General features: G+C 55.7%; 110 protein-coding genes, 1 tRNA gene, 1 other RNA gene and 2 pseudogenes (1 of these 114 cut by a window edge). 27 read left to right on the forward strand and 87 right to left on the reverse strand.

Features of this window, described 5'->3' with window-relative positions; translation table 11 throughout:
- Positions 1-363: the 5' end (the start) of a DNA adenine methylase gene (locus GSUB_RS10075; protein ID WP_040200620.1), read on the reverse strand. It extends 2,046 nt beyond the left edge of the window; 363 of the gene's 2,409 nt are visible here — the first part of the coding sequence; it begins with the start codon at positions 361-363; its stop codon lies beyond the left edge, outside the window.
- A gap of 228 nt (positions 364-591) precedes the next feature.
- Here GSUB_RS10075 and GSUB_RS10080 point away from each other — a divergent pair, with 228 nt between their 5' ends.
- The 3 genes from GSUB_RS10080 to GSUB_RS10090 are packed head-to-tail and all read left to right on the forward strand — an operon-like array spanning position 592 to position 3,305.
- Positions 592-801: a helix-turn-helix domain-containing protein gene (locus tag GSUB_RS10080; protein WP_040202370.1), complete on the forward strand. Its 210-nt coding sequence runs from the start codon at positions 592-594 to the stop codon at positions 799-801.
- A gap of 21 nt (positions 802-822) precedes the next feature.
- Entirely contained in the window at positions 823-2,562 is a 1,740-nt protein-coding gene (locus tag GSUB_RS10085; RefSeq protein WP_084211932.1) for an Eco57I restriction-modification methylase domain-containing protein, read from the forward strand.
- A gap of 2 nt (positions 2,563-2,564) precedes the next feature.
- Positions 2,565-3,305, forward strand: a complete 741-nt coding sequence (locus GSUB_RS10090; RefSeq protein WP_040200621.1) for a PaeR7I family type II restriction endonuclease — start codon at positions 2,565-2,567, stop codon at positions 3,303-3,305.
- A 3-nt stretch (positions 3,306-3,308) separates the two neighbouring features.
- On the opposite strand, the gene GSUB_RS10095 is transcribed toward GSUB_RS10090, so the two are convergent.
- A complete protein-coding gene (locus GSUB_RS10095) occupies positions 3,309-4,871 on the reverse strand; it encodes a minor capsid protein (protein WP_235269776.1) in 1,563 nt (520 codons plus the stop codon).
- Positions 4,871-6,451 (reverse strand): phage portal protein family protein, encoded by a 1,581-nt coding sequence (locus GSUB_RS10100; protein WP_235269777.1) that lies wholly within the window; start codon positions 6,449-6,451, stop codon positions 4,871-4,873. The genes GSUB_RS10095 and GSUB_RS10100 overlap by 1 nt, the downstream gene beginning before the upstream one ends.
- Positions 6,452-6,750: 299 nt before the next feature.
- Here GSUB_RS10100 and GSUB_RS10105 point away from each other — a divergent pair, with 299 nt between their 5' ends.
- On the forward strand, positions 6,751-8,061 hold the full coding sequence (locus GSUB_RS10105) for an ATP-binding protein (RefSeq protein WP_040200622.1): 1,311 nt from the start codon (positions 6,751-6,753) through the stop codon (positions 8,059-8,061).
- Positions 8,062-8,145: 84 nt separating this feature from the next.
- Here GSUB_RS10105 and GSUB_RS10110 read toward each other — a convergent pair whose 3' ends face one another.
- From GSUB_RS10110 to GSUB_RS10120, 3 genes are read right to left on the reverse strand one after another with little or no spacing between them, the layout of a single operon-like run.
- Entirely contained in the window at positions 8,146-9,669 is a 1,524-nt protein-coding gene (locus GSUB_RS10110; RefSeq protein ID WP_040200624.1) for a terminase large subunit domain-containing protein, read from the reverse strand.
- Positions 9,669-9,947 carry a hypothetical protein gene (locus GSUB_RS10115; RefSeq protein ID WP_011366961.1) on the reverse strand — a complete coding sequence of 93 codons (279 nt, stop codon included), beginning with the start codon at positions 9,945-9,947 and terminating at the stop codon, positions 9,669-9,671. The genes GSUB_RS10110 and GSUB_RS10115 overlap by 1 nt, the downstream gene beginning before the upstream one ends.
- Positions 9,944-10,216 (reverse strand): hypothetical protein, encoded by a 273-nt coding sequence (locus tag GSUB_RS10120; protein ID WP_029917946.1) that lies wholly within the window; start codon positions 10,214-10,216, stop codon positions 9,944-9,946. Before GSUB_RS10120 ends, GSUB_RS10115 begins: the two co-directional genes overlap by 4 nt.
- A 140-nt stretch (positions 10,217-10,356) precedes the next feature.
- Here GSUB_RS10120 and GSUB_RS10125 point away from each other — a divergent pair, with 140 nt between their 5' ends.
- Genes GSUB_RS10125 through GSUB_RS10135 form a run of 3 tightly spaced genes read left to right on the forward strand, consistent with a single transcriptional unit; the run spans position 10,357 to position 11,854 of the window.
- Positions 10,357-10,551, forward strand: coding sequence for a hypothetical protein (locus tag GSUB_RS10125; protein ID WP_011366959.1), 195 nt, complete (start codon positions 10,357-10,359; stop codon positions 10,549-10,551).
- A gap of 33 nt (positions 10,552-10,584) precedes the next feature.
- Positions 10,585-10,959, forward strand: a complete 375-nt coding sequence (locus tag GSUB_RS10130) for a hypothetical protein (protein WP_040200626.1) — start codon at positions 10,585-10,587, stop codon at positions 10,957-10,959.
- Positions 10,940-11,854 carry a tyrosine-type recombinase/integrase gene (locus GSUB_RS10135; RefSeq protein WP_040200627.1) on the forward strand — a complete coding sequence of 305 codons (915 nt, stop codon included), beginning with the start codon at positions 10,940-10,942 and terminating at the stop codon, positions 11,852-11,854. Before GSUB_RS10130 ends, GSUB_RS10135 begins: the two co-directional genes overlap by 20 nt.
- Before the next feature lie 600 nt (positions 11,855-12,454).
- Here GSUB_RS10135 and GSUB_RS10140 read toward each other — a convergent pair.
- The 15 genes from GSUB_RS10140 to GSUB_RS10210 form a co-directional block, all read right to left on the reverse strand.
- Entirely contained in the window at positions 12,455-12,955 is a 501-nt protein-coding gene (locus GSUB_RS10140) for a hypothetical protein (protein WP_040200629.1), read from the reverse strand.
- A gap of 90 nt (positions 12,956-13,045) precedes the next feature.
- Positions 13,046-13,324: a hypothetical protein gene (locus tag GSUB_RS10145; RefSeq protein WP_040200631.1), complete on the reverse strand. Its 279-nt coding sequence runs from the start codon at positions 13,322-13,324 to the stop codon at positions 13,046-13,048.
- Positions 13,325-13,327: 3 nt separating this feature from the next.
- Entirely contained in the window at positions 13,328-14,101 is a 774-nt protein-coding gene (locus GSUB_RS10150) for a hypothetical protein (protein ID WP_040200633.1), read from the reverse strand.
- Between the two features lie 552 nt (positions 14,102-14,653).
- The gene (locus GSUB_RS10155; protein ID WP_040200635.1) at positions 14,654-17,956 is read right to left on the reverse strand and encodes a CHC2 zinc finger domain-containing protein; all 3,303 of its coding nucleotides are present in this window, start codon (positions 17,954-17,956) and stop codon (positions 14,654-14,656) included.
- A complete protein-coding gene (gene recD2 / locus GSUB_RS10160) occupies positions 17,953-20,181 on the reverse strand; it encodes an SF1B family DNA helicase RecD2 (RefSeq protein WP_040200636.1) in 2,229 nt (742 codons plus the stop codon). Before recD2 ends, GSUB_RS10155 begins: the two co-directional genes overlap by 4 nt.
- On the reverse strand, positions 20,133-20,615 hold the full coding sequence (locus GSUB_RS10165) for an ERCC4 domain-containing protein (RefSeq protein WP_040200638.1): 483 nt from the start codon (positions 20,613-20,615) through the stop codon (positions 20,133-20,135). Before GSUB_RS10165 ends, recD2 begins: the two co-directional genes overlap by 49 nt.
- The gene (locus tag GSUB_RS10170) at positions 20,615-21,088 is read right to left on the reverse strand and encodes a DUF669 domain-containing protein (RefSeq protein WP_013219083.1); all 474 of its coding nucleotides are present in this window, start codon (positions 21,086-21,088) and stop codon (positions 20,615-20,617) included. Before GSUB_RS10170 ends, GSUB_RS10165 begins: the two co-directional genes overlap by 1 nt.
- 12 nt (positions 21,089-21,100) lie before the next feature.
- Positions 21,101-21,871 (reverse strand): ATP-binding protein, encoded by a 771-nt coding sequence (locus GSUB_RS10175; protein WP_040200639.1) that lies wholly within the window; start codon positions 21,869-21,871, stop codon positions 21,101-21,103.
- Between the two features lie 26 nt (positions 21,872-21,897).
- Positions 21,898-22,914: a PD-(D/E)XK nuclease family protein gene (locus GSUB_RS10180; protein ID WP_040200641.1), complete on the reverse strand. Its 1,017-nt coding sequence runs from the start codon at positions 22,912-22,914 to the stop codon at positions 21,898-21,900.
- The gene (locus GSUB_RS10185) at positions 22,911-23,246 is read right to left on the reverse strand and encodes a hypothetical protein (RefSeq protein WP_040200643.1); all 336 of its coding nucleotides are present in this window, start codon (positions 23,244-23,246) and stop codon (positions 22,911-22,913) included. Before GSUB_RS10185 ends, GSUB_RS10180 begins: the two co-directional genes overlap by 4 nt.
- A 104-nt stretch (positions 23,247-23,350) precedes the next feature.
- A complete protein-coding gene (locus GSUB_RS10190; protein ID WP_040200644.1) occupies positions 23,351-23,935 on the reverse strand; it encodes a sigma-70 family RNA polymerase sigma factor in 585 nt (194 codons plus the stop codon).
- Positions 23,936-24,130: 195 nt separating this feature from the next.
- Positions 24,131-24,457 (reverse strand): hypothetical protein, encoded by a 327-nt coding sequence (locus GSUB_RS10195; RefSeq protein WP_040200645.1) that lies wholly within the window; start codon positions 24,455-24,457, stop codon positions 24,131-24,133.
- 173 nt (positions 24,458-24,630) lie between these two features.
- On the reverse strand, positions 24,631-26,733 hold the full coding sequence (locus GSUB_RS10200) for a 7-cyano-7-deazaguanine synthase (RefSeq protein ID WP_040200647.1): 2,103 nt from the start codon (positions 26,731-26,733) through the stop codon (positions 24,631-24,633).
- A complete protein-coding gene (locus GSUB_RS10205; RefSeq protein ID WP_040200648.1) occupies positions 26,723-27,511 on the reverse strand; it encodes a hypothetical protein in 789 nt (262 codons plus the stop codon). Before GSUB_RS10205 ends, GSUB_RS10200 begins: the two co-directional genes overlap by 11 nt.
- A gap of 33 nt (positions 27,512-27,544) precedes the next feature.
- On the reverse strand, positions 27,545-27,778 hold the full coding sequence (locus GSUB_RS10210) for a LexA family protein (RefSeq protein WP_040200651.1): 234 nt from the start codon (positions 27,776-27,778) through the stop codon (positions 27,545-27,547).
- Positions 27,779-28,072: 294 nt separating this feature from the next.
- On the opposite strand from GSUB_RS10210, the gene GSUB_RS10215 reads away from it, so the two are divergent.
- The 4 genes from GSUB_RS10215 (at position 28,073) to GSUB_RS10230 (ending at position 30,947) form a co-directional block, all read left to right on the forward strand.
- Positions 28,073-28,315 (forward strand): hypothetical protein, encoded by a 243-nt coding sequence (locus GSUB_RS10215; RefSeq protein WP_040200653.1) that lies wholly within the window; start codon positions 28,073-28,075, stop codon positions 28,313-28,315.
- A gap of 34 nt (positions 28,316-28,349) precedes the next feature.
- Positions 28,350-28,874 (forward strand): DUF2924 domain-containing protein, encoded by a 525-nt coding sequence (locus GSUB_RS10220; RefSeq protein WP_040200655.1) that lies wholly within the window; start codon positions 28,350-28,352, stop codon positions 28,872-28,874.
- Positions 28,867-30,453, forward strand: coding sequence for a recombinase family protein (locus tag GSUB_RS10225; protein ID WP_040200656.1), 1,587 nt, complete (start codon positions 28,867-28,869; stop codon positions 30,451-30,453). The genes GSUB_RS10220 and GSUB_RS10225 overlap by 8 nt, the downstream gene beginning before the upstream one ends.
- A gap of 77 nt (positions 30,454-30,530) precedes the next feature.
- Positions 30,531-30,947: a hypothetical protein gene (locus tag GSUB_RS10230; RefSeq protein WP_040202377.1), complete on the forward strand. Its 417-nt coding sequence runs from the start codon at positions 30,531-30,533 to the stop codon at positions 30,945-30,947.
- A 491-nt stretch (positions 30,948-31,438) separates the two neighbouring features.
- Here GSUB_RS10230 and ssrA read toward each other — a convergent pair.
- The 3 genes from ssrA to GSUB_RS10240 form a co-directional block, all read right to left on the reverse strand.
- Positions 31,439-31,795, reverse strand: a transfer-messenger RNA (tmRNA) gene (gene ssrA, locus GSUB_RS18650).
- 98 nt (positions 31,796-31,893) lie between these two features.
- The gene (smpB, locus tag GSUB_RS10235) at positions 31,894-32,349 is read right to left on the reverse strand and encodes an SsrA-binding protein SmpB (protein WP_040200658.1); all 456 of its coding nucleotides are present in this window, start codon (positions 32,347-32,349) and stop codon (positions 31,894-31,896) included.
- Positions 32,339-32,812: a SoxR reducing system RseC family protein gene (locus tag GSUB_RS10240; RefSeq protein ID WP_040200660.1), complete on the reverse strand. Its 474-nt coding sequence runs from the start codon at positions 32,810-32,812 to the stop codon at positions 32,339-32,341. The genes smpB and GSUB_RS10240 overlap by 11 nt, the downstream gene beginning before the upstream one ends.
- Before the next feature lie 235 nt (positions 32,813-33,047).
- On the opposite strand from GSUB_RS10240, the gene rsmD reads away from it, so the two are divergent.
- Genes rsmD through GSUB_RS10255 form a run of 3 tightly spaced genes read left to right on the forward strand, consistent with a single transcriptional unit; the run spans position 33,048 to position 34,359 of the window.
- Entirely contained in the window at positions 33,048-33,620 is a 573-nt protein-coding gene (gene rsmD, locus GSUB_RS10245; protein ID WP_040200662.1) for a 16S rRNA (guanine(966)-N(2))-methyltransferase RsmD, read from the forward strand.
- Between the two features lie 2 nt (positions 33,621-33,622).
- Entirely contained in the window at positions 33,623-34,108 is a 486-nt protein-coding gene (gene coaD / locus GSUB_RS10250; protein WP_040200664.1) for a pantetheine-phosphate adenylyltransferase, read from the forward strand.
- Positions 34,109-34,158: 50 nt separating this feature from the next.
- On the forward strand, positions 34,159-34,359 hold the full coding sequence (locus GSUB_RS10255; RefSeq protein ID WP_040200666.1) for a DUF1858 domain-containing protein: 201 nt from the start codon (positions 34,159-34,161) through the stop codon (positions 34,357-34,359).
- Positions 34,360-34,368: 9 nt separating this feature from the next.
- Here the strand turns inward: GSUB_RS10255 and GSUB_RS10260 are convergent, their stop codons facing one another.
- The 6 genes from GSUB_RS10260 to GSUB_RS10285 all read right to left on the reverse strand — a co-directional run bounded on the left by GSUB_RS10260 (position 34,369) and on the right by GSUB_RS10285 (position 37,365).
- Complete coding sequence (locus GSUB_RS10260; protein ID WP_040200667.1) at positions 34,369-35,094, reverse strand: creatininase family protein; 726 nt, start codon at positions 35,092-35,094, stop codon at positions 34,369-34,371.
- 39 nt (positions 35,095-35,133) lie between these two features.
- A complete protein-coding gene (locus GSUB_RS10265; RefSeq protein ID WP_040200668.1) occupies positions 35,134-35,898 on the reverse strand; it encodes a 7-carboxy-7-deazaguanine synthase QueE in 765 nt (254 codons plus the stop codon).
- Positions 35,870-36,241 (reverse strand): 6-carboxytetrahydropterin synthase QueD, encoded by a 372-nt coding sequence (gene queD / locus GSUB_RS10270; protein ID WP_040200670.1) that lies wholly within the window; start codon positions 36,239-36,241, stop codon positions 35,870-35,872. Before queD ends, GSUB_RS10265 begins: the two co-directional genes overlap by 29 nt.
- Before the next feature lie 25 nt (positions 36,242-36,266).
- Complete coding sequence (locus GSUB_RS10275; RefSeq protein WP_040200672.1) at positions 36,267-36,464, reverse strand: DNA gyrase inhibitor YacG; 198 nt, start codon at positions 36,462-36,464, stop codon at positions 36,267-36,269.
- A 117-nt stretch (positions 36,465-36,581) separates the two neighbouring features.
- Positions 36,582-36,656, reverse strand: a tRNA-Gly gene (locus GSUB_RS10280).
- Positions 36,657-36,807: 151 nt separating this feature from the next.
- The gene (locus GSUB_RS10285; RefSeq protein ID WP_040200673.1) at positions 36,808-37,365 is read right to left on the reverse strand and encodes a lytic transglycosylase domain-containing protein; all 558 of its coding nucleotides are present in this window, start codon (positions 37,363-37,365) and stop codon (positions 36,808-36,810) included.
- 254 nt (positions 37,366-37,619) lie between these two features.
- On the opposite strand from GSUB_RS10285, the gene nadB reads away from it, so the two are divergent.
- Genes nadB through GSUB_RS10300 form a run of 3 tightly spaced genes read left to right on the forward strand, consistent with a single transcriptional unit; the run spans position 37,620 to position 39,717 of the window.
- Entirely contained in the window at positions 37,620-39,218 is a 1,599-nt protein-coding gene (nadB, locus tag GSUB_RS10290; RefSeq protein WP_040200674.1) for an L-aspartate oxidase, read from the forward strand.
- 11 nt (positions 39,219-39,229) lie between these two features.
- Positions 39,230-39,502 (forward strand): chorismate mutase, encoded by a 273-nt coding sequence (gene pheA / locus GSUB_RS10295; protein WP_040200675.1) that lies wholly within the window; start codon positions 39,230-39,232, stop codon positions 39,500-39,502.
- A gap of 5 nt (positions 39,503-39,507) precedes the next feature.
- The gene (locus tag GSUB_RS10300) at positions 39,508-39,717 is read left to right on the forward strand and encodes a hypothetical protein (RefSeq protein ID WP_040200677.1); all 210 of its coding nucleotides are present in this window, start codon (positions 39,508-39,510) and stop codon (positions 39,715-39,717) included.
- Positions 39,718-39,725: 8 nt separating this feature from the next.
- Here the strand turns inward: GSUB_RS10300 and GSUB_RS10305 are convergent, their stop codons facing one another.
- The 9 genes from GSUB_RS10305 to GSUB_RS10345 form a co-directional block, all read right to left on the reverse strand.
- Positions 39,726-41,882, reverse strand: a complete 2,157-nt coding sequence (locus GSUB_RS10305; RefSeq protein WP_040200678.1) for a RelA/SpoT family protein — start codon at positions 41,880-41,882, stop codon at positions 39,726-39,728.
- A 161-nt stretch (positions 41,883-42,043) separates the two neighbouring features.
- Complete coding sequence (gene rpoZ / locus GSUB_RS10310; protein ID WP_040200679.1) at positions 42,044-42,250, reverse strand: DNA-directed RNA polymerase subunit omega; 207 nt, start codon at positions 42,248-42,250, stop codon at positions 42,044-42,046.
- A 30-nt stretch (positions 42,251-42,280) separates the two neighbouring features.
- Positions 42,281-42,916: a guanylate kinase gene (gmk, locus tag GSUB_RS10315; protein ID WP_040200681.1), complete on the reverse strand. Its 636-nt coding sequence runs from the start codon at positions 42,914-42,916 to the stop codon at positions 42,281-42,283.
- The gene (locus tag GSUB_RS10320; protein ID WP_040200682.1) at positions 42,906-43,784 is read right to left on the reverse strand and encodes a YicC/YloC family endoribonuclease; all 879 of its coding nucleotides are present in this window, start codon (positions 43,782-43,784) and stop codon (positions 42,906-42,908) included. Before GSUB_RS10320 ends, gmk begins: the two co-directional genes overlap by 11 nt.
- Positions 43,785-43,824: 40 nt before the next feature.
- Positions 43,825-45,141, reverse strand: a complete 1,317-nt coding sequence (locus GSUB_RS10325) for a nucleotide sugar dehydrogenase (protein WP_040202379.1) — start codon at positions 45,139-45,141, stop codon at positions 43,825-43,827.
- A gap of 140 nt (positions 45,142-45,281) precedes the next feature.
- Complete coding sequence (gene gmhB, locus GSUB_RS10330) at positions 45,282-45,881, reverse strand: D-glycero-beta-D-manno-heptose 1,7-bisphosphate 7-phosphatase (protein ID WP_040200684.1); 600 nt, start codon at positions 45,879-45,881, stop codon at positions 45,282-45,284.
- Complete coding sequence (locus GSUB_RS10335) at positions 45,878-46,240, reverse strand: four helix bundle protein (RefSeq protein ID WP_040200686.1); 363 nt, start codon at positions 46,238-46,240, stop codon at positions 45,878-45,880. The genes gmhB and GSUB_RS10335 overlap by 4 nt, the downstream gene beginning before the upstream one ends.
- Positions 46,241-46,250: 10 nt before the next feature.
- Complete coding sequence (hldE, locus tag GSUB_RS10340; protein WP_052464849.1) at positions 46,251-47,723, reverse strand: bifunctional D-glycero-beta-D-manno-heptose-7-phosphate kinase/D-glycero-beta-D-manno-heptose 1-phosphate adenylyltransferase HldE; 1,473 nt, start codon at positions 47,721-47,723, stop codon at positions 46,251-46,253.
- A complete protein-coding gene (locus GSUB_RS10345) occupies positions 47,720-48,685 on the reverse strand; it encodes a GSU2086 family protein (RefSeq protein ID WP_040200687.1) in 966 nt (321 codons plus the stop codon). The genes hldE and GSUB_RS10345 overlap by 4 nt, the downstream gene beginning before the upstream one ends.
- Before the next feature lie 204 nt (positions 48,686-48,889).
- On the opposite strand from GSUB_RS10345, the gene GSUB_RS19090 reads away from it, so the two are divergent.
- The 6 genes from GSUB_RS19090 (at position 48,890) to GSUB_RS10375 (ending at position 55,028) form a co-directional block, all read left to right on the forward strand.
- Positions 48,890-49,258 carry a lipopolysaccharide kinase InaA family protein gene (locus tag GSUB_RS19090; RefSeq protein WP_052464850.1) on the forward strand — a complete coding sequence of 123 codons (369 nt, stop codon included), beginning with the start codon at positions 48,890-48,892 and terminating at the stop codon, positions 49,256-49,258.
- 17 nt (positions 49,259-49,275) lie between these two features.
- A complete protein-coding gene (locus tag GSUB_RS10355) occupies positions 49,276-50,070 on the forward strand; it encodes a lipopolysaccharide kinase InaA family protein (RefSeq protein ID WP_052464851.1) in 795 nt (264 codons plus the stop codon).
- 144 nt (positions 50,071-50,214) lie between these two features.
- Positions 50,215-51,468: a lipopolysaccharide kinase InaA family protein gene (locus GSUB_RS10360; RefSeq protein WP_158414072.1), complete on the forward strand. Its 1,254-nt coding sequence runs from the start codon at positions 50,215-50,217 to the stop codon at positions 51,466-51,468.
- Between the two features lie 32 nt (positions 51,469-51,500).
- Entirely contained in the window at positions 51,501-53,234 is a 1,734-nt protein-coding gene (locus GSUB_RS10365) for a carbamoyltransferase family protein (protein ID WP_040200689.1), read from the forward strand.
- 2 nt (positions 53,235-53,236) lie between these two features.
- On the forward strand, positions 53,237-54,016 hold the full coding sequence (locus GSUB_RS10370; protein ID WP_040200690.1) for a polysaccharide pyruvyl transferase family protein: 780 nt from the start codon (positions 53,237-53,239) through the stop codon (positions 54,014-54,016).
- 52 nt (positions 54,017-54,068) lie between these two features.
- Positions 54,069-55,028 carry an SdiA-regulated domain-containing protein gene (locus tag GSUB_RS10375; protein ID WP_084211940.1) on the forward strand — a complete coding sequence of 320 codons (960 nt, stop codon included), beginning with the start codon at positions 54,069-54,071 and terminating at the stop codon, positions 55,026-55,028.
- Between the two features lie 37 nt (positions 55,029-55,065).
- On the opposite strand, the gene rfaP is transcribed toward GSUB_RS10375, so the two are convergent.
- The 29 genes from rfaP to GSUB_RS10515 form a co-directional block, all read right to left on the reverse strand.
- Positions 55,066-55,881, reverse strand: coding sequence for a lipopolysaccharide core heptose(I) kinase RfaP (rfaP, locus tag GSUB_RS10380; RefSeq protein WP_040200694.1), 816 nt, complete (start codon positions 55,879-55,881; stop codon positions 55,066-55,068).
- Complete coding sequence (locus GSUB_RS10385; RefSeq protein WP_040202384.1) at positions 55,875-56,993, reverse strand: glycosyltransferase family 4 protein; 1,119 nt, start codon at positions 56,991-56,993, stop codon at positions 55,875-55,877. Before GSUB_RS10385 ends, rfaP begins: the two co-directional genes overlap by 7 nt.
- A 13-nt stretch (positions 56,994-57,006) precedes the next feature.
- The gene (locus GSUB_RS19095; protein ID WP_158414073.1) at positions 57,007-57,612 is read right to left on the reverse strand and encodes a lipopolysaccharide kinase InaA family protein; all 606 of its coding nucleotides are present in this window, start codon (positions 57,610-57,612) and stop codon (positions 57,007-57,009) included.
- A gap of 54 nt (positions 57,613-57,666) precedes the next feature.
- Positions 57,667-58,242: a D-sedoheptulose-7-phosphate isomerase gene (locus tag GSUB_RS10395; RefSeq protein ID WP_040200696.1), complete on the reverse strand. Its 576-nt coding sequence runs from the start codon at positions 58,240-58,242 to the stop codon at positions 57,667-57,669.
- Positions 58,243-58,372: 130 nt separating this feature from the next.
- Positions 58,373-59,473 carry a lipopolysaccharide heptosyltransferase I gene (gene waaC / locus GSUB_RS10400; RefSeq protein ID WP_040200698.1) on the reverse strand — a complete coding sequence of 367 codons (1,101 nt, stop codon included), beginning with the start codon at positions 59,471-59,473 and terminating at the stop codon, positions 58,373-58,375.
- Positions 59,470-60,504 (reverse strand): lipopolysaccharide heptosyltransferase II, encoded by a 1,035-nt coding sequence (waaF, locus tag GSUB_RS10405; RefSeq protein WP_435051169.1) that lies wholly within the window; start codon positions 60,502-60,504, stop codon positions 59,470-59,472. The genes waaC and waaF overlap by 4 nt, the downstream gene beginning before the upstream one ends.
- Before the next feature lie 61 nt (positions 60,505-60,565).
- Entirely contained in the window at positions 60,566-60,733 is a 168-nt protein-coding gene (locus GSUB_RS18655; RefSeq protein ID WP_084211942.1) for a Trm112 family protein, read from the reverse strand.
- The gene (gene lpxK, locus GSUB_RS10410; RefSeq protein WP_052464853.1) at positions 60,730-61,812 is read right to left on the reverse strand and encodes a tetraacyldisaccharide 4'-kinase; all 1,083 of its coding nucleotides are present in this window, start codon (positions 61,810-61,812) and stop codon (positions 60,730-60,732) included. Before lpxK ends, GSUB_RS18655 begins: the two co-directional genes overlap by 4 nt.
- A 3-nt stretch (positions 61,813-61,815) precedes the next feature.
- Entirely contained in the window at positions 61,816-63,105 is a 1,290-nt protein-coding gene (locus GSUB_RS10415; protein ID WP_040200700.1) for a 3-deoxy-D-manno-octulosonic acid transferase, read from the reverse strand.
- Complete coding sequence (locus GSUB_RS10420; RefSeq protein WP_040200701.1) at positions 63,089-63,751, reverse strand: lysophospholipid acyltransferase family protein; 663 nt, start codon at positions 63,749-63,751, stop codon at positions 63,089-63,091. Before GSUB_RS10420 ends, GSUB_RS10415 begins: the two co-directional genes overlap by 17 nt.
- A gap of 3 nt (positions 63,752-63,754) precedes the next feature.
- Complete coding sequence (gene msbA, locus GSUB_RS10425; RefSeq protein WP_040200703.1) at positions 63,755-65,491, reverse strand: lipid A export permease/ATP-binding protein MsbA; 1,737 nt, start codon at positions 65,489-65,491, stop codon at positions 63,755-63,757.
- Complete coding sequence (gene lpxB / locus GSUB_RS10430) at positions 65,484-66,665, reverse strand: lipid-A-disaccharide synthase (protein WP_040200704.1); 1,182 nt, start codon at positions 66,663-66,665, stop codon at positions 65,484-65,486. The genes msbA and lpxB overlap by 8 nt, the downstream gene beginning before the upstream one ends.
- Positions 66,662-67,759 carry a DegT/DnrJ/EryC1/StrS family aminotransferase gene (locus tag GSUB_RS10435; protein ID WP_040200706.1) on the reverse strand — a complete coding sequence of 366 codons (1,098 nt, stop codon included), beginning with the start codon at positions 67,757-67,759 and terminating at the stop codon, positions 66,662-66,664. The genes lpxB and GSUB_RS10435 overlap by 4 nt, the downstream gene beginning before the upstream one ends.
- Before the next feature lie 157 nt (positions 67,760-67,916).
- Positions 67,917-68,867, reverse strand: a complete 951-nt coding sequence (locus GSUB_RS10440; protein ID WP_040200707.1) for a Gfo/Idh/MocA family protein — start codon at positions 68,865-68,867, stop codon at positions 67,917-67,919.
- Positions 68,868-68,882: 15 nt separating this feature from the next.
- Positions 68,883-69,656 (reverse strand): acyl-ACP--UDP-N-acetylglucosamine O-acyltransferase, encoded by a 774-nt coding sequence (gene lpxA / locus GSUB_RS10445; RefSeq protein WP_040200708.1) that lies wholly within the window; start codon positions 69,654-69,656, stop codon positions 68,883-68,885.
- Positions 69,657-69,661: 5 nt separating this feature from the next.
- Positions 69,662-70,105: a 3-hydroxyacyl-ACP dehydratase FabZ gene (gene fabZ / locus GSUB_RS10450; RefSeq protein WP_040200710.1), complete on the reverse strand. Its 444-nt coding sequence runs from the start codon at positions 70,103-70,105 to the stop codon at positions 69,662-69,664.
- Positions 70,102-71,142 carry a UDP-3-O-(3-hydroxymyristoyl)glucosamine N-acyltransferase gene (gene lpxD, locus GSUB_RS10455; RefSeq protein ID WP_040200711.1) on the reverse strand — a complete coding sequence of 347 codons (1,041 nt, stop codon included), beginning with the start codon at positions 71,140-71,142 and terminating at the stop codon, positions 70,102-70,104. Before lpxD ends, fabZ begins: the two co-directional genes overlap by 4 nt.
- A 14-nt stretch (positions 71,143-71,156) precedes the next feature.
- Positions 71,157-71,672, reverse strand: a complete 516-nt coding sequence (locus GSUB_RS10460) for an OmpH/Skp family outer membrane protein (protein ID WP_040200712.1) — start codon at positions 71,670-71,672, stop codon at positions 71,157-71,159.
- A 36-nt stretch (positions 71,673-71,708) separates the two neighbouring features.
- Complete coding sequence (gene bamA / locus GSUB_RS10465) at positions 71,709-73,958, reverse strand: outer membrane protein assembly factor BamA (protein ID WP_040202387.1); 2,250 nt, start codon at positions 73,956-73,958, stop codon at positions 71,709-71,711.
- 117 nt (positions 73,959-74,075) lie between these two features.
- Positions 74,076-74,759, reverse strand: coding sequence for an ABC transporter ATP-binding protein (locus tag GSUB_RS10470; RefSeq protein ID WP_235269781.1), 684 nt, complete (start codon positions 74,757-74,759; stop codon positions 74,076-74,078).
- A 16-nt stretch (positions 74,760-74,775) separates the two neighbouring features.
- A complete protein-coding gene (locus GSUB_RS10475; RefSeq protein WP_040200715.1) occupies positions 74,776-76,026 on the reverse strand; it encodes a lipoprotein-releasing ABC transporter permease subunit in 1,251 nt (416 codons plus the stop codon).
- A 64-nt stretch (positions 76,027-76,090) separates the two neighbouring features.
- Positions 76,091-77,572, reverse strand: coding sequence for a lysine--tRNA ligase (gene lysS, locus GSUB_RS10480; RefSeq protein ID WP_040200716.1), 1,482 nt, complete (start codon positions 77,570-77,572; stop codon positions 76,091-76,093).
- 124 nt (positions 77,573-77,696) lie between these two features.
- A protein-coding gene (gene prfB / locus GSUB_RS10485) for a peptide chain release factor 2 (protein WP_200890138.1) occupies positions 77,697-78,792 on the reverse strand; the annotation gives its coding sequence in 2 pieces (ribosomal slippage) (positions 77,697-78,722 and positions 78,724-78,792; 1,095 coding nt in all).
- Between the two features lie 95 nt (positions 78,793-78,887).
- Complete coding sequence (gene lnt, locus GSUB_RS10490) at positions 78,888-80,438, reverse strand: apolipoprotein N-acyltransferase (protein ID WP_084211946.1); 1,551 nt, start codon at positions 80,436-80,438, stop codon at positions 78,888-78,890.
- A complete protein-coding gene (locus GSUB_RS10495; protein WP_318025913.1) occupies positions 80,438-81,319 on the reverse strand; it encodes a hemolysin family protein in 882 nt (293 codons plus the stop codon). The genes lnt and GSUB_RS10495 overlap by 1 nt, the downstream gene beginning before the upstream one ends.
- A gap of 72 nt (positions 81,320-81,391) precedes the next feature.
- Positions 81,392-82,126 (reverse strand): diacylglycerol kinase, encoded by a 735-nt coding sequence (locus GSUB_RS10500; protein WP_052464855.1) that lies wholly within the window; start codon positions 82,124-82,126, stop codon positions 81,392-81,394.
- Positions 82,110-82,562 (reverse strand): rRNA maturation RNase YbeY, encoded by a 453-nt coding sequence (gene ybeY, locus GSUB_RS10505; RefSeq protein WP_040200717.1) that lies wholly within the window; start codon positions 82,560-82,562, stop codon positions 82,110-82,112. Before ybeY ends, GSUB_RS10500 begins: the two co-directional genes overlap by 17 nt.
- Positions 82,462-84,843, reverse strand: a complete 2,382-nt coding sequence (locus GSUB_RS10510) for an HD family phosphohydrolase (protein WP_084211948.1) — start codon at positions 84,841-84,843, stop codon at positions 82,462-82,464. Before GSUB_RS10510 ends, ybeY begins: the two co-directional genes overlap by 101 nt.
- 16 nt (positions 84,844-84,859) lie before the next feature.
- The gene (locus GSUB_RS10515; RefSeq protein ID WP_040200718.1) at positions 84,860-85,840 is read right to left on the reverse strand and encodes a PhoH family protein; all 981 of its coding nucleotides are present in this window, start codon (positions 85,838-85,840) and stop codon (positions 84,860-84,862) included.
- A gap of 339 nt (positions 85,841-86,179) precedes the next feature.
- Between GSUB_RS10515 and eno the strand changes: the two genes are divergently transcribed.
- Both eno and GSUB_RS10525 read left to right on the forward strand, forming a co-directional pair.
- Entirely contained in the window at positions 86,180-87,469 is a 1,290-nt protein-coding gene (eno, locus tag GSUB_RS10520) for a phosphopyruvate hydratase (protein ID WP_040200719.1), read from the forward strand.
- Between the two features lie 193 nt (positions 87,470-87,662).
- Entirely contained in the window at positions 87,663-88,646 is a 984-nt protein-coding gene (locus GSUB_RS10525; RefSeq protein ID WP_040200721.1) for a beta-ketoacyl-ACP synthase III, read from the forward strand.
- Positions 88,647-88,973: 327 nt separating this feature from the next.
- Here GSUB_RS10525 and ftsH read toward each other — a convergent pair whose 3' ends face one another.
- From ftsH to cas6, 3 genes are all read right to left on the reverse strand, one after another.
- A complete protein-coding gene (ftsH, locus tag GSUB_RS10530) occupies positions 88,974-90,833 on the reverse strand; it encodes an ATP-dependent zinc metalloprotease FtsH (RefSeq protein ID WP_040200723.1) in 1,860 nt (619 codons plus the stop codon).
- Positions 90,834-90,965: 132 nt separating this feature from the next.
- A complete protein-coding gene (locus GSUB_RS10535; protein ID WP_040200725.1) occupies positions 90,966-91,277 on the reverse strand; it encodes a zf-TFIIB domain-containing protein in 312 nt (103 codons plus the stop codon).
- Between the two features lie 96 nt (positions 91,278-91,373).
- Positions 91,374-92,312 (reverse strand): CRISPR system precrRNA processing endoribonuclease RAMP protein Cas6, encoded by a 939-nt coding sequence (cas6, locus tag GSUB_RS10540; RefSeq protein WP_040200726.1) that lies wholly within the window; start codon positions 92,310-92,312, stop codon positions 91,374-91,376.
- Between the two features lie 162 nt (positions 92,313-92,474).
- Between cas6 and tgt the strand changes: the two genes are divergently transcribed.
- Positions 92,475-93,590, forward strand: coding sequence for a tRNA guanosine(34) transglycosylase Tgt (gene tgt / locus GSUB_RS10545; RefSeq protein WP_318025914.1), 1,116 nt, complete (start codon positions 92,475-92,477; stop codon positions 93,588-93,590).
- 61 nt (positions 93,591-93,651) lie between these two features.
- Here tgt and GSUB_RS10550 read toward each other — a convergent pair whose 3' ends face one another.
- From GSUB_RS10550 to GSUB_RS10565, 4 genes are all read right to left on the reverse strand, one after another.
- Positions 93,652-94,413 (reverse strand): septal ring lytic transglycosylase RlpA family protein, encoded by a 762-nt coding sequence (locus GSUB_RS10550; RefSeq protein ID WP_052464856.1) that lies wholly within the window; start codon positions 94,411-94,413, stop codon positions 93,652-93,654.
- 134 nt (positions 94,414-94,547) lie between these two features.
- Positions 94,548-95,501: an acetyl-CoA carboxylase carboxyl transferase subunit alpha gene (gene accA / locus GSUB_RS10555; RefSeq protein WP_144401999.1), complete on the reverse strand. Its 954-nt coding sequence runs from the start codon at positions 95,499-95,501 to the stop codon at positions 94,548-94,550.
- Positions 95,502-95,550: 49 nt separating this feature from the next.
- A complete protein-coding gene (dnaE, locus tag GSUB_RS10560; protein WP_040200729.1) occupies positions 95,551-99,021 on the reverse strand; it encodes a DNA polymerase III subunit alpha in 3,471 nt (1,156 codons plus the stop codon).
- Positions 99,022-99,231: 210 nt separating this feature from the next.
- Positions 99,232-99,840 carry a Maf family protein gene (locus GSUB_RS10565; protein ID WP_235269783.1) on the reverse strand — a complete coding sequence of 203 codons (609 nt, stop codon included), beginning with the start codon at positions 99,838-99,840 and terminating at the stop codon, positions 99,232-99,234.
- A gap of 208 nt (positions 99,841-100,048) precedes the next feature.
- On the opposite strand from GSUB_RS10565, the pseudogene GSUB_RS20110 reads away from it, so the two are divergent.
- Positions 100,049-100,270: pseudogene (locus GSUB_RS20110) on the forward strand (efflux RND transporter permease subunit); the annotation flags it as partial.
- 204 nt (positions 100,271-100,474) lie between these two features.
- Here GSUB_RS20110 and GSUB_RS10575 read toward each other — a convergent pair.
- The 12 genes and pseudogenes from GSUB_RS10575 to miaB all read right to left on the reverse strand — a co-directional run bounded on the left by GSUB_RS10575 (position 100,475) and on the right by miaB (position 115,291).
- A complete protein-coding gene (locus GSUB_RS10575) occupies positions 100,475-100,906 on the reverse strand; it encodes a hypothetical protein (RefSeq protein ID WP_040200731.1) in 432 nt (143 codons plus the stop codon).
- An 81-nt stretch (positions 100,907-100,987) separates the two neighbouring features.
- On the reverse strand, positions 100,988-101,995 hold the full coding sequence (locus GSUB_RS10580) for a helix-turn-helix transcriptional regulator (protein WP_040200733.1): 1,008 nt from the start codon (positions 101,993-101,995) through the stop codon (positions 100,988-100,990).
- Between the two features lie 31 nt (positions 101,996-102,026).
- Positions 102,027-103,397 carry a UDP-glucose dehydrogenase family protein gene (locus GSUB_RS10585; RefSeq protein ID WP_040200734.1) on the reverse strand — a complete coding sequence of 457 codons (1,371 nt, stop codon included), beginning with the start codon at positions 103,395-103,397 and terminating at the stop codon, positions 102,027-102,029.
- Between the two features lie 65 nt (positions 103,398-103,462).
- Positions 103,463-104,438: pseudogene (gene galE, locus GSUB_RS10590) on the reverse strand (UDP-glucose 4-epimerase GalE).
- A 93-nt stretch (positions 104,439-104,531) separates the two neighbouring features.
- Positions 104,532-105,272, reverse strand: a complete 741-nt coding sequence (locus GSUB_RS18080) for a phosphatase PAP2 family protein (RefSeq protein WP_052464857.1) — start codon at positions 105,270-105,272, stop codon at positions 104,532-104,534.
- Between the two features lie 67 nt (positions 105,273-105,339).
- Positions 105,340-106,902 carry a glutamine-hydrolyzing GMP synthase gene (gene guaA / locus GSUB_RS10600; RefSeq protein WP_040200735.1) on the reverse strand — a complete coding sequence of 521 codons (1,563 nt, stop codon included), beginning with the start codon at positions 106,900-106,902 and terminating at the stop codon, positions 105,340-105,342.
- A 101-nt stretch (positions 106,903-107,003) separates the two neighbouring features.
- Positions 107,004-108,479: an IMP dehydrogenase gene (guaB, locus tag GSUB_RS10605; protein ID WP_040200736.1), complete on the reverse strand. Its 1,476-nt coding sequence runs from the start codon at positions 108,477-108,479 to the stop codon at positions 107,004-107,006.
- Positions 108,480-108,682: 203 nt separating this feature from the next.
- Positions 108,683-109,753 (reverse strand): M42 family metallopeptidase, encoded by a 1,071-nt coding sequence (locus GSUB_RS10610; RefSeq protein WP_040200737.1) that lies wholly within the window; start codon positions 109,751-109,753, stop codon positions 108,683-108,685.
- A 104-nt stretch (positions 109,754-109,857) separates the two neighbouring features.
- The gene (locus tag GSUB_RS10615) at positions 109,858-110,511 is read right to left on the reverse strand and encodes a histidinol phosphate phosphatase domain-containing protein (protein ID WP_040200739.1); all 654 of its coding nucleotides are present in this window, start codon (positions 110,509-110,511) and stop codon (positions 109,858-109,860) included.
- Positions 110,504-111,979 (reverse strand): DUF4388 domain-containing protein, encoded by a 1,476-nt coding sequence (locus GSUB_RS10620; RefSeq protein ID WP_040200741.1) that lies wholly within the window; start codon positions 111,977-111,979, stop codon positions 110,504-110,506. The genes GSUB_RS10615 and GSUB_RS10620 overlap by 8 nt, the downstream gene beginning before the upstream one ends.
- Before the next feature lie 8 nt (positions 111,980-111,987).
- A complete protein-coding gene (locus tag GSUB_RS10625) occupies positions 111,988-113,874 on the reverse strand; it encodes a GGDEF domain-containing response regulator (RefSeq protein WP_040200742.1) in 1,887 nt (628 codons plus the stop codon).
- 73 nt (positions 113,875-113,947) lie between these two features.
- Positions 113,948-115,291, reverse strand: a complete 1,344-nt coding sequence (gene miaB, locus GSUB_RS10630) for a tRNA (N6-isopentenyl adenosine(37)-C2)-methylthiotransferase MiaB (protein ID WP_040200743.1) — start codon at positions 115,289-115,291, stop codon at positions 113,948-113,950.
- Between the last annotated feature and the right edge of the window lie 52 nt (positions 115,292-115,343).

Genomic DNA, 115,343 nt, shown 5'->3' on the forward strand with positions numbered 1-115,343 from the left:
GCTCAGGCGAACCGAGTTATTCTCGATGATCGCCTTGGCGGCGTGGTGGCAGTAGCGGAGCCGGTCATTGGCGATGACCTGCAGGCCCTTGGTCTTGTACATGTAGGCCACGACCGCAGACCCCGAAAAGGCGTCCAGCACCGTGCCAGCGCCTTCCGGGGTATGCTTCCAGATCCAGTCGACGAGCTTCTGCTTACTGCCGATGTAGTTGGTGATGTACTTGGGGCGTTTCTCGGGAGGGAGCTCTTCAGGAGCGGACTGTTCGGCGGCCTCGGTCCCGAGCGCATCGGGATCGAGAGTCAGCGCCGCATCGGCCTCCAGTAGAAACGCCAGCCTTTCCAGGTCTGTGGCGAACAGTTCCATCAACGTCTCCGGTCAGTTTGCTGTGCTCTCCGCGACCTGCGGGGAGCGTTCAGCGGTTACTTACCGGAAGCGTCGTTGATGTGTCGGAGGGTGACGGAGAATTTCAGCGGGTGGGGTTCAGCTGGAAATTTCCTGGAAGTTGCCGAGATTTGGCTTGAAAATCGGATTGCTATTCGCTATCTTGTGTTATCATGTTTTATTACGGAATCCAGAAAAGCGGTGACTGACATGGAACCACAAGACAAATGGCTGACCATCGAGGAGCTTTCCGGCTATCTGAAAATGAGCCGCAGCAAGCTCTATCAGATGGCCCAAAAAGGTGAGTTGCCCGGTTCCAAGATCGGAACCCAGTGGCGGTTCGACCGGGATGAGGTTGACGACTGGATGAAAAGCCTTCGACAGACGGCACCGCAAAAGGCATCGGTCAACAATGGATAGCCACAACAAAAAGGGATTACCATGCCGAGCCTGATACAGCCAACATTATTCGACCTGCTTGATGTTCCGGCTTTTCCGAGACCTGCGGCGGTCACGAACGCGATTGAAACACTGGCTTCAAACAGTGGCATCGAGGCGCGAGGAGCAGTCTTTACGCGCATCGAGGTCGTTGATTTTATTCTCGATCTGGTTGGCTACGTCGCCAATGAGCCACTGCACCACCGTCGCATTCTGGAGCCATCTTTTGGCGAGGGCGATTTCCTTCTTCCGATTGTTGAACGACTCATTTCTGCATGGCGGGAAAATGGCGGGAATGTTTCTTCCGCTGGTGCTGAATTAGGAGAAGCCATTCGTGGCGTGGAGTTACATAGGGAAACCTTTATCTCAACACGCAAGGCCGTCATTAACCGGCTGAAAGCGGAAGGATTATCGTCATCTGTGGCCTCAGAGCTCGCCGACCAATGGCTGACTCAGGGGGATTTCCTTCTTGAGCGGCAAAACGCTCGCTTTGACTTTGTTGTCGGCAATCCACCGTATGTCCGTCAAGAACTGATTCCTGCACCACTGTTGACTGAATACCGCCATCGTTACCAGACGATGTACGACCGCGCCGACCTTTACATTCCTTTCATCGAACGTTCGCTGTCTCTTCTCGACGAAGGCGGGACTCTGGGTTTTATTTGTGCCGACCGATGGATGAAAAACCGCTACGGCGGCCCATTGCGGGAGTTCATCGCAAGAAATTTCCATCTCAAAGCCTATGTCGATATGGTGGATACCAACGCTTTTCATTCCGAAGTCAGCGCCTATCCCGCGATCACCGTCATTGAGAAGACGAAAGCAGGTGCAACCCGGATTGCCCACAGGCCCAAGATTGAAAAGAAGGCGTTATCTGCTGTTGCAGCAGAAATCAGGTCTGAAGCCCTGTCCAAAGACTCATCTGTCCGAGAAATGGTTGGAGTGGTAAGCGGTTCAGAGCCTTGGCTTTTGGAATCGTCGGATCAAATGTCGCTGATCCGACGTATCGAAAGCCAATTTCCCGCGCTGGAACAAGCTGGTTGTAAGATCGGGATTGGTGTGGCCACTGGCGCTGATAAGGCGTTCATCGGGAATTTCGAATCTCTTGACGTCGAGTCCGACCGAAAAATTCCACTTGTGGCGACCCGTGACATTCAATCCGGTGAGGTCGTCTGGCAAGGTCAAGGAGTTATCAATCCGTTCGCAGATGACGGTGGCCTTGTCGATTTGCGGGATTACCCCAAGCTGGCCAGCTACCTTGAAGAACGAAAGTCGGTGATAGCAAAGCGTCATTGTGCACAGAAAGCACCGTCAAATTGGTACCGGACGATTGACCGGATATGGCCGGGGCTGACCAGCAAGCCGAAGTTGCTGATACCAGATATCAAGGGCGAGGCTCACATTGTTTTTGAGCCGGGCAAACTTTATCCGCACCACAACCTTTACTATGTCGTCTCAGACACTTGGGATTTGCGTGCCTTGCAGGCGGTATTGCTATCCAGCATCGCCAAGCTATTTGTGGCGACCTATTCAACGAAAATGCGCGGAGGTTACCTGCGTTTTCAGGCGCAGTACCTGCGGCGCATCCGCATTCCCTTCTGGCAGCACGTATCCGAGAATCTCCGGCGGGAGTTGATCCATGCCGCGACCAACCGCGATCTTGACGCTTGTAACAGAGCGGTTTTCAAACTTTACAAACTGAACCAAGAAGAACGATCCGCTCTTGGCGGCAATGGAGAATAATAATGGCAATTGACCTTGTAGATTATGAGCGGAAGGCTCGTGAAGCTGTGCAGGCGTTTTGGGAAAACCGGGAAGCAGCCAGGCAGAAGCAAATTGAATCAGGCAAGGCCGACCAGGGGGAGCGTGCTAGTGTGACCTCTGGCAAAAACATGGATGGGTTTATCGCCTTAATACTCGACATCATCCATGCCAACGGGCTCACCCATGCCGACATCCACCAGAAACGCGCCGTCCTGACGCTGCCCGGTTTCTTTCGGCCAACCAAGCTCTGGGATCTGCTAGTCATCCACAAAGGCGAGCTGATTGCGGCCATTGAACTGAAAAGCCAGGTGGGACCTTCGTTCGGCAACAATTTCAACAACCGGACGGAAGAGGCCATCGGCACAGCTCATGACTTGTGGACCGCCTATCGCGAAGGGGCGTTCGGCAAACAGCCTCGTCCGTTTGTTGGCTGGCTGATGTTGGTTGAGGATGCGCCTGAGTCCCGTTCTCCAGTCAAATACAACTCACCTCATTTCCCCGTGTTTAAGGAATTCAAGAGCGTATCTTATCTCCAGCGGTACGATTTGCTTTGCCAGAAGTTGACACAGGAACAACTCTACACATCCGCTTCGCTTATCGCCTCTCCGAGATCCGCCGCTGCTGGTGGTAATTTTTGCTCGTTGTCATCAATGACCAGTCTCAAGACCTTCGTCGCCTCTCTTGCCGGACACATCGCAGGCGAGTCGGCAAGACTTGAGTAGTTCTCAGGAACTCGCCTTCACCTGATGGAGAATCCACTTCCTGAGCGTTTCCTCGGTCGCCAGCCGGATCAGCGCCTCGACGAGCTGCTGTTTGTTCTTGAGGATGCCGATGCCGTGCTTCTGTTTGGCCGCCGCGAGTTCCTTGCCCATCAGGCCGCTGTGGTCCACACCGGGCTCCAGCTTATCCAGCAGCTCGATGGTCTCCTGTTTGGTCATGTTGAGGGAGATGCCGTTCTCCTTCGCCATCTCCTTGAGCTGCTGGGCAGTCATGCCCCCCAGCCCCTCGGCGGGAGGGATCTTCGCCATCTGGGCGGCGAGCAGCTTGGCCTGTTTGAGTTCCGTCTGCTTCAGTCCGAGCAACTCGACCAGTTCTTCCTTGGTCCGCAGCAGACCGATCTTGTGTTCCTTGAGCTTGGCGCTGAGCGCCGCTCCGGCCAGGTCGCCGTGATCGATCCCCGGTTCAGCCAGATCGAGCAGCTTGATGAAATCGGCCTTGGTCCGGGCAATGGCCACGCCGTTCTGTTTCGCCAGGGTCTGGAGCTGTTTGACCGTCAGCGAGCCGAGGTCGGCGATGTCGCCGTTTTCAAAGGCGCTCTTGATCTTGGCGTTCTCCTTGGCCTGGGCGTCGGCCATGCCTTCCAGCACATGGGGCGGGAGAATGCAGGCGTCCCCCTGCGATGCCTGGGCGGCTGCCTGGGCGGCCATCTCGCTGCCGCAGACGGTCATCGGCCAGGCCACGATGTTGGTGCAGCGGCAGTGCGGATGCGCGGGTTGCTGAGGGAACTTGTCGATGGGAAAGGTCTTGCCGTCCAGGCCGCCGCAGACCGGGCACATGCGCTCGTCCTCCATGGCCAGCCATTCCAGCTTCTGGATGCCGACCCGCTCGTGGAACTTGAGCCTGCCCATGTTGTGGGCGCGGAGTACCTCGGTGCGGGCGATCATCTCCATGCGGTACTGCGCCTTGCTGAACACCCGGCTTCCGGCCTGGCGAAAGGAGTCCTTGTCGACGATCACCTTGCCCATGTCCCGGACGATGTCGTCGGCTCCCTTGCCTGTGGCGACGCCGTTCAGGATGGTGCGCTTGATGCCGTCTGCGAGTTCGCGGTGGACGTCACCGGCGAGCGTGAGGTTGTACTGCGCCATGAAGTCGAGGGCATTGGTGTCGACGATGGTGAACACCTTGGTGGCCAACTTGTCGATGCCCTCGGGCTTCAGGTCGGCGTAGAACGGCAGCGCCACGTCGGCGAGCTCTCCGATTCCCTGCTGGATGCCGAGCTTGAAGGAGTCCTTGGTCGTCTTGCGAAAGACCAGGGTCTGCTCCCGTTTGAGCCGCTTCATGGTGTCGTCGAGTTCGAGCTGGAGCTTTTCCAGCCCCTTGAGAGCGGCGAGCTTGTTGTCCGGCAGGGAGCCGAGGGAGCGGTACTGGAGGATGGCGCGGGCGACCTCGTCTTCGGCCTGTTTCAGCGCCTGGGTGAGCTGGGCCGTGACCTGGTCGTTGTAGCGGTTGCGAGCCGTCAGACTCTTCAGTGTGGCCGCCTGGATGCGCTGCTTGAGGTCCGACGGCATCAGCGGGGCTCCCGGCGGTCGATGAAACGACAGGCCGGGGCGTCGAAAGTGCGCTCGCTGTTGTGGACCCGGCAGTGGTTGGTGTCAGCAATAAAGTGGCTGCACTCGTCGCACACGGCAGCATCGCCGGTGGACTCCAGGTCGCCCGACCAGACTAATGCCGCCTCCGCCGTGGGTTCATCGTCCTCGGCCGGAATCCCGAGCATCTTCCGGGCGCGAGGCACGCTGAGGATGCCGGAGACGACCATATCCACCACCGGCTTCACCTGTTTCTCGTCCATCAGGTCGATCTGTTTACGTTCGGTCTCGCGGTTGGCGGCCTCGATGTCCGGGTCCAGGTCCATCTTGAGCTGAAGGCTGGAGCGGCTGATGAGTTTGCGGTCGTAGAGTTCGATGAGGAGCTTCTTGAAATCGACCGCGTCGCTGGGGTCGAGGTCGTTGAAGATAAACTGGATGCTTTTGTCGCCGTGGCCATTCAGCTCCATCCAGTCGTCGAACACCCAGTCGAGGAGCTTGCGTGCGGCCTGTTTGATCTCGCGGATCATGACCATCATCTTCTGCATGCTCACCGAGGCGGTGGCGAAATTCGGGCCGTCGCCGGTCACCAGCGAGCGTGACAGGCCCAGGGCCACCACGATGTCTTCCTTCACCTCCTTGACCTTGTCCTCGACGTTGAGGACCTGACCGTCGGTGCCGTGGGTTTCGACATTGACGTAGAACGGGACCACCAGACCGCTTTTCATATCCATCTTGTTGACCATGTCGCGGACCTGTTCGAGCATCCGCTGGTCCGGCATCACCATCTTCTGGCCAAACGCGCCGCCCACCTTGAGCAGACGAAAGGGCGTTGCCCAGCGCTTGGCGATGGCCTGTTCGGCCCGGCGGTAGTCGCGCAGCAGTTCGATGGCCTGAAAGGCGGGAAGCACGAGGGAGTTACCCCGGGGCGAAAAGGCCGGAGCATCCCATTTAAGGTGGAGCACCTGTTCGACGGGCAGAGGAATGGATTCCCCGCCGCCGGGGGTGTCCTCGGGAAATTGCCGGGCCTCGATCAGCTCGCCCTGGGCGTATTTGACCTTGACCGAGACCGGGTTGACGCAGACCAGCTCCTCGATGTCCTGGCCGGACTTGGTGAAGCGCTTGAAGCCGATGGCATCACCTTTCACCAGGAGCTGAAGAACCATGTCCTTGATGAATTGCGTGATGTTCAACCGCCAGGCGGCCTCCAGTGCCTGCTCCTTGAGGGTCTCGTCATCGCTGGTGATTTTGATCTCGTCGCCCACGGCGAAGGTGCGCCAGGAGTTGACACAGTTCTTTACCAGCGGCTCCTCGACGTAGTATTCCCAGGCCTTACGGGCGCGTTCTTCCCAGGTGGTAGGAATCGCTTCGGCGGCGTTCACCTTGGCGAAGGCGGCCGAGTCGAGCGCTGCCGCTGCGGCCAGCGGCGCGATGACAAAGCCGGTGGTGTCCAGGCTTTGATGGAAACCATCCTTGGTTTCCACCCTTCGGGCAGCCTGCGGCTGTCCAAATCCGCTCCCAGCGGATTGGTCGGGTTGTTCGTCCTGATGGGCGGTGCTTTCCACGTGATCCTCTCGGTAGTTTCGGCCATGACAGCCGCACATCCGGCCCGTGTGGGCCGAACCCGGCTCGATGCCGGTTACTTACCGGAGCGGGGTGGAAAGCGTCGGAGGATGAGTTTGGCGGGTGGTCAATATGCAAAACCTCTTCATTTGAGAAGAAGTAAAGATGTTTTGCATCAGACTGCATTGAGGCGGCCGAGGCCGAAACCAGAAATTTTCCTTGCCATTTAAAGCCTAAACTGGCAATAATTATTTCCGGCTGTTATGTTGACCGGAAAAATTGATAGCCGGAGGTTTTCGCGATGATTGACATGCTTAAAGAAATAATCCTCGATTTTCAGGAGATTGACCTTCCGACGGGTGTGCCCAGGCGGGTTGCTGTTTCGCCAGTGCCGGGAAAAGCCACGGTTTGCATCGGTGTGCGCCGCAGCGGTAAATCGACTTTCATGTTCCAGCTTATGAAGAAGCTGCAGGACACTGGCGTTGCCCGTCAGAACATCCTCTATCTGAACTTTTTCGATGATCGTCTGCATAGTCTGCAACACGACAATCTGGGTGTGATTCTGGAAGCCTACTTTTCGCTCTATCCGGAAAAAAAGAATGCCGAGAAGGTTTATTGCTTTTTCGATGAGATCCAGGTCGTACCTGGCTGGGAGCCCTTCGTTGACCGCTTGATGCGCATGGAAAAGTGCGAGGTGTACATTACCGGGTCGTCGGCTCAGATGCTCTCACGAGAGATAGCGACCCAGATGCGCGGCCGGGCACTCTCCTGGGAAATGTTCCCGTTTTCATTCCGGGAGTTTCTCGACTACAAGGGGATCGAGAGCGACGGTCCACTCTCGACCAAAAAACGTCTGACTGTCCAGAAGGCATTCGAGGAGTACTGGGAAACCGGTGGCTTCCCCGAGGTTGCAGGCCTTAACCGTATGCTGCGAATCAAGACCCACCAAGAGTATTTCAACGCAATGCTGTTCCGGGACCTTGTTGAACGCCATGATATCTCTCACCCCAAGGCGGTCACGGATCTGGCGCATTGGCTGGTGGACAATACGGGTTCCCTCTATTCCATCAACAACCTGACCGGCTACCTGAAATCCCTGGGGCACAAAGCGCCGAAACCCGCCGTCTCCGATTATCTCGAATGGTTCGAGGATGCCTACGTTCTGTTCACGGTGCGCATCTTTGACGCCTCGCTGGCCCGGGCCAACACCAACCCCAAGAAGATTTACTGCGCCGATCACGCGCTGGTGACGTCGATCAGCTCCGGCATTCTGGTCAACTCGGGCCATCTTCTGGAGAACCTGGTGTTCACCGCGCTGCGTCGGGTCACGCCGGATATCTTTTACTACAAGACCAAGGCGGGCCGGGAGGTTGATTTCATCGCCGGACGACAAGGCCCGTCCCGCATGCTTGTTCAGGTTTGTGAATCGATGGCCGACCAGCAAACCCGCAAGCGGGAAACCACCGCGCTTGCCGAAGCCATGACCGAACTGAAACTGTCGCATGGCATTATCGTGACGCGTAACGAGGAAGAGCAGATACAGGTAGATTCCGGAAAAATTGACGTGGTGCCCGCCTGGCGGTTTCTGCTGAACATGCCGGAAAGCGCCTGACATCCAAGCCACGGCCTTTCCCTGGCCCTCGGGCATCAGACCTATTGTTGCCACTTCCACAAAACTGGTAACGATTTGTCTGGTTCAGATAAAAATCGGGTTGGTGAGCACCGGCTTGAGTGAGACCACCTCTTCGCCGACCGGGTCGAGGTTGCCTTCCTCCCGGATCAGCATGGCGCAGCGCACCGCGTCGATGATGTGGTCGTTGCCCTTGGAATAGATGATCTTGCCGTCCCGCAGGGTGTAGGTGTGGGTGGTGAACTGGTCTTCCACTTCCAGGTCGTCCGAGGGGAAAATGAGCTGCTTGCGTTGCAGGGCTCCGTTGATGAGGCTGGTCATCAGCTCCTTGGTCCGCTTCTTGATTTCCTTACCGTCCCGCACCGCCAGCCGGGTCATGCCGCCGAAGTCGTATCCCTTGAGCCTGCCTTCCAGCTCCAGCCCTTTGTACTTGTCCAGGGTGAGCAACTCCTGAACCACGGCCAGACCGTTGCCGCCGTTGTCCACGCCGATGCCCGCCGGGGTGTAGTAACGCTCCAGCAGCGCGATGATCTGGGCGATGTGCGGATAGGAAACGTGTTCAAGATGTACGCGCAAGATCATCTTCAACAGCGTCCGCTCGCCGATCTCCATCTCCTGGAATACGACGATCTCGGTGGGATCGTTGGTGTAGCCCAGGTCGCCGCCGACCCAGAACTGCCCGCTGCGGGGAGTGAGGTTGAGCAGCATCTCCAGCCGGTCGTGGGCCGCTTCCTCGGTGTCGCAGTCGCGCAGCTCGGAATCGGTGATGACGATCTTCTGGTACTCCAGCAGATCCTGCCGACAGAGGTTGAACTGTTCGACATTGAAGGCCCCATAGGAGGGTTTTCCGTGTTCACCGGCCACCTCGTGTTGCCAGCCGGAGCTGTCGCGGCCGCCGTAGAACTCCAGCAGTTCGGCCTCGCGATCCTCGGTCCACAGGGGGTTGAGCCAGGACGGCCAGCGGAACACATGGAACTGATCAGACGAGGTGAGCCGGTAATAGGTGGTGTCGCGCAGGCCGTTGGGCGTGGAGTAGATGCGTAGCGTCCCCCCGGCCTTGAGGCACTGGCGCAGCGCCTTCCAGGCCCGTTCGGTCAGCCAGGCTCCTTCATCGACCCAGACACGGCCAACATGCAGGGACCGAAAGGCGTCACCATAGGCCCCGGCCGGGCGGAAATAGAGCACCGAACCGTTGGTGAACTCCAGCCGGAAATAGGGTTTGCGGTGGATCTTTGGCTTGCCGTACTTGGTCAGAGCGATGCTGTTCATCAGATCCGGGTTGGTGTCGAGCTGGAACTCGATCTCCTCGATGATGGTGTCGAGGTGCCCCTGGTGCGGAGCCGCGATGAGGCCCTGGCCACCCCGGGTGGTGAAGGCGTAATGGAGCGCGTCGGTCGAGAGCACGATGGACTTGCCCACGTCCCGGCCGTCGAGGTGGATGATGTTCTTGGCCGGGCAGCGCAGGTCCTCCACCTGGTGCGGCCAGTAGTCGCGGCCTGAGCCATCCCGGTTGTAGAGGTAGGCTTGCCCCCACAACACGGGATCGCTCAGGGTCGCCGCAAGTTTGCGCTCCTTGTCGGTTACCGCCATCAGTGCATTCCCGTCCTCAAGGCGCTGCCGAGGATGGTGCCCACCAGTTCCGTCAGGATCTGCTGCACGGCCAGGGTGTTCTTCCGGTCATGGACAGCCTCCTGAATGTCGATGATGGCCTGGTCCAACTCCGCCCAGGCCCGGTATTGCTGCTGGGCCGCTTCCAGACGGCCGAGGGCGTTCTCGATCCGTCCCGCCGCCAGTTCGGTGCCGATTTCAACCAGGGCCTCACCGGCCTGGCGGACGGCATCGCTGTTTTCCTGAAGGATCTCTTTCATTGACCTGCCTCCTGATTCGAGCCGTTGGCCCACTGGTCAAGGGCGTCCACGGCGGTCTGCAGGCGCAGGCCGACACCGGTCAGGCGTTCGGCGTCCGGGTGGCCAACCTCGCGCAGCGCCTTGTTGGCCTCGGTCACGTACTCGGGCGTGTGGCGGTTGACGGTGGCCACCGCCGACTGGATCTGGGCCGGTGGCCGGTAGGTGGCGCAGCCGGTCATGATCCCGGCCAGGGCCAGCGGGATGGTCCATTCGAGGGTCTTCTTCAACATGTTGATCTCCTTTGGGTTATGGGTTTGGGGTACATGCAGAAAGATCTCTGCAACCACTTGATTTCCAACGAAATAGAAGCGTCATTGGATGTGACGCGGGATGGTCCCGCATCCACGAAAACCGGAACCGGAGGCAGGCCATGACCTACGACAGAAACCGCCAGCAGGCACTCAAGGCGTACCGAGAAAAGCAGGAGAACATCGCCCGGCTGATCGAGGGCATTCGCGGCAAGCTCGAAGCGGACGCGAAGCAGCCGGACATCACCTGGGCGAGCGTCGGCTCCCTCGGCCACGTCGAGGAACTGCTGCGGGAGCTGGACGAGTTCCTGTCCTGAACACACGGGGCCACCGACAAAGGAGACATCGACATGACCGAATGCACCGTGCATCAAGCCGCCGAGGCTTTCATCGGCTACCTGCGGGAATCCGGAAAGAAAGAGCGGACCCTTTACACCTACCGGAAGGACCTCGACGCGGTTGAGGCCTTCTTCGGCGCGGATCGCCAGCTCGCCGAGATCCGGCTCCCCCAGGTCGGCAAGTTCTACAAGTCCGACCTGCTGCTCAAACTCCCCGATGGCAAGGAGCGAGCCGAACGCACCGTCGCCAAGACCGTCCGGGTGTTCCGCATGATGATGGTCTGGGCCAGGGAGTCGGGGCGCATCGAGGAGCTGCCGCTGCCCAAGAGCACACCCATGGGCCACAGCCGGGTGAAGGAGTCCAGCGATGAGCAACCGAACGGCTGACCTCGACCTGACGGGCGCGATAGAGGCGTTCTGTGCCCGCCTGTCGGCCGAAGGACGCTCCCCGGCGACCATAGCCGCATACCGCCGGGACCTCGCCCTGGTGGCCCGCGTGGCCGGGGAGCTGGCCCCGGGTATCGTCTGCCGGGCGGTCACGGCCGGGCTCCTCGACAAGGTGTTCTCCGCCGGGGCGGTCACCGAGAGCGGGCGCGGCCCACGCTCGGCGGCCTCGCTCCATCGGATGAAGGCGGCGGTGCGGGCCTTTTTCTCCTGGGCCGTCGAGGCAGGCGTGGTCGATGACAATCCGGCTCGGTCCATCCGCATGCATCGGCTGCCGAGAAAGCTGCCGGTGTTCCTGACCGCCGCCGAAAAGAAACGCCTGCTCAAGGAGCTCAAGGGGCGGACCGACTTCTCCACGCTGCGCGACCGCGCCATGATCGAGGTGCTGCTGGGCACCGGGATCAGGCTTGGCGAGCTGGCCGCGCTCGACATGGATGACATCGACCTCGACGCCAAGCATCTGCGGGTGCGAGCCAAGGGGAATGTGCCGCAGGTCAAGTTCATCAAGACCGACCTCCGCACATTGCTGCGCCGTTACCTGGCCGAGCGCCGTCGACACGGCCGCCCGGAAATGGAAGCCCTGTTCCTGTCGAACCGGGACGGCAGACTCTGCCAGCGGCAGATAGCCAACCGGCTCGCCCACTGGCTGCGGAAGGCCGGGATCGAAAAGGAACTGACGCCGCACGGGCTGCGGCATACCTTCGCCACCCACCTCTACGGCGCGACCAATGACCTGCTCGTAGTGCAGCGGGCCTTGGGGCACCGGGACGTGTCCACCACCCAGATCTACACCCACCTCGTGGACGGCCAGCTCGAGGAAGCCCTCGAACGCCTCTGATCCTTCCGGACCCGACGATGGGAGCGGCCTCTGCTGCTCCCGTTTTCGTTGGGCGAGACAGTGTCGAAGACAGTGAATGACAGTGCCCGCAGAAGAACACATCCGCCGATGATGAATGATCATGACGCCGGACCTGAATCTCCCGGGTGGGGCGGGAAATATCGATTGACCGGAATTTCTCCTTCGCTGTCTGTCGGCCGCACATCGCCATAACTGCTTGGCTTGTGCGCTCCGGGCGCGGAACACACATGGCAATATCTGCTTGGCATGTGCGAGGGCCGCTGCCGATGGAATGGCTATTTGCGGGGCTTGGCCGGTTCTGCCTGGGGTTCGACATGCCAATATCTACTTGGGTTATGTGAGAGAGCTCCGGCGTGAACGTGTCAATATCTACTTGGGTTATGCGGTTCGGCTTATGCACACACATGCCAAGCGGATATCGAGAGCTGCAGGAAGAAATAGAGGAGTGGAAATGATGATCGGCGGCCGAAGAATGCCGATTCCGAAAGTGCAAGGAACACGTCTTATCCGCAATTCCTGGTGTAGCTGTCTGCCGCAAGTCGCCGTGTGCCGGGGTCATCGGAAAAGCCCTCCATGGTGTTATCCGCAATTCTTTCCGCGTTTCTTGCGGCCGGAGGTTTTCGTTGCCGGGGCGTTGGCGGCCTCGGCCACCTTCTCGAGCAGCGCCGCCGCCCATTCCGCCGGAGAGGTCTGCGGGCCTTTCGGCTCCTCACCCTCGCGGGCGATCTTGGTGGTCTTGAGATCCTTCATGTGGCAGCGGATCATCCGGTCGAGGCTCTCGGCCGCTTGGGTGTTCCCTTCGATCTGGGCGCGGACAAGCTTGACGGAGTAGACGCCCACCAGTTCGACTTGAAGGAAGTCACTGGACTTGTTGAACACGAAGTCCTGGTTGAGGCGGTCGATGATCGCGTCGAACATGACCTTCTCTTCCGGAGTCAGACAGCGGTCGGCGAAGATGCCGTGCGTAAGCCGATACTGGTTGCCTTCGGGTGCTCCGGCCCCGCGCTTGGGCGGTTCGGTCTTGCCCTCGTTGCGATGCCAGCGGTCCAGAATAGCTTTGTCGGGTTTGCTCAAAGGCATATCGATGTCCTGCCAAAACTGTTTTTTTATACCGGTTTGCGGGGCGGGAGGCCGATTTAGCCTCCAAACGCGCTCCCGCCGGTTCAGGGGTTACTTACCGGAAGCGGCGGCCAACTGTCGGTCCCGGTCCTGTTTTCGTTCGGCGGCGATGATCTGGTTGACCCGGCGGGTGGTCACTCCAGCGAGGTTGGAGATCTCCTGGCTGCTGATCCCCTGCAGATGAAGGGCAAGCACCAGGTCGCGGCGTTCCTGGTAAAACCGGCTCGGTGCTGAAACCCAGAGAATCCCGGTGTAGTGCTTCTGGATCTGCTCGAACAGTTCCTCGGGCAGGACATCCTTGGCGTTGGCGTAGCGTTTCTTTTTCTTCACGGCTCAATCCTCCACTTTCTTCATCCACGGCTGTGGCACGTCCGGGTTGTAGAACCGCAGCGTGCTGGGACGCCCGGATTTCGGCCCATGGATAATTTCGATAGAACGCTCGGTGACCTCGCCAATCTCCTGATCGCCATCGACGAAGCAGACCAGGCCGTAGTCCTCGCCGCAGGGAAACCGGAAGCGGCCCTGGTTCTGATAGAGGCGTGCCTCGGACCAGCCCTTGGCCATGGCCTCCTCACGGATGGCGTCGACCTTGGCGACTGCCTGGGAAGTCACCGGCTGCCTATGGCGTCCGGCTGCGTGTTGAGGGTAAATCCAGACCTTTCTGGGAACTTCGACGGGTTTCTTCTGGGGTTCGGGACGAAGCGCGGGTGGCCGGTAGTTCTTCGGGGAAAAGGACTGCAGTACATCCTGGAGGCTTTCCTTGCCGAACTCCCGGATGGCCAGCTCCTGCAGGGCGTTGAATCGCTGCCGCAGCGTGTTCCAGGCAGCCTCGGGGAGCTTTCCGGCCTTGTGCGCGGCTTGGGCGGTGACCATGCGGGAACGTAGCCAGGCGAAGTATTCAGGCGACAGACGGCGGAACACTTTGCCGTCGCGCTCGAAGTCAGTCTCTTTGGTTCGAACCCAGGCGAGTTCTTTGATTTCAAGATCTGTGGCGACGAAGACCACATGGCAGGATTCTGGTGACGAAAGGATGTCTGGGCTTGTTCGATTTGCGGATTGGGCGGCATCCGTGCAGAGGTGACGGATCATGGTGGTCAACAGGCTCATGGTAAATCTCCGGAAACGTTGGTAGTCATCGTTTCCCGTTACTTACCGGAGCCTGACCATGGGTGTCGGATAGCCGAAAGCGCCGAAAGGGGTTTCGGCGCTCGACGACCTTTCGGCATCCCCTTTCGGCATCACTAAACAATAGAAGTATCAGTTAGTTATATATATTTTTCCGAAAGAGTAGAAAGATATGAGAATATTACTCTCGCATGGGCCAAAATTTTCTATACCCTGTTCCGAGAGGAGTATTGAAAAAAATACAAAGGAGGGGGAGTAATCTCTGAAACCTTTCGGCACTTTCGGCGCTTGCATCACAAATCCAACAAAAACATATAGTTGCACTGCCGAAAGGTACCCTTGGGACTTTCGGCAATGCCGAAACCCCTTTCGGTATCTCCGATTTCGTAACGATTTTTCCAGCCAAAGGCCGTTTTGTAATCGTTTTTCAAGCCGGATAACTGTTTTGCCAAAGGACCGCGTGGATATAAACAAGAAAAGCCCGCAGAAATGAATCCACGGGCCGGGCTTGGGTGATGATATGGGTGATGCGATCTATTTTGCTGATTGAATCGTATAGAGTTTGGTTCCGCGATGGTTCTGCCCTATTTCAATCTCGAACCCTGCCCCCCGGATGGTCTCCAGATCATTCACCAGCCGCTGTGCGAATTGCCGGGATGAGTCCATCTCGAAACGCAGACCGAAATCCCGAGCAACTCGCTTGAGGGCCACGAACAGGTCCCGGGAAAGAACCTCCCGCAAACTTCCATCGTCTTCAAAGCGGATCTGATACCGTTGGACGAACTCCTGAAGAGGGTCCGTCCGGCGGTCTCCGTAAACATCCCGCGCATTGGTTTCGGTCGCGGTGCGCCACGCGTTGAACAAGGTCGCCAGCGCCGTCGCCGTATGATTTGAATCCCGGGCCGTATCCCGGCTGGTCCGGTTGAGCGACTCGATCTGCCGGGCGAATGCCGGTGCCAGCTCTCCCAACCCCTGTTCCATCTCTTCACGGCTCGATCCGGCCAGCATCATCAGGTACATCAAGCTGAGATATTCGTTGCAGCGGCGCTTGTCGTGGCTCCCCAGTGCCTCGTGCAAAAGCTTCATGGCATGGCGTCTCATGCCGTCTCGCATCATCGCCAGCACCACCCGGGTCCGCTTAATGATGGCCGAAATGATGAGGTCGCGATGCTGCTGGATGCCTGCGACGACCTCGGATTCGATGAAACAGTCATTGCCCTGGTTGGCGACATCGAAGTTGATCACAAAACTGCGTGATTGGATCTCCGAAAGCTCCCCGCACAGTGGTTCGATGCCGGTGGTGTTCAGCAAGCATTTGGTCCGCTCGGTGATGGTCTCGCTGTCGGTGCCGCTCTTGCGTTTCTCCTTGGCGATGCCGGTGATGCTGGTCAGCATGAAGGTGGTCAGATCCTCGGTCATCTGCTTGACCTCGATGTTGTCGAGGACGATGAGCGGGTTCTGCGAGCCATCGGTGTAGTTCGCCGCGTCGGTGGCCTTCTTGTGCTGGGGCTCGCCGTAAAGCAGCGTCGACGTGATCTTGCTGGCGGTGGTCTTGCCCGATCCGGCCGAGCCCTCGAAGCGGGTCATGGGCCGCGTCCCGGCGAAGTCGATCAGCAGGAAACAGGAGAGCCAGGAAAGGATGAGAAAGCGATCTCCCTGCGGACAGGTCATGTTGCCCACCAGCAGATCGACCAGGAGCCGGTCCGCCTCTTCGAGGTCGGCGTCGGGCAGGAATTTCAGCGGCTTCATCTTCCGCGAGCCGTCCAGGATGATGCCGTCCTCGTTGCCGCCGTTCTTCATGATCTGAATTTCGTCCGGGGTGATCTTGGCGATCTCGTGCTCCGGATTGTTCAGGTTGAAATAGACGGTGTAGGAAGCCACATCCGTGTGCAGCCAGGAAAAATGATCGCGCACCTGGCCACGGATCATCGCCAGGCTTGGCAACACCTCGAAAAATGTCCGTCCGCCGTTGGAGGTCGGCACCATGCCCGTGTGCTTATAGAGCATGGCCGCGTAATGGCGCTTGCGGCCCCGGTCCGGCGAATCCATCCAGTAGATGGCGTTGTCGAAATACATGAACGGCTCGCCCTGCAGGGTGTGAAAGAACTGGGCACCGTTGGCGGTAAACCAGTCGTAGGCGGCCTCGGCGGCCAGTGTGTAGTCGGGAGCGCCGTTCTCCAGTTCCGTGTCGATTAGCACCTCGTCGACCCGGGCGCGGCATGATCCGGGCATCGCGCCGGACATCCGCTTGGCCTTCTTCTTTTCGTTACGGAACTCGACCTTGCGGTCCTTCTGGATGGCGCGGATCTGCTCTTTCAGGGTGGCCATCGAAACGCCACCGCCGATGCGCTCCTGCACCAGCTTCAGCAGGCGGGACTGTTCCAGCGGCGACTGCTCGGAAATCTCCCCCAGGATCGGTTCGAGCAGGCGGTTGCGTTCCTCCTCTTCAGCGCCCTCGGGCAGCGAGCGCACGCCGAACTCGATGGGCGTGCTGGCTTCGGCGAGCAGACGTTCGAAATCTTCACGGGTATGCCCGGCGGCAATGTAATCGTTGACGTCGATCTTGGCGGTGGCGAGAAGCGCCTCGGCCGACTTGATTTCCTCGGCGGGCCGTCCAGCCAGCAGCTTGGCCAGTTCCTTCGGCCCCACGCTCGCCGTCAGGCTGAACTGTTCGGTCAGCTCCTGCCGGGCCGAGATCTGTGTCTCCGACAAAGGCAGCGTCACCAGGCGGGTGTCGATCTTGTGTTCGGCCAGGGTACGAGCGGTTTGCAGCGCCCCTTTGAGACCGGCCTGGGAGAGTTCGTTGTCCTGGCAGATGTAGACGGTTTCGACGCCGCGCAGTTTGGGGATCAGGCGCTCCCAATCGGCGGCCCGGATGCGGACGGTGACCGGCGATACGGTGGGCAGGCCCAGTTGCATCAGCGCCAGGCAATCGGTCACCCCCTCGGTGATGATCACCTTGCCGGGCCTGGCCAGCAGGCAGTCCTCGTTGAACAGCAGCGCGTTGTTGATGAAATCGGCGACGTAGGGCCGCTGGTGTTCGTCGTGAACCGGCAGTTTCTTGTATTTCCCTTGCTCCCAGCCCACGTCCGGGGTCCACGGCGTCTTGCGGCCGATCATGAACACCACCCGGCCACGGCTCCAGTAGGGAAAGACGATCCGGCGCTCGAAAAATGGCGTCAGGCCGTCCTGGCTGGTGGGACGGAAAGCGCCGGTCGCGGCGAGCTCCCGCTTGGAAAAGCCGTCTTCTCCCCCGGTCAGTTGGGCGACCGCGCCGGACGCGTTGTCCGCGTAGCCGATCAGGAGATCGTCGATGGTCTCCTCGCTCAGGGCGTATTTGGATTTCAGCCAGTCGAGGACCTCCGGCGACTCTTTGAGTCTGGCGTGGTAAAGCCTGGCCAGCGAGGTCAGCGCGTCCTTGACCCGCAGTTCGAAGGCGCGGTCGGCCTCCGTCTGGGCCAGACGCTCCTGGCTGAGGCCATAGCGCGACAGCGGCGGCAAGCCCGCCTTCTTGGCGAGATAGTCCCGGGCCTGACGGTGGCTGTCCGGCATCGGACCGGATTGCCCGGCGGTGACCGAGCCCGTCTGAATGAACTCAACGAGCTGCAGCACATCACCGCCGACTCCGCAGCCGAAGCAGTACCAGCCCTGCTTGTCGAGCATCACGTGCAGCGACAGACGCGACTGGCTCTGATGGTTGGGGCAGTCGCACATCAAGCGCTGGCCGGTCTCCTGGGTGATCCGTCCCGGCAGGAGTTCCCGGGCCACGTCACCGATGTCCATCTCGGTGACGTGCCGGTAATACTCCCTGACGTTATCCGTTCCGCCCATACTCATTCGGCCTCCGCGACACGGGCGAAATCGGCCTCCGCGTGCTGGGCGGCGTCCAGAAACAGGGGCAGAAAGGTCCGACGGTCATCCACCTGGCAACGCTTGGCGCAGTTTTGGATGCCCCAATGGTCGCCCAGGACAATGGCGGTGCGCCGGGCGCGGGTCACCCCGGTGTAGAGCAGATTACGGTGGTGCATGAAGGAATGCGCCTTGTGGACCACCACCACGGCGCAGGGGAATTCGGACCCCTGGGTTTTGTGGATGGTGAGCGCATAGGCGAGCTGCAGGTCCTGAAGGTCGGGCGAACCCTTTTCCATCTCCACGGGCATGCCGTCGAAGTCGATGACCAGGGTGCCGTTCGCGAGGACATCGACCACATAGCCGATGGCACCGTTCATCACATTCAGGTCGTAATTGTTCCGGGTCTGGATGACCTTGTCGTGTTTGAGAAACGGAGCGCGGCGGCCCATAGCGACCGGCGGTACCTCGGCGTTCCAGAGCTTGCGCTGGATGAGCCGCTGCAGTTCCTCGTTCAGTTCCTTGGTGCCGAGCGGCCCCTTGTGGGTCGGCGTCAGCACCTGCACGTCCTTGATGATGTCGAACCCCAGGGCGTCGAGCCGCTCCTGAAACAACTCCAGCAGGAACGAGCGTGCCGCCATCGGATCTGTGAACTGATCCACCAGATACCAATCCCGGCATCCAGATACCGACGCCTCGCTGGTCTTGCGCACTTCGCCCTTGAGAACGGCGGTGCAGTTCTCCTTGAGGACGCCCGCCTGGCGCACGACCTTGTCGAGGATGACCGTGGGGATGGCGCGTGTCTGGATCAGATCGCGCAGGATGTTCCCTGGTCCCACCGGCGGAAGCTGGTTGTGGTCCCCGACCAGCAGCACCGTGGTCCGCGACAGGTCGACCGCCTCGAACAAGTGCCAGGCCAGGGGCACGTCCACCATCGAAAACTCGTCGACCACCAAGACGTCGGCATCGATGGGATTCTCCTTGCTGCGCGAGAAACCCTTGCCGTCATAGCCGAGCAGGCGGTGAATGGTGGTGCCGCTACGGCCGCTGACTTCCTCCAGGCGCTTGGCGGCCTTGCCGGTCGGCGCGGCGAGCACGACCTCCAGGTCGCTCTCCTCGCAGATAGTGTTGATGACCGAAATGGTGTAGCTCTTGCCCGAACCGGCTCCACCCGAAATCAGGCTGATGCTGTGGTGGAGGGCCGAGTGCACCGCTTCGAGCTGCTTCTCGTTCAGCGTTGATGCGCAGCGCCGAATCAGGGCATCGAGTTTCTTGACGGACTGGAAATGCGGGTTGGGTGTTTCGGCTTGGCCGAACAACGAGGCCAGCTCCCGCTCCATGCGGACGATCTCGGGCAGAGCGACCACGAAACGCCCGCCGTGGGAATCGCAGGCAAGCGCCTGTTCTTCGATGAGCGCGTCGAGGGCGCTCTCGATACGAACCCGGCTATCCAGGGCATCCATGACCAGCAGCAAATTGGCCTGGTCCACCAGATCCTCGTATTCGATCCAGCAGTGACCATTGTCCAGGGCTTCACGGACGCAGAAATTCAACCCAGCGCGGATGCGAGGGGTATGGTCCTTGGGGGTACCCAGCTTGCGGGCGATCTTGTCGACCTTCTTGAAGCCGAATCCCCGGATCTCCCGAATGAGGATGTACGGGTCTTCCTTCAGGATATCGAGGCAGTTGCCGCCGAGTCTTTCGACCAGGGTGGTGACCTGATGATGGGTCAGGCCGAATGCCGACAGCCAGGCCATGACGGTGTTAACGCTACGGTTCTTCAACCATTCGTCACGCAACCGCCGGGCCGCTTCCAGGGGCAGTCGAGCCTTGAGCGCAATGCGCTCGGGGTCGTTCAGAAGGGTTTCTTCAAAGGCGTCGCCGAAACTCTCGACGATCAATCTGGCCTTGGCCGGACCAATGCCCTTGATCTCCGGATGGTTGGCCAGATAGTGGATCAGCCCCTCCGGATCGAGTTCGAGGTCGTGCTCCATCCCGTCGACCTTGAACTGACGGCCGTATTTGGGATGGGTGGCCCACGACCCGAGCAGGACCACAGGCTGATTTTCCCGGGCGAACAAATTGCCCGCGAACTGGACTTCCTCACCGGTCGGGGTAAGCAGTCGCCCTGCGGAAAACTTGGGTCCGGCATAGTAAACGCGCTCTATTCTTCCCCGGAGTCGCGCCGGGTTACTCTCATTTCTTTTTGGCATTTCGCGATCCTCCGGTGAAAACGTGTCAGGTACTCCTCGACAAAACGGCAGGCGGCCTGCCGGTCCGAGCAGAAGTAGACTGGGACACCGAAGTCGACGACGATGGAGGCGACCGTTCCGATCAGCGCGTGCGGGTGGGCATCGCTGCGGTAGCGGCCATCGACCAGATCGCGAAAGTTGCACTCGACAACCACGCAGGCGGCTTCATAGGCGGAGAGCTTTTCCAGCTCGCGGTGGAACCGCTTTCGGCCCCGGATGACGGTGGAGACGAAATCCGTCAGGGATTTGCGCTCCACCGCCACCCGTTCCTCGAGGCCAACCAGCGAGTAATCACCGACGGGCAGCGCCTTGCGAACCGCCGAAACCTTGTCGCAATCGAAGCTGTAGGGCTCCTGTTCGCGGGTGTCGACGACAACGGTGATCCGGTCCATCATCAGAACGGGATCATGTCGTCCATCGCCGCGCCGGGAGCCCCGGCATCGTCGGCCATGACAATGCGACGGTTGAAGTAGATGTTCTCGTTTTCACCGCGAGTGCGTTTGGTCACCTCCAGCTTGATGTTGAGAAGCTGCTCGAGGTGGCCCGGCAGGTCGGAGAGCTTCTGAAGCTGCAGCCCGCAGGTGTAGAGGTCCTGCTTGAGCCACTTGATGTTCTCGTTGCTGGCCATGACGTTGTTGCGCCAGAGCAGACGGCCCTTGTGGGTCGGAGCGAGAATGCGCAGGGTCCACTTGAGCATGGGGTTGCCCGAAGTCTGGGCGCGGGTCAGTTCGACCCGGTCGACGTTGACCTGGTACTTGCCGTCGGGGACGGCCTCGAACTCGCGTTCCTCGACTTCGGCGGTTTCAAAGGCGTCGTCGAACTGCGCCAGGTCGAGGTTGCTGCTGGATTGGTTTTCGTAGTGTTCCATGGTCGGATCTCCTTACTGTTGAGGTTTCGCCGCCGCACTCGCGGTCGGCTCCGGCTTCGGCCGGGCGGCACTCGCCGCAGCTCCGGCTGCCGTGTTGTTGAAGGCTTTAACGAAGCTCGAAAAATCGAGGGGGATGACTTCGGGGAGTCGGCCGGTGCGGTCACCGGCGTCGTAGTTGGGACTGGGCTTGGTGCGCATCACGCGCTGCCAGACCGGCTTGCCGTCATCGCCGGTTTTCATGTCCAGATCGCAGAACAGGATCAGATCCACCAGGCCGGTGACCAGCTTCCGCGCCTTTTCCGGCAGCGTCGGCACGATGCGGGTGTGTTTGCCGGTCCGGGTCTCGATGTCCCGCTCCTGGGAGTGGGAAATCAGGATCAGCCCGTAGGGCAGGAAGGCCAGCTTGTTGATGACGCGCTGGAACTCGTTGTTGATCAGCGCGTAGCCCTTGCCGTAGCCCAGGTCAGATTCGTGCTCGATCTTGAATTTCTTGCAGACGTAGTCCGAGCACATCTTGTAGGCGTTATCCACCGTATCGACGACGATGGTCTTGAACTCGTGCTTGCCCTCGGCGATTTCGGCACAGGCCTGCAGAAGGTCGTCCCAGCAGGTGATCGGGGTCTGGAACACCTCCAGGGCATTCAGGCCCGGCTCGGTCGCCAGGAACAGTGCGTCATCGGCCTTGGAGCACCAGGTGCTCTTGCCGATCTTGCTCGGGCCGTACACCAGGGCGGTGAGATCCGAGAGCGTGTGTTTGGGTTTGCTTTTGGTCTTGGGAAGCATGGCTTCGTCTCCTTATGGTTGGGATTTCAGAACACCGGAGCGGCGTCTTCACCGGCTCCGTCCCGCAGCTCTTCGTGCGGGGCGATCCGTTGGAAATGGTTTTCGATGACGTTGGGGTTGCCGCCCGAGCGGCAGAGCTGGAAGTAGGCGCAGGGCCTTCCGTACTGGAAGCAGTAGCTGGTGTTGCGGTAGAAGATGTTGCGCCGACGGGCGTCGAGCATGGCCTTGGAGAGTTCCCACAGCTCCGCCCGCAGTTCCTCGAACTGGTCGCGGGAGATGTAGAGCACCTCGCGGTGGAACATGCCCGGCTCGAGGTACTTCTCCTGGAGCCGTTGCTGGAAGGTGTCGTCGTCCTCCGGCAACTTGCGCTTGGCGCTGCTCTTGCCGGTTTTCGACTTGGCGATCAGCTCCGCCCGGCGGGCCTCGAATTCGGCTTCGGTCTCACCCTTTCCCTGGCGCAACTTGGCCTTGACCAGGACGTTGTAGATGATGCCGCTGACCGTGATGCCGAGGGTCTGCTCCAGGTACCAGGCGTAGAGGATGATCTGGAAATCGGTCCACAGCCGCTCCAGGTAGCTGGCGTCGATCTGCGAGGCGGTTTTGTGTTCCAGCAGGAAATACTGGCCATCCTGACGGACGATGCCGTCCACCTTCCCGGCGAGAATAAAACTGCGTGAGGTCGCCCCGGTCGCCGGGTTGACGATGGGACCTTCGAAGGTCTTTTCGAGCGCGACGACCTCGAACGCTTCGGCCGGGTAGTGTTCCGCATAGGCGCTCATCATGGCCCGGGCGAGATGCCAGTCGGCCTGTTGATGATCGTCCTGCGCCCGGTTTGGATAGGTCCGGTCGATGTGGTCGAGGACCTTGGCCAGCTCCCGCTCGCTGTGCCAGCACTCCAGGCAGTCGTGGATGACCGAGCCGAAGGCCAGATTGGGGTCGCGCTCGAGCGGCACCAGCTCGTCGATATAGCGCCACTTGCAGGCCATGCGGCAGTTGCGGAACAGCCGCCACATGGAATAGGTGGTGGTCATCAGCTCGCTCATACCGCCACCCCCGCTTCGGCGGCGGGCGCTACGCGATGCTTGGAGGCACAGGCGCAACCCGACGGTTGGGATCGTTCGATCAGGACCGAGCGTTCACCGTATTCCTTGGTGGCGAAGCCAGTGAAGATGCGGGCAAGGTCACTGCCGACATCGGTGGAGGCGTCGATCACGCAGGTACGTCGGGCCTTGTCCAAATTGAACCGGCTCTCCATCCGCACACGGGAACGGCCATGCAGGCTTTCGACGGCCAGCATCGCCAGCATGAAAGTGTCTTCCAGTTCCTGGGCCGGGACCGACTCGTCAAAACGGTACTTGTAAGTGTCGTGAGTCATGGTTGAACTCCTCTTTTGTTCAGGTTCTGATTTCCGAGGCCCCGGATAGCCGCACCATGCGGCACGGTGCTTACTTACCGGAGGCGGAGCCGATGCGTCGGAGATCACAGGTAGTCCTCGAGCCCGGCCTCGCGGAATGCGTCCCTCAGCTTGCTCAGCCGGTCGTAGAGGGTGGTTCTGGGAATGCCCATCTCCCGGGCGACTTCGGCCATGGTGCTGTCGTGCAGACGCAAGCACAGATCCCGGAGCTCTTCCGGCAGCGAGGCGATGGCCTGGCCGAGATCCATGCGGATCTCATGGGCGAGACGCTCTCTTGTTTCGCGGGTGCCGCTTCCCAGAGAGCCTTCGCTATCCAGGAAGTCGATCCGCTCGGCGGTGTCGCCTTCGCCGTTGTCGAGGGGTTCGTTGAGTGAGGTTTGGCAGAGCCGCCAGTCCCGGCATTGGGCGAACCGTGCCTCCAGGATGGTGGAGATGTGACGTTCGACGATCCGGGCCATGAAGGTGGTCTTCTTGGCCTTGGCGGGATTGAAATGCCGCATCCGCTGCAGCAGATCGATCATCAGTTCCTGTTCGAGGTCGGGTCTGTCGTCCTCGGTGAATCCGGCCTTGCCTACGAGTTGACGTGCTTTGTGCCGAATGAGGTCGGCGGCATACTTGTCGATGCCGTCGTAAGAATTCTGTGAAACCATCGGGGCCTCCTCGGAGCGAGGAGGAGGTCCGCGTGGGTGTCGGCACGGGCCAGATCACAGGACAAAGCTGTCGCGTGGGCGAAGGGGTCGCAGGTACGCCGCCAATTGCCGTATTCGGCTCGGCGACACCCACAACAGCCTCCGCCATGCGTCCAGCTTGTTGTCCAGTGTCTAAGGGTTCAGGTCGTTACGTGTTCAGGCTGCCCGTTCCTCGATGCGCATCAGGAACGGGAGACCGTGCTTGATCTCGAGCAGGCAGACTTTTCCGCTGCCCATCTGCGCGAGGTGCTCCAGCAGCGCCACGACCTCTTGCTTGAGAATGAAGTCATCCTGGTCGCGCTCGGGCCGGGGACCGCTTTGTCCGCCCAGCTTGATCTCGCGCTCGATGACCGTGTCAGGGGTGAGTTCCGGCTCGCCTTCGCGGACCGGAATGTTGGTGATGCGGCCGAAGTTGATGTCCTGCATCAACTCGATGAGTCGCCGCTTCGGTGGGGTGAGGTGTGCTTTGTTGACTTGTGCCACTGCCAGTCTCCTTGTTCGGAAGTTCTGGCACGCCCGGTGGCCAACCCTGTGCTGACCAATAAAAAACGCCGGATCGCGCCTTCATTGGGGAAGGCGCTACATCCGGCGTCGCAATGGCTACATTTGGCGTAGCGGAAATTTTTTTTAGTTTTTTCTTCCTGGGTGGTCCCGGGTCACTCGTTGACTATCGGGCGGACCTCCCAAACGATCTCCTCTTCGGTCCGGTAGACCGGTTCGTTGCCGCACTTGATGGACTCCTTCAGGTGGGCGGCCAGCGGCTTGTCATACTTCTCCAGATACGTGATGGCCCGGTTCACGGCGTTCCGGAAGGCGTCGCGGATGTTCTTCCGCTTGTCGTTGGATTTCCGGAGTTTGCCACCCAGACCAACCGCCTCGTTGATTGCTGTGGTCACCTTTGCCATTTCTTCTTCAAGCCGCTGAATCTCGGCAGCGTTGTTTTCTGCTCGTGCGTCTTCAATTTCTCGAAGAAGATCGTGAGCCGCCTCCCGGTACTGCTCGATAGCCTTGCGGTCGGCGACGAAGCCGGTATCGCCCAACGGAACCCCCTGGGTGACCTGAAAACCGTCTTCGGTTTCATCAGAGTTCAGAAACGTGTTGCAGGTATTGATGGCCAACCCGCAGACGATCTCGTAGACCGAGGTTTCCTTGTTGGGCCTCGCCAGAAGGAAGTTGATGTACTCGGCTCCTTTGTCGACACCCGTCACGAGCACCTCGGCATTGCCGTTAAAGCGTGCGGCCCAGACACCCCCGCGCTTCCTGAAGTAGTTGTCCGGCTGCTTCTGCTCGACCGGAATAGCTGGGACAGAGATCACCGATCCCGATTCATAGACCGTCCGAAGCAAACAGTCTCCCGGCAAGGTGCGCTGACGGATGGCCGTGATGTTGCGGGCGACCATGGTGTCCATCGCTTCGCAGACCTCCTTGGCGTGGCGTTTGTAAAGGTCATAGACCTTCTGGGCCACGCTTCCGGGGTTCCCATTCAAGTAGCGGAAGACCCGACTTACCTCGCTGAATCGAGCGATAAACTGGGTGATGTCATCCTGATCACGGACCTGGTTGGCTCGCTCCAGGTACGCGGCAGCCATGATCTTGTCCTCGTCCTTGCTTCGACTTTGGGTGAAGATATCGGCCTTATAGTCTTCCACGGGGTCATGCTGATCCGCTTTTGCCGCAATCATGGCAAAACGCCTGTCGATGCACTGCGAACACGTTCCGCAATGCGTATGGTGATTGGTCATCTCCCAGGTATGGGTGCAGGTGGTCGATGCCGCGATCATGTCCTGGCATCCGGCCTTGGTGATCACCTCGATAACACCGGCCTTGGTTTTCCAGATGTAGGGATTCTCAATCGTGAACGGTTCGCCAGCCACCAGGCTGATGATTTCCTGAAAGCCTCGGATCACCCTGGGGTGGGTGGTGCGTGTTGCCCGGCCGCCGACTACCTGAGCGCAGACCGGCAGATTCAAACTGATGACCCCGTTTTCGTAAAAACGGACGCTTTTCAGATTGAGCATTTTTGCGATGGTCGCCCCGATAGACACATAAAGGAAGGATCGGCTGCGCTGGGTGTACTCGTAGTTCAGGCCCTTGTTCTTGTTGACCCGGACGCCGATGTGTAGCGGGGCGTTTTCCCCAGCCTTGTCGGCAATCATCTTTTCCAGGCGGCGGTGGCGCTTGTTGAGTTTCGGGGTTGACTTGTGGGTCACCAGGACGACCCGGTGCTTTTCGTTCAACACCTCGTCGATAGCTCCGGCCAGCGAATCCAGGCCGCCTGAAAACATCACCACCTGTTCCGGATAACCGAGAAGACGCCCGTCATCGTTGAAGTCCAGATAGCCCTGGAATGCCTGAGCCTCTTTCAGTTTGACGAACTCGAAGTGATAGTTGTCGTCAGACAAGAAACCAAGCGTGGAGCGCAGCGCCTGGTGGATATCGTCTCCGTTCCAAAAATCTGGCTTCCGCACCGGGATGATGAAGTGCAGATCCCTGCGCCAGCCATGGCCAAAAGAATCGACGTCGTCGGCCCCTCGTGGGATGGCCTGATCGGCACTGTAAACGTAGGTGGCGATTTCGAGCAGGTCCTGGAAAGAATCAGGCACGTCCTTGCTCATCTTTTTGTGGATGTCTTCAATGCGTAGGGTGATCTTGTCCGGCCCATCCTTACCCCAAAGGCGCAGGCGCAGATCACGGTCAGGATTTTCTTCAATCCCATCGGTCGGTGCGTTCCCACAGATGATATATCGTTTATCTTGCATCGGCTCGCGCTCCTTCTTTTAGCTCGTCCTTCATCTTTTTCAGCGCGTAAGAGGCGAAGCCATTGGAAGACTCCCTGGAGATGTCACCACCTTCTTCGTACCTGTGCTTCGAAAACCAATCTGCTGAAAACTGCTCGACGATCAGGGACGCCTCTTTACAGTGCGTGTTCAGAGCCTTCTCGAATTGTTCCATTTCATTCATGGTGGCAAAGCGCTGGCCCTCGCCAAGATGGGTAGCCAGCGTTTTTGAAAGGAAGTAGTTCATGCTCTCGTTGGTCAGCTTGGCGAAGAAAGTCCGCGACAGCTCTCCGAACTCTCGCTTTTTACCGAGCGCCGCCAGTGCGGCCCGAACATCATCTGGCCCGGGGGCGAAGAGAGACGGCAGTTTTGGTGAGATGTGCTCTACCAGGGCTCCGACCAATGCACGCTGAGACATTTCACCGAGGTCGGATCGGCCACCGTTGGACTCCAATTTGTTATCCAGGGCCTCGGAGACTGCGGCGGCAAGATCGGGAAGGGATGTATCCTGCGGCAGGTTGACGCCGAGGGATTGGAGATGCTCGCCGAGGTTCTCCTTTTTTGCGGCAATGGCGAGCTGCGTCATCAACCAGACCGCCTCGGTGAACCCCTCATCGTTGAGCACGAAGGTGAATGCTTTATCGGCTGCCCGGATTGTTGCGTTTGCGATTTGGGACACGTCGGCACCGGCCGTGATCAGGCCGACCACCTCTTTCCATGCCCTCGACCTCGGAAGGCTTCCAAGTCTGACGTGCCCCATGTCGATCTCCTTATTTTTCGCGACCCAGCATCGTTACTCGGGCCTCCTGATGACGACGATGCTTCGGGCCTTACGAGCTTCTTTCTTCAGATAGCCTTTCCGTACCAGTTGAGCGATCTGCTCGTGGGCGCTCGCGTGGCTGATACCAAGGACTTCCGACAATTCTTTCACCGTTGGCGGCAACCCCTTTTCATCGATGATTTGGCAAATGACCCTCAGCGTGTTTGCTTGTGGGTCGGTTATTTCCGATACCTTTCCCTTTCCCAAGGCGATTGCTCCGTGTCGTAGCCACTGAGCGGATTAAGCCCAATTTATGACCACAAAATATACGACCTGATGAACATCAGGCCAATAAAAAAACAGGACTTCTCGTCTGATTCCGTCATCTTGCACGTCCCTCCGGTAGGTAACGAACGCAAGTCCGGTTCAAGCCGGATGTAACCAGATAACCGACCAGAGGCGGAGCTGAGGCGGTTGTGGGTGCCATCGAACGCGCATCCCGACCGCCGCCGTTTTCTGGCATCCACGCCATCCAGCCCCCGGTCCAACCGGAGGTGTTCGATGTTGGATGTACAGGAAATGAATGATGGGCCAGGGACGGATGACCTTGGCAAAAACGGCAAACCCGGCCGCCTGTCGGGTGAGGCGAGGCTCCAGTCAGCCGCCTCCATTCTGGCCACGGCGATCCTGCGCCGAAAGGCAAAAAACGCATGTGTGGGCAATGAGTTAGATGCTTTCGAAGATTCTTCCCCTGTGCTCGGAGAAGGACTTGATTCATTGCCGGAACAGAGCATTCATTCATGACAACTCGTCCGGAAACCAAAATAAGGAGTTGAAAATGAATGAGTTACACAACGCCGCCACCGGCGGCAAGAATCAGGACCGAACCCGAAACTCGGTCCTTCGGCAGATGGCCCTGCTGCAATCCATGTCCCTGGAGCAGCTCCGGGAAAAATGGCTCGACCTCTACGGCGAAGAGCCGCCCCAGTACAAAAAGCAATTCCTCATCAAGCGGCTGGCCTATCGCATCCAGGAGCTTTTCTACGGCGGGCTGTCCGAGCAGGCCAAGGTCCATCTCCAGCAGGCCGCCAAGGAGGACCCGGTAGCCACTGTCAATCGACGCATCCCAGAAGAGCGGAAATCGAACGAGGCGCTCCTGCCCGGGACCAGACTGGTGCGGGTCTGGAACGACCGGCGCTATGAGGTGATCGTCCTTGCCGATGGCTATGAGTTCGAAGGCCGCACCTTCCGGTCGCTCAGCGCGGTGGCCAGGGAGATCACCGGGACGCGCTGGAACGGCAAGGTCTTTTTCGGGCTGAAGAAGGTTTACGGCAGAAAAGCCGAAGGAGGTTCGGATGCTTGATAACAGCAATGTAGCGCCGGGCAAAAACAAGACCCTGCGCTGCGCCATCTACACCCGCAAGAGTCATGAGGAAGGGCTCGAACAGGAGTTCAACTCGTTGGATGCGCAACGGGAGTCGGCGGAACACTATATCGAATCCCAGAGGATGCGGGGCTGGACGGCTCTGCCGGATCGCTACGACGATGGTGGTTTCTCGGGTGGGAACATGGAGCGCCCGGGGCTGCGCCGCCTGCTGGAGGACATCGATGCCGGGAAGATTGACGTGATCGTGGTCTACAAGGTCGACCGGCTGTCCCGCTCGCTGCTGGACTTCATGAAGATGATCGACCTCTTCAACGAGAAGGGTGTCAGCTTCGTCTCGGTCACCCAGCACTTCAGCACCACCGACCCCACCGGCCGGATGTTTCTCGGCATCCTGATTACCTTCGCCCAGTACGAGCGGGAGGTCATCGCTGAACGTATCCGGGACAAGGTGGCGGCCGCCAAGCGCCGGGGGAAATACTGCGGCGGCGTGCCCATCATCGGATATGACGTCGACCGGGAGAACAAGAAGCTGCTGGTCAACCCCGATGAGGCCAGGACGGTGCAGTACATCTTCCGCCGCTTCATCCAGATCGGCTCGGCCAAGAAGCTGGGCCAGGAATTGAACGAACAGGGATACCGGACCAAGGCCTGGACCACCAAGAAAGGCAAGGTGCGCGAGGGCTCCGAATGGAACACCGCCCACATCTACCGGCTGCTCAACAACCGGATCTATATCGGCGAGATCGCCCACAAGGATCGCAGCTACCCCGGGGAGCACGATGGGATCATTGACCGGGCGACCTGGGACAAGGTGCAGGTCATCCTGGAGGACAACAAACCGGTCAAGATTTCCATGGCCAGAACCAAAATGGTCGCCCCGCTGAAGGGCGTCATCCGCTGCGGCCACTGCGGATGCTCGATGGGACCGACCTACGCCCGCAAGAACGGCCGCCACTACACCTATTACATCTGCCAGAAGGACAGCAAGCGGACCGTGAGCCGGTGTCCGCTCAAACGGATTCCCGCCGGGGACATCGAGCAGGCCGTGGTCGAGCAGTTGAGCGCGGTGTTCCGCACACCGACGCTGGTGGCCAAAACCTTCTTTGCGGCCCGGGACATCGAGCAGGTGGAGCGGGAGCGGCTGTTCAAGCAGAAAGCCCAACTCGAGATGGAGCTGTCGCAGGCGCGGGAGCAAGCCCTCGAACTGATGAGGCCCGGCAACGATCAGCCGGGCAAGGCCGAGATGCTGACAACCGTCAACCGCCAGGCGGTCGAGCTCTCGAAACAACTGACGCACGTGAACGAGCGATGCAGAGCCTACCAGGGGAACAGCATCACGGAACAGGATGTTTCGGAGGCCTTCCAGAATGTCGAAGGCTTCTGGGAAGACCTTTTCCCGGTGGAGCGAAACCGGCTCATCCGCCTCCTGGTGGATAAGGTCGAGATCCGCGAGACCGGAATCGACATGGAGTTGCGCACCAACGGGCTGACAACGCTCATCGCCGAACTGGCTGGGCTGGCATGCGAAGTCACCGAACGGAGGGCAATTCGATGAAAAAATCGTCTGGAACTATTTTTGACGCCCGACAGGGCGGCCCCGAAGGGGTTAGCCTCAGGGATGGGGCGAACAAAATGAAGCCGACCATTACCGTAGCCGACAACGGCAACCTGCAGATCCACATCCCGATGCTGATCCGGCGCATGCGCGGCCGCAAGACGGTCATCGCTCCCCAGACCCTGGATGGAGAAATCACCGGAGCGCAGGAACCGGTGCAGTCCGCCGTCCTCCAGGCGCTGGGCAGGGCCTTTTCCTGGGCCGACATCCTCGAATCCGGCCAGATCAAGTCCATCAGCGAGCTTGCCCGTACCCTCGACGTCGATGGCTCGTATGTGGCCCGCATTCTCAAGCTGACGACCCTGGCCCCCGACATCGTCGAAGCCCTGATCAACGGTGAGGAACCCAACGGGCTCTCGCTGGCCAAACTGACCCAGACCTTCCCGGAGGACTGGGCCGAGCAGCGCCGCCAGTTCGGCTTTGCCACCGACTGACGACCGGACCGGAGACCGCCCCAGAGAGCCGACCATCAGCGTCGGCTTTTGATTCGCGCCATCCATGGCGCTCACCCTGCGGGCGGCCTGCGGCCGTCCAAATCCGCTGTCCTGCGGATTTGTCTTCTTTGGGGGCAGGAAACCGGAGTTGACCACGCTTCTTTTCATGGCCGAGGCGGGCGATTTCGAAAAAAACGTCCGGTTGCGGCATCGAACGATGACATAAGACAACCGCCCAAAATGGCAATCAGCCGCAAACCCATATCAATCAAGGATGTAGCTTTCCGGACGAGCTTCGGACTTGGTCCGGAGAAAACAGAGAATCAGGGGCCAAACAGAGAAAGAAAGGCGGGAAGATGGGGAGAATCGATGGAGCGGAGAGGTGCTTTGGAAAGATGTGAAACAGGCGCAAACCCTTTAGAAACAAGGGGAAAAAGAAAACCCGTCACCCCGGAGAATGACCCCAGAGAGACGGGTTTGTCTTTTGTAAATGGTGGAGGTGGCGGGAATCGAACCCGCGTCCGAAAGTCTTCCGCGCAAGGCGTCTACATGCGTAGTCCGTGTTTTGGATTTAACCTGACGGGGCTCCCACGAACAGGATATCCGACAGGCGAGCCTGCTTTGATTTCGCCTTCGCGCCGCAGGCGCTCGCTCAGGCTAGCCCACTAAATTGACGTCTTCAGAGCCACGCGGGCGATGAAACTGAAGACGTGACAGCAATTAAGCTGCCAGTGCGTACGAAACGTCGTTGTCGGCGTTTGTATAAGTGCCAGTTTTTTAACGAGGCCAACTGGCGTCCCCGGCATGCAACCTTCGTTTCCAACCTCCGTCGAAACCTTGGCACCCCCTTGTTATATTTATGAGGGGTCAGGCGTATGGAGTGACCTAAATATGACACAAATTATCTAAAAATTCAAGGGAGGATTTGTCCGGCCACTTATCCGGTTTATTTGTGATGCTCCCGAATGGCCCGGGCGGTTTCGCGGTCGTGCTGCTTGCGCTTGAGCGTTTCGCGTTTGTCGTAGAGCTTCTTTCCACGCGCCACGCCCAGCTCCAGCTTGGCACGGCTGTTTTTAAAATAAATTTTGGTCGGAACCAGGGAGAACCCCTTCTCATCAATCTTTCGGCTGAGCTTGGCGATTTCTTCTCTATGAAGCAGGAGCTTGCGCATGCGTACCGGATCGACAGCCTCCTGGCTGGCGAACTCGTAAGGGCTGATGTTCATATTGTGAATGAAAACTTCGCCGTTCTTTATCCTGCAGAAGGCTTCTTTCAAGTTGACCTTGCCCTCGCGGATCGATTTAACCTCGCTTCCCTTGAGGGCTATACCCGCTTCATAAACTTCGTCGATGAAGTAATCATGGTAGGCCTTTTTATTGGTTGCGATGATTTTAATTCCCATGCTGTTGACTCGATTCTGAATTCGCGGATGAAACAATACGATGGATGATCGGCATGACATTTTCAGGGGCAATGGAGCCGGACCGCATCTTGATCCATAAAAGGGACGCAACCATAAATGCCAGCGCAAATAGAGCAGAAAGCAGATCGGAGTCAATCCCGAGGCCGGCAGATTCGCCGATCTGCTGCCCGACAATCGCCCCCACAACCAGGGCAATCAGAGGAAAGATATAGAGCAGAAAGGAGCTGCGCAGAAAATTACGCGTGCTGGTGGCGACAATGACCTCATCCCCCACACGCGCGCCAAGGGGATTGAATGCCTCGACCCGTCGCATTTTATTGCCTTCGGAGGGTAGGCAATTGCCGGAGGCGACACAGCTTTTGCAGAAGCTGTTTTTTTCGCAGGCAACGACAGCGATTTCACCACTTTTGATTTCTACGACTTTCCCGGTTTCTTCCATCATACACATGACTCGTTTGTAAAAAGTGCGATTTTATCACATCCCGGCATCGAAATCTTGAATAATCTGACTGGATCTTTACGGACCAGCTCTGAAACGTTTCAAGGAAAAAGATTCTGGACGCCATTCTTGACGAGGGTGACCCGCTGTGCTAATTTCCCAGTAATTTACGGATGTTTACCTGCCTCGACCAGGTTTCTTCGGGTTTGACCCTAATCCTTTCTCAACGGTTTCTATTTTGCGCATCATTAGCGGCTCGGCACGCGGCACCAGATTATCCACTTTTTCCGGGCTCAATATCCGCCCTACCCCCGACCGGGTTCGCGAGGCCGTTTTCAGTATCCTTTTCAGCCGCACGGGGGTGTTCACAGGCAAAAAAGTTCTCGATCTCTACGCCGGATCAGGCGCGATGGCGCTTGAGGCCTTAAGTCGCGGAGCCGCCACGGCAACCCTGGTGGAGCGCGACCCGAAGGCGGTACGTTTGATCGAGGCCAATGCCCGAACCTGCCGTGTGAGCGACTCCGTTCAAATTATGCGTGCCGATGTGGACAGCGCACTGCGGAAGATGAGCGTAAACGACCCCTTCGACCTGATTTTCCTGGACCCTCCCTATGACCGGGGCCTGGCTACCTCTGCACTGGAACTGATCGATCAACAGGGCCTCTTGGCCCAAAACGGCATTGTCTGCGCCGAATGCGACCGCAAGGAAGATATTCCTCAGCAGATCGGCACATTGAGCTTGATCGATTCCAGACGATATGGATTGACGGCTGTGCATTTTTTCGTTCACACTGAACAGGGAGAGAACTAAAAATGAAGAAGCGGATCGCGGTCTATCCTGGATCCTTTGACCCCGTCACCTATGGGCATCTTGATATTATTCGGCGAGGGCTCGAGGTTTTCGACGAACTGGTGATTGCGGTGGCGCGCAATTCAGAGAAAAAAGGGCTTTTTTCGATACCTGAAAGGATCGAACTTCTGGAGCGCCTGGTCGATAACAAACGTGTGCGCATCGAAACTTTCGACGGCCTGCTTGTCGACTTTGTTCTTTCTCACGGCTCCCGGGTTATACTGCGCGGACTTCGGGCGGTATCCGATTTTGAATATGAATTTATGCTGGCGCAAACCAACCGCGCCATGCATGATGAAGTGGAAACCATGTTCATGATGACCTCGGTGCCCTATGTTTATCTCAGCTCCACCGTTGTCAAGGAAATCGCCACGCTGGGCGGACCGGTTGAGACATTCGTGCCCCCGGCGGTTCAGGATGCTTTGAAAAAGAAACTCTCGCAGAATTGATTCCAGGAGGCTGTCGGGCTCGCCATTCAACGTGCCACGGGAGGTGCCTTGTGATTACCAAAGACATGATAATTGCCGATGTCATCCGCAACCATCCGGAAACCATTGCCGTATTTCAGAAGTTCGGCCTGTCCTGCCGGGAATGTCAGATCGCTGATTTTGAAGAGGTGGAGCATGGTGCGGGGGTTCATGAAGTGGACCTGGAGCAACTCCTGGCCGAACTAAACAAGGTCTGCCAAAAGCAGGATTAAATCAACCGATCAGACTTTTTCGACGAAATTCTCCAGTTCATCCACCAGCCTGGCGAGCGCTTCAACGACCAGCGCTTCGATCTTTTCCCCTTTTTCAGCGCTGGCTCTGGACGGATCGCCGTGCACGCCGCCGGGCCAGTAGTTTCTTTTGTTGCGCACCAGAATGCCCTTGGGGAACTGCGGGGTTTCCCGGGGGCTCGTGCCTTTGACCAAATGCGGACGGGTAAAAAGGATGCGTGAGGTTTCGATCTCGCCCGCATGCGCATCGCCTGCCGTTTCGATCAAATCCCGCCCATGCTGTGCCGCCAGATCGTATTCTGTCACCACCGCAATTCTTGCCTGCGGCAGCCGCGCCAAAAGCTTTTCTCCCGCATCCACCAAAGCGGCGTTATGAGTGCCACCGGCATGTCCGCTGATCAGAACAAAATTGCGCATCCCCTGACGATAAAGATTGCTGACCAGGTCGACCGCCAACGCACGCAGCGTATCGGTGGTGATCGAAATCGTGCCGGGATGAGAGCTGGTTGAGCGGCACACCCCATAATAGATCGGCGGTGCCACGAAAACGGGACGTTTCTCAGAGAGGCGACAACAGACATCATAGGCCTGCATGGTGTCCGTCCCTAACGGAAGATGATGGCCGTGTTCCTCCACGGCCCCGAAAGGGATCAGAACGGTCTGCGTTTGCCGCAGCCCTTCAATAAACTCAGGCATGGTGATATCAGACAGGATCACGCGTCCAAACCTCCTTCAGGGTTCCGCATCACTCAAACCTCAAACAACATCGATAAAGCGATGGGTCTGCGGAATCACCCGCACCGGCGAATGAATACGGGAAACCTCCTGCTGCAGTTGGAGCAGAACTGTGCCCCGCACCGCGCAGCGCCCCTGTTCGGTCAACGGCTGAATGATCAGCGGCATCTGGGGTGCGATTTCATGTATCAGACCCGCCGCCTGGACGAGCTCTGATACCGGTGTCTGCTCACCAACCACAACCTTGACAAACCCTTCCCTCTTTGCCGCAATCCGCAGGAATTCCCGATGCTCATCCCATGGAGTCTGCGCGCCGCTTAACGATTCAAGCTTGAAATCCATCGAAACATAATCGATATCGCAGATGATTTTTTCCAGCGCCGCAGGCAGGGTCCCATTGGTTTCGAGGTAAACCGGCAGCAGTTCACGCAGTTGCGGGAGCCAGAGCTGAAGAGCCTCCACCTGCGCCAGCGGCTCTCCTCCGGTTAAACTGAGGGAGTGGTGCATGCCTGGCACGTTGCGGTGCCACTGGGAGAGAATGCCGTGCAGAATTTCGAGAGACACGGGGTTGGGCAAAGAGCGGAACTGCCCGGACCCGGGCGCATCTTCTATCCGGCAGTTGGGCTGCGGCTGATGCGGCGTATCGCAATATCGACAGGCGAGATTGCAGTCGGCAAAGCGCACAAAGATCTGGCGACAGCCGACCCACAGCCCCTCCCCCTGGATGGAAGAGAAGACCTCAATCAGCTTCGCTTCTTCAGTCGGCGACATAGCTTGCACAGGCATTATCCGATTCCCAGACCGTGACCCGTTTAACGAAAACATTGCCATCATTAAGCGATTCAGTGAGCTGCTCAAAAACAAAGCGGGAAATATTCTCCGACGAGGGGCTCAACTCGTCAAAGGGCTTGACCTCATTGAGATATTTGTGGTCAAGCAGGTCGAGCACCCGGTTGGTTTCACGCTTGAGCACTTTGAAATCCACGGCCAGCCCGGACTTATCAAGCTCGTGGGCACCGACCTCGACTTCAACTTTCCAATTGTGACCATGCAGGTTTTCACAATCGCCCTGATAGTGAATCAGGTTGTGCGCGGCAGCAAAATGAGACTGAATTTTAAGAAGAAACATGCAAAATCCTTGAATGCTGAGAGTTTTATTCTTCCTCTTCCGGGCGCGGCACATACTCGCCGGGAATGGCATACTCCTCCTGCGCCCACTTGCCGAGATCAACCTGGCGACATTTGGCGCTGCAGAAAGGGCGATGAGGATTCTCCTGCCAGGTGGTCCATTCACGACAGCGAGGGCACTTTATCCGTTGCAATTTTTTATGACTGTTTTTTTCGTCATTCATACTCATAACGTAGAATTGGTAGATTTGGGCTTTATGGGAAAAAGATATGCGAACTGCGGAATTGACAGGACTATTATACAGAAAAAGGCCAGGTTATTCACCTGGCCTTTTTATTTCTGGAGCGGGAAACGGGATTCGAACCCGCGACTTCAACCTTGGCAAGGTTGCACTCTACCACTGAGTTATTCCCGCTTGATTTGTGGCGTGTGCCGTCAAGCGCGCTAATAAATATCAAACGATTTCAACCAAGTCAACAAAAAATTTCTCAAAAAATTGTAACTGGTCAGCATGGCATCGCAACATCCCACACATGGTGAAGATACCAAAAATTTTGCCGGCGATTTTATTGATAGGAAGCCAGGTACCGCTTGACGCGGGAGACATAGGTCTGCGTTTCGGGGTAGGGAGGGATGCCGCCATATTGGCGTACAGTGGTGGGACCAGCGTTGTAGGCGGCAAGAGCCAATTCCAGATCACCGCCGAACTGGTCGAGCATCATACGCAGATAACGTGTGCCGCCACGGATGTTTTCTTCAGGGTCTGTCAGATTGCCGACATTGAGCCTGAGATAGCGAGCCGTTTCAGGCATGAGCTGCATTAATCCCACGGCCCCTTTGTTTGAAACCAGGGTCGGATCGTAGTTGCTCTCCGCTTTGATCACGGCGCGCACAAGCGGCTCTTCAAGTTTGTAGGTTCCAGCATAATGACTGATGATCTCGTCTAGTCCGGCGGAACTTTCCTTGCGATAGAACTCATAATTGCCGCTGGTGGGCCTGTTGGTAAAATGCACCACCCCGTCCGCGTCAACGTAGCGGAAGATATCGCTGTAGGCCGTACCGGGATTCGCCAAATGACTGAAAATCAGGACAAAAGCCGTCAATAGAATTGATTCTTTAAACATTTCAATCCTCTCGCCTCTTTCAGTGCAGATCAAAAATAGCCTGAAATTCAACTGGTTTAGCGATGTCAAAAGGCTTGACAATGCTGCTTTGGCATTCCCATAATGCCTGAGTGCTTAAATCAGACAAACGTATTGAAATGATCATTTTATGAGACACCTTTTGCGGCATTCGGCTCTTTAAATGACACTGCCCTGCCATGCAGGATTCGAGCCGTCAAATTGCCGCTCCCCCCGAGCGGGAGGGAGGCCCCTGAATGAAAGTCACATCTGATTTCCTCGTCATCGGCAGCGGCATTGCCGGTCTGAGTTTCGCTCTCAAAGTCGCCGAGCGTGGCACCGTATCCCTGGTCACCAAACGGGAGATGGCCGATTCGGCCACGAATCTGGCCCAGGGCGGGATCGCATCGGTTTTCTCCCCGGATGACAGTTTCGAAAAACATATCGAGGACACCATGGAGGCCGGTGCCCACCTGTCTCACCCCGAAGTGGTCAAGATGGTGGTGGAGCGTGGCCCTGAAGCCATCAAGGACCTGATCGACTGGGGCGTTGAATTTACCCGCAAAAAGGATAAAAGCTTTGATCTTCACCGCGAAGGCGGCCACAGCGAGCGGCGCATTTTTCATGTCCAGGATATCACCGGCCGTGAAATTGAGAGCACACTGATCGAGGCCGCCCGCAGCCACCCCAACATCCGGATTTACGAAAACCATATTGCAGTGGATCTAATCACCGAAGCTAAAGCCACCCACCGGCGGGTTTGTCCCAATTCTTGCCTGGGCGCTTATGTCCTCGACATTCAGGAGAAGGAAGTTTCGACTTTTGGGGCGCGTTATACCATTCTGGCCACAGGCGGCTGCGGCAAGGTCTACCTCTATACCTGCAACCCGGATGTGGCCACCGGCGACGGCGTGGCCATGGCCTACCGTGCAGGCGCGGCCATCTCCAACATGGAATTCATGCAGTTTCATCCCACCACGCTGTTCCACCCGCACGCCAAATCATTCCTGATCTCTGAAGCAGTGCGCGGCGAAGGCGCAATACTCAAGCGTCAGGACGGCACCGCCTTCATGGAGAACTATCACAAACTCAAAGACCTGGCCCCGCGCGATATCGTAGCCCGTGCCATCGACAACGAAATGAAGGTGCATGGCGACGACTGCGTTTTCCTCGACATCACCCACAAAGGGGCTGATTTCATCCAGGAGCACTTCCCCAACATCTATGAAACCTGCCTTTCCTACGGCATCGACATGACCCGGGAGCCGATTCCAGTCGTGCCCGCCGCGCACTACCTGTGCGGAGGGATTAAAGTCGATATGAACGGTGAGACGGACATTAAGAACCTGTTCGCCATCGGAGAAACGGCCTGCACCGGACTGCACGGCGCCAATCGTCTGGCCAGCAACAGCCTGCTTGAAGGGGTGGTCTACGCGAAGCTCGCCGCGCAAACCTGCATCAAGCGCCTTTCAGAGCCTGCCTCGCCCTTTCCCCTCATCTCTCCCTGGGATACGGGAAGCGCGCGTGACAGCGACGAAGAGGTAGTGGTTGCACACAACTGGCATGAGATCCGCCTTTCCATGTGGAATTATGTCGGGATCGTGCGCTCAACCAAACGTTTGGCGCGTGCTCACCGGCGCATCCAGATGATTCAGGAGGAAATCGCCGACTACTACTGGGACTTCTTCATCACGTCGGACCTGATCGAGTTACGCAATATCGCCACGGTCGCGGAACTGATCATCCGCTGTGCCCTCGAGCGTCACGAAAGCCGCGGACTGCACTACACCATCGACTACCCCGAAACCGACGACAGCCACTGGAAACGCGACACGCTGATTCGCAAGAACATCTGACGGAGGCGCTTTTGGACATCAATGAGATACGAAAACAAATAGATGCCCTGGACGACGAACTGCTGCGCATCTTCAATCAGCGCGCTCAGCTGGCCCTCGACATCGGTCACTGCAAGAAAAAAGTCGGTCTCGCGGTCTATGACCCGCAACGGGAAAAAAAGATTTTCGAGAGGATGAAAGGCGCCAATCCCGGCCCGTTGGATGACGGAGCCATTGTGCGCCTTTTTGAACGCGTCATTGATGAATCACGTCGTCTGGAACGGATCAAGACCAAAGGAGAGTAGATGCGATGCTGATTGTAATGAAGAAGACGGCGTCGGAAGACGATCTGCAGCATGTGAAGCAGTATCTTGTGGAACACGATTTCGATTTCCACCAGTCCACGGGAGCGGACCGCACCATCCTTGGCGTCATCGGCGACACTCACACCATTGACAAAGACGATCTGCGCGCCCTGCCCGGGGTGCTTGAAGTGTTTAAAATCCCGGAAGAAGAATAAACGCTGGCTCAGCTTCGGGCCCGTTCGACTTTGTAGACACCTTTGATTTTGTGAATGGCGTTGATGATCTTGTTGAGGTGGTCGAGGTTTTCAATCTCGATCTCAAAAGTATTAACCGCCCTTTTCTCCGCGGTAGCATGCATGTTGGCCGCAATAATATTGGCTTCGCCCTGGGTAATGGCGCCGGTAATCGCAGCCAGAATCCCCTTCTGATCATGGCAATAGACGTTGATTTTGACCGGCCGGGTTGTCTTTTTCTTCATATCCCATTCGACATCCACCCGCCGCTCGGGGTCTGCTTCAAGGACGTGCGGACAGTTTGAGGTATGCACTGTCAGCCCGCGCCCACGGGTGATAAATCCGATCACCTTATCGCCGGGCAGAGGATTGCAGCATTTGGCAAAGCGCACCATAATGTCCTCGATCCCCTGGATTTTAATGGCGCTTGAGGGTTTCTTGCGGATCTTGTTGAGAACCTGCCCGATGCGGCTTGGACGCGCCTCCTGCTCTGCGCGTAGCTTCTCCTCCGGCACGATGCGCGCGGCCGCCTGACCGGGGCTGAGCTTGCCGTAACCCACCGAGGCCAGCAGTTCATCCACCTGGTGAAATCCCAACTCCTCCAGCGCCCGGTTCATCTCCCCTGAGGAAAGGGCACGGTTAAAGCTCATGCCGTGCTTGCGCAGCTCTTTTTCCAGAAGATCCCGCCCGATTTCGATACTTTTCTCGCGCTGCTCGGCCTTGACCCATTGCCGGATTTTGTTGCGGGCCTTGGAGGTCCGCACGAACTTGAGCCAATCCTTACTGGGAGTATGATTGGGCGCGGTGATGACCTCGACCACATCGCCGTTGTGCAATTGCGTTTTCAGCGGCACCAGGCGGCCGTTGACCCGTGCGCCAACGCAGGTGTGGCCGACATCGCTGTGTACGGTGTAGGCAAAATCGACCGGCGTTGCTCCCTTGGGTAGCTCTTTGACTTCCCCGCCCGGGGTAAAGACAAAAACCTCTTCCGGGAACAGGTCGATCTTGACCGCATCCATAAACTCGCGGGAATCCGTAAGCTCACGCTGCCATTCCATCAACTGGCGCAGCCAGCCGAACCCGCGAGTCTCCTGCTCATCCCCCGGGGTCGTTTTCCCTTCCTTGTACTTCCAGTGTGCAGCGATCCCCTCCTCGGCCACATTATGCATGTCCCAGGTGCGGATCTGAACCTCCATGCGATCGCCGAAAGGGCCGATGACGGTGGTATGCAGCGACTGGTACATGTTGGCCTTGGGCATGGCGATGTAGTCTTTGAAACGTCCGGGAACAGGCTTCCAGGTGGAATGGATGATACCCAGCACCTCGTAGCACTCGCGCACGGAATCGACGATCACCCGGAAAGCAACCAGGTCATGAACCTGCTCAAAGTCGATCCCCTGCCGCTCCATCTTGAGATAGACGGAATAAAGATGCTTGAGGCGACCGGAAACCTCACCCTTGATTCCCTGCTCTTCAAGTTTGGCGGAGATCAGTTTTTTGACCTCTCCGATATAGCTCTCCCGCTCTTTCTGCTTGCGGCTGATCTTTTCGGAAAGTTCTTGGTAGGCCTTAGGTTCAAGGTAGCGAAAACTGAGGTTTTCCAACTCACCCTTGAGCCAGCTTATACCGAGTCGGTTGGCAAGCGGCGCGTAGATATCGAGAGTTTCCCGAGCGATGCGTCTCTGCTGTTCGACCGGCTTGTGAGACAAGGTCCGCATATTGTGGACTCGGTCTGACAGCTTGACCAGAATCACGCGGATGTCGCGTGCCATAGCGATGAGCATCTTGCGGAAATTCTCCGCCTGGCGTTCCTCGTGGGAGCGCAGGAAGAACTTGCCGATCTTGGTGACGCCGTCGACCAGTGAAGCAATCTCTTCGCCGAAGACCCCCTGGATTTCCTCGCGGGTAGTCAGGGTGTCCTCAAGTGCGTCATGCAGAAGCCCGGTGACGACGGTAGGAACATCCATGCGCAGCTGCGCCAGGATATAAGCTACCTCCATGGGATGCGTCAGGTAGGGTTCTCCCGACAGGCGGCTCTGCCCCTGGTGAACCTTGGCGCTGAACACATAGGCTTTGCGCACCAGGTCCAGGTCGGCACCAGGCAGATAGGAGCGGATTTTTTCAAGAATATCGTCGAGACGGACCATGAGGATGTATTCGGGAAAGATGATGCAGACATGAAAAAGGCAGACGACACAAGTTCGCCTGCCGAAATCAGCTTTAAACGAATCAGTTCTCCCGCAGGCAATAAACCCCTTGGACGGCAGCCAACCAGCCTGCCGGGCGGGTCAAACAATTCCGGAAAAGCTTATCTTTTACGCTTGGGAAGCTCGTATTCAACCTTGCCTGCCGCAATTTCACGCAATGCGACAACAATTTTCTTATTGTTCTGCTTGTTCTCGATAAGGGGGCTTGCGCCTTTATAAAGCTGCTTTGCGCGCTTGGCCGCAACCATGGCGAGCAGAAAACGGTTTGGAACCTGAACGAGACAATCTTCAACAGTAACCCTTGCCATGAAAAACTCCTTGAACGACTTGAAATATGATCAGATATCGAGATCGAAAACTTCGGTCAGACCGGGCAGAACCCGTGCGGTACGACAACCTTCTGCAATAACGATGGACTTGAGTGCATCCAGGGCGATATCAAAATCATCGTTGACGACAACATAATCGTAGTTAACCGACTCGCGGATTTCATCCCGGGCATTCTTCATGCGCCGTTCGATCACCTCCGCATCGTCTGTCTGACGATTCTCCAGTCTTTTGCGCAGCTCTTTCAGGTCAGGAGGGAGAATAAAAATAAAAACGCCCTCTCCGTAGGCTTTCCTGAGCTGAGCAGCCCCCTGAATATCGATGTCGAGCAATACGTCACAACCCTGCTCGCGCCAGTGCTCCAGAGTCTCGATGGCGGTGCCGTAGCGGTTGCCGTGAACCTCGGCCCATTCGGCAAAAGCGCCCTGTTCAACCATCTCTTTGAAGGATTCCGGGGTGATGAAAAAATAATCCACCCCGTCTTCTTCACCGGCCCGCTGGGCCCGAGTCGTGAAAGAAACAGAGTGCCGCAGGTGCGGGAAAAAGTCAACAAGCCGGTTGCACAGCGATGTTTTTCCCGCGCCGGAGGGGGCAGAGACAATGAAAAGACCTCCCTTCGGGCGACTCTTTGTCTGACTACTCGACATTCTGTACCTGCTCCTTGATCTTCTCCAGCTCCGCCTTGAGTTGAACAACCTGACGGGTCAACTGTGAATCATTGGACTTCGATCCCATGGTGTTGGCTTCGCGATTGAGTTCCTGCACCAGAAAATCAAGTTGCCGGCCGACAGGCTCCTGTTGTTGCAACAGGTCGTGAAACTGCTGAAGATGGCTCCTGAAACGTGAGATCTCTTCGCTGATATCACAGCGGTCGGCAAACAGTGCCACTTCCTGGGCCACACGCTGTTCATCGAAATCCACTTCGGAAGCAAGCCGCTCGAGTCGCTGCTTGAGCTTGACCTGCCATTCCTGAACAACCTCGGGCGCACGCGCGACGATCGTTTCAAGAACATCGCCGATCAGATCAAGACGTGCGGCAATATCTTCCTGGGTTGCGCGCCCCTCCGCCACCCGCATCGACTCAACAGCGTCGACCGCACTTTCAAGAGCCTGATCGAGACATTTCCTGATTTCTTCTGCAGCAACGGCGCAATCTTCCAGAACGATCACATCCTTCTGCGCAGCAAGCAGAGACAACGACAAATCGTCTTTCAAGTCATAAGCCGTGGTCATGCGGCGAAACATCTCCACATAGGCTTCGGCCAGGGCAGGATTGAAAGCAGGCGCGGCGGCTAGCTTTTCCTGCGAATCCTGGCTGATGAACAGATCGATTTTGCCGCGGCGCAGACGCTGGGAGACCCGTTTTCTGATCTCATGGTCATAGCCCATGAGAAAACGCGGAGCCTTGATGCTGACATCGCCGAAGCGATGGTTGACGGTTTTGATCTCCACCGTCAGGGAAAGGTTTTCGCTTTCCCCCTGCCCTTTACCGTAACCGGTCATACTTTTGATCATGCGTTGTCATCCTTTTGCGGGGATCGGCTCCCCTCCCGGGTTAAAGGGACCAGTAGATCAGCCCTTCATTTTCGATAACCTGGCGCGAATACATGGCCTTGACATCGATGACCACTCCGCATCCTTTACCGTTGCATGTCATCTCCCGCAGGCGCGCCGGAGTTATATCCTTGAACTTGTCATGTGACACCGCCAGAATCACGCCGTCCACGGGCAGGGAATCTTCAAGGCGACTGAGTTCCAGTCCATATTCGTGCAGGGTCTCCTCCGGAGTCGCCCAGGGGTCATGCACCAGCACCTCAACGCCGTATTCCTTGAGTTCAGAGACAATATCAACCACTTTCGTGTTGCGGATATCGGGCACATTCTCCTTGAAAGTCAATCCCAGTACCAGAATTCGCGCTCCCTTGACGGCCTTGTCAGCCTGAATCATTTTCTTAACCGTCATTTCGGCGACAAACTTTCCCATACCGTCATTGATTCTTCGACCGGCCAGGATCACCTGGGGATGATAACCAATCGCTTCAGCTTTATGGGTCAGGTAATAGGGATCGACGCCGATGCAGTGTCCACCGACAAGTCCTGGAAAGAATTTGAGAAAATTCCACTTGGTGCCAGCCGCAGCCAGCACATCCATGGTGGGGATCGACATCTTGTTGAAGATCATCGCCAGTTCGTTCATCAGGGCGATATTGAGGTCGCGCTGGGTGTTCTCGATGACCTTGGCCGCTTCGGCGACTTTGATGCTCGAAGCCCGATGCACGCCGGCGGTGACGACCATCTCATAAACAGCGGCGACCGTATTCAGGGTTTCCTCATCCTGGCCGGAGACAACCTTGACGATCTTGTCAACGGTATGAACCTTGTCGCCGGGGTTGATGCGCTCGGGGGAATAGCCCACTTTGAAATCAACGCCGCAGGTCAGACCGGATTCGCGCTCGAGGATCGGAACGCAGACCTCTTCAGTCACGCCGGGATAGACGGTGGATTCATACACCACGATGCTTCCGGGCTTGAGGTTGCGGCCAATGGCTGTCGAAGAGGACACCAGCGGCGAGAGATCCGGTTTGCGGAATTCATCGATGGGCGTCGGCACGGTGACAATGATAAAGCGCGCTTCCTGCAATCGTGCAGGGTCTTGCGTATAATCTATACTGGTTCGCGCAAGATCGTCTCCGCTGAGTTCACCTGTGGCATCGTAGCCATTGCGTAATTGCTCGATTTTTTTGCTGCTTATGTCAAAACCGATTACCTTGGTCTTATGGCCGAAAGCGGCCGCCAGCGGCAACCCGACATAGCCCAGGCCGACCATCGCAATGGCCGCATCTCCGGCTGCAATCTCCTGACAGGTCACCATTTTCACACCACCCTCCTTACCGATATATTTTTAAGATTGGATTTATCAACTGGATTTATTGACACTTCGTGAATGTGGAGTTACATGCAAAATTCAACCCCTTCCCCTACCCTGACCCTCCCCCGCTGGGAGGGGATTATTTATGGGCGTTTCAAGATAAAATCAACGGCTGCCGCCAGGTCGGCGAAACGGGTGACTTTGCCTGCAACCTCCTCCGACGCCTGTGAACCATATCCTGTCAATACCAACAATGGGGTGCAGCCTGCAGCAACGCCAGCCTCAATATCCGAGGCTTTGTCCCCCACCATATACGATTGCGCCAGATCGATCCCATGCTCTTCTGCCGCCTGCAACAAAAGACCGGGCTTGCCTTTGCGGCAGTCGCATTCCTGCCGATATTCCCCCTGCCCTTCGGTCGGATGGTGCGGACAGAAATAAAATCCATCAATGTGGGCACCGAAATAAACCAGTTCCGACTGCAGGTGTTCATGCAGGGCCTCAACCGCTCTCGGCTCGAAGTATCCCCGTGCAATCCCGGCTTGATTGGAGACGACCAGCACAACAAACCCCGCATCATTCAGGTGGGAGATAGCTTCGGGAGCGCCGGGGATGAATTCAAAATCCTCGACCCGGTGCAGGTAGTCTTTCTCCACGTTGATGGTGCCGTCGCGGTCGAGAAAAACCGCTCTGCGGAGCGGATTTTCTGTGAGGAGTGAGGGGTGAGGAGTGAGGGGGGTCAATTTGCTACCTTTCCCTTCAGGGAGTTCATCAATCCGCCGAATAAGCTAAAAATACGTTCGATTCGGTTCTGGATATTCCTAGTATCGTTCAAATAACCCAAGTCTTTGGCAAGAATAATCTGTGTATCCAATTCGCTTAAAGAACCCCGAGCAATCGAAAGAAATTGCAAAAATTCTTTTGGCCCCATACGGCCAGCTCCCTCAGCGATGTTGCTTGGGACCGAAATAGCTGCACGCCGCATTTGGTTGGTTAGAGAATAGACCTCATCGCGAGGAAATTTTTCTGTCGCCTCGTATATTTCTCGTACCAAGATCATTGATTCTTGCCACAGCCTGAGGTCATGATGTTTTCGCCTCACTCCTCACTCCTCACCCCTCACGGTATTGTTGAAGAATTTTTTCAACAAGACCTGTCGTCGATTTTCCGGCAACAAACTCAATAATTTCCACGCGGCCGCCGTAGCTTTCGACAATCTCCTTGCCGACGACTCCCTCGGGGGAGTAATCGCCGCCTTTGACCAGAATATCCGGCTTGACCGCACGGATCAGCTCCAGAGGAGTATCCTCGTCAAACAGGCAGACATAATCGATGCAATCGAGGGCAGCCAGGATATGGGCCCGCTCGTTTTCGCCGATCAGGGGGCGCTTTGGGCCTTTGAGACGCTGAACCGACTGGTCGGAGTTGAGGCCGAGCACCAGCAGGTCGCCAAGCCTGCGCGCTTTCTGCAGGTACTGAACGTGGCCCGCATGCAGCAGGTCGAAGCAGCCGTTGGTAAAGACAATGCGGCGTCCCTTTTCACGCTCACGTTCAAGGGCGACGCTGAGCACGTCCCGCGTCTTGATTTTCAGATCGCTGTCGCGGTGACTGCGGCCGACTGTTTCGAAAATTTCCTCGGCAGACACAGTCGAGGTGCCCACCTTGCCCACCACAATGCCCGCGGCGACATTGGACAGGCGCGCGGCCTCTTCCAGTGAAAACCCGCACGCCAGGCCGGCCCCAAGAACCGACAGCACCGTATCGCCCGCACCGGTGACATCAAAAACTTCCTTCGCCTCTGTGGGCAGGTGAATTTCGTCCCCATCACGGATGAAAAGGGACATCCCCTCTTCACTGCGGGTCAACACCAGGGCGTCCAGGTCAAGGGATTGGCGCAGCGTTCGACCGGCTTCGACCAGGTCGGTCTCGCTACGGATCTCAATCCCCGATGCGACTTGCGCCTCTTTGCGGTTCGGAGTCAACAGGGTTGCGCCACGGTATTTTTGGTAGTCGTTGCCTTTAGGGTCGACCAGAACCGGAACGCCTTTTTCCCGTCCAATTTCAATAATCCCGCGCAGCACCTCTTCACTCAGGACCCCCTTGAGATAATCCGACAGAAGGATAACCTGAAACTGGTCAATTCGATCGCGGACAAAATCCACCAGCACCCTGCCCTGGTCATCGTTCACAGGAGTGCGGCTTTCGCGGTCAATGCGCAGCATCTGCTGATTGCTGGCCAGGATGCGTGTTTTGCGGCTCGTGGTGCGTCCTGGCACGGCGACAATGCCTGCATCGTCGATATTTTTCTCGGACAGCATTTGTCGCAGAACCTGGCCATCGGCATCGTCGCCGACAACACTCGCCACGGAAACCCGGCACCCAAGAACCACGAGATTGTTGATGACGTTGCCAGCCCCGCCCAGGCGTAGATCCTCGCGCTGCACCTCCACGACCTGCACCGGCGCTTCAGGAGAGATCCGGTCGGTTCGGCCCCAGACGTATTCATCCAGCATCAGATCCCCCACCACCAGGATGCGGGTGCCGGGGAGATGCGTCATAAATTTTTCAACCAGAGTGCGATTCATGATTTCTTGTGAAGGCGATCAAGCACCGCCGCAGCGAAAAGAGGAATATTGATCTCGTGATGCCCGGTAATCGAGTAGCCGCGGCCATGCTCCGAGGTCGGGCGTTTGACGACGTTGGTCAACGGCCGGTAGTGCTGGATCATATCGAAATTGGCCGTGGAAAAACCGTCGACATGGTAGCCGAGATTCTGCGCGATGGAAAGAGCTTTAAGAAAGACTTCCGGCATCAGAACGGCGGAACCGACATTGAGCCAGACGCCACCGTCCCCAAGATCCGCAACCACTGAAGTCAGCAGACGAAAATCCCGAAAAGTCATCTCACCGATCACCGCGCCGTCAGCTTCGGGATGCTGGTGAATGATGTCGGTTCCCAGGGCAACATGGACGGTGCTGGGGATCTGCTGTTCCAGGCACGCCGCCAGCAGGCTGTACTCCTTGAACAGATGGTCGTTATCGACAATACAGCGCGCGATGGCCTCGCCATACCCCATCTCCTCCTCTTTCACCGCAGACTTCAAAGCCCGGTTCATCCCGCCGCCGGTTTCCTCGGAGAAACCGAAATCGCCGGAATGCAGAACGGCGCCGACGTCTTCCGACGTGGCCCCGACCAGAGAAACTTCAAAGTCATGAATCGCGGCTGAACCGTTCATGGCCACCGCAGTGATGGCATCGACATCGATCAAGGCTTTGAGCACCGGTTGCAGACCACACTTGATGACATGCCCTCCAATGGCCATTACCACAGGCCTGCCTTTTTCCCGCGCCCCAACTACCGCATCCACCACACCACGCAGTTGGTCGGCACCCAGAAGACGCGGCATGGAATTGATAACGTCGCTAAAAGACATTCCGGCTTTGGGCGGCGAGGCGAAATGGTCTTGGACATTGACTTTGTTGTTGCGGGTTTTTATGGAGTAGGTTTTGACTGGAGAGAAATCGACGGGTTGATATTTATGACTCATTTTCCCCTCGGAAATGTCTGTTTAGTGAAATGAGGACCGCTGCAGCCGCAAAAGACCGGCCCGGTTAAAGTTGACCGGTCAATACCAATAAACTATGATATCGTTCACTTTTTCGACGCAAACATGCGATCATATCGCTAACCGGCTATTTCTAGCCGATTATGGAATGAAAAGCAACCCACGCAAGAAAAGGACAGGAATTTAATGTTCAACAACAAGAAGGCCTTCTGGAACTTTCTCGGGGCATCCTGGGAGCAGGATGCCTTCGGCTCCATGAAAAACACTCTGCAGCAGACTGGGGAAAAGATCTCCTCTGATCCTTTAAGCTCTGTTGTCCGCACCACCGTTGCGGGGCAGCATTATTATATCAAGCAGTACCACCGGCGCGGGAAAAAACTCCGGCGTTTTCTCGGCCGCAGCCGGGCACAGGGGGAATGGCAGAATCTGCAGTACTTCGCAGAACTTGGAATACCTATTCCTCGCCTGGTGGCATTTGGTCGGCAAAGTCGTCTGGATCTAGCCGCAAAGCAGCAAATCAACCAGATTCTAAATTTTTTCGGGGCAAAAAGTTGAGGATTCCCCCTTTTCCCATGTCTTCACCTTCAGCCCCCTTCTACATCCACCCTGACTGGCAAAAAAGTTTTCAGGCCAATAGGCTGAATAACTTCGATGACCTCTGGGAACTCGAACTCGAGTTGGCAGATGCCGGCAACCGGGGCCGAGGCGAAGGAGGATGGAGCCGGGTCGGATTTTATTCACTCCCGGAGAGTCCATCCGCTTCGCCAAAAATCGTTGTCAAGAAACAGCAGAATTACCTTATTCGCACCTGGCGACAGCCCGTGCGGGGGATGCTGACTTTTGTTAAGGAATTCAACATGTTCCAGCGCATTGCGTCTCTTGGGATTCCTGTTCCACAGGTTGTTTACTGCGCCACACGCCGGCAGGGGAATCATCACCAGGCCATTCTTGTGACCGCTTGGCTCGAAGGATATGAGCCTCTGGATAAAATACTGGACTGCTGGCAAAGGTGCCGGCCTGATCGGGTCGAACGCGCCCGTCTTCTTCGTCCGGTAGCTGAAACGGTGGGACAGCTTCACCAAAACAGGCTGGCGCACCGCTGCCTGTACCCCAAGCATCTGTTTGTCGACACGAACCAGCCGCAGCCGCGCTGTTGCCTGATCGATCTTGAGAAAACACGCTGGTCTCCGTGGCGCGCAAACCTTCGCTGCCGCGATCTGGCCCAGCTGGTGCGCCATACTGAAAATTTTCCTCGCCGCGATGCAGTCGTTTTCCTGAGAGCCTATCTAGGCAGAGAGACGCTGGGGGCGGAGGGCAAAAAATTATGGCGGGCCGTTCACCGTCAGATCAAGCGGAAAACCCATTAAATGAAAATGATCGACTCCCCAGACCAACTTCCCTGCCGCATCGGCCTGCAGACTGCAACTGCGCCGGATCTCCAATGCGAACGGCTGCTCCGTCACCTGCCGGGACAACGCCTGGTTTACGCAGGCAACTGGGGACACCACCCGGTGGTCGCCAAAATTTACGGTGGCCACAGTGCCCATCGCCACTGGCGACGAGAAAAAAATGGTTGTAAAGCACTGCTTGATGCAGGAATCACATCGCCGGATCTGCTCTACGCCGGCACATTGGCCAACGGCGCTCCAGTTTTGATATTCGAGCGCCTCCCGACACCCTGCACGGCATTGGATCATTGGCTGCAGGCCAAAAGCGATGATCAGCGACTCGAGGTCCTGGTCCCTCTTGTAACATTGGTCGCAAAGGGACATCGAAAGGGATTGCTGCAATCCGACCTGCATCTGGAAAATTTCCTTTTCAGCCAAGGAACCCTTTACGCCATAGATGGCGACGGAATCCGGTATTCGAGAAAGCCTCTGAAAGAAAAAAACTGCCGCCGCAACCTGGCACTTCTTCTGGCCCAACTCCCCCCCCACCATGACCGTCTGCTCCCTGACATCATAGCCGCGTATCTGCACCATATGCCCTTGCAGAACCAGAATTTTACCGAACGCCTACTCCGAGACCTGAAAGCTGCGCGCCGGAGGCGACGGCTTAGCTATGTCGGGAAAAGTGTGCGAAACTGCAGCGAATTTGTCCGCCAGCAGGATTTCTATCAACTGACCCTTTTTCGTCGCGACCAAGACTCACCTTTGCTGCGGGAATTTCTCCGCGACCCGGACTCCCTTATAAAGCAGGGACGCATGTTGAAAGACGGCAACAGTTCCACAGTAGTCTGTGTCCCTGGAGAAAATGACAGCTCTCACTGGGTCATCAAGCGCTATAACATCAAAAACGCTTTTCACGCATTTAAAAAAGGGCTGAGACCGAGTCGCGCTTGGGTCTCATGGCGAAATGCACACCGCTTGAAAATCAGCGACATTCAAACGCCCCAGGCCATTGCAATGGTTGAAAAACGAATTGGCCCGTGGAGGCGAACCTGCTATTATGTGAGCGTTTGGTGTGACGCCCCCAGTGCCGCCACCTTAATCGATTTGCAGCACCCACAGGGACACCCGCAGGCGGACGGCCTGATCTCGCTGTTCCAGCAGTTCTTCAACTTGGGAATTTACCATGGCGACTGCAAAGCCACCAATTTCTTACTCATGGACAACAAAGCGTCTGTCATTGACCTGGACTCCATGGGTGAAAGCCGCTGGCGCTGGGCTTTTTTACGACATTACGCCATAGATCGCCGCCGTTTCCTGCAGAACTGGCAGCATAATTCACCACTGAAAAATTACTTCGACCAGCAACTGCCTTGATTTACCGAATAGTTAATGGAGCAAAAACACCAATGTCAAAAGTCATTCTCGGCCTATCCGGAGCCTTAACACACGATCCGTCTGCAGCTCTGTACATCAATGACAAACTGGTTGCAGCGGCAGAGGAAGAGCGATTTATTCGCGACAAACACGCCAAGAACAGGCTGCCCCTGGAATCAGCCCGTTTTTGCCTCGACTTCGCCGGGCTGAAACCGCGCGATGTCGACATCGTCGCCTTCCCCTTTGCTCCGATCGGTCTTAATCGCCCTGATCGCTGGCACTTTGCCAAACGCTACTGGTATGCACCCGATCGAGCTCTTTCCGCCCTCTTCAACGGCAATCGCCACTATCGTCGCAATGTCTCCAGAGTCCGCGAGTTACTGGGAAAGCTTGGCATCAATTGGGACACCGTGAAGTTTTTACCCGTTGAGCACCACCTCGCCCACGCCAGCAGCGCTTACCACCTGAGTGGCTTCAAAGGTAAGACAGCCATTCTCGGCATTGACGGCAAGGGCGAATACGCCACCACCTTTTTCGGATATGGCGAAAACGGAAAAATTCATAAAATCAAGGAATTCTACGATCCCGACTCCCTCGGCGGGCTCTACGGCGCCATGACGGAATATCTTGGATTCGACATGCTCGACGGCGAATTCAAGGTCATGGGAATGGCCCCCTACGGCGACTCCAGGAAATATGATTTTTCGCGTCTTGCACGCTTCGAAAAAGGGGAGCTTATCGTTAACACCCAGTTGGTTAATACCATCGGCCTGCGCCGTTACAAAGAAGATGGCAAAGGCTACTACTTCAGCCGCAAACTGGTGGACTGGCTGGGACCAAAACGCAAAGGCGACGACGCAGACGAGCCCTATATCGATTACGCCGCCTGCGTACAGCAGCTCTTTGAAGACCTGTCGCTGCAGATGATCGACTATTACCTCAAAGACGTATTGCAGGAAACCGGTCAGATCTGCTTTGCCGGCGGCAGTGCGCTCAATGTCAAGCTCAACCAGCGCATCATGGCGCTGCCCTATGTTAAGCGGCTTTTTGTCCAACCCGCAGCATCAGATGCCGGAACCGCGCTGGGAGCCGCCTCCTATGCAGCCCACCAGGCTGGATTCGAAGTCGAGCCGCTCAAACACGTCTATCTTGGCCCGCAATACACCACGGATGAATGTATTGCCGCCTGCAAAGACCATCCGGGAAAACCCGAATGGGAAAAAATCGAGGCGATCACAACGGCTACAGCCCGCCTGTTAGCCGACGGCAACCCCGTCGCCTGGTTCCAGGGGCGCATGGAATTCGGGCCACGAGCCCTCGGTTGTCGCAGCATACTGGGTTGCCCAAGCGTCAAGGGGGTTGCCGACCGCATCAATGAGCAGATCAAGTTCCGCGAACGCTGGCGCCCTTTCTGCCCCAGCCTGCTTGACAGAATCGCACCGGAGGTTTTGCAGACCGACCACCCGGCTCCCTATATGACCTTTACCTTCGATGTGAATCCCGAATGGAAGGACCGCATCCCTGAAGTTGTGCACGAGGATGGGACTTCTCGCGCACAGGTGGTTGAAAAAGAAACCAACCCACGCTACTACGCTCTCATCGAAGAACTGGAAAAACTCACCGGCAACGCCGTCGTCCTGAACACATCACTCAACCGGCGCGGAGAACCTATGGTTTGCTCACCACAAGACGCGCTGAATATGTTCTATGCCAGTGATCTGAAGTATCTGGTAATGGAAGATGTGTTGGTGAGGAAGGCTGTTTAACGATGACAAAACCGCTCAAACTTTATTGGTCATCCGGTTTGAAAAACGGGAAAAAGAATTTCGGGGATTGGTTATCACCTGTTTTGTGTGAAGCAATCAGCGGCCGGGAAGTGGTGTACGCCAAGCCCCGGCATTGTGACCTGGTCGCAGTAGGTAGCATCCTCCAGCGACTCAAAAATCACTTCTGGAGCCACCGAGTGCATGTCTGGGGCAGCGGCCTCATTGAGCAGGTACCGTCTTTCAGCACACCCCACTTCATCCATGCCGTACGTGGCAAACTCACGGCGTCAACCTTACGCAACCGAACGGTTGACACTCTAGGCGATCCAGGTTTGCTTTGCGACATACTGCTCCCGGAGAAACACCCTCATAAAAAGTTCCGGATCGGTGTCGTACCTCATTACAAAGACCAGGGGCATTCAGCTGTTGCTGAATTTGCAAAACAGCCTGGCGTGTGCGTAATCGACATCTTATCCGAAACAGATGAGTTTTTGAATCAGGTCAGCCGTTGTGAACATATTCTCTCTTCCAGTCTGCATGGCTTGATTGTCGCAGACGCGCTTGAAATTCCCAACGGTTGGATTAAAATTTCAAACGGAGTTCGCGGGAACGATTTTAAATTTTCAGATTACTATTCTATTTTCGGGCTGGAGTCTCCCAACCCCTTTCCTTTTTGCAACACAACTACTGTGCATGAAGTCGAGAAATGGTGCCTTGAGTATCACCGCCCTGGTTTGAGAGAAATCAAACAGCGACTCCATGATGCATTTCCTTTCCGTTAATTTGAAACTTTTACCTTAAGTCATCCCTTCAGGGAAGTTTGCAGAAAAGGACATGTCATACACTATGCACTCCCACCCTGTGCAGAACAAATCCTTCTCCTCCCTAGGTAAAAGAACAAAATATCGAATAATTATCTTTGCAATCTTGGCCATCATTGTTTTTTTGATTGCGAAACGCAATTACTATGATGCACACATTTATTTTTACATTAAAAGCCATTACCATCAATCTACATGGGAAGGGAAAAGCCGCTGGCTACCTCACTATAAGGTCATCACTGAAGCAAAACAAATAAAAGGCATAAAAGACAACCTCTCATCTATCGTATACGATCCAGATCTTGATCGCTTTCTTGCTGTGACAAACGGTGATCCGACTGCACTGATTGCGTTGGACAAATCCGGTGAAATCATAGGCATCTTTCCCCTGCGAGGTTTCGGTGATGTGGAAGGATTGGCCTATATGGGTAATGGGCGAGTTGCTGTCGTTGACGAACGGACACATCAACTCAGTTTTTTTCTGCTTCCAAACACTCCTCGAACAATAGAAATCAAGGAAGCGCAGTTTATTTCTTTAGGGATTGATTTGAGTGGAAACAAAGGTTTCGAGGGAATAACCTATGATCGGGAAGGTGATCGTTTCTTTATCGTCAAGGAACGAGATCCACGTCAACTATATGAGATTTCCGGCGTCGGGGCTAGCCTCGAGGGGGACATGCAGATTCAAATTAAGGATTTGACCGACTGGGTCAAGGACAGGGTCTTTGCCACCGACTTGTCTGACATTTATTTTGATCCGGGCACAGGTCATCTTTTTATTCTCAGCGACGAGTCAAAATTGCTGATGGAAATGACGGATCAAGGTGAAATGGTAAGCTTCAGGTCTTTCAATCGATGGTTTAGCGATTTGCGCAAATCCGCGCCGCAGGTCGAAGGCCTTACGTTTGATTCTGACGGAAATCTTTATGTGGTCAGTGAACCAAATCTGTTTTATGTGTTTCGCCGCCAATGAACACTAAAATGTGTATCTAGTCAGAAATGTCAGAGGGTTATCCTGATCGATATTTACGATCGAAGCGTTTTTGCAGCTGCACGCCACGTTGGGTAATTCGACGCCAAAGATCTCCATATTGTCGCAAGGACTCCCTTAAAGAAAGCCCGATGTAGACTTGGATAAAACGATAATAATCCCGCGTTGTCAGTCCGATTTCAAGGCTGGAAAAATACAACCCGGCAAGGTCCTTCAATCGCCAACGGTAAGGCAGCCGATTCCGGATCTGCACACGATGAAGATCAATGAGGTAAAGGTGCAGATCTTCGGGGTTGAGCCGGTCTCGACCGGAAGATACATCGAGCAGAAAATGACAAAGGTAGTAGTCTCGGTGGTTGAGGCCGTTCTCATGCAACATGCGGGAAATCTCCGCAACTCGTGTAATCAACGCCCTTTTCAATCGAGGTGGCGGGGGAGATATTAGCCAATCACGACAGAAATCCTCAAGGCTTTCGGTCTGCACCAGATCCTCAGTCACCAAAAAGGATTGGCGCTCAACGAGGCTGTGACCTCGCTCACCGTAGGCCACGATTGTCATGGTTTCAACTCCCAGGTGATGGAGCGCCTGTATCGCCTTCCATTCGTTTCGTGCTGACGCTACTGGCGGCCTGCGTAACGTCAGCAGGCTTTTGAATAATCGTTTCCATCCCAGCCCACTATACATTTTGACAAAATAGCTCTTTCCCAGCAGTTCAAAACGTAAGGTGCGGCGACCATCCATGTTTCGGAATTCTTTCCCTTGGAGAGCAAAAATTTGGTCGAATGGATCTTTGCCCTGCCAAAGAGCTTGCCACTCTGGTGGAAGGATCAGCATGTCAACACCTTACCTTCGATAATATCAGCCGCCCGTTCAGCCAATCCAAACAGATCCGTTTTATGCAAATAGTCATCCGCGGCTTTTTGCCAAACACTGGGATCTAGAGTCAACATGTCGGACATGTTCTGGCTGAATTTCTGAAGATTGAACGGTGATGAATGAACTCGACCGGCGCCTGAGTTCTTAATATGAAAACTGTAGCCACATGTGTCTGTCACAAGAACGGGGAGTCGGGCGGCTATTGCCTCAACCAGAATCATTCCCGCCGACTCTCGATAAGCAGGGTGTACCAGTAGATCAGCAGAGAACAAAAAGTCAGCAACGTCATCGCGTCCTCCCATAAATCGGACCTGATGGGCCAAACCGAGTTTTTCCGCCTGGCGCTCAAACGGCTTCTGATTATCCCGTCCGAGGATCATCAACAGGCTCTTTTCACGCAAAGGGGAAGGCAAGCGAGCCAAGGCCTCCAGAGCACGATCAAGACCTTTAATTCGGAATCCAGAACCGACCATCAAAAGTAATTTCTGATCAGGCTTTACGTCCAGTTTATTCCGGAAGGCTATTCTGCGTTTCACATAATCCGAAGGGGCGAGACGATCCTTTTCAACACCCGGCGGCAACAGAAAAAAACGTGAACTCGGCGTCCTGTAATATTGCTGAATATGGGGAATTTCCATATCGCTTAGCATAAAAATTCGCGTTTTGCTCTCTCTACCAAATACCCCGCGCTCTGCGTCTAAAAAACTGCGTGAACGCGGCAAATATTTATACCAGAAAGGCTTCTGCTTTAATTTAAGGGCAAAAGACGGATCAGCGCCAAAGTAAAAGTCCAGTCCGGGCATTCGATTAAATCCAACCAGCGCATCATAGTCTTTTTCTGCAGCATATTCGCGAACCAGAGAAGAGAACTTTTCATACCGTCTATAGTTAGGCCAGGCCTCAATAGGCAACACTTCCACATTCAGTTTTGCAGGCTGAGGTCCGCTCCACTCCATACAGTAAATATCCACCTGATGTCCGCGCCGCACACACTCTTGAGCAATCTTGATGCAGTCACGTTGCAGCCCCCCGTAGGGGAAGTATTTGAACAGGGCAAAAGCCAATCGCATGGGGGACCAAAATTCACTTTCTACTTGTAATATCGAGTCGGCGAAGGGCCCGAATTTGCCCGTCAGCCAATCGAGCCACAGCTTTATACCCTCTCCAAAAAGATTCAATGTCTGGCTGAAGAATCAGGGCATCTTGTTCATAGCGCAATAAATGACGGAAATTGCGGCGGCGCTGGTGCAGGCGCAAAGGTTGGTTTTGCAGGCGCAGATCAAGAATGTCGATCAGCGCAAACTCACCATCGGGCTGCACCAGGATATTGCCCCAATGCAGAGAGCGAAAAAGGACTCCCCGTTGGTGCAGCAACGCGACAAAGGAACCGAGGCGCTGCATAAGATCTGGCAAATCTGCCCCTGGACGCTGGCAGTGCCACCGCAGTGTCTCTCCGGGTAAATATCGATACCAGACCAGATCACGGGCGGGTTTGCAGCATTGCCCATACCGAAGAACCGTTACTGTTGTAATGCCGCGCTGTATCAGCTTTTGAGCCACTTGAGCGAACCGGCGCGCCGGGGGGGAGAATAGAGCGCGGGAGAAAAACCGTTTTCGTCGAAAAACCTTGACAATTACCTCTTCGTCGCACAAAAGCACCTTGGGGCCATAGGCATCTTTTTCCAGCAATCGGCAGCGCCGCAACAACCGGGAGTATTCAGAGGGGGAAATCCTTTCCATATCTCAATCCGCGCCGAACAACTCCGTTTCCACCAGATCACACAAAATATGGATAAATGTCAGGTGCGCTTCCTGGATATGGGGGGTCTCTGCAATTGCCACGTTAAGCGTCAGGTCGGCCTGCCGCACCAGCTCCCCGCCGTCACGTCCGCTAAAGGCGATGGTGGAGCAGCCACGCTGCGAGGCACTTTTCATAGCGTGCAGAACATTTGGGGACTGGCCACTGGTTGATATTCCTATAACGATATCTCCAGGATTGGCCAAAGCTTCGATCTGCCGGGAAAAAATCTGTTCAAAACCAAAGTCGTTCCCCACGGCAGTAAGGATCGAGGTATCGGTGGTCAATGCGATAGCCGGCAAGGCGGCACGGTTTTTCAAGAAACGGCCGACCAGTTCGGCCGCTAAGTGCTGAGCATCAGCCGCTGAGCCGCCATTGCCCATCACAAGCACTTTCCCACCCGATTGCAAGCACGCGCATAAACGGCGTGCACACTCGGCCAGGTCGGAAGTCAGGGGAAGAACAACCTCTTCAAACACCGTGATATGCCGCCTCAGGTGTTGAGATATTTTACTTTCCATTGGCGTGGCCACTTTTTCCCTCCTATTGCCCCTTCTCGACCAGCAATTTACCGATTGATGAGATCACAAAATTCGCTAACCGCTGCGTTGCTGCAATGGCTCTACCTAATTTGGCGTACATAACTACGCTTCATTGATCGACAATCGCGCGCCTTGCATTTGACGCTTCTTTCTTATCCGTCCAGCTTGAATTTTTTGCGAAAGCATCATCGATTGCGTCAAGGACTTGATCGGCGCTGATGGCCTCCGCGCATTCACTCTGCCGGGGACACTGTTTACGTAAACACGCAGCACATTCAAGCGGAACCTGCAGACATCGATGCAGAGGCCCCCGCGGTCCGTTGCGCTGGGCATCTGTGACCCGATAGAGAGAGACCGTTGGCGTCCCTACCGCCGCCGCTATGTGGACCGGGCCGGTATCACCCCCCACCACCAGGTCGGCACGCTCCAGCAGCGCCACCAATTCCCTGAGCGTTCCCCGTGGCCAGATGACGGCCTGATCCCCGCTGGCACGGCAGATGGACGCGGCTGCTTCCTTTTCTTCCTGATTTCCCCAAGTCAGGACGATATCGTATGCTTCCCTCCTGGCAAGAGCGCGGGCTAATTCGGACCAGTTCTGCAAGGACCACAGCTTGGTCTCCCATGTTGTTCCGTAATGAAGAATGATCAAGGGGCGCTTTCCCAGATTGCGTGTTTGCAACATCAATGAGATTGCTTCCCGCTCCGACTGTCCGGCAACCAGTGGTCCGGCAAGAGGTACATTCTTACCGTCGGGAATGGCAGCACGGGCTACGGCCAGAGATCGTTCGCTGATATGGTGTTGTGCCTCAGTCAAAGATATTTTGCGGTTTGTCGCCAGAAGATTGGGCCATTCACGCACTGCGGCGCGATCGAAACCGAACCGCTTCTGCGCCCCGGAGAAAAGCGTGAAGAGGCCGCTTTTGCTGTTGCCCTGCAAATCCAGAACAATATCGTAGTGCTCAGACCGGAGAGCTTTGATTCCTGCCCAAAAGCCAACCAGCGCCGCTAATGTCCCAGCCTTGCGCCACGCTTTGGTGTTGACGCGGTGAATTCTTCCAATCAGGGGATGTTGGTCGAGAATGGCAGCAAATGATTCCTCCACCAACCAGTCGATCTCAATGGAAGGGTCAGCGCTTTTGATCCATGACAGCACCGGCAGCGCATGGACCACATCCCCCAATGCGCTGGTCTTGACAATCAGCACTTTCACGATCGTGCTCCGAGAAGCTCATCAGCCGCAGTAAGCACATCATTGACGGTCACAGCTTCCATGCAACGATGATCAGTGGGGCATTGGCGCAGCATGCAGGGGGCGCAATCCGCATCGCTGCGAATAATGCGACAGCTCTGCGCATGGGGCGAAGTCGTCCGATGATCCGTGGGGCCGAAAACCGCGACAATCGGCACGCCAAAGGCGGCCGCCACATGCATGGGGCCAGAATCATTGGTCACCATCAAACGGCAGCGGTCCAGCACCGCCATCATCTGGCGCACTGAGGTTTGGCCGATCAGGTTGAGGGGCCGACTATGCATGCTATTCTCAATATCTGCACCAATTTCACGCTCTCCCGGTCCGCCGGTCAGAACAATCTGAACCTGATGTTTTTCAGCCAGGCTGTCAGCTACTGCTGCAAAACGTTCCGGAATCCAGCGTTTGGCGGAACCATAGGCTGCACCGGGATTAACGGCAACCCAAGGATGGCCGGAAAACTGCTGCGATGCCCATTGCTTTTCATCGTCAGTCAACGCCAGTTTAAGACAGTCGTCACCTCCGGAGAGGCCAATTTCACGCACCATCCTCAAGTAGTATTCGGTATGATGAAGGCCGTGTTTGCGATCTGCGGCGGGCACGCCGTAATTAAGCAGCCAGCCGCGGCCGTCGGTCTTGTACCCGGCGCGCCGGGGAATCAGGGCCCAAGCCGCCATAAACGCCGCTTCAATGGCATTTTGGAAAAGAATTGCGAGGTCGAAACGCTCACGACGCAGTTGCGCGCAGAATTTGATGAATCCACCAAGCCCCTGATGCTCACTCTTTTTGTCAAAAACCAGAACCCGGTCGCAATCCGGATGATACTGGAATAATTCAGCTACCAGCGGATTGGCCACAACGACAATTTCCGCATCCGGAAAGGTTGCTCGTACCTGACTCAGCGCCGGGGTGGTCATCACCGCATCACCAACCCAGTTGGTCATCCGAACCATGATTTTATTTATCGATGCAGGATCAATTTTCTTCAACACACACCCCACGCAAGCCTCAAGGCTTATGCCTTATGCCTTATGCCTTTCGCGTCCCGCGTTCCTAAAGCCTTTCAGCCTCATCAATCAACATCACCGGAATATCATCCTGCACCGGATAAACCAGCCGACACTTCTCGCATACGATGCCTTTACGCTCTTCGTCAAAACGAACCGCGCCCTTGCACTGAGGGCAGGCAAGAATTTCAAGCAACTCAGGTTTCAGTGTCATACAACGCTCCTTTTATGCTGCAGCTTATCCTGTAATGTCTGGCGAAAATCCTGTTCATCTTCAATCTGAAGAGTCATCGGAACCTGATAGCAGGAGCGTGGAAATGCCTGCCCCTGCAATTTAACACCATCTTTTTCAGTGGTTATGAAGAAATCGGCTTGCTGACCCGCATGTTGCAGTCGCTTCAGTGTATGAGGATCGTAATTTTCATGATCGGGCAGGGAAATCCGGTCGACCAGCTGCAAGCCAGCCTGCTCAAGTTGTTTGAAAAATGCGGCGGGGTCTGCGATCCCAGCAAATGCCACCCCTTTCTTTCCTGCAAGTTCCTGCAAAGAGGCGCGTTGTCCGTCAAGGGATATTCCCACATTGTCCAGCACATGACAAGAGCGCCACACCTTGCTGTTGATCTGAAGAAGAGAAAGATCGGCGTTATTGCAGCGTGTCGCAAGAAAAAGATCGCCGCGATGCAGACCAGAAGGAAATTCCCGCAAAGGACCGGCGGGAACGGGAAAGCCGTTGCCCAGGGGATTGCGACCGTCGATTAAAACAATATCCAGATCACGGGCTACCGCCAGATGCTGAAACCCATCGTCAAGTACAACGATTTTCGCACCGAATTCTTCAACCGCCCTGCGGACACCATCACGACGGCGGCGTGACACCAGGATCGTTGCCGAGGGATTGCGCCGAGCAAGCAGATACGGTTCGTCGCCGCAGTGCGAAGGTTCCAAAAGTGGGCCATTGCCACGGCAGACCACTCCGACGCCTTCAATACCCTGCCCGCCATATCCCCTGCTGACACAGGCAACGGGGATCTCTTGCGCGGAAAAAAGTTTGAGAAGGTAATCGACCGCGGGGGTCTTCCCGGTCCCGCCAACGGAGAGATTACCCACCGAAATCACCGGCACCGGTGCACGATAGACCGCGAACACCCCGGCGCGGTAAAACCATACACGTAAAAGCCCGATCAGTCCATAAAGGATGCTCAATGGCTTCAGCGCCATGAATAGCAGATGTTCACACATCGTCTGCGGCCCTTGATAGGCCAAACGGCGATGCAGACGCGAGAAGAAATCCATCCCCTACCCTTGCGCCGCTCTAAGCAGCTCCAGAGTGCGCTCGGTGGCACCGGCATTGCGCGAAAGCAGCCCGTAGCCCCTTTTTCCCATAGACCCGCGCTCCTGCGGGTGATCGAGCAATCTCTCCAGTGCGTTCAGGAGGTCGCCTGCGTCATCAACCATCATACCGCCGCCCGCTTCAAGAACGAGACGGGATATTTCCTTGAAGTTGTGCATGTGCGGGCCGAACAACACCGGTTTTTTCAGCAGGCATCCTTCAAGAATGTTGTGCCCACCCACATTGCGCAGACTCCCTCCGACAAACACGATGTCGGCCAAGGCATAGAGTTTAAGCATTTCTCCAACGGTATCGACGAGCAGGATTTCACCGGAACGCAACAGTTCCGAGCGTTGATCAATGACGCTGCGCATCACCATCGGCAATCCCTTGGCCTGAAGCATTTCCGCAACAGATTTGCAGCGTTCGGGGTGCCGGGGCACAAGAACCAGCACCAGGCGCCTTCCCTGATCAATCAATCGCTTGTAGGTGTCAACAAGGATCTGTTCCTCACCGGCATGAGTACTGCCGGCCACCCAGACAGGAATCTGCTTATCGATGCAAAAATCCTCACGTAGCTGGTCGAGCTCATCCTTGCCGGGCAGCGATGCATGCAGATCAAATTTCAGATTGCCAGTAACGACAACCTGCTCGGGCAGTGCGCCCATGGCAAGGATACGCTCGGCATCCAGTTCGGTTTGCATTCCAAGGGAATTAAACTGCCGCAAAACCGGGCCCAGCAGCCGGCGGCCGAACATGTAGCGCGGAAAGGAACGATCGGAGATTCGCCCATTGACCAGCACGACCGGAATGTTGCGCTGACGCGCGAAACGGATCAGGTTGGGCCAGATTTCCGTTTCGACGATAACGATCAAACGAGGATCGATTTTTGTCAGAACGCGTCGAATGACAAAGGAGAAATCAAAAGGGAAAAACAGGCAGAGATCGAGTTCCGGAAGTTTGCGGGCAATATCGTGCCCGGTCTCCGTCACATTGGTCAGCAGCAGGCTGTAATCCGGATAGGCTTTGCGGAGCGCTTTGATTAATGGAATAGCGGCGCGTGTCTCCCCCACCGACACAGCATGAATCCATATCACTTTACGGCCACGCAGCACCTGCGTCTGGGCAGAATCAAACAGGCCTAATCTCTGCCCCAGGCCCCGGCGCACTTTACCACGGGTCGCTCCCCGCAGTAGGTAGTAAGGCACCAGAAAAAGGGCGGCCAAAAAAAGAATTGCGTCATACAGCAGATACACCCTGCTCCTCCAAGCGCTTTTTAGCAGTCTGCAGGGTCGTGGCAAGACCCTGCGACAATTTTTGCTGGAAACTTTCCATGGTGTCACTGGAATCGTAGGTCAAAGGATCGCCATAAGCGAATACGCCCCGCGAGAAGGGAAAAGGCAATAAAAAACGGTCCCAGCTCCTGAAACGATACCCGCGACTGCAGGCAAAAGCCATCGGCACCACAGGCCTTCGAGTCAGGCGAGCCAATTGAACAACCCCCTCTTTAACTTCATGACGGGGTCCTCGTGGACCATCTGGGGTGATGACCAGATCGTAAGGTTGGCGTGCCAGATCCATAAGCGCCTTGAAGGCTTTGCGCCCCCCGCGGGTCGAGGAGCCGCGAACGGCGCCCTGCCCGAAACATTCCATGGTCTTGGCGATCAACTCGCCATCTTTCGACTCACTGATGAGGATTCGCGCACCGGGGCCATGGTATCCCTTGACCATCAAAAGCAGTTGATCATGCCAAAAAGCGATAATAACAGGTTCTTGATTTTGCCGGCTTTGCGGCAGTCCGACCACTTCGGTTCGCATGGATCGGTACAGCAGGTTGATAAATCCAGCAGCCAGCCTCGGTACCACCTGAAAAAGAACCCAGTGTCGAATCTGTTTCTTCATCGCCTATTCCCGGAACTGCATCTGGTACAACTTGGTATAGAGTCCGTTGCGTGCCAGAAGTTCGTTATGAGTCCCGACCTCAAGCACACAACCATTGTCTATGACCACAATTTTGTCTGCATCCATAATGGTCGACAGGCGATGTGCAATTACAAAAGTTGTGCGATCGCGCATCAGGTTGGCCAGTGCACTCTGAACCTCATTCTCGCTTTCGGTATCCAGGGCACTGGTCGCCTCGTCAAGAAGAAGAATAGGTGCATCACGCAAGATCGCCCGGGCGATGCTGATGCGCTGCCGCTGTCCACCGGAGAGACGAACACCCCGATCACCGATATGGGTCTGATATTTTTCGGGCAGATGAAGAATAAAGTCTTCAGCGAAGGCTTTTCGTGCGGCTTTTTGAACCTCTTCCTCGCTGGCATCCCAGCGGCCGTAGCGAATATTATTGTAAATTGTGTCATTGAACAGAAATGTTTCCTGGTCAACCAATGCGATATGTTTTTTCAGGCTTTTGAGCGTTACCTGGCAAATATCCTGTCCATCGATGCGCACAGCACCCTTCTGTGGGTCATAGAAACGTGTCAGAAGCCCGACGACTGTGGATTTACCTGCCCCGCTTGGCCCCACCAACGCGACAATTTCTCCTGGAGCGGCACGCAGATTAAAATCATGCAAAACATACTCTTGGCCGTCATAGGAAAAATCGACATGGTCGAATACGACTTCACCTGAAGTAATCTCAAGCGGTTGAGCCCCGGGAAAGTCCTTGACGGCCACCGGTTCATCCATGATTTCGAAGACGCGTTCGGCGGCTCCCAGGGATTTTTGTATCGTGTTGTTGACCTTCGTCAGCCGCTTGAGCGGACCGTACATCATGAACATGGCGGTGACAAAGGAGAAGAGTTCGCCTTGTGTCATAGCCCCATCGATCACACGATTGATTCCGTACCAGAACACTGCCGCGGCCCCGATAGACGCAAAAATTTCAACAATCGGGGCAGTTGCTGCGTCATATTTGAGAACCTTGCGGATAAACCGGTAGTATCTGAAATTTTCATCCCTGAAGCGACCACTTTCGCGTGATTCGGACCCAAAAGCCTTGATGACCTTAATGCCGGCAAAGGTCTCCTGCAGGACGCTTGAGACCCCGCCCATCTGCTTCTGCCCCTTGACGGTATTTATCTTGACCTTGCGGCCGATATAAATGGCGGGGAAAATGACGAGGGGCAAAACAGTGAAAGACACCAGCGCCAGATTCACATCCCGGTAAAAGACCAGAGCGACCAGGCCGATTAACGCGAATGAATCGCGAACCACGTCAACCACGACATCCGCAGCCGAGCGCTGCATCATGCCGACATCATTAAGCACGCGCGACATAAGGGATCCGGTCTGATGGCGCCCGAAAAATCCCATAGATTGCCCAACGGACCGAGAGTACAGATCATTTCGGACATCCTGAATCACCAATTGTCCAGCCGTCTTGATCATGTATTCCTGAAAATAGCGCGAAGCCCCCTTAACAACGGCCAGGGAGAGAATGGCAACGGGAACGTAGTAAACAATATCGGCATTTTTCGCAGCAATAATATTGTCCACCAAAGGCTGAACGAGCTGTGCGAACATGACATCGGTCCCGGCCACAAGAACCGAGGCGACGACAGCAAAGGCAATCCGCCAGGCGTAGGGCCTCGAATACTGCAAAAGTCTGCGATATATTTCAAGGGCTTTACTATCCACTGTTTTCCTCCAGCCCTTTACTCATCTCCGATGCCATGCGCGCCACCTTCTCCGAGCATCCACCTTCACCAAGCAAATGACGAACTTTGCGCAACTGCTCCTTGATCTGATCGCGATAAGCCTGATCTTCCAGGATATGCAGGACCTCGGCACTGATCGCCTCCGCAGAGGCAGCCTCCTGAATGAACTCGCGAACCACACCTTTTCCGGCAACAATATTGACCAGGCCGATATGCGGCACCTTGACAAGGCGCTTGCCTATGGCGAATGTCAGTGGATTCATTTTGTAAATGATGGCCAGAGGTGTCCCCACCAGCGCTATCTGCAGAGTGACGGTGCCGGACACCGAAGCGATGGCATCACAGGCGTTGGCGGTATCGTAAATGTTATCCTGAACCATCTTGATCTTGAGACCGCTGCCAAGAATGCGTTCGTAAAAATTGGTGTGTTTGAGCGAATGCGCAACCGGCAGCAAAAACTGAATATCCGGGCGCAGCCGATGCAAAGTACGCGCAGTATCGGCGATTGTATCGAAAATGTATTTGAGCTCACTGCGGCGGCTGCCGGGAAACAGGCCGACCACGGGCCGTTCCGGGTCGAGCCCGTGCCGCTCGAGATAAGCCTGGCGGCTCTCTTTCAGAGTCAGGTCCGCAACCAGAGGATGGCCGACGTACTCCACATCGATATCCAAACTTTCGTAAAGTTGCGGCTCAAACGGGAAAATAGCCGCCAGACGGTCAACACGGCGAGCGATGGTTTTAACTCTACCGCGCCGCCACGCCCACACCTGAGGGCTGACATAATAGAGCACCGGGACACCGGCCGCTTTGGCTTTGGCCGCCAGACGCAGATTAAATTCCGGGAAATCAATAAGAATAAGCACATCAGGGCGTCGATCACTCTTCAGAACTGACTCGAGTTTCCTGAAGGCCCGGTAGATGGCTGGAAAATGGGCAGCCACCTCAAACAGACCGACCACCGCCAGTTCTTCACCACGGAACAGTATTTCGCAACCCTGTTCCTCCATCCGGCGTCCGCCGACACCGAAAAATTCCAGATCGGGATCGATGTCGTGCGCCGCACGAATCAGGTTTGCTCCGTGCAGGTCGCCGCTGGCCTCACCGGTGACGATCAGCGCACGGCGGTGTTGTGCATTCAGGTCATGGTCGCTCATGCCAGGGCGTCACCTATCACACTGCAGATATATTTGATCTGATCTTCGCTGAGTTCGGGATACATGGGCAGGGACAGAACCTGCTGCGCCAAACGCTCCGACACCGGGCAGTCAAGTTGCGCAAATTCATCGCGAAATACTTCCTGGCGATGCAGGGGGATCGGATAGTAAATGGCGCAGGCAATTCCGGCCTCGGTCAATGCTTTCTGGACCTGGTCGCGCTGCTCGACCAGAATCGTGTACTGGTGGTAGACATGCACTCCCTTGCCGTCCTCAAAAGGCGTGGTCACAGGAAGATCGCGCAGACACTCATTATAGAGGTGTGCATTGCGACGCCGCAGGCGATTAAATTCCTCGATACGGGCCAGTTTGATCCGCAGAATGGCGGCCTGCATCTCGTCAAGGCGGCTGTTGAAGCCGATCACAGAATGATGATATCGCTGCCGGCTGCCATGGTTGCGCAGAACTTTGAGTTCTTCAGCCACGTTCGCATCATTGGTCGTCACCATGCCGCCGTCGCCGTAGCAACCGAGGTTCTTGCTGGGAAAAAAGGAATGACATCCCGCCAGGCCGATCGCCCCCGTCATTTTGTCGCCATAAGCTGCACCAAAGGACTGGGCACAATCTTCAATCAATTTCAATCCGTGCCGGTTACAGATCTCGACCATCGGAGCAAGATCCGCGGGCTGACCGAACAGGTGTACCGGAAGAATCGCCGCGGTACGATTTGTAATAGCTTTTTCAATCAGTTCAGGCTCGAGGTTGAAGGTTTTAGGATCAACATCGACAAATACGGGGCGAGCGCCGACATAGGCAATCGCCTCCGCCGTGGCGATAAAAGTAAAGGGCGAGGTAATCACTTCATCCCCCTCCCCGATACCGGCGGCACGCAGCGCCAACTGCAGAGCATCGGTTCCGGAGGCGCAGCTGACAGCAAATTCAGCACCAAGATGCGCAGCAGCCTCCTGTTCGAGGGCCTGGACATTGGGGCCGAGAATAAACTGAGTAGACGCCAGGACACCCTGAATGGCCTGATCAATTTCGGTCTTCAGATTCTCGTATTGTTTTTTAAGGTCAACCATCGGGATATTCATGGCAAAATTCCTGTCTGAAAAACAGTTGAAAAAGCGAATTCAACAGATTGAAATGATAATTTAGCGTGGTCGCTACAACAGGAGCGTAAAACACGAAAGGCGAGATCGCCCGATCCAGGCCCTCGCCTTCCTGCTAAAGGCTGTTCAACGCTCTGTTCTACGATTTGACTTCATGAAACAGTTTGCGGGTAATCCAGAGCGCGACTTCCAGCGCCCGCTTACCGTCCTCCCCACTTACAACGGGGGGAAGTCCTTCCTTGACTGAACGGACAAAGGCCGTGATCTCATCGAGAAGAGAGTCGCCCTGGGAGAAGCTGGTTTCATCCATCGTCACGTTGGGAATGGCGGGAACTGGAATCCCCTGCCCCCCTTTGCGGAAAATGCCGATTTTACGTGACTGGTAATCGATGGAGACATAGGCATCGGGCTGAAAAATTCGAATTCGCCGCATCGGTTCACGGCTGACACGACTCGCGGTCACGTTGGCCACACACCCGTTGGCAAACTGTAGACGGGCATTGGCGATATCGACTTCCTCCGACAGAACCGGCACACCGACAGAATTGATCGACTCAACCGGAGAGTTGACCATATTGAGGATGATGTCGATATCATGGATCATCAGGTCGAGCACGACATTGACATCGGTCCCCCTCGGTTTGAAGGGCGACAGACGGTGAGATTCGATGAACATGGGATTTTTAAGGACATCACCCAGTGCAAGAACGGCGGGGTTAAAACGCTCAAGATGACCGACCTGGAACACCAGGCCATTATCCTCTGCAATCCGAATCAGTTCATCAGCTTCGGCTACAGTCTGCGTCACAGGCTTTTCCAGAAGGATATGTACGCCGGCTTCCAGAGCAGCCTTGGCAACTTTGAAATGCAGATGGGTCGGCACAACGATCGAAACTAGATCGACGCTGTCGAAAAGGTCCGAATAATCGGCATATGCCTTAGTGCCGACTTCGCCGGCGACTTCTTCGGCACGAGCCTGATCTGCATCAACAACGCCGACCAGATCCACATCCGGCAGGGCCGCGTATTTCTGTGCATGAAAGCGCCCGAGATATCCGACGCCGATGACGCCGGCACGAAGATGGCTCATGATACTCCCTTTAACTCAGCGCGCAATTCCGCGCTGGCTGCTTTTGACAAATTCAACAAATTCGACAACCTGGGGCACATCCCCGACTTCGTCGATAATTTGTTCAACGGCGGTCTCGAGACGCAGGCCCGAACGAAAAAGCAGACGATAAGCCTTTTTAATCCCTGAAACAGCTTTTTCGTCAAAGCCACGACGCTTCAGGCCGACGAGGTTGAGCCCAACGGTTCTGGCCCGGTCGCCCTGGGCGATGGTAAACGGCGGCACATCCTGGTTGACCATGGATCCACCGCTGATCATGACATGGCCGCCAACCCGGGTGAACTGATGAACGGCGATCAGCGCACTGAGAATCGCATAGTCGCCGATGGTGACATGCCCTGCGAGAGTCGCACTGTTGGCCATCACAATATGATCACCGAGATGACAATCGTGAGCGACATGACAGTATGCCATAAAAAGGTTATCGCTGCCGATTGTCGTAACGCCGCCCCCTCCGACCGTCCCGCAATGCAGAGTCACAAACTCACGCACCACATTACGATCACCGATTCGCAGAGCCGTCCTTTCACCGCTGAATTTCAGATCCTGAGGTGCTGCACCGATAGACGCAAACTGAAAAATCCGATTGTCCTCGCCGATTTCCGTATCGCCTTCAATTACGGTGTGCGGACCGATCGTCGTGCGGTCACCGATCTTGACGTGTTCGCCGATCACAGCGTAGGGTCCGATGACAACATCCTTGCCGATATGGGCATCGGGGTGAACAATAGCCGTTTGGTGTATAGACATACTTTTCAACCGTTTTCTTTCGGAGCGAAGGTGGCTTTGAGGTCGGCTTCGGCGACAAGTTTATCGTCCACATAGGCTTTGCCTCTGAAACAATACAGGCCGCGTTTACAGTTCAGCAGTTCAAGATGCATGCGCAGCACATCGCCAGGACGGACCGGTTTACGAAAACGCGCTTTATCAATGCCGGTGAAATACGTCACCATGTCGGAGCCGATTTCATCACTGATGATGGCAAAGACACCGCCCACCTGTGCCATGGCTTCGATAATCAGCACACCGGGCATGACCGGATGACCGGGGAAGTGCCCTTGAAAAAAGGGTTCGTTGATGGTCACATTCTTAACCCCCACCACCCTCTCACCTTTGACCAGTTCCTCTATGCGGTCAACGAGCAGAAAAGGATAACGGTGAGGGAGGCGCTTCATGATTTCATTGATATCCAATGTCATGGATCCTGGTTCTCCTCAAGCTGTTTTTCGAGTTGCGCAACTTTCTTTCTTAACTGCTGCATTTCGCGTCGTATATCGGGAAGGCGCGGAAAGACCATGGAAGCCTTAAGCCAATCTTTATGCGGCATGGCGGGCGCGCCGGACATAACCTGGCCGTCAGGGATATTGCCTGCGGCAGCGCCCCTTGCAGCAATCGTCACGTTATTGCCGATATGAAGATGACCTGCGGCTGCACCCTGCCCGCCAAAAGTACAATGGTTGCCGATGGTCGTGCTGCCGGCGATCCCCACCTGGGAGACCAGAATCGTGTCTTCACCGATGACCACATTGTGCCCGACCTGGACCAGATTGTCGATTTTTGTGCCACGGCCGATCCGGGTCACGCCTAGAGCTGCGCGATCGATACAGGAAGCAGCCCCGATTTCAACATCGTCGCCAATTTCGACAATTCCCACCTGCGGAATCTTGACATAGCGGCCACCATCGGGAGCATAACCGAATCCATCGGAACCGATTACAGCGCCCGGCTGGACGATAACGCGGTCCCCAAGTCGGCATCCTTCCCGTACAATGACATTGGCGTGCAGGAGACAGTTTTCGCCAACCTCAACGTCGGAATAAAGGATCACCCCAGGATGTAAAATAGTCCCATTGCCTACCCGTGCGCCCGCACTGACGACACAGCCGGGGTGGATGGTCACCCCTTCCCCCAGGGTTGCTTCGGGGTGGACATGGGCACCGTCCATGACCCCGAGAGAGGCGGGTCTGGATACATGCAGAAATTCCACCGCCCGGGCAAATGCCAGGTAGGGATTGTCGCTGACAATAAGAGCAACACGATCTGATTCGACACCAGGTGCGGCAATAACCGCGCTCGCTTGCGTTGTCTCGAGTTCAGCGACGTATTTGGGATTGGCAATAAAGGTCAGGTCCCCCTCGCGGGCTTCATCGATCGGGGCGACGCGCTTTATTTCCAGAGAAGCATCGCCGACCACATGACCGCCGATCTGTGCCGCAATGTCTGCCAGACTTGCCATTGCGTTCCTTACTCCTATCTGCTCTGAGCGTCGTAAGCCTTGATGATGTCTTCGGTCAGATCAACCTGGTCGTCGGCATAAAGAACGGAACTTTCCGTTTTTTCAAAAATCATGGTGAAATCGTTATTTTCGCCATATTTCTTGATCACCCCGAAAAGTTCCTCCAGGATGCGGCGGGTCGCATCTGCATCCTTTTGCTGAAGTTCTTCCTGGATGTCCTTTGTGAAGCGCTGGAATTCCTTGAGTTTCTGCTGATAGTCACGCTCTTTTTTGCCTCGCGCCTCTTCGGAGAGAAGAACGGCCTGCTTTTCGAGTTCTTCCTTCATCTTCTTGAGATCGGCCTGGCGCCTCTGGACTTCGCCTTCATACTCCTTGACCCTCTCCCCGATCTGCGCTTTTGCAGACTGCCCCGCAGAACTCATGTTGAGAGCTTTCTGCAGATCCACATATCCAAGTTTAGCAGTTTGCGCCACCGCAGGCAGCACGGCCAGCAGAAGCATTGTGACGGTCAAAGCTACAATTCGTTTCATGAGCACCACTCCTTTTTGTGTATGTGCTTATAAATCCTAGAAAAATCGACCAATGGAAAATTGCCATTCGGTGGTGTCCTCGTCTTCGCGCGGGTCGGGATTGTACCCCAACTCCAGTCGCAGAGGCCCCATCGGGCTGAACCAGCGGATTCCGGCCCCCACATTATAACGCATATCCGAGAAATAGGATTCTCCATCTCCCCAGGCATTACCCGTATCGAAGAAAACCACTCCCTTAAGGCCCATATCCTTGGCTAACGGGAAGATATATTCAAAGTTGAAATAGGCCTCCTTCACCCCGCCGATATAATCGTCCCCATCCATGGGGCCGACATGGCGCGATTTAAAGCCGCGCAGACTGTTGATGCCGCCGAGGAAAAAGCGTTCATCAATGGGGACATCCTCCCCTCCCCAGGCCTTGATATAGCCAACCTGGCCATGCACCGAAAAGTAAGTCCCCCACTTGAATGGAAAAAAGTGGCGGTGATCAAGAATGTACTTGGTGAATTTTTCGGTGCCGCCAATGCCGGCAAATTCGATGGAGGCTTCCGACTGAGATCCCATGGTGGGATCAAGTCGGTAATCCGTAGTGTCTCGACGCAGCATGGCCGTCACGGCAGAGAGAGTCGATTCTCCCTCCTGCTCGAGAATGTATCGGGAAACCCCGGGGTCAACGTCGGTAATTTCTTTTTGCTCATAACGATAAAGGAAATAAGCCCTGAGGTCATCTGAGAGCGGGAAGCCGAATTTAAGATTGCCGCCCGTAGTTTCCTCGCTGAAATCGGGCCACTCGCGGTCTGTTTTATACAGATCGAACCCGAGGGTCAGATCCTTGTCGAGGAAATAGGGGTCCGTCACACCAAAGCGGTAGGTTGTGGTCTTGCCTCCCAATGCGGCAGCGAGATCGAGCCTGAGGCCGCGCCCGAGGAAATTGTCCTGCTGCAGTGAACCCTGACCAATAAGCCCATCCACGGATGAATACCCGAAGCCGATGCTGAACGTGCCAGTGCCGCGCTCCTTGACGTCGACGTCGATATCCATTAACTCTTCTTCGTCGGTTTGGGCAGTGGAGACGTTGACCTCTTCGAAATAACCGAGGTTGTTGATGCGCCGGCGGCTTTCCTTGAGGTTGGTGGCGCTGTAAAGATCCCCCTCGATCAACTTCATTTCGCGGCGGATGACTTTGTCGCGGGTTTTGGAGTTTCCGCTGATCTGGATACGATTGATATGGACCATCGCCCCTTTTTCAATATCGAAGGTAATGTGTATCAGCCTTTCCTGATGGTCCAGGCGGGTCAGCGGTGCAACATTGACATAGGCGTAGCCGCGATCGGCGTAGAGGTCATTGAGAGCAAAAACATCCTCGCGAAGCGTCTTACGGCTGAAGACTTCACCTTCCTGCAGCTTGGTGTTTTTGAGAAGCTCCTGCGGGGATTCAAGAAGATCCCCTTCAACCCCCAGGTTGCCGACGCGGAATTGGACCCCTTCTTCAATTTCAATCAATACGGACATGGTGCTCTTGTCATCGTTGAATGTGATGACAGGCTCCAGAACTTTGACCTGCACGTAGCCCCGGTTAAAATATTCGTCGGCAATCAATTCGAGGTCGTTCTTGAGCATATCGTGATTATAGGTACCGCGGCCGGTCAGCCAGGACAGGAACCATTTTTCACGAGTCTGCATGAATTTCCGCAGTTCTTTATCGGTAAAAACCTCATTACCCGCAAAGTTGATTTCAGAGACCAGAATCTTGTCTCCTTCGTCAATGGAGAAAATGACGGTGGCCTCATTCTGATCATCGATCTCAACGTCGGTTTCAATGCGTGCGGCATGGAACCCCTCATCACGGTAGGCCTGACGAATAGCTTCAACGCTTTTTTCGATCTTTTCAGGATCATAGAGATCGGGGACACGCACGGTCGCCAGCTCACGCAGCTTGTCGTCTTTAAACTCTTTGCCACCGGTGAAACGGACCTCACGCACCAGGGGGCGCTCTTCGACGTGATAAATAAGGATGGATCCGTCAGACCCCTTTCCCGTCAGAGCGGTCACATCCCTGAAACGCCCTAAAGAAAAAATATTGCGGATATCGCGATCGATATCTTCAAGGGTCAGGGGCTGGCCGGGGCGCGCCTGAATGACAGAACGCACCGCGCGCTCCTCGACACGCTGCAATCCTTCAACAAGAACATCCTCGAAGGTCAGGGCGGCTCCAGAAACGGACGACGCCCCGAAAAAGATCAGGCAGAAAAGAAGAATTCGAGCAGACATGCTCTGAATTGTCATGGGAAAAAGCACTCCGGGAAGGCTGATTATAAAGCGTTTCATTATAAGGAACCCCCCTTGGGGTGTAAACTGATTTTTCCGCCGGTTGCCTCCCACGAGGGCGGCTGAACGCGACGATCATCCCTGCTGCGGAGTCACCAGAAGGCCGTCCTCCATATGAACCATGCGATCCATGCGCGCGGCCAGTGAATGACTGTGGGTCACAACCACCATGGTCAACCCGCGATCACGATGCAGGCGTTCGAGGAGCAGATAAATCTCGTCGCTTGTCTTGCTGTCAAGATTGCCGGTCGGCTCATCTGCCAACAGCAGGCGAGGAGAGCGCGATAAAGCACGGGCAATGGCCACGCGCTGCTGCTCGCCGCCGGAGAGTTCTCCAGGCTTGTGCAGCAGCCGGTGGCCCAATCCCACATCCTGCAGAAGTTCACGGGCGTTTTTTTCAGCCTCCCGTCGGTCACAGCGCGCCACGAGAGATGGCATCATCACATTCTCCAGGGCGTTGAACTCGGGGAGAAGCTGATGGAACTGAAAGACGAACCCGACGGTGCGATTGCGAAACTCATCCAGGGCTCCACCCCGGAGGGAAAAAATATCGCGGCCCTCAAACAGAACCTGTCCTGAATCAGGGCGGTCAAGAGCGCCCAGAATGTGCATCAGGGTCGTCTTGCCCGCGCCGGAATAGCCGATAATGGCCACACGCTCGCCGCTATCGATTCTTAAATCGACCCCCCTGAGAACCTCCACCGCACCATGGGGAGTGTTGAATGTTTTTTTTACCCCCTGGGCGTCAATCAGCGGCAAGCCTTTCTCCTCCGACCTACTCATAGCGCAGCGCCTCGGCCGGATCCATACGGGAGGCGTGCCATGCCGGATAGATCGTCGCCAACAACGAAATCGCCATGGCCACAATCACAACCGACACCACATCGCCCGTATTGACAACGGACGGAAAAGTATCCATGCCATAAACGGTCTGGTCGAAAATCTTGAGGCCAAAAAGACTTTCGATCTTTTTGATGATGGGATCAGCGTTAACGGCGATCAGCAAGCCGAGACCTGTCCCCAGAGATGTCCCAAGAGTGCCGATAATGGCGCCCTCAAAAACAAAAATTTTCATGATGCTGCGGGAGGTCGCCCCCATTGAACGCAGGATCGCAATATCCTTGTGCTTCTCCATAACCACCATGATCAGGGTCGTGGCGATATTGAAGGCGGCAACCAGAACGATGATGCCAAGCACGATGAAAAGACCCAGCTTTTCCAATTTCAGGGCGGAAAGAAAAGACCCGAACATGTCCTGCCAGGACCGGACCGTAAAGGGAAAAGCGAATTCATCGCGCAAGGTTGAAACGACCTGGGCGGTGTGGTCAAAATTCGCGACATCGACCTCGATGCCCGTGACCTGCTCCTCCAGCTCGAAAAACTTCTGTGCGGTGGCTAGGCCGATGTAGGCATAATAGGTATCCACCAGACTGCCCTGCTGCCGGATAATACCGACAACCTGGAAAGGCTTCATTTTAGGAACCATGCCGAAAGGCGTCAGGGTAAACATGGGCGGGATAACGTTGATGGTATCGCCTACCGCCACACCCAGTGTGGTTGCCGAATCAAGGCTGATCACGATTCCGGGCTTGGTGTCCGGCGCCTCGAAAAGAAGCGTCTCCAGATCCTGCCCGCCGACGGTCAAGGCGTCCTGGTCGAAAGCCTTGTTGCCCGACTCAACCCCTTTGACCTGCACGGCAGCCACATTCCCGCCTGAAAGCAGCATCGCTTCGCGCGCGATAAAGGGAGTTACGGCAGAGACGCCTGGTGTTTTTTCGATGCGCTCAGCAATATCCGTGTACTCGGAGAGGGGCTCGCCATACTTCTGAACCAGGATATTGGGAAGATTGCCGAGAATCTGCTGGCGCACACCGTCATGAAAACCGGTCATGACCGCGAGTACGACAATCAGGGCGGCAACCCCGAGCGTCACTCCGCCGATGGAGATAAAAGAGATGACGGAGATAAAGGTCTGCTTGCGCTTAGCCCGCAGGTACCGCAGGCTGACGAACAGTTCGTAGGACATGAGATCCTTTAATTACGAGGGGCCGCACACACAAAGCGGCCCCTCTGGAATTGGCGAACGAAAATTATTTTTCCGGTCTCAACTGGGGAAAAAGGATGACATCACGGATGGAAGCCGAGTCGGTCAGAAGCATGACCAGGCGGTCGATCCCGATTCCCTCCCCTGCGGTGGGGGGCAAGCCGAACTCCAGGGCACGCACATAGTCGTCATCCATGGCGTGCGCTTCTTCGTCGCCGGCTTCCTTTTCAGCCAACTGCTGCTCGAAACGCGCTCTCTGATCCAATGGGTCATTGAGCTCGTTAAACGCATTGGCCAGTTCACGTCCGACGATGAAGAGCTCGAAGCGATCCACCACCTCGGGATCTGAATCATTCTTTCGCGACAGCGGCGAAACTTCCGTCGGATACTGCGTGATGAAGGTGGGATGCCAGAGATGAGGCTCAACCACCTCGTCGAAGATTTCCGTCAGGATCTTGCCGAGCCCCATCCGGGAATCAAGGTCAAGACCGAGGGAACGCGCATATTCCAGGGCCCGCGTCCTGTCTTCAAGAACGTCCTCCGAAACCTTGCCGTATTCCACAATGGATTGCTTGAAGGTCAGCCGCTTCCAGGGCGGAGACAGATCGACTTCTTTTCCGCCGTAAGTCAGGTTCAGCGTCCCGCAGACATCGGAGGCAACGGCGCAGATGAGCTCCTCGGTGAAATCCATCAGGTCCTCGTAAGTAGCGTAGGCCTGATAGAACTCCATCATGGTGAATTCGGGATTGTGCTGAATGGAGATCCCCTCGTTGCGGAAATTGCGATTGATTTCAAACACACGCTCCAGGCCGCCCACCACGAGCCGTTTCAGATAAAGCTCGGGAGCGATGCGCAGGAACAGATCCATCTTGAGGGTATTATGGTAGGTTTTGAAAGGCCGGGCGGTTGCTCCGCCGGCCACCGGCTGCATCATCGGGGTTTCCACCTCGAGAAACCCGCGCTCGCGCATAAAATCACGAATCAGACCAATGATGCGGCTGCGCTTGAGAAACACGTCACGCACCTCGGGGTTGACCATCAGGTCGAGATAGCGCTGACGGTAACGCGTCTCCACGTCGGTCAGGCCATGCCACTTTTCCGGCAGCGGGCGCAGGGATTTGGTCAGGAGGCGGATTTCTTCAGCGCGCAGGCTCAATTCACCGGTTTTAGTGCGAAAAGGGTGGCCGGCGACACCAACCACATCACCGAGGTCGAGCTTGCGAAACACCTCGAAAGCATCCTCGCCGACCTTGTCGCGTGCCACATAAACCTGCAGGCGGCCGCCGCGGTCCTGCAGCTGGATAAACGCAGCCTTGCCGAAATCACGCCGTGCCATAATGCGGCCGGCGATACGGTAGCGGGTCTCGCACCCCTCCAGCGCCTCGGTATCATCATCGGCATGCGCATCGCGCACGTCCATTGTGCCATGAGAAACGGGAAAATCATTGGCGAATGGGTTGTGCCCCCCTTCACGCAGTTCGTTTAACTTTTCGCGTCTCTGCAGCAGTATATCGTTGAGTTCTTCCATTGATTCCAATACCTTTCAAGCCTTTGTCCAAGAGGCGTACATTAGCCCTGCCGGCAGATCAAGTCAAGGATAAATCAGGGTTTTTCCCCTAGCCCGGATTTTCAGTAACTCCGGCGAACCCCGATCAGCTGCGGCTCAGGAGAAAGGCTTCGATAAAGCCTTCCAGGTCGCCGTCAAGAACGGCATCCGTATTGCCCATTTCGAAATTGGTGCGATGGTCCTTGACCATGCGATAGGGATGCAGCACATACGAACGGATCTGACTTCCCCATCCGATCTCCTTCTTCTCGCCGGCGATGTCGGAGGCTTCCTCTTCCTTTTTACGCATCTCCATCTCAAACAAGCGCGCTTTGAGTTGCTTCATTGCCATGGCGCGATTCTTATGCTGGGAGCGCTCATTCTGGCAGGCGACGATAATTCCGCTGGGGATATGAGTGATTCTGATAGCGGAGTCGGTCTTGTTGACGTGCTGCCCACCGGCGCCGCTGGCGCGATAAGTGTCGACCTTGAGATCCTTTTCATTGATCTCGATCTCAACATCATCATCGAGTTCCGGGAAAACGAATATCGATGAGAAAGAGGTATGGCGGCGCGCATTGGAATCAAACGGCGAGATGCGCACAAGGCGGTGGATTCCCATCTCGGCGCGCAGGAAACCATAGGCATAATCACCCTCGACGGTGAAGGTCGCGCCCTTGATCCCGGCTTCTTCCCCATCCTGATAATCGGTGATCTCGGTTTTCCACCCCTTGCGCTCGCAGAACCGGAGATACATGCGCAGCAGCATATCAGCCCAATCCTGCGCCTCGGTGCCGCCGGCCCCGGCATTGATGCTGAAAATGGCATTGCGATGATCGTGAGGGCCGCTGAGCATACGCGCCATCTCGAGCTTGCGCAGCTCGCGCTCCATAGCCGGCAGGGCTTCGCTGACCTCCCGCCGCGTGTCCTCGTCATCGGACTCTTCACCCAGTTCGATGAGCACCTTGAGGTCTTCAATCTGCTGCGTCAGAGCCTCGATCGCTTCAACTGGTTTCTGCAGATTGGTGCGCTCACGGAGTTTTTCCTGCGCCTTGTCCGAGTCATTCCAGAAATCAGGGTCGGCTATTTCAGCTTCAAGCTCGGCAATCCGCTCTTTCTTGGCAACAACGTCAAAGATACCTCCAGAGTTCGCGGGCTTTTTCTTCGATGGCGTTCAGCGCCTCTTGTTCTTCACGAAACATATGGTTAATCCTTTCTTTCCACTCAAATAAAACTTATGGCGGGTGATGACAACCGCTCACCGGCCATGCAGATTAAAGATCAAGGGAACGAGCGATTATAACGAGTTGCTTTGCGCTCCGCAAGAATTCGCAGCAGCCGGTTTTCGCCACAGGCGTACCAGGCACCAGAGGATGAAAACTCCACAGGCAATGGGCAGAATATCGCCCCAGGAGCGGTACAGACTGAACCCCGCCCCCAACCGGACCTGCGCGGAGGAGACCGCCGGCTCAAAAATCGGGGTGGCCTCCAGTATTTCACCACGTGGTGAGATAAAGGCTGAAATGCCTGTATTGGCGGCCCTTGCGGTCCAGATACGATTTTCGACTGCGCGGAACCGGGTCATAGCCAGATGCTGATAGGGAGCGGACGAACGTCCGAACCAGGCGTCGTTGGTGATATTGACCAGCAGATCGCTTCCCTGGCGTACGAAATCGCGGGCCAGTTCGGGAAATATCCCTTCAAAACAAACCAGAACCCCTATAGACGCCCCATTCGTCGACAGGGTTGTCACAGTCCCGGGCGAAAAATCGCCGATACCTACCACCAATTTATCGATGAACGGCAAAAAAGTCTTGAGCGGAACGTATTCACCAAAGGGGACCAGGTGAACTTTGTCGCTGCGTCCGAGAATCTCCCCCCCAGACGAAAGCAGAAATGCACTGTTGAGATAGCGATATTCCTGGTTGACCTGTTCGTACGCCGGACTGCCGAAAAGCAGGTATCCGTCAATGAGTTGCGGTACCCTTCTGACCTGCCGGCTTAAAACGCTGCTTTCCTGAAAATAAAAAGGCGTTGCGCTCTCCGGCCAGACCGTCAGATCGGCAGGGCGATCACCTGCCGCCTGCAAACTCAGATCGCGGTAGGTATTGACGGTATGTTGCTGGTATTCAGGGTTCCACTTGACCCCCTGATCGATATTACCCTGAATCAGGTTGACCGTCAGCGAAGAACCTTCGGTCTCTGCGCCATTGAGCCGCATCCCGCCATAGCCCAACGCCGCAGCCAACAGCAGTAGCAGAACGGAGGTGCCGAACACGGGGAACCTTCGTTCCCCCTTCCGGCTTCTAAGGATTTCAAGCCCCACCGCATTAGCCATGATCAGCAGGAAGCTCAGACCGTAGACCCCGAACAGATCGACGGATTGCAGGAGCAGCAAGCGCTCGTGCTGCGTATATCCCAGGGTCGCCCAGGGAAAACCGCTCAGCAGAAAAGAACGCAGAAATTCAAAAGCAATCCAGGAAACCGGCAGGACAAGGATCAGCGACAGGTTGAAACGTCGGCCGATATGGACCGCCGCCCATAAGGCCGCGCCCCAGTAAACAGCGAGATAAACGACCAGCATCAGGTAAGCCGCAACCGAAAGCAGCGGATGCAGCCCACCATAGGTGGTCATAACAATATTGAGCCAGTAGAGAACCACCGCAAAAAAAACGAGGCCGGCAATAAATCCGGAACGGAAAGGGCGCTCTCTGCCCACCCACAGCAGAGGCAGCAGGCCGATCCAGGCCAGTTCCGCCAAGCCAGGGCGGGGAAAGGCCAGCGCCATGAGCAGTCCCGAGGCGACGCAGGCCCAGAACTTGAGAGATGAAAGGGTGGCAGGAATCATCAGGAGGTCGAGGCATCCGCATCAGAAGGAACCCGGTCGACTCTGATCTTGCGGATCTTCTGGTGGTCACATTCTTCTACAGTCAGCAGCAGGTCGCCGTCCCGGACCTGCTCCCCTTCCCGCGGGACACGCCCCAGAAGGTTAAAGACATAGCCGGCGACGGTATCAAACTTTTCGCGCTCAACATGCGTGGCAAAATAATCCTCGAAATCCTCGATATTCAAACGGCTGTCAACCATGACGCTCCCGTCGGGCTGAGCCTGGAGCCATTCCTCCTCAAGATCGTACTCGTCCTGAATATCGCCGACGATCTCTTCGATCAGATCCTCGATGGTGATCAATCCGGAGGTGCCGCCGTATTCATCAACTGCAATAGCCAGGTGAATGCGCTGCGTCCTGAAATCCTGAAGAAGTTCCTGGATATTTTTGGTTTCGGGGATAAACAGAGGCGTCCGCATGACCTGCGTAACCTCGATATCGCTTGCATTCCGACCCCAATAGCGCAGGAGATCCTTGGCATATACAATGCCGACAATGTTGTCCGGCGAGCCTTCATAGATAGGGATGCGCGAATGCCCGCTCTCGATAATGGCTTCAAGCACCTCACAGATATCGGCGGAACTTGCACAGCAGACCATGTCGGTACGGGGCACCATGATTTCACGGACCAGGGTATCACCGAATTCGAAGATGGAATGAAGCATTTCCCCTTCTCCTTCGTTGATAATCCCGTCTTCTTCAGATTCCTCAATGATTTCCTGCAGTTCCTCTTCCGTCAACGCCCGACGGCGTCCGCGAAAAAGGCGCTCCAGCAGTGAACGAAAACCTGTCTTGCCGTTTAGTTTGACGATGGGCTGATTGCCGCTACTGTCATCTTCCAACGTTCTTATCTCCCTTTCCAGTTGAAATTGCAGCCCCAAGGATTCTTTTTTGCAAAACCACCCCTGGGGCTTTCACCTGAAAACCAGAAAAATCAGCAAAGTGGTGACAACGCCAAGCGTTGCACCGGCCAGCACCTCGAACAGAGTGTGAATATTCATCAACAGACGGCTATGACTGACCATAATCGCCAGAAGCAGTGACAAGAGGATATAAACCGCGCCCACTCCGCTGAGCGATACACAGGTCGCGATACTGAATGCCACGGCACTGTGCCCGCTGGGCATTCCGCCGCACAGAGGGGTTCCGCGTCCGGTCAATGATTTCAGCAGAACCACCAGAATCACAACCACCAGGATGGCCACCACGGCAACCAGCCCCGGGGGTGGACGCAATATCGCAAGGGATTTGTCCAGATGCGGAATAAAATAACCCGAAAGAGCCAGGTATCCCAGCAGCACCGCCCCAACGCTGGCCATCAGGACCGCCCCGGCGGCCACATCCTTGATGGTACGCGCCAGGGGGTGGTAATCGGGCGAGACCATGTCGACAACGACCTCGATAGCGGTATTGAACAACTCGGCAAACAGAACGAAAATCGCCGCCAGCGTCAGAAAAATGAATTCCAGGGCACTGACCCGCAGCACCAGGCCCAGAACCAGCAGCGCCAGCGCAGCAATCATGTGAATCTTCATGTGGCGCTGGGTCTTGACCGCCCAGAGGATGCCCTCGATCGCACAATTGACGCTTTGGTACCAATTGGGTGGCTTGAAATCTTTTGGATTTTCTGGGTCAGGAGAGGAATTCACGTTCAATTTCCGAAAAAATCTCCCGTTCGCGGGCTTCCATCAAACGGGCCTGCTCCGCGGTGCCACGCTCATGGTCATAGCCCACAAGGTGAAGCATGCCATGCAGCAGCAGAAAATAAAGTTCGCCGACAAAGGGTTGTCCAGCCTCAGCGGCATCACGTGCGGCAGTCTCGGCAGAGATCACCACGTCACCCAGCAACAGCGGGGAGACGTCGCCTGCCTCCCCTTCCTGCATGGCAAAGGAAATCACGTTGGTCGGCCGATCCTTGCCCAGGTAGTCGCGGTTGATCTCCTGGATCCGATCATCGTCGACCACCAGAATCGACACTTCGCCCTTAGGACATTCCAAGGCGTTTAAGATCTTCTGCGCCACCTTTCGGAGGGTCCGCTTCTCGATCCTTTGTTTCCTTTGCAGGTTCTCGATTTGTATCCTCAATGACTTTCTTCTTTCCGCCGTCCTTGTCCCGCTCTTTGTAGGCCGGCTCGGGATAATCGACTCGATGGTGAAAAATACCCGCCAGAATGCGATTAAAGCTTTTGGCGATATTGTTCAGGTCCTTTAGGGTCAGCTCACACTCATTGAGTTGGCCGTCGATAAAAATGTTGTTGATGATTTTCTGCACCATCCCCTGGATGCGCGCAGGGGTCGGCTCGGTCAGGGTTCGGCTGGCCGCTTCAACCGCATCAGCCAGCATGATCAGAGCCGCCTCGCGGGACTGCGGTCTCGGCCCTGGATAGCGGTAGTCGCGCTCGTCGACCTGCTGAACACCGGGGTCTTCCTTGCTTTTGGCCTTGTCGTAGAAAAACTTGATCAAGGCGGTCCCGTGATGCTGCCGGATGATGTCAACCAGTTGCTCTCCGAGCTTGTTTTCACGGGCAATCTCAACCCCGTCCTTGACATGCGCCATAAGGATAAGTGCGCTCATGGAAGGGGCGAGCTTATCGTGCTTGTTTGCTGAATTCCCCGTATTTTCAATAAAATAAAGCGGCTTTCTGATTTTCCCGATGTCATGGTAATACGCAGCGACCCTCGCCAACAGAGGATTGGCGTTGATTTCTTCAGCAGCCGCCTCGGCCAGATTGCCAACGATAATGGAATGATGATAGGTTCCAGGTGCCTGCACCATCAGCTCGCGCAGCACTGGAGCATTCATATTGGCCAGTTCCAACAGTTTGATATCGGTCGTATATTTAAAGACTGACTCGATCAGAGGGATCGTGCCATTGACGATAATTGCGCACACGATACCGCCGGCCAGCGCAAACCCCATCTTGTGCAGCAGGTGGATATCCACCATGCGGCCGGCCATGAAATGAATGGCCACCACCGTCCCCACATTGACCAGCGAAATCCACATACCGGCGCGATAAAGGGTCGACCGGGTCTTGCAGTGACGAACCCAGTGAGCGCCGGTCACGCTGCTGACCAGGGCAAAACCTGAAATGACCAGGCTGTTGCCGAAAAGCACGCCGATCAGGACCGAACTTAACGCCGCAAAGACAAAGGCGATCTCGGAATTGAGCACCAGCCGCACCAGCATCGCCCCGACAGCAAAGGGGAACGCATAGTAATAACTGGTGGATTCAATATAGGGGAAGGCACTTTCGAGGGCGGTCGAAACAAAAATGGAGAGCTTGATCAGTATGAAAAGCCCGGTAAAGGTCAGGCTGATAAAAAGCAAGTCACGTCCATTGGGACGGTATTTGCGGATATTGCGCGTGGCAAAACGGTGCCCGACAAGCACCAGGATCAGGGTCGCCAGGAAAAGCCCGAACCCCATGGTCAATACACTGTAATCGCTGCCGATATCACGCATGGCACGCAGTTTCTTGATCTGCTCCTCATTGACCCGCTCGCCTTCGCGAACGATCATTTCGCCTTTTTTCACCTGAAAAAAGACCGGCGTCACCGAGGCCATTGCCGCAGTTTTACGTGATTCGGTTTCTTCCTTGTTAAACGTAAGGTTGGGACGCAGAAGGCGCTGAGTCAGGGCAAAGAGGACTTCACGCTCTCTTTTTGACAGCGCTTCGACCGAATCGAGCCGCGCCCGCAGCATCTCCTGCGCATCTCCCATACCGATGACCTCGTCGCTGCGGCCGACAGTATTTTCCTGCTGACTTCTGAGATCACGCACAACAACGCCTTTTTCGGCGTCGTTGAGAAACACCTTGCGATTGGCGACAATCATGGGGACAGAGGAAAAATTGAGCACCTGCCGAATGTCGTGCAGAAGATCATCGGAAACCGGCAGACGACTCAGGACACTGAATTCCTCATCAGAGATCCCCGCATCGAGAGCATCTTCCAGCGTCTGCCTGATTTCGGGATCAGGTTCTTCGCCCTCTGCCAGGGGGTCGATGATCCTCAGCGCCTGAATCAGACGGTCGCCGAGTTCCGCCGTGACCTCAGCGTCGAAATCATAGACTGGCCGCACGGCCTCCCGTGCCTCCTGACGCTTTTTCTCGGTCAGTGCCTCATCCGGGATCATCATATTGCGCGGCGCTTTGACGTCCCGGGAAGCCACATCACCGGGGCTGTAATAATCGGGGACGAAACCACCTTTGGGCACAATGATGACAGTAAGAACCAGGCAGAGAAAAAGCAGGAGAATCCGGTTCTGCTGCGCCTCGGTCAGTACAATCGGAATGCGAAAAAAATAAAAAGTATTCTTTTTCGCAGCGGATAAATCCGTGGTTTTTTTACCGTTTTTAGTCATAAATTAGATATCTGCCTCATGACTCTGCGGAGGCCGCGGCCTTTTCATAGGCCTGCACGATCGACTGCACAATGGGGTGGCGTACCACATCCGCATCCGTAAAATGATTGAATGCAATGCGCTCGATCTTTTGCAGCACCCTGACCGCTTCCAGCAATCCCGACACTTTTCCCGTGGGCAGGTCGGTCTGAGTCACATCGCCGGTAACAACGGCGCGACTGCCAAAGCCAAGGCGGGTCAAAAACATTTTCATCTGTTCGGGTGTAGTGTTCTGAGCCTCATCCAGAATGACAAAGGCATCGTTAAGCGTGCGCCCACGCATGAACGCAAGAGGCGCAACTTCGACCACGCCCTTTTCAATAAGAGCCTGCCCCTTTTCAAAACCCATCATATCATACAGGGCATCATACAGCGGGCGCAGGTAAGGGTTCACCTTTTCAACCAGGTCTCCGGGGAGAAACCCGAGACGCTCCCCCGCCTCAACGGCAGGGCGTACCAGCACAATGCGGCTGACTTCCTTTTTGAGCAGAAAGGCCAGGGCCATCGCCATGGCAAGGTAGGTTTTTCCTGTTCCGGCAGGCCCGATGCCGAAGACTACATCATTGTTGCGCATGGCATCGATGTAGGCTTTCTGCGTCAGACTTTTTGGTGAGATGACTTTTTTGCGGAAAGAGACAAAAACCGTGTCGAGAAAGATGTTTTTGAGATGCGTCCCCGAATCGGCACTGAGAATGCGCACCGCATAGTCGATATCCGTCGGATAGACGGGATAGCCCTCGCGCATGAGGTCCAGCAGTTCCTCCAGCAGACGCTTGGCCAGCGCAACCTGCACCGGATCTCCCTGCAGGTGAACTTCACTGCCCCGCGATCCAATCCGGATTTTCAGAATCCGTTCGATCTGCTTCAGATTTCGGTTCTGCTGGCCGAACAGGTCGGCAGCCAGGTTCCGATCTTCTATAAGGAACCTGTCCTGAATATCGTCTCCGCTCAAAGACATCCCTCGTTATAAACCCTGAGCGGACATGCCGCGCCGGGCTTGGATTTTCTATCCGTTCTTCAAAGAAGAAACACTAGCACCACCACCGCAAAAAAATCAAATTCTTTTACGTCCTACCGCCGCGGGCGGAAACCGTGCAAAAGAACTCTTTGCTTAAACGACGAAAATTGCTATAAATGCCGGGCTTACAAAGTTCAGCAATCTTTGACGGCATTCAAGCAGAAGATCGCCTTGGCTTTAAAAATACAGCCGCGGCACTGACTGCTTTCCGCTTGCCAGTGCAGCGACTTTGCCACGACAGGATCAACCGATCAATTCACACAAGGGGGAAAGATCAAAATGAGCGAAATCCAGGATATTTATGCCCGCGAAATTCTTGATTCCAGAGGCAACCCGACCGTTGAAGTCGAGGTTTACCTTGAGAGTGGAGCCATGGGGCGTGCGGATGTTCCCAGCGGCGCTTCAACCGGTGAGCGTGAAGCGCTTGAGCTGCGCGATGGAGACAAAAGCCGCTATCTCGGCAAGGGTGTCCTGAAAGCCGTTGAAAATGTCAACGAAGTCATCGCTGAAGCCCTGCTCGGCTGGGAGGGATCGGATCAGGTCGGCATCGACCGCAAGCTGATTGAACTCGACGGCACCAACGACAAAAGTAAGCTCGGCGCCAATGCCATCCTTGGCGTTTCGCTGGCCTGCGCGAAAGCTGCTGCCGAAGAATCAGCCCTGCCCCTCTATCAGTATCTGGGGGGCTCCAATGCCAAGGAACTGCCCCTGCCGATGATGAACATCCTCAACGGTGGAGCTCACGCCGACAATAACGTCGATATCCAGGAATTCATGATCATGCCGGTAGGCGCGGACTCTTTCAAGGAAGCCCTGCGCATGGGGGCCGAAATCTTCCACGCCCTGAAGAAAGTCCTCAAGAGCAAAGGATACAATACCGCCGTCGGCGACGAGGGCGGATTCGCACCCGACCTCAAGAGCAACGAGGAGGCACTGGAAGTCATCATCGAAGCGATCAAGGATGCCGGCTACAAGCCTGGCGATGAAGTGGTGCTCGCCCTTGACGTTGCCTCTTCCGAGCTCTTCAAGGATGGAAGCTACCACCTCGAGAACGAAAAGCAGCCCGTGAAATCAGCCAAAGAGCTTGTCGACTTCTACGAAGACCTGGTCGATCGCTACCCGATCATCTCCATTGAAGACGGCATGGCCGAGAATGACTGGGACGGCTGGAAACTGATGACGGAGCGCCTGGGCGACAAAATTCAGATCGTCGGCGACGACCTGTTCGTCACCAACACCGACATTCTGCGGGAAGGAATCGAGAAGGGCATCGCCAATTCGATTCTGATCAAAGTCAACCAGATCGGCACACTGACCGAAACCCTTGATGCCATCGAGATGGCCAAGCGTGCCGGCTACACTGCGGTCATCTCCCATCGTTCAGGCGAAACGGAAGATACCACGATCGCCGACCTGGCCGTCGCCACCAACGCAGGGCAGATCAAAACTGGCTCCCTGTGCCGAACCGACCGCATCTGCAAATACAATCAACTGCTGCGCATCGAAGACGAACTTGAGGGCGTCTGTATTTTCGGCGGGCGCGACGTTTTCTACAATATCCGCAAATAAGAATTGATTTTGAAGGTATCAGGCCCGCAGGAGCAATGAGACTCTTGCGGGCCTTTTTCTATTGCCGCTCTGAAAACACCGAACATTTTTTAATTGGGCGCGGGCGCTTATATATGGTAATTTCGCAACACCTTCCCAGACAACACTCTGAAAAAAAATAAAGATAAACGCTTTTCCACCGGGAGCCTTGTTTATGAATGCACCTCTCCATTCCATGATTCTTGGCACAGGACACGCTGTCCCCGAACGCATATTGACCAATAGCGATCTGGAAAAAATGGTCGACACCTCCGATCAATGGATCGTCGAACGTACCGGAATTCGACAACGCCACATCGCCCCCCAGGGAACCGGCATTTCGCAGTATGCCACTGAAGCGGCAAAACAAGCACTTGAAGATGCAGGCCTCGATCCCCAGGACATCGACCTGATTATCCTCGGCACTGTGACCGGCGACTACAAGTTCCCGGCGACCGCCTGCCTTATTCAGCAAAACCTCGGCATCGAGCACGCTGCCGCTTTTGACCTCTCAGCCGCCTGCTCCGGCTTCCTCTACGGTCTGAGCCTGGCCGACAGTCTTATTGCAACAGGAAAACACCACAACGCCCTGGTGATTGGAGGGGAGGTTCTTACCAGCATGGTGGATTGGACCGACCGCAACACCTGCACACTTTTCGGCGACGGCGCTGGAGCGGTGGTTGTTGGCCCTGCCCGGGATGCCTCCGGCATTCTCGCCACCCACATGGCCTCGGACGGTCGCTACCACCACCTGCTGATTAACCCGGGATGCGGCAGCATAAACCCGCCTACGCCCGATAATCTCCATCTCCATGCCATCCAGATGGAGGGACGCGAGGTTTTCCGCCATGCGGTGACCACCATGACCGACGCCCTCGCCAAGGTTCTTGAGAAAGCCGGAATGGGCATTGAGGATGTTGACCTGCTCATCCCCCACCAGGCCAATCTGCGAATCATTCAGGCGGTCGGCAAAAAAGTCGGCATCGACGAAGACCACATCTATATCAACGTCGACCGTTTCGGCAACACCTCGGCCGCATCGATCCCCATTGCGCTTGACGAGGCCCGGCGGAATGGAAAGTTAAAGAAAGGCGATGTCGCTGCTATGGTGACGTTTGGAGCAGGCTTTACCTGGGCGGCAGGACTGGTGAGGCTGTAGACAGGCTATTCCGCAAAAAAAAGCCCACCAGGAGGTGGGCGATGCAAGAGAGGAAAGACCGAGAGATTTTTTACAATCCGATCAGCCGACGAAATTGAGGATCAGGGCACCGAATCCGATGCAGCTGGCGACAATGATAAAGACCTGTACCGCGAAATAAGATGTCCGAGTTTTCGATTCCATGACGCCTCCTTTTCTGTATATTCCCTTTAGAACAATGTTATAACCATAAGGCCAGGTTATGTCAAGGTGTTAATTTTTACCATTTCTATTGACAACCATTTTTCAAAACAATGTTATTTGATTTATGGGATTTTTTGATCTTGATCATTCTTCTGGTTGGATAATCGCGTCAATCCTCTTCTCATCAATGGTTTCCTCCTCAAGCAGCACCTGAGCCAATTCTTCGAGAAGATTATGTTTCTCCTTGATGATTTTATCCGCCTTGACTTCTGCCTCTTTGATGATATTTTCGATTTCGCGGTCGATCAGCCACGCCATTCTTTCACTGAAGGTTTTCTCCGTAGCAAGCTTTCTCCCAAGGAATGGGTGCTCTTCGCCGCGACTGAAGAACACCGGGCCGATCCGTTCACTCATCCCCCATTGGCACACCATTTTCTCCGCGAGTTCAGTCACCTGCTTCAAATCATTCTGTGCCCCGGTGGACACTTCTCCAAAGATGGACTTTTCGGCCGCCCTGCCGCCAAGACTGACCGCAAGGCGGGTTTCAAGATATGAACGCGGATAGTGATAGCGATCGTTCTGCGGAAGCTGCTGGGTCACACCAAGGGCCTGCCCGCGCGGAATGATCGACACCTTGTGGACCGGGTCCGCTCCCGGCGAAAAGCGCGCCACAAGCGTGTGACCGGCTTCATGGTAGGCGGTGATCTTCTTTTCCTGCTCCGTGAGCATCAGTTTGCGCTCTGCACCCATCAGCACGCGATCCTTTGCATCTTCAAGATGTTTCATGGTGACGCGCTCTGCATCCTCGCGGGCGGCAATCAAGGCGGCTTCATTGACCAGGCTTTCCAGGTCGGCTCCGCACATGCCAGGAGTTCCGCGCGCCAGCACTTCGAAGTCAACATCATCCGCCAGGGGAACATGACGGGTGTGAACTTTGAGGATCTCCATACGCGCCCGCCAATCAGGTCGGTCAACGACAACCTGACGGTCGAAACGGCCTGGCCTCTGCAATGCCGTGTCCAGTACATCGGGACGATTTGTGGCGGCCAGTACGATCACCTCGCTGTGGGGTTCGAACCCATCCATTTCAGACAACAGCTGGTTGAGGGTCTGTTCGCGCTCGTCGCTGCCGCCCCCCAACCCTGTACCGCGGGAGCGACCCACCGCATCAAGCTCATCAATAAAAATGATGCTCGGCGCATTTTTCTTGGCATTGGTAAACAGGTCCCGCACCCTGCTGGCTCCCACCCCGACAAACATTTCAATAAATTGAGAGGCTGAGATGGAAAAAAAGGGGACGCCGGCCTCCCCCGCAACGGCTCGCGCCATGAGCGTTTTTCCTGTTCCCGGGGGGCCGACCAGAAGAATGCCGCGCGGCACCTTGCCGCCGATCCGTTGAAACTTGCCTGGTTCACGCAGGAAATCAACAATTTCGCGCAGATCCTGTTTGGCCTCTTCAAGTCCGGCCACGTCATTGAAGGTTACTTTTGATTCCTCGCGGGTATAAAGCTTTGCTCCGGATTTGGAGATATTGCCCATAAAACCGCCGGGACCGCCTTTGCCGCGCATGCTGCGCAACACAAACCACCAGACACCAAAGATAAGGATCCACGGCAGCATGTACAGAAGCGCATTGACCCAGAACGGATCTTTGGCAGGAGGCTTGGCGGAGACCTCCACGCCGGAATTTTCCAGCAGAGCCATCAGTTCAGGATCATCGATAGGAGGAAGGGTTGTACGGAAGGACTCAAATGGCTGAACAGTTTCATTTCCCCCAAGCGCATCTTGCCGGGGTTCTGCGACGGGTTCCTTAAAATTCCCGGTCAGCTTATCGCCCTGAATAGTGACCTCAGATACATTATCCTGTTGCAAAGCCTTCTTGAAACGACTGTAGCTGATCTCCAGAGATCCCTGGGGAGCAGGCTGATTCGCGACATAGAGTACATTGAATGCCGCCAGCAGCAGAAAAAGAATGATAAATTGTCTCCAGAGATTTTTATTCATGACATCTCCGCTTCTGGAAATTCAAACAGATCGGGTCCCAAAGCCCCTGCACAAGAAAACCCCTGCCAATCCAACAGGTTCGACAGGGGTGCATAATTAAGATGTCGGCGTCACCAGCTCATCAACAGCAACTCAGCCGGCTCTGCGGTCTTCCTCTGCCTGAAACCAGCGCTCGAACCAGGTTCGGTGATCTTTTTCGGCGAGAAGCTGCAGATCTTTCGGCCCGAGCCAGACCCCGCCGCAATCGGGGCATTGATCCATCGGGACATCCCGAAATACAAGTTTCTGCAATGGCTCGCCACATTTGGGGCACCGATCGTGGCAGCACTCCCGGATCAACCGTTCTTTCGAAACCTCGCGCAACTGTGAAATCTTCTCCTCTTCCAACTTGCGGAAGTAAAGATTTTCCAGCGCCTTTTTTCTTTCTTCCCAGAGATCAGTCATAAGAATCACCTCATCGAGGAAACGAAGTTATAACCTTTTCTTTGCTTCGAGTATACCCGAGGACGAGGTGTTCGCAACCGCAGATCGCCGAAATCCTTATGAGATTCGGTAGAAACCGGCACCGAAAGATGCCCCCTTGCCAAGATTCATCAGCGCTCCGACCCGCAACAGCCAGGCGATGTCCCGCAGGCCCTCCCCTGCGATCTCAAGAGTCCCGCTCACCCCGCCAAGATCCTGATGGGCAACGGAACCCTCAAGAGTGCGCCAATCACGCCAGGTCAGGGAATTCTGTATTTCATGGATCTGGGTGCGCGAAATTTCTTTATAACGTCGAGGATCATCCACGATCTCAACGCCAAACTGGGCATAAATCATAGATGAGACGCGACGCAGAACAAACGGGAAAATTTGATCGAAAGCAGGTGTGAACAAAGGTCTGCCGTGCGAAATAAGACGCGCGGGAGTGACAAACTCCAGGAGAAGTGAGTGGTCATCGTCGATTTTTCGGTCAAGCCACCAGGAAAGGGGGATTAATGGCGGCGTCAGCATATCGAGCGGTTGCCCGAAATTCCAGAGTTCAACGTCCTCGTTCGCAGCATTTTCGGCAAAGATTTCTACGAGTTCAAAACACCCTTCACCATTGTGCAGACCTTTATGCCCCAACGCCTGCAAGACGCGCGCAAAATGAGACATGCGCGTCAAACCCTTTCCCCAGAAAACAACCCGCAGATCCATGGGGTCGCCGCAATCGAGCAGTCGACACTGCAGGGGGTCTGGTTGAAGGACAAAAGCAGGGCCGGGGCGTTGAAATCTTTTCAGCGCCACTGGATCTGTGGCTAAGGGTGGTTCAAAAAGATCGGCAAAGGCATCCTGACCATCGACTGCTTCATCAAGAACCTGCCGAGCCGTGGCACGTAAATCCCGGCGCAAACGAAGCATCCGCTCCAGGTCAAGGTCCATAGATTCCTGAAATTCGAACACGAATCGGGCACAAACAAATTCAAGATGAAAAATCGCCTCGGGATATTCAATCATTGAAAATGAATCCTTCAAATTGCCTTTAAATCAGGTATCTGCTAAGGTGTCGACCCGATATGGATGATGCCGACTCAGTTGTGTGCGTCCAGGATTTCCTGATGAAAACCAACTTTTACCCACAGCATACCTGATTACATTCGCCGGAGAAAATCGATAGCCATGCTGAAATTCGACCTGATAAAAAAAGACCCGACCACACGGGCACGGCGCGGACGAGTCACCACCCCGCACGGCACCATTGAAACGCCTATTTTCATGCCGGTCGGCACCCACGCAGCGCTCAAGGCCATGTCGCCCGCTCAGGTCGAAGAAACCGGGGCGCAGATCATTTTGAGCAACACCTATCACCTGCACCTGCGTCCCGGTGAAGGGTTGATCAGCAAGGCCGGAGGCCTGCACAAGTTCATGAGCTGGGATAAGCCGATTCTGACAGATAGCGGCGGATTCCAGGTTTTCTCCCTACCCAAAAAGAAGATTGCCGAAGATGGCGTCTATTTCCGTCACGAAATCAGCGGCCAGGAAATCTTTCTTGGGCCCGCGGAGGCAACCCGCATCCAGAACGAGTTGGGAGCCGACATCGCAATGGCCTTTGATGAGTGCATCCCCTATCCCTCCACTCATGCCTATGCGGCCCAGTCAATCAAAAAAACACTGCGATGGGCCGAAATCTGCATGAAGAGCCATGCGCGCCCGGACCAGGCGCTGTTCGGCATTGTACAGGGCAGCACATTCGAGGACCTGCGCCGCGACTGCGCAAAGGCCCTGGTTGATATGGATTTCCCAGGCTACGCGGTGGGGGGAGTCAGCGTCGGTGAAGGTCTTGAGCTTCTCAAGAAGGTGGTGGATTATACTGAGCCGTTTCTACCGGAGAACAAACCACGCTATCTCATGGGCGTGGGCCTGCCCGAAGATATTCTTGAAAGTATCGAACGCGGCATGGATATGTTTGATTGCGTTATTCCCACCCGCTATGCCCGCAGCGCGACACTGTTCACCAGCCATGGGCGGCTGCGCCTGACACACCGCCGATACCGCAGAGATTTCTTTCCGGTGGACCCGGCCTGCGACTGTTACTGCTGCCGCAATTTCAGTCGTGCCTACCTGCATCATCTTTACAATGCAAACGAAATTCTATCGGCGACTCTTGCCGCAATTCACAATGTGAGGTTTTATCTCAACATGGTTGCGGGAGCCCGCGATGCCATCGAGCAAGGGACATTCGCTGAATTCAAGCGGGAGTTTCTTGCCGAATACAATTCCCAGGGAAAATCCTGAATCAGTCGATCAACTGCAGGATTCATTACAGAAGCCCCCGGTTTTTCCGGGGGCTTCTGTGTTAATTGGTTGCGACGACAAAACTGCTGGGAAAGCCCTGAAGGGTGAATTTCTGAGCCGCATTTTCGGCGGATTCAAGTGACGTGTATTTTCCCGCGCGGACCCTGTAGAACAACTGATTCTCCACATAACCGCGTTCGATCGCCGAATGCCCCTCGCGGTCCCGCATCTGCGCTGCAAGCCGCTCGGCGTTTTCGAGCACGGTAAAAGCGCCGATCTGCACCGTATAGCTTCCCACATCGTAGGAGGACGGCGCACGATAACTGACTTCACCGTCAGGCCCTGTCTGTCGGTATCCCAAAGCTTCCACACGCACAGGTGCGGTTCCCGGCCCCACAACTCCAAGCTCTTTGGCCGCCGAATAAGAAAGATCGATGATGCGCCCCTTCACGAAGGGGCCACGATCGTTGAGCCGCACAATCGTCTCGCGGCCATTGCTCTTGTTGGTGACACGAACAAAAATACCCAGCGGGAGCGTTTTATGCGCAGCGGTCATGTCGTGCATGTTGTAGACCTCGCCATTGCTGGTTTTTTTGCCGTGAAAATCCCTGCCGTACCAACTGGCGAGTCCGTCTTCAACAAAACCTTCATGGTCCAGCAAAGGGTGATAGCGCTGCCCAAAAACTTCGTAAGGCTTCTGCCATCCTTTGAGTTTCTGGTTCTGCGGCGTCTCGATCACCCGGCTGCGGGGCGGCTCCTCCATGAAACCGGAAGCACAGCCCGCAAGCATCACGACCAGCGAGATCAGCCAACACCACTTCATTGATGTACAGAGACTATTTCTCATAAAACTTCGATTCACGCTTCCCCGCTCAATCTTTATGAGTCTTTTTTACATCATTGCCGCAGAACCGCGGGAGTGAGATGGCCCATCATCCCTCTTCCTGCCCAGACAAACTACTCCACGACCACCGACATGGCCCGGAACTTCTGGTAGCGCTGCTCCACAAGTTCCTCCCCGGACATTTCCTTGAGCTGCTCCAGGTGTTTTGTCAGCGACTCCTTGAGTTTGGCAGCCGCCTCCGCAGGATTGATATGGGCGCCTCCCAGAGGTTCCGGGACGACTTCGTCGATGACGACCTTGAGTTCCTTGATGTCCGCGGCCGTGAGCTTGAGTGCCTCTGCGGCGATGGGGCCCTTGGTGCCGTCGTTCCAGAGAATGGCGGCGCACCCTTCAGGGGAGATCACAGCATAAACGGAATATTCCATCATCAGAACCCGGTTGCCGACGGCGATAGCCAGCGCCCCGCCGGACCCCCCTTCGCCGGTAATGGTGATGATAGTCGGCACAGTCAGTGCCGCCATCTCACGCAGGTTGCGCGCAATGGCTTCAGCCTGGCCGCGCTCCTCGGCACCGATTCCGGGGAAAGCACCAGGCGTGTCGACAAAGCAGAAGATCGGCAGACCAAACTGCTCGGCCATCTTCATGACGCGCAGGGCCTTGCGGTACCCTTCCGGGTTGGGCATGCCGAAGTTGCGATAGACTTTTTCCTTGGTATCGCGTCCTTTCTGGTGTCCGATGACAGCGCAGGGCTCAGCGTTGAAGCGGGCAAAGCCGCAGACCAGTGCCGGGTCGTCACGAAAATTGCGATCCCCGTGGACCTCGAACCAGTCAGTGAACATATGCTCGATGTAATCGAGGGTGTAAGGCCGGTTCATGTGGCGGGCCAGCTGGGTGCGCTGCCAGCGGTCAAGATTGGAAAAAATATCTTCGCGCAGTTTGGCGGCCTTTTTTTCAAGTTTCTTAATATCGCTTGAAAAATCGACATTATCGGTGGAAAAGTCGCGCAACTCTCTTATTTTGCGTTCCAGTTCAAAAATCGGCTTTTCAAAATCAAGGTAAAATTGCATGGATATTCTCCTGTGTCAGGATCCCTTCAGCTCTTAACCGCCAACGGGATCACTCGAAAGTAATAACATTGTATCCAAAGAGTTTCTCGGCCGCTTCCATCATTTCATCGCTTGGGGCAACATTCAGGGTATCGGGAAGGCCGACAACCGTCTCAAAATGATTGGGCACAACCAGGTGAAGAAAGGACGCGCAACGCCCTGGAAACTGTTTGATGATGTTCTTGAGTCCGCGCAGCTGTTCTTCGTCCAGCCCGGGCGAAGTCAGCCGAAAATGAACCTTGCGGGTCTGGCGTTCCTGCATATCGCGCAACGAAATCACCTCGCTCGCCATCAGTTTGCAGGTCTCCTCCCCCACATCCAGAGTTCCACTGACAAAGATCGGGTCCTCACCCTTGATCAGGTCCGAACTTGCCGCATAGACCTCGGGAAACAGCACCATCTCGACCAAACCGCTCAAATCCTCCAGGGTCGCAAAGGCCATGCGGTCACCTTTTTTGGTGGTCAGCTCCTTGATGCCTGCCACGATACCACAGACCTTGACCTCCTCCTTGTCGGCGCGGTCGTGCAAAGAAGCCGCATCGCAGGTGGCAAAGCGCCGAATCGTATCCTGATAACGCGCCAGGGGATGGCCCGTAATGAAAAATCCAAGCGCCTCTTTTTCAAAGTTGAGCAGAACCTTTTCCGGCCACTCTTCAACCTCGGGAAGTTTGCCGTGTCCGTTGCCGGAGGACGAAACAATCTCCTCCATGCCGAACAGCGACTCCTGCCCCATGGCGCGCTCGCGCTGCAGGCGTTGACCGGCATCCATGGCATCCTCAAGGGCTTCCATAAACTGCGCGCGACGCCCGTCGAGCGAATCGAAGGCACCGCACTTAATGAGCGCTTCCAGAACTTTTTTATTGACTTTCTGCAGATTAACCCGCTCGCAGAAATCATGCAACGAACTAAATGCCCCTTCTCGCCTTACCTCCAGGATGACCTCGATGGCCGAGCTGCCAACCCCTTTGACAGCGCCCAGTCCGAAACGGATGGCATTATCGTGCACAGTAAAACTGCGGTCGGAAGCGTTGATATCGGGGGGCAGTACCTCTATCCCCATGGAGCGTACTTCGGCGATGTTTTTCACCACCTTGTCGGTATTCTCCATATCCTCGGTCAGAAGCGCTGCCATGAACTCAACAGGATAGTGTGCCTTGAGGTAAGCCGTATGGTATGCCACCAGGGCATAAGCAGCAGAGTGAGATTTATTGAAACCGTAAGCGGCGAATTTCTCCATGAGATCGAAAACGGCTTCGGCTCTCTTGGGATCGAGGTTGTTCTCCTTCGCCCCTTTGAGAAAGATCTCCTTCTGCTTGGCCATCTCTTCGGCTTTTTTCTTACCCATGGCACGGCGCAGCAGATCCGCACTCCCCAGGCTGTAATTGGCCAGCACCTGGGCGATGAGCATGACCTGCTCCTGGTAGACGATAACGCCGTAAGTGTCCTGCAGGATCGGTTCAAGCTGGGGGAAATCGTAGGTGATCTTCTTCTTGCCGTGCTTGCGCAGAATAAAATCATCGACCATCCCAGAACCCAGGGGACCGGGACGATAGAGCGCGCAAACGGCAATGATGTCCTCGAAGCATGAGGGTTTGAGCTTGACCAGCAGCTCTTTCATTCCCGAGGACTCAAGCTGGAACACACCTGTCGTCTCCCCACGGGAGAGCAGCTCGTAGGTTTTGGGGTCGTCGTCGCCGATCAGCTTGAGGTCAAAATCAGGCTGCTGGCCCTCGCGGACCAGACGCACCGCATTGTTGATGACCGTCAGCGTTTTGAGGCCAAGAAAGTCGAACTTGACCAGGCCGATCTTCTCCACATATCCCATGGAGAACTGAGTCACCTGTCCGCCCGATTTGGGGTCGACATACAGGGGGAGGTATTCCGTCAGATCATTGGGAGTCACCACTACGCCGGCGGCATGGGTGGAGGCATGGCGTGTCAGCCCCTCAAGAGCCAGTCCGACGTTGAACAGCTCCTTGATCTTGGCATCCTTGTCGATGAGTTCGCGCAGTTTGGGCTCCTGCTTGAGGGCCTCATCGAGGGTAATGTTAAGCACGCCCGGGACGAGTTTGGCGATTTTATCCACCTCGCCATAAGGGATGCCCATGGCGCGCCCGACATCACGCAGCACCCCTTTAGCCGCCATGGTGCCGAAGGTAATGATCTGGGCGACGTTGGCGGCGCCGTACTTGCGCCGCACATACTCGATGACTTCCTCGCGGCCGTAAATGCAGAAATCAACATCGATATCCGGCATCGAAATACGTTCCGGGTTTAGAAAACGTTCAAACAGCAGGTTGTAGGGCATGGGGTCGATGTCGGTGATGCGAATGGCAAACGCGACCAGCGATCCGGCGGCGGAACCGCGCCCGGGACCAACCGGGATGTCATGATCTTTCGCCCAGATGATAAAGTCGGCGACAATCAGGAAATAACCCGGAAACCCCATCGAGATGATGCAGTCAAGTTCCCGTTCAAGCCGTTCGCGATACCTTTTTTCGTCCTCTTCACTGAGCTCGCGCACCTGCCTGATTTCTTCAAGCCGCTCTTCGAGCCCCGCCAGGGAATCTTCGCGCAGCACATCATCGAGTGTTTTTTCGGCGGGTTTTTCGTACTGGGGAAAATGATAGGTTTTGAGATCAATCTCGACATTGCATCGCTCGGCAATCCGCACCGTATTGGCGATGGCTTCGGGCACATCGGAGAACAGCTCTGCCATCTCCTGCGGTGTCTTGACGTAGAACTCGTCGTTGGGAAACCGCATGCGCGACGGGTCGTCCATGGTTTTGCCGGTCTGAATGCACAGCAGAACTTCATGGGCATGAGCCTGATCGCGGGTCAGATAATGGCAATCGTTGGTCGCAACCAGCGGCAACCCGAGATCTTGGGAGATTTCCTTCAGGCCGCGATTGACGCGTGTCTGCTCAGGGATGAAGTTTTCCTGGAGTTCCAAGTACAAGCGCTCATTATCGAAGATCTCGGCCATTTCACGGCTGCGCCGCAGGGCGTCTTCCATCTTGCCCTGTTCGATCAAGGTCGGGATTTCCCCGCCGAGACAAGCCGTGAGTGCAATAAGCCCCTGATTGTGCTCGCGCAGCAGATCCCAATCCACGCGCGGCTTATAATAGAAACCTTCCCGATAGGCAGCTGAGACAAGACGGCAGAGATTGCGGTAGCCTTCAAGGTTTTCCGCCAGCAGCACCAGGTGATGGGAGGCATCGGAAGAGCCACGGGCATTGCCTTTGGTCAGCCGCGACCCTTTGGCCACATAGACCTCGCACCCGAAAATCGGCTTGATTTCGGCAGCCCGTGCGGTCTGATAGAACTCGATGGCCCCGAACATGTTGCCATGGTCGGTGATGGCCAGCGCGGGCATTTCCAGCGCGCGCGCCCGCTGGACAAGATCGCCGATTTTGATGGCGCCGTCAAGCAGACTGTATTGAGAATGCAGATGAAGGTGTACAAAAGGTGTTTGGCTCATGAATTATCAGATCCGCAATGGTGAAAACGCGGTTTGAGGTTTGAAAACAGGAGTGATTTAAACGCAATCATCGGAAGAGATCGCCTGACACTGAATGTTTTTAATCAGGATAAATATCAGACCCGTAATAAAAACGAGCGCCGATTATCGCACACCCCCTTTAACAGGGTCAACGACGTATGCGAGATGTCGTCTCTCTTCAAAAATGGATCACAGCACGCTGATTCCGAAATGTTCCAGCATCTCGACCAGCTTAATCAACGGCAGTCCGATCAGGGTGGTGTAGTCATCCCCTTCCAGGCGCTCCATCAGAGCGATCCCCAGCCCTTCGACTTTGAAAGATCCGGCACAGTCCACAGGATTTTCCCGGCGAACGTATTGATGAATCTGCTCGCGCGTCAGGTTTTTCAACCGAACTCGGTAAGTAGAGTAGTCAGCGGCAATCTCACCGGTTTGACTGTCGAAAACGCACAATCCGGTATAAAACATGTGGGTCTTGCCGGACATCAGACGCAACTGCTCTTCGGCGCGCTCAAACGTGCCGGGTTTTCCCAGAACATGGCCGCGAGCGTCGACGAAGACCTGGTCTGCTCCGATAATCAGGGCATCGGGGTATTTGTCTTTCAGGCTTCGGGCTTTTTGAACGGCAAGGTGCCTGACCAGCAGTTCCGGCGCAATCCCCTGATCGATGATCTCTTCACCCTGAGGGGCCGAAACATGAAAAGCCAACCCCAGCCGGCGCAGCAGCTGCAGGCGATAGGGACTCGTTGATGCCAGAACAAGACGACGGGTCGGTTCGATTTCAGACATGGTAGCCATGAAGTATCTTTAGCCTAAAGAAATCTGTTTTGCAACAGGGCAGAAGATGGACTTCGGAATTTTCTGCACAAGTCCATTTTTCTGCTCGGTTTTTCACTGTAAAATTTGCGACTCTCGCAAAACCCCTATTCTCAGGTGGTCTTACAGAAGTTGATAACAGGGCGATTTAGCCTAAGATTACAGAAGTTTATCAGACAAAGTTCTTCTCACCATCAATCGGGTCACCCTGTTCGCACTGATTCTTTCTCTGGGACTTGTGGTGGTTGACCCGATCACCAATGTCGACAACATCCAGCGGCATGTTTTCGCACGCAAGCGCAACCCCCGCGATGCAACCCTCTTTGCGGTGGGTGAAGTCCTGCCGCCAGTCATCCTGTCCACCCTTGCAATTATCGTGTCCTTCACCCCGATGTTTTTTATCACCGGGATAGTGAGTGTCGCAGACCCGGTTTTTTTCACGGCCACCGCCTTGGGAGCCTGGCCCATCACCCTCGATCCCATTTTCTCCGGTCTGGCCTGGGCATTGATTTTCGGCCTGATCGCTTCAACCCTGTTCACACTGGTGGTGGTGCCGGTGACTTTTTACGCGGTTTATCGACATAAATACGAATAAACGCCGCTCTAATCGAATGCATCAAACCGCTTTCTGACTGCACCCTCGTCGTGGAATTCGGGGTTTGCGCGGCCCAACTCCCACCGGGATACGGGAAAGTGTGTGGGTGCGCCCTCCGAGATGATAGGCAACAATGCGCGGCGCAGATGGCCGCCTGCCGCGCATCCCGCCGTCAACCGCAAATTTCATCCGGGAGACAGCTTCACCGACTGCCTGCTCCAGAGCGTCCCTTCCGATGCGCTGCAATAATGGGCGGATAGCGGTTTCGTCCAGATAAAGATCGGCCAGAGTGACATTCACCTGGTCTCCGACTTCAATCATGACCTCTCCCTCGTACCAGCCGTCTCCCAGCAGTGCGCAAACACGCAAAGCTCCATCATCCTTGAAATCAACGTGGTGAATGTCGAGATACAGCGCCGACGAAGCGGCCTGCTCAAGATCAAGTGCAATCATATCCTCTCTCCTTTCCCTCCGGGTATGGATCAAGGATTGCACTGGACCGAGACAGAATATGTCACAAAGCAAATTGCAGATTCAGCGATGGAGGGCCTGCTTCAGACCGTCACGAAACTTCTCCCGTAGAAAGGGGGGGGAAAGAACCTCAACATGAGGCAGGAAGGAATAAAGCCAGGAGAGAATCTCCCGCTCGCCTGCGGCGGTGAACGAAAGAGTAAGAGAGCCATCCTTGTTTTCAACAATAGACTGGTCAGGATGCCAGGTGCGCTCGCGGATCAGGTGCGCGATCTCAGCGCCGAACCTTGCCTCGATGTTCATTGCACAGTCATCAATCAATCCAAAAGCCTGACCGGTCAGATCAGAAGCATCGAAATCCTCCGGCACCTCAAAACGCTCTCGCAGAATCTCAATATCCTGAATGCGGTCAACCAGGAACAATCTCAGAGCCTTGCGGTTATGACTGTACCCCCCAAGGTAAAGCGCGCTCTGGTAAAAAAGTAAAAGATAGGGATCGAACAGGTAGCTCTGCGCTTCTCTGCGAGGCGGGCGATACTGCATGCGACACCGGTATTGAAACAGCAGGGCACGGCGTACTTTCTCCAGGATCTCTTTCTTGTCGTGATAATCGCGAACCCCCTGGAATAGAGGCACCGCGGCTTCTGAAATCCGTTCAAGATGAGCCACATTGCGCGGCGAGAGGCTGGATCGGATCTTATCGAAGATGGAATCGAGATCTTCCTGAAATGGAGTCCCCTGCAAAAACCCCAGTTGCCCGCGACACAGGTACAGTGTCATCAACTCTTCCAGGGAAAAATTGATGGGAGGGACTTTTTTAAAGCCTGTCAGGAAACGGTAAAGCGTTCGGCCGTCCGCCTGGGGTTCGCGCAGAAGGGGATACCCTGCGTCTGAGACGGCCTGAAGGTCACGATAAACGGTGCGACGGTCGACCTGGCATTCTTCCGCCAACTCCTCGACCGTCGCACCATAACGCGCTTCGAGCAGCCGGATCACATTGTGAAGCCTGGCTGCCTGACTGTATTTCTTAGCCGGTTTTCCGGGCCGGCGCTTGCCTTGCGTTTTATCCATAAACCCTGCAGACCGTCCTACAGCAACTGAATCAAAGGGAGCAGGAACTCGTCGCCGGCTGAACCTGCTTTCCGCGCCCCATTGCGTAATAATCGAATCCCATCGATTCCATGCGTTCCGGATCATACTGGTTGCGGCCGTCGAACACAACCGGAGCCTTCATCAGGCGCTTCATCGCATCGAAATCGGGGTGGCGAAACGGTTTCCACTCCGTGACCAGCACCATCGCATCGACACCTTTCAAGGCGTCGTACTGATGCTCGGTAAGGACGAGCTTTTCCTCTTCGAACCAGGCTTTGGGCAGCTCACGCCGTGCAGTTTCGGCAGCCACCGGATCATAGGCCAGCACCCGGGCCCCTGCCCCGATCAACTGATGCAGAAGCGCGATTGAAGGAGCTTCGCGCATATCATCGGTGCCCGGCTTGAAAGCAAGCCCCCACACGGCAAAGGTCAGTCCGGAGAGGTCTTTGCCGAAGCGTGTCGAGATCTTTTCGCCCAGCATCATCTTCTGAAACAGGTTGCGTTGATGGACAGACTGCAATACCAGAGGAAAAAGCTGGCGCTGCTCGGCCATATGGATCAGTGCGTTAACATCTTTGGGAAAGCAGGATCCGCCGTAACCGCAGCCTGGATAAATAAAAGAATAGCCGATGCGAGAGTCCGACCCGATGCCGAGACGCACTTTTTCCACATCGACTCCAAGACGCTCACAGAGGGTCGAAATTTCATTCATAAAGGAGATTTTGGTCGCTAGCATGGCGTTGGCGGTGTATTTGGTCATTTCGGCATCGCGAACGCCCATCACCATGATCTTGTCATGATTACGCGAAAAGTCAGCATACAACGTCCGCATCACCTCAGTGGCACGCTCACTCTCCGAACCGATAATAATGCGATCAGGGCGCATGAAATCATCCACCGCGGCCCCCTCTTTGAGAAACTCGGGATTGCTGACCACATCGAATGGATGATCAACGCCGCGATCCTGCAACTCCTCCAGAATCACTTCACGCACTCTTTCCCCGGTCCCGACCGGCACCGTGGATTTATCCACCACAACCGCATACTTATCAAGGTTGCGTCCGATTTCCCTCGCAACTTCAATTACATAACTCAGGTCGGCGGAGCCGTCCTCGCCCGCGGGAGTACCAACGGCAATGAAATAGACATCGCTGTCGGCCATGGCATCAGCCAGCGCCGTGGTAAAACGCAGCCGCCCTTCCTGAAAATTGTTCTGAACAATGCGCTCAAGACCGGGCTCGTAGATGGGGATGATCCCTTCCTTGAGCCGCTCGATCTTACTTTCGTCCACATCGACGCAATAGACATTATGTCCCATTTCAGAAAAACAGGCGCCGGTCACCAGACCCACATAGCCGGTTCCTACCACAGTCAAATTCATGTTTTGAGTACCTCCATAAGAAAACACCAGGGATCAATTACACTGGCTTACTTTATTCGCGTCCGTCAAAGTTTCTTTTCCCATTCCCAGGCGGTGCGCACGATATATTCAAGGTCATCATGCACGGGGGCCCATCCTGTAGTGCGTCGCAGTTTTGAACTGTCTGCGACCAAAGCGGGCGGGTCACCTTCACGCCGGTCGGTATCCTCGACCGAGAAGTCCACACCGGTCACTTTCCGTGCGATATCGATGACTTCACGCACAGAATACCCATGGCCATAACCGCAATTGAACACGGCGGACCTCCCCCCCCTCGAACAGATAACGCAGTGCATCGGCATGGGCCGCCGCCAGATCGTCGACATGAATGTAATCGCGAATACAGGTGCCGTCGGGGGTGGAATAATCGGTTCCGAACACCTGCAGCTTTTCGTATTCTCCCTTGGCTGTTTTCAGAGCCCGTGTAATCAGGTGGGTTGCATTGCGATATTTCTGACCGATGCGAGCCTGGGAATCAGCACCGGCGACATTGAAGTAACGCAAAGCGACATAATTGAAATCGCTGCGGGCAGAGGAAAAATCGGAAAGAAAACGCTCGGTGATGCTTTTTGATGCACCATAAGGATTGATGGGAGCGAGTGGTGCGTCTTCCTTGACCGGGATTTCATCGGCGATGCCATAAACAGCCGCGGTGGAACTGAAAATCAGGTTGGAGAGATTCAGCTCGCCCAGAACCTCAAGCAGGTTCAGGGCATTGGCGCTGTTGTTGCGATAATATTTGAGCGGGTTGGCGACGCTTTCCGCCACTTCAATGTGAGCGGCGAAATGAATCAGGCCATCGGGCCTAAAATCGCGTAAAGTCCGCCGCAGGAGATCCTTATCAGCGAGGTCACCCTCAACCAGATCGCCATGCAGAATCGACTCGCGATGGCCGGTCGACAGGTTGTCATAAGTCAGCACTTCATAGCCCCGCTCTCCCAGGACCTTGACGGCATGACTTCCGATATAGCCGGCACCTCCGGTGACGAAAATCCTTTTCATCGCACTGTTCCCCTCTTCCGGATAATTAGGAAGCTTTCGGACCTTGAATGAATCCTCTGACGATTCCCAAAGTCCGACAGCACCGTAGTAACTTTACCAACGTGCGCCTACGCGCAAACCATAACCGTCCTGGCCAATGGGGGTGGGACCGAAAAAATAGCCCGGGTTGTCCTCGTGAAAACGCACCGCAATACGCGCTGAAAGTTCGCCAATCAACGCTCCGACCATGACATCGGACAGCCAGTGTTCATCATCATAGACTCTTGAGGCCCCGACGAGGCCGGCTAATCCGTAATAAAGCCACGGAGTCCATGTCTTCCTGCTGCGGCTGCTCAATACCCCGGCCAAGGCAAAAGCGTTGGCGGTATGCGCAGACGACAGGGAATGACGCGGGTCTGAAAAAGACAGGGGACGAAAAGACCAGGCATCTTCATCAGCATCCGGGCGGTGACGGCCAAAACCGACTTTTACTACTGCAGTTGCGGCCTGAGACAGAAAAACAGCCTCAAAGGCCAACTGCCCTGTCTGTGCCAGGTGAGGGTCATCCCGCCAGGTACCGACGCCCCACAGCAGCGCGGAAGCCCCCAAGCCAGTGGCCGGATGTCCGAGAAGATCAAATCCATCAGCCAGATGATCGATCGAAGAGCTTCGATTTCGGCGCATTTCACTGCGGAAATCTTCGTCCCACAGTGACGCCAGGCCGGCAGCCCCGACAACCCCAATACTCAGCAGGGTTTCCTGGCGCGTCCAGAGGCCATCAAGCGCAACAGCGTTCTGCTGTTCTTCGGCACATCCAGGAGAAGCATGAAAAATCCCACACAGAATGAGTACCACAAGAAGGCACCTCCCTCTGTGTGACAAAGCAGCGCCCCGGACACGTTTTTGGGCCATCTTCACCCCGTCACTCCCACTCGATCGTAGCAGGCGGCTTGCTGGAGATGTCGTAGACCACGCGATTGACGCCCTTGACTTCATTGATGATGCGATTGCTGATGCGGGCCAGGTCGGCATAGGGCATGGGGTACCAACCGGCGGTCATGAAATCGCGGGTTTCAACCGCACGCAACGCAACCACATATTCATAAGTCCGGCCATCGCCCATGACGCCGACACTTTTTACCGGCAGAAAGACCGCAAACGCCTGGCTGATCTTGTCATAATGACCGGTGCGGAAGAGTTCTTCAATATAAATGGCATCGGCACGGCGCAGGATATCGGCATAGTCTTTTTTCACTTCTCCGAGGATGCGCACGCCAAGGCCCGGGCCGGGGAAAGGATGGCGCCAGACCATAGGGTGCGGCAGGCCGAGTTCCTCGCCGATGGCGCGTACTTCATCCTTGAAAAGTTCGCGCAGAGGCTCAAGAAGCTTGAGCTTCATGAACTCAGGCAGGCCGCCGACATTATGATGGCTCTTGATGTTGTGCGCCTTGCCGGTTTTACCGCCGGCCGATTCGATGACGTCGGGGTAAATAGTTCCCTGGGCAAGCCACGACGCCCCTTCAATCCTGGCCGACTCTTCTTCAAAGATCTCGATGAAAAGGTTGCCGATGATTTTTCGCTTGCGCTCCGGATCCGGCTCACCGGCCAGAGCCTGCATGAAGCGATCCTCGGCATCGACACGAATTACGCGAACACCAAGGTTTTCAGCAAAAGTCGCCATCACCTGATCGCCCTCTCCGAGGCGCAGCAGTCCGTTGTCAACAAAAACACAGGTCAGTTGATCGCCAATGGCGCGATGGATCAAGGCCGCCGCCACAGAAGAATCGACACCACCGGAAAGCCCGAGGATAACCTGCCCATGACCGACCTGCTCACGGATGCGTGCGACGGCATCATCGATGATCTGTCCGGGAGTCCATTGGCCGGTGCAGCCGCAGATTTTGCGCACAAAGGTGTCGATCAGGATTTCGCCGCGGGGCGTATGGCTGACCTCCGGATGAAACTGCACCCCGTAGAGCTTGAGTTCGGCATTCTCAATGGCGCAAACCGGCGCGTTATCGCTGCGGGCCACCGTTTCGAAGCCTTCCGGCATCCTTTCCACATGGTCGCCGTGGCTCATCCAGACCGGGCTTTTGCCCTCAACGAAGAAGCCGTCGAACAAGGGCCCCGGGCACCCCTGGGCGATCAGATCGGCATGGCCGTATTCGCGCTTGCCGGCCGGTACGACCAGACCGCCGAAGTGGTGGCTCATCACCTGCATGCCGTAGCAGATACCCAGAACCGGCACCCCCAGTTCGAAAACCGCATCGGAAAGACCCGGAGCACCTTCTTCATAAACCGATTTCGGGCCGCCGGAGAGAATAATGCCCTTAGGTGCAAACGCGCGGATCTCATCCTGTGTCATGTCATAAGGATGCAGTTCGCAATAAACGTGTGCCTCACGCACGCGCCGGGCAATCAACTGAGTATACTGGGACCCGAAATCTAGAATGAGGATCTTTTCCTGATGAATATCCTGAACCATGAGCGGTGACTCCACTGCGAAAAAAAGGTCGCTAAAAAATCGCGGGGCCGGGATTCATGGTCCCGCCCCCGCAAGGTGTTATATCCTTATGGGCTGTCGCATCAGCTCGATCGTTCGAGCCGATAGTTGGGTGCTTCCTGGGTAATGGTCACATCATGCACATGAGATTCGCGCAGACCGGCGTTGGTGATGCGGACGAACTGAGTACGCTCGTGCATTTCCTTCAGAGTCCGGCAGCCGGTGTAGCCCATGCCGGAACGCAGGCCGCCGATCAGTTGGTGGATATTGGCGGAAAGGCTGCCGCGGTAGGGGACCCGTCCCTCGATCCCTTCGGGCACCAGCTTGACATCGCTCTCCACATCTCCCTGGAAGTAACGATCTTTGCTGCCCATCTTCATGGCGCCAAGGCTGCCCATGCCACGATAGGATTTGTAGGTACGCCCCTGGTAAAGAATGGTTTCCCCGGGAGATTCGTCGGTACCGGCAAACAGCGAACCGACCATGACGACATCCGCACCGGCCGCGACCGCCTTGGGCAGATCGCCGGAAAATTTGATGCCGCCGTCGGCAATCAGGGGGATTCCGGCTTTGTGAGTCACTTTGGCCACATCCATAATGGCGGTGATCTGCGGCACACCGACCCCCGCCACAACGCGAGTAGTGCAGATAGAGCCGGGTCCGATGCCGACCTTGACCGCATCGACGCCAGCCTTGATCAGGGCCTGGGCAGCTTCAGCCGTGGCGATGTTGCCCGCAATCAACTGCAGGTCGGGATACTGGCGGCGGGTGTCAACGATGGCATCGAGCACCCCCTGTGAATGACCATGGGCGGTATCGATGATCACCACATCGACGCCGGCGCGCACCAGCAGTTCGAGCCTTTCTTCACGGTCGCCGCTGACGCCGATGGCCGCCCCTGCGCGCAGGCGGCCCAGGTCGTCCTTGCATGCGTGGGGGTACTTGCGCACCTTTTCAATATCCTTGATGGTGATCAACCCCTGGAGAGCGCCCTGCTCATCCACTACCAGTAACTTCTCAATGCGATGCTCATGCAGATGCTGCTTGGCTTCCTCCAGGGTCGTACCTGGAGGTACTGTCACCAGGCGATCCTTGGTCATCACATTGCGAATCGGCTGATCGAGACGAGTCTCAAAGCGCAGATCCCGGTTGGTGAGAATCCCTACCAGGCGTCCGTCCTTGGTGATCGGCACGCCGGAGATCCGATAGCGCTGCATCAACTCAAGCGCTTCAAAAATCTTCTGGTCGGGATCCATGGTAATTGGGTCGACGATCATGCCGCTCTCGGATTTTTTGACCTGATCGACTTCGACCGCCTGTTCCTCGGGGGTCATATTCTTGTGAATGATCCCCAGACCGCCTTCACGCGCCATGCAGATAGCGGTGCGCGATTCAGTCACCGTATCCATCGCAGCCGACAATAAAGGCGTATTGAGTTTGACTGCTGCAGTCAGTTGGGTGCTCAGGTCGACTTCTTTGGGCAGAACCGTTGAATGGGCGGGAAGAAGCAGGACATCGTCAAACGTCAGTCCTTCGCGAATTTTGTCGCGATCCAACATAGATAAACTCCTCGGCGAAGGGATATGGGGGTGGCCGAAAGCACCTTGAGAATCGTGTTCCGGTCTCGAATGAAAAATTGAACGGGGGCGTTTTCTTTCCTGTGAAGAAAAACATCCCCCGAGAAAAAATAATTGGTAAGTCTATCCCAGGAGACGTCCTGATATCAAGCCCAACTTACAAAAACCCGGTACAGAGAAAATGATTATTGAGGGATGAACTCTTCGCGGCTTTTCATGCGCAAAACGGAAGCGGCAAGCAGCTTCACCGTATTTTCCAGGTCTTCGAGGGAGAGAAGTTCCACGGGCGTATGCATATAGCGCAGCGGCACATTGACCAGCCCGGTCGCTACTCCGCCGCGCGAGAGCTGCATGACATTGGCATCGGTGCCGGTGGCACGCGGATGACCGAGAACCTGATAAGGGATCTGCTCTTCGCGAGCCGTCTCCACCAGGAGATCGAACAATGCCGGATTGATGTTGGGGCCTCGACCGATTACTGGGCCGCTGCCGACGCGGATGTCACCATGTTCCTTTTTGTCGACGTCGGGAAAATCGGTGGCAAAGCCCACTTCGATGGCAATTCCCACATCCGGGTTGACGCCGTAAACGCTGGTTGCCCCGCCGCGCAGGCCGACTTCCTCCTGCACGGTTGAAACACCATAAAAATCAACGGCGAGCTCCTTCCGGGATCGCAGCTCTTCCAGCACCCGGGCAACAACGAAAACCCCCATCTTGTCATCAAACGCCCGGGAGGTCACTCGATCGTTCTGCAAACGCTCCAGACCAACTGCAAATGTAATCGCGTCCCCTACCGACACCAGTTCCTGCGCCTCGTCCCGGTTCCGGCATCCGATGTCGATAAACTGGCTCTTGATCTTGATGACCGATTCGCGATCCTTGGGTTCAATCTGATGAATAGGCTTTTTACCGACCAAACCGTTGACTGTGCCGCGCCGCCCGTGGATTCTGACCCTCTGCCCGGGCACAAGATGGGCATCGACACCACCGATAGCGGCGAAATAAATAAAGCCCTGATCATCGACATGCTTGACCATAAAACCGATTTCATCGCAATGACCCGCCAGCATGACCCGGAGCGGACTTTCACCCTGCCCTTTGAGGCGGGCGATCACGTTGCCCATAACGTCGGTGCGTAATTCATCGGCAATATTTTCAACCGCGCGGCGAAAGACACGCTGAGCGGGCTGTTCAAATCCGGAAGGGCTGGGCGCCTCTACCAGTTCCTTAAGAAAATTGAAATGTTTCTCATTCATGGATAAGACCTGTCTGTAATTCGTAGCTCAAACACCAAAACCCGACACCTTGCCCCTCAGCCCTCAGCCCAACGCCCAAGGCCTCACACCCTATAACCCGCGCCTTACCCCCTCATAGCCTTATCAACCAGGGCGGCACTGTTGCGACGACACTGCTCATACTCTTCATCGCTCAACCCCGCCCCCAGCGCCACATTACGGGACATTTCGGCTGAAACAAGATCTCCGGGGGCGTGAGCGTCGTTGTTGACAACCAGCTTGGCCTTGTATTTTCTCGCCAACTGCGCAACATGCCCGTTGGTAAGACTGTGGCCTTTGCGTGTCGTGATTTCAAGGCAGACACCGCGCGCGGCGGCAAGCTCCACATCTTCATCGCGAATCAACCCGGGATGAGAAAGAATATCGATATCCGCCGCCAGGGCGGCGGCGTTGGTCCCCTCCGCGACCGGCTCCACCAGCGTTTCACCGTGGCAGACGACTATGCGGGCGCCCAGTTCCCGCGCCCGTATGGCTGCTGCAGCAATCTGATTCGGCGGGATATGAGTCAGCTCGATTCCCGGAATCACCTTTATCCCCCAGGCATCCCCATAAATAGCCGCGGCTTCAACCACCCTGGGAATGATGAAATCGAAATTGGAAAGGTCGCCATGATCGGTCAGAGCCATGGCTTCATAGCCGGCCACTGCCGCGCGCCGAATCAGTTCGGCAGGAATCAGTTCGCCGTCGCTGAAGAGTGTATGCATATGCAGATCAATCATGATCACGGTCCTTTTGAATGAATTCTGTCGCCAGATAAACAAGCAGGTTGCGCACTCCTTCCCTGTCCCCCCTGTTTAACATGAAACCTTCCCCGTCCGCCTCATTGAAAACAATCCGCGCCAGGGGCACCTTGGCCCGGCTTGCAAAAAATTGCTCTGCGGATCCGGTTTTGCCGGGTACGGCGAAAGAGAGAGCCCCCAACAAACGCCGGCAGAACGGAGCCCACAGGGGACCGGCATCCTCCATGGCCGGAAGAAGCAGAAGGCGCAGAGAGAAGGTCTCGCCAAGCCTCAGATACCCAATATCGTGTATGGTGCCCAGGCCAAGAGCCGCAGCGCCCCCCGGTTCCACTCTGAATTCGGCAATCCCCTGAAAAGATTGGATCAAACGCTGAACATCCTCGGAAGCTGAAGCGAGCACCAGCAGTTTCATGGAAGCTTCTTCCAGCAGGCTGTCCCCTTCCCCCAGACTGTCTTTGAGACGAATGATCTCCTCGGAGGTCAGAAGCGACCGCGAGGTGCCGGCTGTAGACTGTTCGCGCCGGACCTCGATCAGACCTTTCTCAATGAGAATTTTTACGATCTGCAGGATATCGTAATCGCTGCGCGGGCAGTGATCGAGCAGATCTCCGAGACGGGGGTGGTGTTCGAGCAACACCAGAATCTCCTGGGTGGTCGGGCGCAGACCGCGAGGCAGACGCTCCAGGGGCACTTTAAGAGCAAGAAGGGCATCGTGCGGCGGCAGATCGCCGGACATGGCGTTGAGTTCATCGCTCTGCCGCAAACCTTCCATGATCAGATGATCAAGGGGCTGCGTGATGCGTACTTCGCCGCCGGCGACACCGGGTGAAAAAGAAAAATGTCCTTTGTCCCAGGTCAGAAGTCGGAAAAACGCTTTCTCTCCCTCGACGGAACCGAGGCGAGCGTTCACAACGGTTCCTTCAAGAAGTTGGATCTCTCCCCTAACACTGTCGCGATCAAGCCTCAGGGTGCCGTCTTTGCGGTTGTGTCCCAGAATCTGCAGCATATCCGTCAATGAGACCTGCTCCAGATCACCTTCGACCTGCTTCCCCCCCCGGGTCACCTCTTCAGTGCGCTCCTGCCGACTGAGATGTCCCAGGGCCACCGACAACAACTGCTCGTGATTGAAAGGGCGTGCCAGGTAGTGATCGCGATGACGGCGAAAACCTTCGACATCCCGCCCCTCGGGACCGACGAAGAGAAAGGCCAGTTTGTCCGTACGGGGATTGGCGCGTAGAATCTGGCCGAGGCGAGGCCCGTCGATCATGGGGAGATCGACATCGACGACCATCAGGTCAGGAACCATGGCGAGGGCTCGCTCCAGAGCCTGACTGCCATCGCCGCAGGTATGAACGGAAAAACCGCGGCGCGCCAGGGCCTGGGCGACTTCTGCAAAATCGCCACGGGTGCTGGCAAATAGAATTTTTTTACCGGTAGACGTGTTCATAGAGATACTCAGATCTGCACCTGCAGCTGATACTGTTCCTGAAGCTTGGCGATCATATTTTCAACGAAATAAAAATCGGAGGTATGGAATCCGACCAGTTCCCGCCCCCGTCTTCGGGCGAAAAAAGCGTAGGCGCTATCCTCGTTGAGATACATCAGAAAAGGCACCCGGGAAAAAGGTTCCGCATCAATATAGATGGGCAGGGTCCGCTGGTAACTCCATTGCACCCGTTCGCGGCCGCCTACAAGAAAAAGGGATGTTGCGGAGTTCTCCAAACGCTCAAGATAAGGCAGGGAGCGATGAATCTCCTCAAAATCAGCGCACCCGCGAAAGATCACGCCCCGCACACGGCCCGACTCGATCACTTCACGGCAGAACGCACTCTGGATCAGATCGAGATGATGTGCCGGCATGCGAACAAAGCGGCTTCTGGTTCCATCCTGAAACCTCTTCAAGCGGGGAGAAACGCTCACGCCCTGCGATGAAAAATCGTAATCCTCGGGACGGCCGAGCAGGCGGCCGACGACATCCCAAAAGGAGGCCCCCTGCCAGTTCTCTTTCAGAAACAGACTGTTGCGCAAACCATCAAGGCGTTTTTCTGCGGTCGCGGAAAGGTCCTCGAAGCTCGCTCCGTCCAGGGGGAAGGATGCAGAGCGCATATAGGCTTTAATGGGATGGCTTTTCTTCAGGTCGCACAAGGTCAGGCGATCGGCCAGCGCTTTGCGGATGCGCTTCTGGGTGACAAGCGATCCCCAGTAGTCGGTTTCAGGCAGCAGAATATAGAAATCGTCCCCCGCCGACATGGCCATGATGTCGGCATCGCGCAGAATGGTATTGATCGCCTCGATAATGCGCGACATGGCCGATTCAAGCTCACGATTGCGGAAATGGTGGTGCAGCTCGGCATAATTTTCCACCCGCAGCCGAATCAGCGAAAGATGCCGACCGTAACGCCGCACCTTGTTGAGTTCTTTTTCCATGTGATCACGGAAAAAAGCCATGTTGTAGGCTTCAGCGCTCGGGGTGCGCAGGCTGCGCTGTTCGATGGCGCGCTGCAGCAGCACATTGTGCAGGGCGCTGCCGGCAAATTCAGACACCGCAGCGGCCACACCCAGGTCGTTTTTCTGAAAGGCGCTGCGCCCCACCGGTGATTCAAGGCGAATCAGCCCCAGGGCTTCGTGTCCGTGGACCAGGGGAAGCCACATCCGGTCATCGCCCTCGAGAAGGACAGGCTCTCCCTTTAGAATCAGGCGCCGTTGTTCCCCGGCAGGCTGCAGCGTTTCTTCGGTGGCCGGCACACGGGCGAGTCCCCGACGGCAGCGGCGTCTGAAAAAATGTCCGCCGAAACCGGCCAGCCACAATACGGCCCCTTCGGCTTTGAGCAGTTCCATCAGGGTGTCGAGAACCAGGTCCCCCAGGCGATCAAGTTCATGTACATGGAGAAAGGCCAGGCATTTACGATAGGTGGTGAGGATTGAAGCGTACTCGATGTTTTCGTCGAGCAGTCGGTGGTGCTCCTGGTGAAGAGCTTTGCGAAACAGGGTCTTGTTGATCAGCAGTTGGAACTCTTCAGGGTTGATGGGCTTGAAAACGTAATCCGCCACCCCGAGCTTCATAGCAGCCACCGCCGTCGTGACATCGGCCTTGCCGCTGACCACGATCACTTCCTGGTCGGGATTGAACATCTTGATGCGACGGCTGGTTTCAACGCCGTCGAGACCGGGCATTTCCAGATCGGAAATGACCAGGTCGAAATCTTCCCGTTTAAGCAGCTCAAGAGCCTCCTCGCCGCCGGAGACGCAACGCACGGCATATCCTTCAGGCGTCAGGAGATCCCGATAGAGTTCGTGAAAAAACTTTTCGTCATCGATGGCGAGAATGCGCCCTTTGGCCATATCCGGTTCCGCTCAAGCAACGGGTTGTTCTGTGACGAAGGGATGAAAAATTGGCTGCAATGAGGCCGTCGCCTCAGCCGGTCCGTCTCATGGGCTCGACAGAGGCCGGCAGTTCACCACGCTGGCTGTTTTTCATGGACGCGATCACACGCACCGGCACAATACGTCCGATCAATGATGAGTCCGCTTCGAAGTGCACGATCCGGTTCCAGGTCGTGCGGCCGAAAAGTTCCCCCTTCTGCCGGCTCTCGCCTTCAACCAACACCGGCAGAGTTTGCCCCACATCCTGTTGCCAGATCCCTGTACTGATCGCCTGCTGCAATGTCAGAAGCCGATCGAAGCGCTCCTGTTTGCGTTGCGGCGGCAGAGACTCTTCCAGATCCGCCGCGGCCGTTCCCTCGCGCCGGGAATAAAGGAAGGAGAAAACATCGGCAAAACGGACTTTTTCCATCAGAGTCAGGGTCTGTTCGAACTGCTCCTCAGTTTCTCCGGGAAAGCCGACAATGATATCCGAGGTCAGGCGAATATCGGGGCAGGCTTCTTTGAGCCGCTGCACTTTATCCAAATATTCTTCGCGCGTGTAGCCACGGTTCATTTTTTCCAAAACGGCATCAGAGCCGCACTGCACCGGTAAATGCAAGTGGGTGGCCAACTTGGGAAGCTCGCCGAAACACCGGATCAGATCATCGGAGAGATCTTTCGGATGCGATGTCGTAAAACGGATCCGCTCGATTCCCTCGACCTCATGGACTTCGTGAAGCAATTGGGCAAAGGAAAGCTCTCCCGGCTCGTTGGCTCCGTAGGAATTGACATTCTGTCCCAGAAGAGTCACCTCCCTGACACCACGATCGGCCATTTCGCGCACTTCGTCCAGGATATCTGCGGAAGGACGGCTGATTTCACGGCCGCGGACATGGGGCACAATGCAATAGGAGCAGAAATTGTCGCACCCCTGCATGATGGTGACGAACCGGGTGATGTTGCCATCGGTCGAACGTTCAGGGAACAGGTTCTTGCGCGTCTCCCGGTCAAGAAACTGCGTTTCCGCCCGGCGATCGCGGCGTTGGGCGCCGGCCACCATTTCAGGCAGACGGTGGATATTGTGAGTTCCGAAAACCAGGTCGACAAAGGGCAGCTTCTGCAGAAGACGCTCACCCTCCTGCTGGGCGACACAGCCGCCGACCCCGATGATCAGGTCGGGTCGGCGCTGCTTGAGAGGCTTGAAACGTCCCAAATGACCGTAAACCTTACGTTCCGCCTTGTCACGCACTGAACAGGTATTGAGCAGGATCAGATCGGCGTTCTCAGGATCTTCCACAGGCCGGTACCCTCCAGCCTGCAGCAGATCCACAATCTGCTCGGAATCCACCACGTTCATCTGGCAACCGAATGTTTCAAGATAGAAAAACTTCGACATTTCTTTCAATTAAACCCTTATTTTGGATGAATGGCGGTCATGGTAGTCAATC

The organism is Geoalkalibacter subterraneus, assembly GCF_000827125.1.
GTDB lineage: Bacteria > Desulfobacterota > Desulfuromonadia > Desulfuromonadales > Geoalkalibacteraceae > Geoalkalibacter_A > Geoalkalibacter_A subterraneus.

Bases quoted from the DNA above. Each gene is read 5' to 3' on its own strand.
- GSUB_RS10460 (WP_040200712.1), bottom strand. From the start codon at position 71,672: ATGAAACGAATTGTAGCTTTGACCGTCACAATGCTTCTGCTGGCCGTG.
- gmk (WP_040200681.1), bottom strand. From the start codon at position 42,916: ATGTCGAGTAGTCAGACAAAGAGTCGCCCGAAGGGAGGTCTTTTCATT.
- GSUB_RS10080 (WP_040202370.1), top strand. From the start codon at position 592: ATGGAACCACAAGACAAATGGCTGACCATCGAGGAGCTTTCCGGCTAT.
- GSUB_RS10125 (WP_011366959.1), top strand. From the start codon at position 10,357: ATGACCTACGACAGAAACCGCCAGCAGGCACTCAAGGCGTACCGAGAA.
- GSUB_RS10475 (WP_040200715.1), bottom strand. From the start codon at position 76,026: ATGTCCTACGAACTGTTCGTCAGCCTGCGGTACCTGCGGGCTAAGCGC.
- GSUB_RS10240 (WP_040200660.1), bottom strand. From the start codon at position 32,812: ATGATGGAAGAAACCGGGAAAGTCGTAGAAATCAAAAGTGGTGAAATC.
- GSUB_RS10355 (WP_052464851.1), top strand. From the start codon at position 49,276: ATGTCTTCACCTTCAGCCCCCTTCTACATCCACCCTGACTGGCAAAAA.
- lpxA (WP_040200708.1), bottom strand. From the start codon at position 69,656: ATGTCTATACACCAAACGGCTATTGTTCACCCCGATGCCCATATCGGC.
- lysS (WP_040200716.1), bottom strand. From the start codon at position 77,572: ATGGAAGAACTCAACGATATACTGCTGCAGAGACGCGAAAAGTTAAAC.
- tgt (WP_318025914.1), top strand. From the start codon at position 92,475: ATGCTGAAATTCGACCTGATAAAAAAAGACCCGACCACACGGGCACGG.
- GSUB_RS10370 (WP_040200690.1), top strand. From the start codon at position 53,237: ATGACAAAACCGCTCAAACTTTATTGGTCATCCGGTTTGAAAAACGGG.
- GSUB_RS10090 (WP_040200621.1), top strand. From the start codon at position 2,565: ATGGCAATTGACCTTGTAGATTATGAGCGGAAGGCTCGTGAAGCTGTG.
- GSUB_RS18655 (WP_084211942.1), bottom strand. From the start codon at position 60,733: ATGACACTGAAACCTGAGTTGCTTGAAATTCTTGCCTGCCCTCAGTGC.
- recD2 (WP_040200636.1), bottom strand. From the start codon at position 20,181: ATGCCAAAAAGAAATGAGAGTAACCCGGCGCGACTCCGGGGAAGAATA.
- GSUB_RS10375 (WP_084211940.1), top strand. From the start codon at position 54,069: ATGTCATACACTATGCACTCCCACCCTGTGCAGAACAAATCCTTCTCC.
- lpxB (WP_040200704.1), bottom strand. From the start codon at position 66,665: ATGAGCGACCATGACCTGAATGCACAACACCGCCGTGCGCTGATCGTC.
- GSUB_RS10615 (WP_040200739.1), bottom strand. From the start codon at position 110,511: ATGATTGATCTGCATATGCATACACTCTTCAGCGACGGCGAACTGATT.
- GSUB_RS10385 (WP_040202384.1), bottom strand. From the start codon at position 56,993: ATGCGATTGGCTTTTGCCCTGTTCAAATACTTCCCCTACGGGGGGCTG.
- GSUB_RS10215 (WP_040200653.1), top strand. From the start codon at position 28,073: ATGTTGGATGTACAGGAAATGAATGATGGGCCAGGGACGGATGACCTT.
- ftsH (WP_040200723.1), bottom strand. From the start codon at position 90,833: ATGAATAAAAATCTCTGGAGACAATTTATCATTCTTTTTCTGCTGCTG.
- GSUB_RS10170 (WP_013219083.1), bottom strand. From the start codon at position 21,088: ATGGAACACTACGAAAACCAATCCAGCAGCAACCTCGACCTGGCGCAG.
- lnt (WP_084211946.1), bottom strand. From the start codon at position 80,438: ATGATTCCTGCCACCCTTTCATCTCTCAAGTTCTGGGCCTGCGTCGCC.
- GSUB_RS19090 (WP_052464850.1), top strand. From the start codon at position 48,890: ATGTTCAACAACAAGAAGGCCTTCTGGAACTTTCTCGGGGCATCCTGG.
- GSUB_RS10140 (WP_040200629.1), bottom strand. From the start codon at position 12,955: ATGCCTTTGAGCAAACCCGACAAAGCTATTCTGGACCGCTGGCATCGC.
- GSUB_RS10625 (WP_040200742.1), bottom strand. From the start codon at position 113,874: ATGGCCAAAGGGCGCATTCTCGCCATCGATGACGAAAAGTTTTTTCAC.
- GSUB_RS10620 (WP_040200741.1), bottom strand. From the start codon at position 111,979: ATGAACACGTCTACCGGTAAAAAAATTCTATTTGCCAGCACCCGTGGC.
- dnaE (WP_040200729.1), bottom strand. From the start codon at position 99,021: ATGAGCCAAACACCTTTTGTACACCTTCATCTGCATTCTCAATACAGT.
- GSUB_RS10510 (WP_084211948.1), bottom strand. From the start codon at position 84,843: ATGACTAAAAACGGTAAAAAAACCACGGATTTATCCGCTGCGAAAAAG.
- GSUB_RS10110 (WP_040200624.1), bottom strand. From the start codon at position 9,669: ATGGCGGTAACCGACAAGGAGCGCAAACTTGCGGCGACCCTGAGCGAT.
- GSUB_RS10265 (WP_040200668.1), bottom strand. From the start codon at position 35,898: ATGCCTGTGCAAGCTATGTCGCCGACTGAAGAAGCGAAGCTGATTGAG.
- GSUB_RS10150 (WP_040200633.1), bottom strand. From the start codon at position 14,101: ATGAGCCTGTTGACCACCATGATCCGTCACCTCTGCACGGATGCCGCC.
- bamA (WP_040202387.1), bottom strand. From the start codon at position 73,958: ATGACAATTCAGAGCATGTCTGCTCGAATTCTTCTTTTCTGCCTGATC.
- GSUB_RS10190 (WP_040200644.1), bottom strand. From the start codon at position 23,935: ATGGTTTCACAGAATTCTTACGACGGCATCGACAAGTATGCCGCCGAC.
- GSUB_RS10185 (WP_040200643.1), bottom strand. From the start codon at position 23,246: ATGACTCACGACACTTACAAGTACCGTTTTGACGAGTCGGTCCCGGCC.
- GSUB_RS10165 (WP_040200638.1), bottom strand. From the start codon at position 20,615: ATGATGGACCGGATCACCGTTGTCGTCGACACCCGCGAACAGGAGCCC.
- GSUB_RS10105 (WP_040200622.1), top strand. From the start codon at position 6,751: ATGATTGACATGCTTAAAGAAATAATCCTCGATTTTCAGGAGATTGAC.
- GSUB_RS10550 (WP_052464856.1), bottom strand. From the start codon at position 94,413: ATGAAGTGGTGTTGGCTGATCTCGCTGGTCGTGATGCTTGCGGGCTGT.
- fabZ (WP_040200710.1), bottom strand. From the start codon at position 70,105: ATGACATTGGATATCAATGAAATCATGAAGCGCCTCCCTCACCGTTAT.
- cas6 (WP_040200726.1), bottom strand. From the start codon at position 92,312: ATGATTGAATATCCCGAGGCGATTTTTCATCTTGAATTTGTTTGTGCC.
- GSUB_RS10095 (WP_235269776.1), bottom strand. From the start codon at position 4,871: ATGCCGTCGGACCTCAAGCAGCGCATCCAGGCGGCCACACTGAAGAGT.
- rfaP (WP_040200694.1), bottom strand. From the start codon at position 55,881: ATGCTGATCCTTCCACCAGAGTGGCAAGCTCTTTGGCAGGGCAAAGAT.
- GSUB_RS10440 (WP_040200707.1), bottom strand. From the start codon at position 68,867: ATGAGCCATCTTCGTGCCGGCGTCATCGGCGTCGGATATCTCGGGCGC.
- lpxD (WP_040200711.1), bottom strand. From the start codon at position 71,142: ATGGCAAGTCTGGCAGACATTGCGGCACAGATCGGCGGTCATGTGGTC.
- nadB (WP_040200674.1), top strand. From the start codon at position 37,620: ATGAAAGTCACATCTGATTTCCTCGTCATCGGCAGCGGCATTGCCGGT.
- miaB (WP_040200743.1), bottom strand. From the start codon at position 115,291: ATGTCGAAGTTTTTCTATCTTGAAACATTCGGTTGCCAGATGAACGTG.
- GSUB_RS10535 (WP_040200725.1), bottom strand. From the start codon at position 91,277: ATGACTGATCTCTGGGAAGAAAGAAAAAAGGCGCTGGAAAATCTTTAC.
- GSUB_RS10585 (WP_040200734.1), bottom strand. From the start codon at position 103,397: ATGAATTTGACTGTGGTAGGAACCGGCTATGTGGGTCTGGTGACCGGC.
- GSUB_RS10120 (WP_029917946.1), bottom strand. From the start codon at position 10,216: ATGTTGAAGAAGACCCTCGAATGGACCATCCCGCTGGCCCTGGCCGGG.
- GSUB_RS10395 (WP_040200696.1), bottom strand. From the start codon at position 58,242: ATGGAAAGTAAAATATCTCAACACCTGAGGCGGCATATCACGGTGTTT.
- GSUB_RS10130 (WP_040200626.1), top strand. From the start codon at position 10,585: ATGACCGAATGCACCGTGCATCAAGCCGCCGAGGCTTTCATCGGCTAC.
- guaB (WP_040200736.1), bottom strand. From the start codon at position 108,479: ATGTTGGATCGCGACAAAATTCGCGAAGGACTGACGTTTGACGATGTC.
- GSUB_RS10220 (WP_040200655.1), top strand. From the start codon at position 28,350: ATGAATGAGTTACACAACGCCGCCACCGGCGGCAAGAATCAGGACCGA.
- queD (WP_040200670.1), bottom strand. From the start codon at position 36,241: ATGTTTCTTCTTAAAATTCAGTCTCATTTTGCTGCCGCGCACAACCTG.
- GSUB_RS10575 (WP_040200731.1), bottom strand. From the start codon at position 100,906: ATGATTGCACTTGATCTTGAGCAGGCCGCTTCGTCGGCGCTGTATCTC.
- hldE (WP_052464849.1), bottom strand. From the start codon at position 47,723: ATGAATCGCACTCTGGTTGAAAAATTTATGACGCATCTCCCCGGCACC.
- lpxK (WP_052464853.1), bottom strand. From the start codon at position 61,812: ATGGATTTCTTCTCGCGTCTGCATCGCCGTTTGGCCTATCAAGGGCCG.
- GSUB_RS10225 (WP_040200656.1), top strand. From the start codon at position 28,867: ATGCTTGATAACAGCAATGTAGCGCCGGGCAAAAACAAGACCCTGCGC.
- GSUB_RS10525 (WP_040200721.1), top strand. From the start codon at position 87,663: ATGAATGCACCTCTCCATTCCATGATTCTTGGCACAGGACACGCTGTC.
- GSUB_RS10300 (WP_040200677.1), top strand. From the start codon at position 39,508: ATGCTGATTGTAATGAAGAAGACGGCGTCGGAAGACGATCTGCAGCAT.
- GSUB_RS10115 (WP_011366961.1), bottom strand. From the start codon at position 9,947: ATGAAAGAGATCCTTCAGGAAAACAGCGATGCCGTCCGCCAGGCCGGT.
- GSUB_RS10320 (WP_040200682.1), bottom strand. From the start codon at position 43,784: ATGATCAAAAGTATGACCGGTTACGGTAAAGGGCAGGGGGAAAGCGAA.
- GSUB_RS10610 (WP_040200737.1), bottom strand. From the start codon at position 109,753: ATGAATGAGAAACATTTCAATTTTCTTAAGGAACTGGTAGAGGCGCCC.
- GSUB_RS10205 (WP_040200648.1), bottom strand. From the start codon at position 27,511: ATGGGGCACGTCAGACTTGGAAGCCTTCCGAGGTCGAGGGCATGGAAA.
- GSUB_RS10175 (WP_040200639.1), bottom strand. From the start codon at position 21,871: ATGCTTCCCAAGACCAAAAGCAAACCCAAACACACGCTCTCGGATCTC.
- GSUB_RS10230 (WP_040202377.1), top strand. From the start codon at position 30,531: ATGAAGCCGACCATTACCGTAGCCGACAACGGCAACCTGCAGATCCAC.
- GSUB_RS10305 (WP_040200678.1), bottom strand. From the start codon at position 41,882: ATGGTCCGTCTCGACGATATTCTTGAAAAAATCCGCTCCTATCTGCCT.
- smpB (WP_040200658.1), bottom strand. From the start codon at position 32,349: ATGGGAATTAAAATCATCGCAACCAATAAAAAGGCCTACCATGATTAC.
- GSUB_RS10275 (WP_040200672.1), bottom strand. From the start codon at position 36,464: ATGAATGACGAAAAAAACAGTCATAAAAAATTGCAACGGATAAAGTGC.
- rpoZ (WP_040200679.1), bottom strand. From the start codon at position 42,250: ATGGCAAGGGTTACTGTTGAAGATTGTCTCGTTCAGGTTCCAAACCGT.
- GSUB_RS10325 (WP_040202379.1), bottom strand. From the start codon at position 45,141: ATGGTGACCTGTCAGGAGATTGCAGCCGGAGATGCGGCCATTGCGATG.
- GSUB_RS10180 (WP_040200641.1), bottom strand. From the start codon at position 22,914: ATGAGCGAGCTGATGACCACCACCTATTCCATGTGGCGGCTGTTCCGC.
- GSUB_RS10200 (WP_040200647.1), bottom strand. From the start codon at position 26,733: ATGCAAGATAAACGATATATCATCTGTGGGAACGCACCGACCGATGGG.
- GSUB_RS10420 (WP_040200701.1), bottom strand. From the start codon at position 63,751: ATGAAGAAACAGATTCGACACTGGGTTCTTTTTCAGGTGGTACCGAGG.
- GSUB_RS10085 (WP_084211932.1), top strand. From the start codon at position 823: ATGCCGAGCCTGATACAGCCAACATTATTCGACCTGCTTGATGTTCCG.
- GSUB_RS10580 (WP_040200733.1), bottom strand. From the start codon at position 101,995: ATGGATAAAACGCAAGGCAAGCGCCGGCCCGGAAAACCGGCTAAGAAA.
- GSUB_RS10345 (WP_040200687.1), bottom strand. From the start codon at position 48,685: ATGAGTCATAAATATCAACCCGTCGATTTCTCTCCAGTCAAAACCTAC.
- GSUB_RS10135 (WP_040200627.1), top strand. From the start codon at position 10,940: ATGAGCAACCGAACGGCTGACCTCGACCTGACGGGCGCGATAGAGGCG.
- GSUB_RS10435 (WP_040200706.1), bottom strand. From the start codon at position 67,759: ATGAATATCCCGATGGTTGACCTTAAAAAACAATACGAGAATCTGAAG.
- coaD (WP_040200664.1), top strand. From the start codon at position 33,623: ATGAAGAAGCGGATCGCGGTCTATCCTGGATCCTTTGACCCCGTCACC.
- guaA (WP_040200735.1), bottom strand. From the start codon at position 106,902: ATGGTTCAGGATATTCATCAGGAAAAGATCCTCATTCTAGATTTCGGG.
- GSUB_RS10365 (WP_040200689.1), top strand. From the start codon at position 51,501: ATGTCAAAAGTCATTCTCGGCCTATCCGGAGCCTTAACACACGATCCG.
- GSUB_RS10565 (WP_235269783.1), bottom strand. From the start codon at position 99,840: ATGGCTACCATGTCTGAAATCGAACCGACCCGTCGTCTTGTTCTGGCA.
- eno (WP_040200719.1), top strand. From the start codon at position 86,180: ATGAGCGAAATCCAGGATATTTATGCCCGCGAAATTCTTGATTCCAGA.
- GSUB_RS10515 (WP_040200718.1), bottom strand. From the start codon at position 85,840: ATGTCTTTGAGCGGAGACGATATTCAGGACAGGTTCCTTATAGAAGAT.
- GSUB_RS10155 (WP_040200635.1), bottom strand. From the start codon at position 17,956: ATGAGTATGGGCGGAACGGATAACGTCAGGGAGTATTACCGGCACGTC.
- GSUB_RS10285 (WP_040200673.1), bottom strand. From the start codon at position 37,365: ATGTTTAAAGAATCAATTCTATTGACGGCTTTTGTCCTGATTTTCAGT.
- accA (WP_144401999.1), bottom strand. From the start codon at position 95,501: ATGCAATTTTACCTTGATTTTGAAAAGCCGATTTTTGAACTGGAACGC.